Raw genomic sequence first — 115,343 nt, forward strand, 5'->3', positions numbered from 1 at the left:
GACCGCCAGATTACGGTCAAAGATATTATAAACTTCGGTTCCGTCTTCCAGGAAAAATCCATGGCCGACACTTTTGTAACCGACGCAATCCTTGACCACGAGGTACTGGGTTCCGTGGACCGTGATCCAGCGGTTATGACTGTCCCAGACCGAGAGCCCCGTCAGACTGCTGCCACGCATGGAATCGCCGACGAGGTGATAGTGGATAGGGTATTTTCCGAGCGTGTCTTTCTTCCCCAGATGACGAAACTCGGCATAGCTGATGCTGCCCTTGGAATCAGCGTGATACATCGTGTGTCCGCGAATCCCTTCCGGGTCGGCTGACTCGACAATCACGTTACGGGAAAGATTGGCCACTTCGGCCCGGTATTCACCACTTCCCAGGTGATCAAACTCCAGCGGTTTATCGAAGCTGACGATCTGCAACTTCGAATCAAAGCCGCCCCAATGCCGCATTCTGGTGATGACTCTTTCTTCCGTCGTGGGATTATCCGCAACGCTGTTGTCGTCGCCAGATTTGCGGTGCCGGGTGCCAATGTAGCCAAACTGTCTGGTAGTGCCCGAAAGAATGATGCGGTCTCCGACTTTCCAGCCGGGAAGGGGATACGGCATCACGACCCGCGCTTCACCGACTTTGGCAGTCTGATAAGGGAGCTTGACCCAGGTACGTTCCAGGGGAGCACCATGAATATCCATGCGTCCGCCGCAGCAAATGATGGCCGGGCAGGTCTCTTTGTTCATGCCCTCAATGTAGTGCAGGCGGATGAGGGCCGTATGTTTCGCGGGGATGGGGGAATCAGGCCGACCCACTTCAAGGGTGGGGGCAGGACGCGCGAACGAAAATGCGTTCTTCGCGTTCTTTCCGTCCGACTCAACGACCATCTGACAATCAAAGCCTTCTTCACAGTAGTGATCGAGGTCTTCGATCCGAATCAGTCCGACTTCGAGTCGGGTATTGCGATCAGATGCGAATTTGAGTGTTCCCGAAATCTGGATGCCACGAATGACGTCTTTCGAATCCACATCATAGACGATCTTGTGGTCACGCTGAATTAAGACCTGGGCACCAGCGCCAGGAACTTTGCCTCCCTGCCAGGTTTCAGGGGAGGACCATGGTCCGCTTTGAGCGGAGTGAATGACTTTCATTTCTGCATGGTTATGCGTTTCATGTGCCAGCAGGGGCGAAGCTCCAGTGACCAGACAGGCAAGTCCAGCGAGGAAATGCACGAGCAGATTTGATGGGAAATGATGCATGGAATCTCTTCTTAAAACGATTTGCGAATTGTGGCTATGTTGGGCTGCTGTGAGCAGGTTGTGTTATTCATCCAGTTGGTCGGCGTCCTGCGTTTTACGCTTGCGGACCGGTCGCTTCGTCAATTGAACATTTTCGAGTTCGATCGGTGTCAACTGGTTATTTCCTTCTTCGACGGTAATGGTGATCTCTGAATCCTGGGGGATCGAATATTTTTTCCCCAGTTTGTTCCAGGGTTTATCGGAATTCGGATTATCGAACCAGAGGATCCCCACCTGATACTCTCCTGCAGGGGCGCCGTCGCCATGCTGATAGGTGGTGAGCTGAAAATGCCCTTTTTCATCCACCTTGGCCCGTGGTCTGGTGCCGCGTGAATCAAATTCCTCGCCATCGGCAGGATAAAACACCATCACGGCTCCTGTTGCCGGTTCTCCGTTGATGGTCAATATTCCCTCCACCGTCTGCAAATCAGGCCGCGGATCCTGATTTCCACAACCAGAGAACAGCAACAGGCTCAATAACGCGATGCTGCAGGGGACATTGAAAACAGACGATTTCACGGAATCACTCCAGCTAACATGGTGACAAGTAATACGGTAAGAGAATAAGCAACAGTGGACCCCGCGGGCAGTTCCCCGGCTTCCTCAACTCAACCAGGTCAAGCGTTGTTTAAAACTCGCCTACAACTTCTCCGCCTCCGTAGGTGCAGAGGGCGATAAAGGTGAGATTGCTCATATTTTCGCTGAGGAAGCGGACCGACCCATCGGCGAGTGCCACCTGCACGCCTCCAGTATGGAAGGAGAGGGGATTGGCCCACTTGTTGGTCGAGTTGATGAAGTTCGGCCCATAGCGTGTGACGCCATCGTCTTCAAAGCCATACATCCAGCCGGCACAGGGGCCTGCCCAGTAATCAAACCAGCCTCCAAACTCGGGGTTGTTCGTGACGAAGGTTCCCGATGTGCGGTCCTTGTAAATCCACTGTGATCGTCCCGCTGATTCATGCACGATGATTGTGTTCGATGTGCCATCGACGATATCGCGAAACCGTTTCCCAGATCCCCCGCCACCAAAGATCCCCAGATTGGAATCCGCGGCGGCACCAGGCACATACACCTGATGAGAGTTACTGTGAATTCCCCGCTGACCGGCGTAGTCCGAAGTAAATGCGCCTCGGTTGGCATCGATGGTCCAGCCGCTGGAGAGACGCATGCGTAATTCCGGCGTCATCTGTGTGCCACCTGGAGTAGACGGGCATTCAAAGAGTGTAAGTTTGGTTTCGATCGCATCCTGGTTTTCGGTATCCCAGAAGGAGTAATCGTGGTTGTAGATGTTTCCGAGAGATGCCTGATCGAAATAGCTCAATGTCTGTGGGATCCAGCTGTTGTAGTGAAAGGATCCATCAGCGCGCTGTCCGTAGTAAGTCTCTAACGGAAAGATCTGGTGGGTGCCTGCGTAGTTGTGCAACGCCAGCCCGATCTGTTTGAGGTTATTCTTACATTGCGTACGTCGGGCCGCTTCACGCGCCTGTTGAACGGCAGGGAGTAACAGTGCAATGAGGATTGCGATAATCGCGATTACGACCAGCAACTCAATTAAAGTGAACCCGCGGCGCGCACGGTTGGATTGCGAACAGGACATGGGAATCTCCGGAGTAGATCTTAAATCGACAACACACAGGCAGACCGTTTCAGTCGCGGGGGTTGTCTGGAAGCAATTCCGGTGGGGCTGGCATCGCTGAGATGTTGGCAGGGAATCACAACAGGGATGATTTCTGTTTTGGTTGAGAGTGAGATTCAGTCTCACTACCCAGAGGATAGTCGGTCAGTATTTGAATGCAAGGGGGATCGTTAGAGATCCCTGAAAAAAAGGCATTCTGGATCAATACGTCTTTTGATAGCCGGCTGTTTCTCAGCTTTTGTGACTGATTTTAGACCAGGAAAACCATCGAAGTGAACTGGCGTTTCTCGCTTCGCTCGAGTTCCCGACAGGGAACCCGGGTTATGGTCAGTTCTTGTGTGTAAGGTGCTGATATTAAGCCGCTTACGCGGTTTCCAGTCGTCGCACAATTCTCAGTTCAATGCGTTCCTGTTTCAGACCGGCGTCTTTGAAGATGAAATCGGCAGTTTTCCGGAATTCGATTGCACTGCATGCAATCATTCATCGCCAAGTCTGGTGTGAGCCATTTCATTGAGAGGATACGACCATGAAAAATAACCAGAGGCGATTCGAAACTTTGAGCCGTTTGACACGACGGCTGCAGCAGAGCCTGTTTGCCAGACCCCGACGACGGTCTGCTGCCCGGGTACAGCAGCAACGCTTGCAGCCGGCGAACTGCCAGATTGAACTGCTGGAAGAACGCACGTTGCTCACGGCTGCCTTTTCGGAATTGACCAACCCGAATCCCGATTATAATTCCGACTTCGGTGACTCCGTGGTCACGCTGAGTACGGGCAATATTGTTGTCACAGATCCGAATTATGATGGCTGGAAAGGGGCCGTCTATCTGTTTGATGGTCAGACGGGGGACTTGATCAGCACGCTCACGGGATCTACGGCCTATGAACAGGTGGGTAGTGGTGGCGTGACTGCATTGCCCAACGGGAATTTCGTGGTCAGCAGTCCGAAGTGGAGCGGTGGAAACCTGGGCTGGGAAGTGGGGGCGGTCACGTTTGGGAACGGTGTGACCGGTGTGAGTGGCGTTGTCTCGGCGGAGAACAGTCTGGTGGGAAGTTGGGTGAGTGATGGCAATGCAGGCGGACGAGTTCTGGTTTTGGAGAACGGCAATTATGTAGTCACCAATCCCTTTTGGAACAACGGCGACCTGAACGACGTCGGTGCGGTCACGTTTGGTGATGCAACCACGGGTGTGACCGGAGTGATCTCCGCGGCCAACAGTCTGATTGGCGCCAGTGAGCATGATCGCATTGGATTTCACTACGGGAATGATACGGGGATCAAACTGCTGGCGAACGGCAATTACCTCGTCGGCAGTCCGTTCTGGGACAATGGTTCCAGCGAAGATGCGGGCGCGTTGACCTGGGGGAATGGCACGACGGGAACAGTCGGTATCGTCTCATCCGCAAACAGCCTGGTCGGTTCTTCCACAGATGATTTTGTGGGAGACTTCATCTACGGCGATGTGAATATCACGTTGCTCGCTAATGGAAACTATGTGCTCTGCAGCCCGACCTGGGATAACGGAACAGTGACTGATGCGGGGGCGGTGACATTCGGTGATGGAACCACGGGAGTGGCCGGTGAGATTTCCTCGGCCAACAGCCTGGTGGGAACGACGGCCGGCGACAAGGTGGGCGCCTTGTATTACCTCACCTCCAGTGTGACAGAACTTGCGAATGGCAATTACGTTGTGTCCAGTCCCACCTGGGACAACGGTACGGTGGTCGATGCGGGGGCGGTGACGTTTGGCAGTGGCACGACTGGTGTTTCCGGCGTCATTTCCGCGACGAACAGTCTCGTTGGCATGACGAAAGATGATCATCTGGGGCGAAAGGGACTCAATAAGAACGGTGTGACGCCCCTGGCCAACGGGAACTATGTCGTCAGCAGTCCGAGCTGGAACAATGGCTCGATTGCGGATGCGGGAGCGGCGACGTTTGCTGATGGAACAACGGGCATCAGTGGTGTGATCACTGCCGACAACAGTCTTGTCGGGGCGACGAAAGATGACCTGGTAGGATATGCCGGGGTCACGGCATTGACCAACGGGAACTATGTGGTGAGCAGCCCTGCCTGGAGTAACAGTTCTGATGTCGTCGTCGGTGCAGTCACGTTTGGAAATGGCACCACTGGAATTACCGGGGCAATCTCGTCCACTAACAGCCTGGTCGGCTCCCATAATGCGGATAACGTGGGCATGGGTGGTGTCACAGCGCTTCCTGATGGAAATTATGTCGCTATCAGCTACAACTGGTCATTCAAAAAGGGGGCCGTGACATTTGGAAACGGGACGACTGGCATTACGGGCATTCTTTCAGCGGAGAACAGTCTGGTTGGCACCAGAGATTATTCTTATGTCGGCCTGGAGGGGGTGACCGTGCTCGCGAACGGGAATTATGTGGTCGTCAGTCCGCAATGGTCGAATGCCTCGTATTATAATCTGGGAGCGGTCTCCTGGGGGAGTGGAACCACTGGCGTTAAGGGAGTAATCTCACCTGCTAACAGTTTGGTGGGGATACAAGCGGGGGACCGTATTGGCTCTGATGGCGTCGTGGCTCTGACGAATGGAAACTATGTGGTCAGCAGTTCGGACTGGGATAATGGTGCGATCATTGATGCGGGAGCCGTGACCTTCGGTAATGGGACCACCGGCAGCATTGGACTGGTCTCATCCACCAACAGCCTGGTCGGTTCCACGACCGACGATCAGGTAGGTTACCAGTATTACTCGGTGCCCACCGTAACGGCGCTTGCCAATGGAAACTATGTGGTTGCGAGCACATACTGGGACAATGGTTCGATTGTGGATGCCGGGGCAGTGACGTTCGGCGATGGCACGACGGGGATCAGCGGTGAGATCAACTCTGCCAACAGCCTGGTGGGAGCGCATGAGGATGACCAGGTGGGAAAATACCGGGCGGGGGTTTCCGGAGTGACGGCACTGCCCAACGGAAGCTACCTGGTTACCAGTCAAGACTGGGACAATGGCTCCATCGATGAAGGTGGGGGAGTGACCTTTGGTAACGGGACCACAGGGGTAACTGGTTTTCTGACGTCAAGCAACAGTGTGGCATCAGAATTGGGAGGCAGTTTTTTAATTAAACTCGTGCGGGATGATGTGAATCAGAGTTTCCTGGTGGCCTACGAAGAAGAGGACACGATTTGGGTCGGTTCGCAGGTTGATGGCTTTAGAGGGACGACCTTTGATCTGATCGAAGATGTGGTCGTTTCAGAGCATGCCCCGGAACAGTCGATCGATCTTTCGGGACTGGAAACTGTCACCGAAGGGCCCGTGATCTGGTCGGCCACGTCTGATAATCCGGATGTGATTCCCGATTCCGGACTGACTGTGCTGGATGAGGCGGGCAGGCCGCGGTTGCGTCTGGTGCCACCTGCAGGCAGGACCGGTTCTGCTGAGATTACCGTGCAGGTTGAAGATGGGGGTCTGGATCATGACCTGTCGACGCCCGAAGACAACGGCACCTTCCAGCGTTCCTTTATTTTCACGATTAACGCGATTGAAGAATCGACGGAGGAATCGCTCACGTTACGGGTCGTGGAGACTCCAACCGAAGTGGATGCCAACGGGGAAGTGGCTGCCCTGCCTGCGAATGAGTCCTGGATCGGTGAATGGACCGAGTACTGGGTGGAGATCTGGGTGCAGACCGAAAATCTGAGCAGCGCGGGATTGGCCCTGGTTGGCCTCGAACTGGCGTATCAGACCGCTGCAACCTCCGCGACTGAAATCCACTTTGGTCCCGCATTCACACAGAACCAGTCTGGCACAATTGATGATGTGAATGGCGTCATCAGTCAGCTGGCGGCGGTCACCGAGACGGTTGATCTGGGGATCGACAAACAACTGCTGTTTGCCCGCATCAAATTTGAGGCGCTGGCGGAGGATGAAGTGGCTCTGGATCTGGCGGGGCACAGCCTCAGTTCGGAGACTCTCTCATTCGAAATTACGAGCTCGCTGGTGGGGCTGGGGACCGGGCAAGTCGTCGAACCTCTGAACATCGAAAATGCCCAGACGGAGATCTGGGCCAATCCCTACGACCTGAATGACGATGGTCAAATCAGTTTCCAGGACCTGCTGCGGTTTGCCAGTGTGTATGGGGCTGTGCCGAATGAGTCAGATTCCGATTATGCCTGGCTGGCGGATCTGAATCAGGATGGTCGGGTCAATTTCCGCGACCTGGTTCTGTTTGCAGGTAATTATGGAAAGAACAAACTGCAGAAAGTGAGACCAACTCGGGTTCATTATCCGGACAATTACCCTTACGGCTGGAATCAACAATTGCAGGCCACGAGTCAACCGGTTGCCGTTTCGACAGCGGCTGCACTGACTCAGTCAGAGGCAGATGTGATGCTGGAGAGTGCCGTTGAGGAGTTGAGTCCGCGTCTGTCGTCCGCCGAACAACAGAAACTGGAAGAGGTGCAGATTGAAGTGATCGATCTGGCAGGGACGACGTTGGGGCAGGTCGTCGGAAACACGATTTATCTCGACATCAATGCGGCGGGCCATGGCTGGTTCATCGATGCCACGCCCCGGGATCACAGCGAATATCAGGCAAACAGTTCCCTGTCATTGATTGCATCGCCTAACAGTGAAGCGTCGGGGCTGATTGATCTCTGGACGGTCATTCATCACGAACTGGGGCACCTGCTGGGGGATGAGCATGCGGAGGAGGGAGTTATGGAATCGACGCTGGCACCCGGTGAGCGGAATCTGCCGGACTGGAATGCTGAGACCGATGACTTCTTTGCTTCACTGAATGCAGACACGGAGTTGCTGGTTTTCTGATATGTAATTCCTCTACTCCGGCTTGCCGATGGTGTTTGTGAAAAACTTTAATGCTTCCTGAAATGCGAATTCGTGATGTCCGGGGGGCGCGCTGAATTCCGGGGTTTTGCCTCCGACCTGTTGATACAGGGGAGTGATCAGCTTGATGCAGCGTTTCGCTTCGGCGGGGCTGAAGCCGTCGGAGACCGCGTTGGAGATATGCAGGGGACGGGGGGCGACCAGCAGGGCCATCTCGGGGAGGTCGAACGCGGGGAGCAGGCCGGGAATGGCGCCGCAGTGACAGTGTCGCTGACGGTCACGGATGAAGGAGACCCGCATGCTGCCGAAGATTCCCTGGACGGAAGTGGCTGCGATTCGCGGTTCGAAGGCAGCGGCGGAGAGGGCGAGCAGTCCTCCTGTTGAGACGCCGGTCGCACCGACTTTGGCTGAATTCACCTGCGGGTCTGCAAACACGTGCTGCAGCAGGATCTGCTGGTGGGCAAACAGCAGGCCGTACCAGCTATAGCCATCCAGGCGTAACAGGTGATCCAGTTCATGGTGCCGGTCGCTGCCCGGTTCCATGCCGACGTTTTCCATCGCATAGACAAGGTATCCCTGTTCGGCAAACTGAGCCGCACAGGCATGCTGATAGCTGTTCGGCTCGGAGAGGATCTGGCTGACTTTGCCATGCCCCATAAAACAGACGATGGTCGGCAGCTTTTTTTCCGGCTGAGATGGAGGAGCGAGACGGAAGAAGCGAAAGATCCGCTGGCCATCATGGTCGACTGCGAATTCCTGTTGACGGAACGTGCCTCGATCTAAGGCTGCCCCCACTGGTTTGATTGTCAGCTTTCCCGGATAAGGATAGACGAACTGTTCCTGGAAGGCCTGGCGTTGCGTCTCCTGCCACTGGGCCCATTGACGCTTGTTTTGAAATTCGGGTACGTGCAGCGGACGGGCGCGGGTGGTTTCGGCCTCGTAAGAGTAAGTGGAAGGCACGGTGATTGGCCCCGAGCTGCCTGCCTGAAAACCGGGAATCTGTCGGGCGGCGTTCGCGTCCGTGATCGCCAGGCATAACCACCAGGGAGGCAGTCCCGAGAGTTTCTGGCCGGGCTGAAATTCACAGTAATAGATCGAAGCGAAGTGAGGTTTGTCTTTCACAGTGCCATTACTCGTGCCCCGATAGGCGGCGTTAGCGAGCTTTCGCCAGCCATGGTCGCGGGGGGAGCGTCCTTGGGAAAATGACCAGGCACCGGTGTTGTTGTACTCGAACGCCGCGAAGACCACGGTTGGCTTTTTGAACTGCAGTTCGACACGCTGACCGCTACCACCGTCAAACAGATAGCGAGGCTGTCCTTCAAGTTCCTGTGGTAACGCGAGCATCTGGTAATCGCGATTCAAAAATGTGTTCTCATCTACGCCACTGATTCCGGGGACCAGTGGCGAGCCTGCGGTTTTCTCAATCAGATTGTTCAGCTTCGCAGAGACTTTCTGGCTGGCTTTGAGTTGCTTTAACGTGGCTTGCAGCGTGGCGACGTCATCGACCAGCAGCGAAGCGGGTTTGTGCTTGAGCAGGGGGATGATTTCATCCGGTTTGCCTGTGGAGCCGTTGAGGTGCAGTTTGACTCCCTGACGTTTGATGGCGGGGACGAGTGACTCATCGTCGAGCCAGCGGGGCCAGAGGCGAATATATTCCACGCCTGCCTGGGCGAAGGCATCGATGGATTCGGGATTTGGAATGAAGCCCAGTTGCTGCGCCTGGGGTAGCAGTTTACGAAACAGCTGCGCCTGTTCCAGGCTTCTGACACCAACGATGGTCTGCCGCGGATCGCCCTGTTCGCGGACCGTTTTCGCAACCGCTTCGGCATAAGCGGTGCCCTGTTCCTTGAGGTCCAGCAGTACGTTGATTTTTCCGCGACAGAGCTGCAGGGCTTCGCCCAGGGTGGGGATTCGTTCGCCTGCGTATGCTTTGTTGAATGCAGAACCGGCGTCGAGCTGTTTTAGCTGAGGCATGGTCAATTCGGTGGCCACTCCGGTGCCGTCGGTGGTGCGATCGAGTTTGGCATCGTGGAGCAGGAAGAGCGTGCCATCTTTACTGGTCCGCACATCAATCTCGACGGCTGTCGCTTTCAATTCGATGGCCCGCTGCAAAGCAGACAGTGTGTTCTCGGGCCGGTCACTGCTGGCGCCGCGATGTGCCACGATCTGTTGAAGAGTGTCAACGGCTGCTCCCGGATCTGATTCTGCCGGGAAGCTCCAGGCCAGGGGGGAAAGCAGCGTCATCAGACAGACTGCCAGCATGCAGTAAAGTGAGTGTCTCATCGTAAAAACCTTTGATATTCCAACTGCCAGGAGGATCTGCTGTCCTCCTGAATTCTAATAGCGATTGCACTATTTATAACGTACCGAAGTACCAGGTGTTGAGCAAATCATCCACCAGTGATGCAGCATTTTATTCATAGAGTCTTCATGCAGTATCCCGGAACTAACCAGTATCGGGAGAGGAGCTGGAAATTCAGCTTTCCCGGTTGGTGCCGATCTGTATGATTTGTCAGTTCCAGTTTCACAAAGTGATCGGGGGAGTGGTTTGTGGTTCATTTTGTCAGACCATCTTGTCGAAGGACGCGGGGGCGTCAAGCGGAAAGTATGAGCCGAGGTCTTCTGAAAGTTCAGTGAGGTGGGTGTGAGTCTGCTGCGAAATGCTCTGAATGTGCTGCGAAATGATTTGAGTTTGTACGAGACAACAGGAACCGGTTCATTTTGTGCTGGTGAAAAACTGGAAAAACCGACGCCGATTCAGGTGCTTCTGAGTCACTTGTGCGTCGTGTTCTGGTGCACGCATCGTCCGCCTCGCGCGCGAAGCACAATTACACAAGAATAGGATTCGGGAAGTGCCGATCAAGGGCATTCTATTCAGTTCTGGAGACAGAACTGCACTGGATATCGAGAAGGGGTTTGAGTTCATGCAGAAAATTCGTGAACGAGATGGGAGTGAAGGTATGTCGGCAGTCTCTACAGAAGTTACCTCCGGTGGACTGGGGGGCTGTGCACACGATATACTTTTAAGCAGCCGTGTGAGGTACAGTGATTGTGACTTACATGGTCGCCTGTTTTTGTCAAAAGAGTCTTCAACGTGTTTCACAACTGGGAAATTCATGAATCGTTTACTGCAAGTCTTCACTGTTACATTCGTCTCCTGGCTGCTTGTGGGACCGCTGGCTGCGGAGCTTACGCGCTTTGAAATTACTGCACGCGAACCGTTTGCCGGTGGTCAGAAATTTGGGTCTGTCGGAGAGTACGAACGGATTAAGGGCCGCGTGTATTATGCACTCGATCCTGAGTTGCCACAGAATCAGAATGTTGTCGATCTGAAGCTGGCACCGCGTAACAAAGCGGACCGGGTGGAGCTGTCAGCGGATCTGCTCATCCTGGCGCCGAAAGATTTGAGCAAAGGCAACGGGGCGCTGTTGTACGATGTCAATAACCGGGGCAACCTGACTGCCTTGCGGATGTTAAACTTCGCTTCGGGGAGCAACGATCCCCAAACACAGAAACAGGCGGGTGACGGTTTTCTGATGCGAGAGGGCTTCACTTATGTTTCGAGCGGCTGGGACGGGGAACTGTTGCCGGGAAGCAGTCGTCTGAGGCTCTTTCCCCCGGTGATTCAACAGCCGATTACTGGTAAGGTGCGTTGTGAAATCGTTCCCAGTTCAGATACCACGCGGACGGTCGTCAACTGGGCGAACCATGGTTCCTATCGTCCGACGGCCAAGGGACTGGAGCAGGCGACGTTGACGCATCGTCTGCTGGCCAGTCATCCGCGGGTGCCGATTCCCCGTTCGGAATGGAAACTGCATGTCAAGGAGGTCGACAGTGAGTCGCCCGCACAGCTGCCGAAAGTGGAACTCGAGTATCCCGCCGGACTGAAGAAGCTGCAGATCTACGAGCTGATTTACGAGGCGCAAGATCCCGTTGTGATGGGAACCGGCTTCACTGCGGTACGCGATCTGGTTTCGGCTTTGAAACAGGGGACGGGAGAGGGGAATCCGTTACTGGTGGAAGGCCAGCCTGTGATCAAGCGGGCGCACTCCTTTGGTGTCTCACAAAGCGGGCGTTTTTTACGCGAGATGATGTACTGGGGCTTCAATGAAGACGAAGCGGGCCGCCAGGTCTTCGAGGGGATCATTCCCCACGTTTCCGGATCCGGCATGGGATCGTTCAATCATCGTTTTGCTCAGCCCACGCGGCATGCGGGACAGCACGATCATCATGATTATCCGCCGGACCGTTTCCCCTTTGCTTATGCTGCCCAGAAGGATCCGCTGTCGGGGCTGACTGAGGGAATTCTGACCCGGGCCGAGGCCAGTGGTACTGCCCCGCTGGTGATGCATACGCAGTCTTCTTCAGAGTACTGGAATCGCAGCGGATCACTTTCGCATACCGATCCTCTGGGGACTACTGATGTCGCTCTGCCTGAGAATGTGCGGATCTACATCATCGGAGGAACGCAGCATGGTCCGAGCCGATTCACGACCGATAAGGGGGATGGTCAGACGGCGCCTAATCCCGCGGATTACAAACCGTTCCTGCGTGCGTTGCTGCTCTCACTCGACAACTGGGCGAAAGAGGGAACCGCACCGCCGGCCAGCGTCTATCCGAAGATCAGTGAAGGGACGCTCGTCAACTGGACTCAGAACGCCACCGGGTTTCCACAGATTCCCGGCATTCGTTATCCAGGAGTTATTCAGCAACCTGCTTACCTGGATTTTGGTCCCCGTTGGCATAAACAGCGTATCGTCGATTTCCAGCCCCCTCTGCCGCGCGGCGATTATAGAGTACTCGTTCCCCGTTCCGGACCGGATGGGAATGAGCTGGGATGTCTGTCTGCTCCCGAGGTCGCGGTGCCGGTGGCCACTTATACCAGCTGGCGTTTGCGCAGCGAGAACGGTCCGGCCGCCAATCAGCTTTACAGTCTGTCGGGTTCGTATATACCTTTTCCGTTGACAAAGGCTGAACGCGAACAACGGGGGGATCCGCGACCGTCAGTCGAAGAACGTTATGGCACACTGGAAGCGTACCTCGAACAGCTGGCCGCCCAATGCGAGGTTTATGAGAAAGCCGGCTATCTGCTACAGGAAGATAGAGAGCGGATTATGCAAACGCAGCGTGAGCGGGTGGCACCTCTATTTGCGAAAATCAATGCGAAAGCAGAACCCGCAGAGCAGGGCAAGTGAGGTCCGTCATGATATTGATTAAACCTGTCTGTACTTTCTGCAGACAGGTTTAATGCTGCGCGGAGGGGAGTTTTATCTACTTCCCAGATGAACGCTGATGATGAGTGAGGTGTGTCTGTAAGTGTTATATATTAAAGGGGATATGGGAATCGGTTCTGTGGTTATGACGTTTCTGACCTGTGGTCTTTATCAGAAATCTGCAGATTCTTTTCAAAAGGGGACCTGAAAAAAAGAATGAGTGTACGATTACTTATAGAACCGGAACATCGCGAGTTGGCTAGCCTCGAATGATGGTTGAAATATTTCATGGAACAGAAAAAACAGGAACTGCAGTTCACAACATTGCTGACGGCGCATCGTCGTCAGTTGTATGCGTTTATCTACTCGCTGCTGACCGATCATACGGATGCGGAAGATGTCTACCAGCGCTGCAGCATGATCCTGTGGGACAAGTTCGATCAATATGACATGGAATGCGATTTTCTGCCCTGGGCCATGGGTATCGCGTTTTATGAAGTGAAAAACTTCCTGCGTGTCTCGTCCCGTGATCGGCACCATTTCTCCGAACAGTTGCTCAACCAGCTCTTTGAGCGGATGCAGAGCAGCAGTGCTCCCAATGTGCAACTCTCATCGCTGGAGAAGTGTTTGAAGTCGCTGCGTCAGAAAGATCTGTGGCTCGTGCAGCAGGTTTACTGGGAACGACGAAAATGTACGTCGGTGGCGGAGGAGATGGGAATGAAAATCAACGCCCTCTATGACCGGGTGGGGCGCATCCGCGGTCAGTTAAGAGACTGTGTGCAGCGGCGTGTGTCGGAGGTGGAACATGCTTGAAAAAGACCAACGGGACGACGCGGAATTTCAGCGGCTGTTACACCGGCTCGCCGACGGTCCACTCGATCAGACAGAGACAGAGCAGCTGGAGTCGTTGCTGCTGGATCAGCCGGAACGTCAGACACAGTACCTGGAACTGATGTGCCTCGATGCTTCCCTGATGGAGTTGGGCGAAATCAGCAAAAGTGTTCCCGACTATCACATCAGTCACCCGCAGGAAAAGAAATCGGTCCCCTGGGGCGTGTGGATGCTGACGGTCTGTGCTGTGGCCTGCCTGGTTGTGGCGGTTGTCCTCTTTGTTTCTACGGGTAATGAACGGCGGCAGATAGCACAACAGAAAGACCCGGCAGTACAGGAAGAAACGAATCAGACCACGAACGAGCAGTCCCCGCAGGAACCGTTTTCAAAAGCAACATTGATCGCAGGCCACCGGGCGGTCTTTCGGGGAACACGTTTTCCCACGCTGACGGGCAGTCGCCTGCGGTTCGCTGAGAACTATATGCTGCAGGATGGCATGGTCAAAATCCGCTTTGCCTCGGGAGCGGAAGTGATTCTCAAAGCACCCGCTCTGTTCCAGGTGGCGCAGGAAGAGGAGCTGGTGGTGAACCTCGGCCAATGCTCGGTCTATGCACCTGAAGGGGCGGAAGGTTTTAAGGTCAGCACGCCGACCAGCAATGTGGTTGACCTGGGGACGCGTTTTTCCGTGACGGTTGCCGAAGACGGTGCCTCGAATGTGTCCGTCGTGGATGGGGAGGCGGAAGTCTCCTCGCTGAGCGATCCCCGCAAAAAGCGTCTGCTTAAAGGGGAGACCGCTTATGTGGGTACCGACCTGAATTTAATGGACGGAGACCGTGATCAGTCGTCTCAAGATTATATTGACGCCATCCCCGATCACCTGATTGCTTATGAATCGATTCCCGACGAACAGGGACGGGCGAAGTCGCTGGCGTCTGTCTCCGTGCAGCGGGCGGGAGTGCAGCGGATTTATCAGGTCGACGATTTCATTCTACCTGTCGTGAATCATTATCGGCCCGGCTCGCATGCGTTCGGGGTCGTTCCCGCCGAAGCGCCCGCTGAGGAATTTAACCGTTTCGGCCCGATGAATCTGTTGTTTGCTTCGGGTTTCATCAACCCGGGCGGAGAGAAAGAAATACACCAGGGCGAATTTCAACTGGGACGTAACGGCACTCCCGGCATGAACCTGGTTTTCGAGCAACCGGTGGTGAATGGACCTGGTCCCGATATGATCATTTTCGATGCCCAGTCGATCGCCCACTCACTGGAGGGGGATGTGTTTCATTTGTACCCGCAGACCAATCACCCGACTGCCCGGCCGATGACGGTGCGGAAATATGACATCGACGGTCATTCCGAGCAGGCACAGATCATGACCGGCTGCCGTTTGACTCAGTTGAGTCCCGATTTCGCCGACGATGGAACGCCGCTGCCAATCGTGGCACGTTCGCAGCTGGTGCATCAGGTTCCCTCGCGGCTGTTTGCCGTCGGGATTGATCTGGATGACATGCAGATTCCGCCGGGCGGATCGATTACCGGACTGTTCCTGCAGGATGCCCAGGACGATGCCGACCGGATTGACCCGGTAGTTATTGTCGGACTTCCCCCCCGTTAAATAATGCTTTCATCTCGGAATATTATGTTTCATCGAATCACAACAACCGTATGCTGGCTTTTCATGACTCTGCTGACGATGTCTGCGGCGAACGCCGCTGATATCTCGCCGGAAATGATGAAGTTCTTCGAGAATGAAGTCCGCCCGCTGCTGGCGGAACATTGCTGGTCCTGTCATGGGGCGAAGGAGCAGAAGGGCGACCTGAGACTCGATACACGCGGCCACATTCTGCTGGGAGGCGAGTCGGGCACTTCTATGGTTCCAGGTAAGCCGGAGAAAAGTCTGCTGATTGAGGCGGTGCGTTATGAATCGTACGAGATGCCTCCCGCGGGAAAACTGCCCGAGAAGCAGATCAAGATCCTCGAAAAATGGGTTGCGCTGGGCGCACCCTGGCCCGGGGCCGACGATGCAGTTCCGCTGCGCAAAGAGCAGGGCCCCCGGTTTACTGCAGAAGACCGCGCCTGGTGGGCGATTCAGCCTCTGCAGGCTGTGACAGTCCCTGACGCGACTGGCGACGGGAGCAAAAACGAAATTGATCGGTTTATCTTTGCCAGTCAAAAGCAGAAAGGGTTGACGCCGGCACCGGAGGCGGACCGGGAATCGTTAATCCGGCGGGTCTATTTCGATCTGCACGGCCTGCCTCCCACGCCACAGGAAGTACAGGAGTTTGTGCAGGATCAGCGTCCTGATGCCTACGAGCGGCTGGTCGATCGTCTGCTGGCCAGTCCGCGTTACGGCGAACGCTGGGCCCGGCACTGGCTCGATGTGGTCCGCTACGCAGATTCTGATGGCTATCGAGCCGACGGTTATCGTTCGAATGCCTGGCGCTATCGCGATTATGTGATCCGATCGCTGAATGAGGATAAGCCTTATAGTCAGTTCGTGCAGGAACAGCTGGCGGGAGACGAACTGTTTCCCGGTGACGTCGACGCCCAGATCGCCACCGGCTTTCTGACGCACGGAATTTATGAGTGGAACAGCCGCGATGTCGCCGGTCAGTGGGATATCATGCTGAACGAGTTGACGGACACGGTCGGCGATGTCTTCCTCGGCGTGGGGATGCAATGTGCCCGCTGTCACGATCACAAGTTTGATCCCGTATTGCAGAAGGACTATTTCCAGTTACGGGCGTTCTTTGAACCGATTCTGATTGAGACCGCCCAGGAAGTGGGGACGCCGGAGCAACTGGAACAATACCGCCGCGAACTGAGAGCCTGGGAGCAGGCGACTAAAGCGATTCGCGAGGAGCTCGCGGAACTGGAAGAACCGTATCGGGAAAAGGCCCGGGCTGTCATCATCTCCTTTCCGCCTGATATCCAGGCGATGATTCACAAACCGGAAGAGAAACGATCTCCGCGGGAACAGCAACTGGTCGAGCTGGCATGGAGACAGGTAGAGCACAACTACCGGAATCTCGACAAACAGCTGAAGGGCGAAACGAAAGAAAAGATTCTGGCATTAAGGCGTAAGCTGGCGAAGTTCGATCAACTGAAGCCGGAACCGCTGCCGCTGGCACAGCAGGTCCGAGATGTCGGGGCACAGGCGCCTCAGACCAGGATCCCCAAGAAACGGACGAAATGCGAGCCCGGTTTCCTGACGATTCTCGAGACACCGGCGGACGATTATTATGGTTCGCCACAGCCGGGGAGCACCAGTCGCAGGACCGCGTTGGCCCGCTGGCTCACGCAGGACAGTAATCCGTTGTCGACGCGGGTGATCGTCAATCGGATCTGGCAATATCATTTTGGCAAAGGGCTGGCGCCGCACAGCAGCGATCTTGGTCGACTGGGGGGGCCGCCTTCGCATCCCGAATTACTGGACTGGCTGACACAGCGGTTTCTGGACGGGGACTGGCGGTTCAAGAGTCTGCATCGTCTGATCGTCACTTCAGCGACTTATCGACAGTCGACGCAGCATCCTCAGGAAGCGTCGATGTTCGCCCTCGATCCTGCCAACAAATTATACTGGTGTGCTGAGACACGCCGCCTGGATGCAGAACAGATTCGCGATTCGATCCTGGCGGTGACCGGTCAGCTGGATCTCAAGGTGGGAGGCCCCGGTGTGACTCCCAGCGTCCCCCGGCGGTCTATCTATTTGCGGATGATGCGCAACAGCCGTGATCCATTACTGCAAGTGTTCGATATGCCCCGGTTCTTCACCAGTGTGTCGGCCCGCGATACAACAACCTCTCCCGTGCAGTCACTGCAGCTGTTCAACAGCCAGCAGATGCTGCGATTCGCCGATCAACTTGCACAACGAGCCGAGCAGGAAGCGTCCAAAGTTCCCTCAGCCGATCAGGAAGAGTTGGCTCTGAGACGCGCGTGGCAAATCGCTTTCGGGCGACCGGTGACTTCCGGTGAACTGTCACAGGCCCGGGAGTTTCTCGATCGTGAATCCAGGCTGCTGTCGGAACAGAAACCGACCGTCGATCTGCAACAATTCGAAACCGCGACGATGCCTTACCGCAACGGGCAGTCGGTGGTGTTTCACGCCGATAAACCCTCTTCGTTCTACGTCGCCGATAACCGGCGGTTGACACCGAATGATTTTACCATTGAAGCCTACTTCCAGATTAAGTCGATCTATGACTCCGGAGCAGTGCGAACGATCGTTTCGAAGTGGAGCGGCAAAGTGTCTGAACCGGGCTGGCTGTTTGGCGTGACGGGCCGCGGTTCCCGTCGCAAGCCGCAAACGCTGGTCTTTCGGACTTATGGTAAGAAGCAGAACGGAAAGATCGGCGACGAGATTGTCTTTTCGGATCAGCATATTGAATTCAATACGCCCTATTATGCCGCAGTCAGTTTTCACGTGACGGGCGAACGGGCCGGCTCGATTGACTTCTTCCTGAAGGACCTCTCGAACGACGATGAGCAGCTGGGGAAGATTACGAAACAGCACCAGACTGTCGAGGTGCACGACAATCGTCTGGCGCTGGCCATCGGCCGTATGGTCCAGAATAAGAATAGCCTGTTTGACGGGCTGATTGATGAGGTCCGCCTGTCATCGGCGGCGCTGGATGTGCCGTCCCTGTTGTATACGCAGGAATCTATCACTGAGAAGACGCTGGGGTACTGGAGGTTCGATCCCGTACCGGGCATGTTTGAGGACAGTTCGTCCCATCAGTATGACATCACGCGGGATGACCGGCCGACAGCAGCCAGTGATCCCCGTCGTGCGGCGTTTGCTGATCTGTGCCACATTCTGTTGAACTCCAATGAATTTTTATACGTTGATTGAGGCGCTCCATGTTCTCTACACCACATATTGAAATACCCCGCACCCGACGCGAGTTCCTGGAACGCAGCGGACTCGGCTTTGGTTCCGTAGCGTTGGCCAGTCTGCTGGCGCAGGCAGAGAGCTCCTCTGCTGCGGGGGGATCAGCGCCAGTCACAGGGCCTGTTCCTCATCACAAGCCGACGGCGAAGAACATCATCTTCCTGTTCATGGAAGGGGGACCGAGCCATATCGATCTGTTCGATCCCAAGCCGTTGTTGAACAAGCTGGCAGGACAGACTCTGCCCGACAGCTTCGGTCAGATTCTGACCGCCGCCGGGGAATCACGGTCTCCATTGCTGATCTCGAAGCGAAAGTGGAAACAGCATGGCGAAGCGGGAACCTGGGTCTCTGACTGGCTCCCCGAAATTGCGAACTGCGTCGACGATATTGCCGTGATTCGCTCCTGCTGGGCCGATGGACTGAATCATTCCTCCAGCGTCTGCCAGATGAATACGTGTTCGCTGATCGGCGGTCGCCCTTCGCTGGGAAGCTGGGTGACGTACGGTCTCGGTTCAGAAAACAGGAACCTCCCCTCGTTCGTGGTCATGCAGGATAACCGTTCTTCCGTTGTGAATGGTCCGCGAAACTGGGGGACCGGATTCATGCCCGCTGTGTACCAGGGAATTCGTTTACAGGAAGGCAAGCAGCCGATTCCAAATCTGAATAACCCGGAAGGTGTGACAGACGCCCGACAACGCGAAAAACTGTCGTATTTGAAATCCTTGAATCAGGGCTATGCCCGGCAGCACGCCCGGCAGACAGAGCTCGACGCACGCATCGCCAGTTACGAACTCGCTTTTCGGATGCAGTCTGAAGCCCCCGAGGCAGTCGACCTGAGCCAGGAGACCGCAGCCACCCGCAAGTTGTACGGGATGGATCAGCAGGAAACATCGTCCTTCGGTCGGCTCTGCCTGATGTCACGCCGACTGGTGGAGCGGGGCGTCCGTTTCGTGCAGTTGTATCATGGGGCAGGCAGCAAGTGGGATGCTCATTCGGGGATCGAGAAAAATCACACCCAGCACTGCAAGGCGATGGATCTGCCTGTCGCCGGACTGATCCGGGATTTGAAACAACGGGGATTACTGGATGAGACGCTCGTGGTGTGGGGAGGCGAGTTTGGACGGACCCCCATGTCAGAAAAGGGAGATGGCCGCGATCACAACCCGACGGGATTCACCATGTGGATGGCCGGCGGCGGGGTCAAAGGGGGACAAACCATCGGGGCCACTGATGAGCTGGGGCTGCGGGCGATTGAAGATCGGATGCATGTTCATGATCTGCACGCCACGATTCTGCATCTGCTGGGCCTGGACCGGATGAAACTCACGTACGAATACAACGGCCGCCCCGAACGTCCCACGGTCAATGAAGGTGAGTTCCAAACGAAGCTGGTGACTGGTTGAGCTGACTATTTAAACAAGGGGGCATCATCAGTGGAGATCCCCTGGTTTAAGCAGATCGATTCATGCTGTCTCGTTTGTGTTTTCAGATGTCAGGAGCTGGCGGGGATCTCTGAGATCTGTTTGGTGGCGATGCCGACGGGGCGGTCCAGCGGGATGCCGGCACAGGTCAGTAACGTTGTCAGCAGGTCGCCCTGGTTGCCTTTGACATCGGGCAGGAAGCGTCCGGTGTTGATCGCACCGCCGCCGCTTCCGGCGAGAATGAAAGGCAGGTTAGCCCGGGTGTGCCGGTCGCCGTCTTCGAGCCCTGATCCCCACATCATGATGCAGTTCTCCAGCAGAGTGCCGTCCCCTTCTTTCAGGCTGTGCATCTTGTTGACCATGTAGGCAAACTGGTCGATGTTGAATTTCGTGATCGCGGCGACTTTATCGACCTTCTTCTTCTCGCCATTGTGGTGAGTCTGCGAATGGTGCTGGTCTCTGAAACCGAGTTCGGGATACGAGACGCCATTCGGGGTGGAACCGATGTAGGTGCAGACGCGGGTCGTGTCGGTCTGGAAGGCCAGTACGTTGAGGTCGCACATCACCTGCATGTACTCACTGCGTTTGTCTCCTTCGGGAATCACGATCTCGATGGGAGGCGAATCAGTTTTGTGACTGCGGCTCGGACGGACTCCTGCTTTCTCGAGGGCCGCTTCTTTCTGGCGCATTTCGATGGCGGCGATCCGGCGTTCTACCGAACGCACGCTGTCGAGGTATTGATCCAGTTTCTTCTGGTCGGTTGATGACAGCGTACGACGCAGATCGCGGGCGCCGCCGATCACCAGGTCCAGCATGCTGCGATCTAAACTGCTCATCCCGTTAGCCGACAGTCCGTCCCCCTGTTCCTTTTTGTTGAACAGACGGTTCAGCACGTTACGGGGATTGGTCTCGGCGGGAACCGCCTGGGTCGGCGAGCGGAAGCTGCAGTGCGAGTAGTAGGCTTCGTTCAGCCCCGCCTGGTTTTCCTTCCACGTTTGCGGCATCGTGGCCAGTTCCAGTGACGGGAGGGCGGTAAATGCACCCAGGGAATTCGCGGCAATCTGATCGGCGGAGATCGAGATGCTGATTTCGTCCCGCTTGTCCGGATCGGGCAATGCTGCGGTCAGCCAGGTCGAAAGTTCGAGTGCGTGGGGAGCCCCGCGATAAGGGCCGTTGGAAACGCCGGCGATGCCCTTCATCAGCAGACACTGGTCGATCACCGGTCGCAGCGATTCCAGAGCAGGGGGCGGTGATTTCAGAAACGTCTGGGGATCCTTGGGCCAGAACTGATCCATAATTACGCCATGTGGCATATACATGAATCCCAGGCGGACCGGCGGCTTGAACGCTTTTTTCTCGCTGGCTTCGGCCCAGCCCATGACATCCAGTAGAGGTAGAGCCAGGGCGGCTCCGAGGCCTTTCAGACAGGTACGACGATCGATTGCTTTATAATTGCTCATGGGAAAGCCTTTGGGTGGGTTGCAGAGGAAAACTTAAATTGTACGACGGGTTGCAAGTCCGTCATGCAAAGAGGGTGCTGTGTGGTCCGCCTGTCACTCAATGCGACGATGCGTGAAGGGGTAACTGGTGACGACCTCGGTGATCAGCGTCTGCATGCGATAATCGTCTTTCGCGATCTTCTGCATCAGTTCATCGATCACAATTTCGTCATACCCTTCCAGGCGTCGACATAATGCATAGGCTAACAGACGCTCGACCAGATTGCGAGAAAACTTTACGCTGTGGTCGGCGATAATGGCTTTGAGTTCCTGGGGGTTGGAAAAATTCCTGCCGCCCGGAAGTTCACCGGAGGCATCGATGGCCTGGCCGTTTTCGTCTTTGTCGCGCCAGCGGCCGATGGCGTCGAAGTTCTCCAGACCGAACCCGATCGGGTCGAGCAGGCGATGGCAGTTGGCGCAGACCGCTTCGGAGCGGTGCAGTTCGGTCCGTTCGCGGAGCGTCAGGTTGGCAATCTGTTTTTTGTCCTGTTTCTCCAGCGAGGGGACATTGGGTGGGGCGGCGGGGACATGATCTCCGAGGACCTGTTCCAGGACCCAGACTCCTCTGTTGACGGGACTGGTGCGGTTCGGGAACGATGTCGCTGCGAGGACCCCGGGCATTCCCAGGATTCCACCGCGATTACCATTGGTCAGTTTGACCTTTCGCATTTCGGGGCCGGTGACGGTTTTTTCCAGGCCGTAGATTGTGGCCAGGTTCCCGTTGAGGTACGTGTAATCGCTGTCGATGAAATTCGAAACGCTGCGGTTCTCGCGGACGATGCTTTCGAAAAACAGGCGGGCTTCGTCGTACATGGCCGTCCGCATGTCGGCGGTCATCTGCGGGAATTTCTCAGGATCAAAGGTTCGCGTGTGTATCTCTCCCAGCTTGAGCCACTGCGCCCCAAAGCCATCAAACAGGGCGCGCGAGCGCGGATCCAGCAGCATCCGCGTGACCTGAGATTTCAAGACTGGCGGTTCATGCAGTTTTCCCTGTTCGGCCAGTGTCATCAGCTCCGCGTCAGGCATGGTGGCCCAGAGCAGATAAGACAGACGCGAGGCGAGCTGAAAATCATCAAGGGGCACGATGCCCTTTTTCGTTTCCACCTCTTTAGCCGGTGTGATAAACAGAAACTGGGGCGACACCAAAATCGCCTTGAGCATCAGTCGGCAGGAGGCCTGGTAGCTGAGTTTGTTCTGTTTTGCCAGATCAAACACATTCAGCAGAACATCGATTTCTGCAGAGGTGGGCGGGCGGCGATAGGCTTTTCGTGCCAGTGACTGCGTGATCTTGCGTACGGCTGCCTGCTCGTCTGACCCGGACCGGGGAGTTTCTCCAAAGAGCTGTTTTTGTATTTCGGTAGGGGCTTCCCCTTCCGGTGCCACGACTTGATTCAGGACTTTTTCAGAGATGGTCAGGTACTGTTCGAGCTGGAGCGGGGAGAGCGAATTGAGATATCCTTCGCCGCTGACTTCGTCCGGCAGGCTGGCGACGATGTCTGGATCGACATCCAACAGGTCGTGGAGCGTGTTGCCATATTCCGTTTTGGTGAGCCGCCGAATGACAAACGGACCTGGATCTTTGGGGCTGAGATATTTCACTTTCTGCAGCCATTCTGCAAACATCTGACGCTCTTTGTCGGATGGCTGGTCCAGTCCTTCGGGGGGCATGTCGTGTGCTTTCACGCGGGCTGCGGACTTTTTCCACTTCTCACTGAAAGCGGCATGGCCGGGACTTTGCAGAGCCGGGTCAAAGCTGAGGCCGGCTTCAGTGGGGCGCCTGTTCTGATGACAGTCGATGCAATATTTTTTGATGAAGGGCTTAACCTGTTTATCGAAAAACTTTTTGGCGTCCGCTTTGTGTGCAGCCAGCGATTTATCCTCTTTGGACTCAGCGTGACTCGTGTTCGGACTGACCCACTGGATGCCCAGCACCATCACAGTGATCGCGCTACGGACAAAATGTGCCTTTGTGATACTCATTCAAAAACTCCTCAGACAGCATACTTTATACTCATTCATTGTAGTTGCTGTCTGGTACACTGTAAATAATGGGCCGAGCTGAGGTCGCTTCGGCAGAGCCTGGCAATGACAATTCACGAAATATTCATTCTTAAAAAACGTGCGAGACATATCAAAACATAATCGAGGGTGATGCACGATGAATTCAGAACGTCACACTGAGAATGAGCAGGCCTGGGTTACCGCACAACAGTCCGACTTGTCAGATATTGGATTTGAGCAGGTGACTCCAGATCGGAATGCGGGGCTTCTCAAGCAACTTGAGCACGAACTGTCGCCCGGGCATCCGATTTACGGGATCAGTGCCAATGTGCTGGGGGCTTTCAGTGGGACTGATGATATCTTGCTCAAGCTGGACACTGAAGTTGAAGGGGCGAGGTATGCCCTGGTGCATCTGACCTGGGGAGGCACGCAAACGCCACCCTGGCCCTCGACGCAATTGATCTCTGATCTCGATGAATGGTTGGAATCGGTCATGCCGTCTCCCGAACAAATGGCGGAAATCAACAAATTCAACGAAGCGCGGAGGCGGCGTGAACAGAGACGCCAACAACTCAGCCAGCTGGGATTTTATCTGTTTATGGTCTTAGTGATTGTCACGCTGTTTCTCGCGTTCATGACTCAGGTTAAGCCTGAATGGTTTGGACTGTAACGTAGACTAGCTGATTTCTGATCGCGACGAGATTTCGTGTGCTGACGATTTTTTTCGACGCTTCCTGGTGAGTCAGGACTGTCAGTCACTACCAGTCAGAGTAAAAGCTGCCCAGAAGAAGGGGTGGGCGGCTCCGTTGCGTTCCTGTCGTGATTCAATGCGGTTGAGTTGCGCCTGCCGTAATGCTTCTGATTTGGTTTTTCCCGCAGCCAGATGTTCAAAGAAGTCCTTCATTAAAAAGGCGGTCTGGCGATCTTCGATTTTCCAGAGGCTGGCCACAACACTGTTGACGCCGGCTAGCTGAAATGACTGCCGGAGTCCTGCAACGCCTTCTCCGTTGTTGATCTCACCCAGGGCTGTATCACAGGCACTCATCACTACCAGGTCGGTGTGTTCCAGATCTGTTTCCAGAATTTCCGCCCCGGTCAACACACCGTCTGAACCTGAAGTGGATTCATTAAAGCCTGCGAACAACAGGCCTGACCTGAGCAGCGGGTTATTCAACTCAGTGCGAGGCTCGGAGTCGAATGTGAACTCACTTGTTGTGGCATTGTTGTCACTGGGCAGGAAGATGCCATGCGTGGTCAGCACCATGATTTCGGGTGAGGAAGCTTTTTTTACTGCCTGTTCGGTCGCCTGCTTTCCGGTCAGGACGACAGGCGGGCGTCCACAAAGTTGATTGATGGCAGGTGTGATACTGGCGGCTTCTGCAGCAGCGAACTTCAGACGTGGTACGGGGCTGAAGTTCTTGAAAATTGCGGACCCTCGCGTCTCAATCGCGGGGGGAGCAGGGGACTGATCAGGGGCTGAAACTTTCGTTTCAAAATCCGGGTCTGCAACAATCAGCGGTGCATTTGCGGAGGCAGTTTCGTCTGATGGAAGCAGATCCCGTCCACTGACCACCAGGCGGAGCTGATGTGATTTGATTAACGGTTCTCCCTGGACGGAAAGTGCTGCCCAGGGGACGAGCCAGAGTGAGGCATCGGGGCTGATGATGATATTTCGGGACTGTTTCACACTGTCCGGCAGAGGGGACCAGAGCTTCTGGCTGATCTGCTGGAGTGCGGCGTTGCAGGCTTCTGTCGCTTTCGCTTCCCCCTGAGAGACGATTAAAGTAACGCTGCTTTGCAGTTCTTGTGAAGCGGCATTGATCTGGGCATCAATAGGACCCGCTGGGCCGATGTCGATGATTTGCACCGGTTCCTCCCCGGCCGAGGTGATCCAGGCCACATAGCGGGATTCTTTGCTCTGATCATCGCTGAGCTCTGCGGGGATCTGCAGGCGGATGAAGTCAATCAGGACCGTCTCCGGTTTTAGTACCTGCTGCACAGACTGATGTGTTACCCAGGCCTGGCCAGACAGCGCCTGGTCCGCTTTCAAGTTCAATTCGGATTTGAGGCGTGTAATACGATCATTGATTTCTGAATTTCGGGGAACCTGACTGCCGACAGCAGATGCGGCCTGAATTCCTGTAATCGCTGCATCGAGCTTCTCCAGGCGTCCTGTCTGGGCTGCGATTCGGTGCAGGCGATGTTGTAACGACAGTGCTTCATGGGAGGTTGCTTTTCCGTTGATCATCCACTCTGCAGATTGTTTTATGGATGCAGACTCTGCCTGTTGCTGCCACGCCATGGCCAGGGACTGGTGCAGAGACGGGCGGTCCTTCCGGTTCAGGTAACTTAACTGATGTGTATCACTCAGGAATGGCAGCTGCTCCCTGATATGGCGGCGCGATAATCGGCGTGCCTTGTCGCTGGATTCCAATGCCACATCAACCTGACCGGACACATATTGATATTGCGCCAAATCGGAAAATGCCTGGACGGTCAGGGGATGTGCGCCGAGGTCCTGGCTGGCGATTTCACTGACTTCCTGCGCCAGGGACAATGCTTGTGCCAGTTCGTTTCGTTGCTGGTGGATCCGTGCTATCAGTAAGCGTAATTGTGAGACCTGCTGGTGTCTGAGTCCCTGAATGGGCATCCGTTTCTTCAATGCCTGTTCGCAGTTTTCGAGGGCTGCATCAAGTTGCCCCTGTTTCAGGTAAACGCGGGCAATGGTGGAGAGGGTGATCGCGGCATACAGTGGACGGTTCTGCTGCTCAAAACTTTTTAATGCGCGTTGCAGATGAGGCAGCGCCTGTGTCAGCTTGTCTCGGTGAAGCAGGTCTTCGCCTAAGCGGCGGTAGGCATCTGCTGCTCCCATGGAAAACTTCTGCGGACTGTTCTGATAGAGCTTCACACTCCGTTCGAGATAATCGGAGGCGCTGGGATCGCCAATCGCGCCCAGTCCAAATCCGAGTGCACTGTAATAGGACGCGACCGTAAGGGAATCGGTTCCGCCCGCTGCTTCGGCGATCTCGACGCCTTTGCGAAAGTGAGCCAGCGCACTGGCGTGATCTCCCGCTTGAGAACAGAGGTAACCAAGCTGGGAATGTGTGAGAGCGGTTTGCAGATTGTCTGCAGGGAGTTGTGCGGCACGAATTGCCAGTGCCCGTTCCAGCAAAGTTCTGCCCCGGGTTGGTTCTCCTAACAGAAATTGATTCCAGCCGGCGTCATGCAATAGGCTGGCTGTGCCGAGATGATCGGTTCCATAATGTTGTTCATAAAGAGGCAGGGCCTGCTCCCATTCTTTAGCGGCTTCCCGTCGCTTGTCCTGCGAGATCAGGACCTGTCCCAGTAGATTATGCGTCAGCCCTCGGGCCTGGCCGCTGATCTGATCCGTGGGTAATTCCAGAATTGTTCGATAGAGGCGCGCCGCTTCAGCGGAGCGATTGAGACGCTGCGCGATTGCCGCCTGATCTGACATGACCAGAAAGGCGGTTTCGGTCTGCGTCAGTTGATTCGTTTCAACCAGCTTCCAGGTTTTCTCTGCATACTTTTTCGCCAGAGGATACTTGCCGGCCCGGATCAGGGAGGTCACGATTTCACGATGTTTCCTGATGTTTTCGGCCGGGGCAACCTGGTAAATCTTGTCGTAAAGATCAAACAGTCGCTGATAGTTGTTTAAGGCATAGTCTTGATCGATATCGAGGGCAAAGCGGGCTGCCAGATGATAGGCACCCGCCAGAGCAGGGCTGTTGGGAGCGAAGAGGGCTTCCTGGGTGGCGACTGCTGTTTCAATCTGCTTACGTCCTTCGGCTGTCTGTCCCGTCATGGCTGTCAGCCAGCCGACCGCGATGAGTTCATTGAGCGTCTGCGGATGTTCGTCGCCGTAGAGGCGGCGATGCTCCTCAACGGACTCTCGGGCGGCTTTGAGGGCTGGCTGATACTGTTTCTTGCTCGCCAGCTTTCTCACCTGGGTGGCTGCAGCGTCGGCCTGTCGTTTCCATTGTTGTGCCTGTTGGGGATCCAGTTGACGCACCTGCAAATGAGTTCCCTGTGTCCAGCCCCGCTTCGAGGAACCAGGAATTTTGATCAGCAGCCAGCCCTGATTCTCCTGGAAGCCCCAGACGGTGCTGCCCTGCTTCAGACGGGTGACGACCTGCTTTCCTTCGTAGACGTCCGCGGTATTATCAATCACTACATATTGCTGAATGGTTGGCTTGTTCTCCTGGGCCAGCAATGAAACGGGTAATGTCAGCAGGAGTGCCTGGCAGAGAATTCGCAGTAAAACTGAGTTTGGGGAGAGAGGTGTCATCGCTTCGATCTTTTCTTTAAGGAGATATATCGGGCTGATGAGTTTCATTGGCAACCAATGTTTGTGAGTCCTGTTTGAACGAGCGGCTGATTTTTATCTCTTAGTCTGCTGGTGGCTCGTTTCCGGGCGTTGCGTTTAACGCGGCGAGATTCTGTTGCGCCTGAATGGTTGCCCGATGATCGGCCCCCAGTGCTTTCTGGTTAATTTTCAGCGATTGAGAGAGCAGTGGTTCTGCCTCTGATTTCTTTCCCTGCATTCGATACAGGTTTCCCAGTCTTCCGAGCGCGACAGCAGTAGCAGGATGTTCTGCGCCCCTGGTTTTTTGAGTGATTTCCAGAGCTTCCTTAAAGTAAGGCAGTGCCTGGGAATATTCTTTCCTGGCATAGTAATAGTTCCCGAGGCTGTTGAGCGAATAAACCAGGTCGGGATGCTGTTCATCCAGAGAGTCCCGACGGATCTCCAGGTTTTTCAGCATGAGTTGCTCAGCCTCGGAATACTTGTCCAAATGATCAAAGATCATGACCAGATTATCGCGCAGGATTGTGGTTTGCAGATGATTTTCTCCCGTCTCGCTGGAGACGAGTTCCAGGCACTTGAGGAAGATCGGTTCTGCTGCCGCATACTTTTCCTGCATCACGTAAATCCGTCCGCGCTCATGTAAGGCCTTGACCGTCTCGGGATGCGTTTCTCCCAGGGACTTTTGGCGAATAGTGTGACACTGTTGCATATGTTGTTCTGCCTGGGGATAAGCCTGCATCTGCAGATAGAGTTTCGCCATTTTGTCATGCACAACTGACGTTCGATAATGATCTTTCCCATAATTCTGAGTCATCACAGACAGGATCTGCTGATAAAGCGTTTCTGCCTGTTTGTATTTTTCCATCGCTTCATAGAGGGACCCCAGGTTAATCATCGCGGAGACGGTTCCCTGGTGCTTTGGCCCCAGTTGTGTTCGGGCCAGGTTGAGGCTTTCCTTGAGCAGTGGCTCAGCCTTGGAATAGCGTTTCAATGTTACGTATAGCGATCCCAGGTTATTGAGTGAAGCCGCTGTTTCAGGATGAGCATTCCCGAAGACCTGTCGACGAATCTCCAGGCATTCTTCCGTGTAGGAAGTGGCTTTTTCCAGGTCCTGCAGTTCGTGGTAGGCGACTGCGGGAAAGGACATGACGGATGCGGTATCGGGATGATATTTTCCGTGGACCGCTTTTACCTGTTCCAGAGCCTGTAATCCGAGTTGCACTGCCTGTTCGCGATCCCCGCTGGAATACAGCTTCATGGCTGCGGTGTATGTCTCTTGTGCTGACTTGATTTTCTGCATTTGCTCTGCGGTTAACTGAATGGGGCTGGCCTGGTCGCGGGAGATCCAGCCGTGCAGCTGGGATTTTGGATCCTTGACCTCATACCAGTTTTCAGTCGTGGCAAACGCCCAGAACCGGTTTCCCTGTTTGACTGTTCTTAAAACTTTCGCATCCTGACTGCGATCGACTTTGATTTCTGCCTGGGGCGTGCCGACGATCAGCATTGGCCCTTCCGCAGACAGGGCAGGGCGAGTCAGCACAACACACAGCAGTCCGATCAAATAACCTGTAAGAATCAGTCTGGTTGTTTTCGTGGCTTGCATGATAACCTCGCATTCTGAGAGTGTGTTTTCAGGAGACGAACTCGGTGAGATGACTCCGCAGCATCTCATTCAGGGGCGATAATAGGTGATCGTAACCGACATGACGGGCGTGGGATCAGCCTGGAACTTCACTGTTTTGACTTTGTTATCCGTTTGTGCGCCTTGCACGATCAACCCACCGCGGGTTTCCGGTTGTTTTTTTCCGGCCAGGCGAATCTGAGACTTCAAGGCTCCCAGATTTGCCGGTTGCTCTTCAGGCTGAACTCCTCGCAGCATGGCAACCAGGTCCTGTTCATCTTCATTTAAAATCGTGGGTTGGGGTTTGGCTTGCTGGAGTTCCTGAAAGACGGTCATCTGGATCTGGCCGGTGTGCCGTCCGTAGTCCATGGCACGTCTGGCCGATTCTGCTTCCGAGAGAACCTGAAACTGCTCGGCCGTATTGTCATCTTTCATCTGATACCCCTTGACTACGGTCCGTGTGTGATCGGGGGAGAGAATCCATTTGTTGCAGTCAAGGTCCCGCTTGACCTGACGATACAGTGTGTTTTCGCCGTTGACTTTGAGCACGATCCCCAGACGCCCTTTGGCGGAGCTGTTACGAATCAGTGCCATTTCGACTTTCTGGCCCTCTTCCGGTTCAGCGACAAACGCCTGACCGTCTTTCATTGTGACGGGCACCTTCCGGCCGTCATAAAAGATTTCAAGTTTTACGGGAGCCGCGGCGTCCATTAACGGGAATGTGTCCTGCTGCTTTTTCACGCGGGCGGCTGTGTTCAGAATCTGCTGTTGTTTCTGTTTCTGCTGGTCGTTGAAGGACAGCTGTGTCGAACCGCCGTCAAAGGCGCCACGCAGGAAGAAGCTTTCTCCGATGCCTCCGATTGACTCAGCATCCAGGTCGACATCAAAGACTTCGCAGGCCCGCTCTAATTTTCCGTTTGCTTTATCAAAACAGAGAATGCCGACCGAAGCACGCTGGTTATCATCATGCACCAAAACGATGCCTGTCAGAAAAGCATCGGCTGCCTTTTTCTCTTTGCCCCATGCCAGTTTGAATTCAGGACCAAAAAATGCCTGGCGCCCTGCTTCCGTTAAATGATCAGCGTCTTTGAGTTCAGCGGCTTGTGCGCTTGCATCCTTGATGATGTTGAGCTGGCGAGCTTCATCAAAGGGATTTGCCAGGATCAATCCGACTTCCAGGCGATCTGCGAGTAGAGAATTCAGAGCACCCGCACTGGCGGTGATTTTCTCGCCCGGCTTTTTGACACGGAACTTCAGAACTCCGACGGTTTTGAGTTGTCGCTGATTGAGATAGTCGATGACCTGGGGGATCTGTTTCTGGAGTCCCTGTTGAATGGTCTGGGCCTGGCTCATTCCCGGCACGACCATGGTTGTTATCAACGCGATCAGGAGTGTGAATGTCATTTTCATGATGCGGGCCTGGTATTTCATGCTAAGTTAGTTCCCTATGCGTTCATTGAAGAATGAGAGTGAGTCGTTCACTTTCTACACTGTAAACGACTCAGAATCGTAAATCTTCCCGTCATTTCTGAATTTTCTGGAATCAGCGTCCGCTGCCTGTGGTCTGTAGCTTCAGACAGCCGGTCCTGGATTGAGTCGGTGCCAGAAAGTACTTTATGAGACAGAGGTTAAGTCTGTTGTTTAAAATTACAGTTAGAGTGGATTACAATCGAAAATGTGACCGCGATTGACTCTTGTTGTGGTTCAGACAGACGTGATTCACGTTCAACGACTTTCGTTTTTACCTGTATGTGTAAACGCGGCCCAGAAGAATGGATGAGCGGCTCCATTCCGATCGCGGCGGGCCTGGATGCGTTTGAGTTGCGCCTGCCGGAGTGCGGTCGATTTTTTCATTCCCTGGGCGAGATTGGAAAAGTATTCTTCCATCAACAGGGCTGTTTCCTGATCGGGGATACTCCAGAGTGATGCGACGACGGATTCTGCACCGGCCAGTTGGAAGGCCTGTCGGAGTCCTGCAACACCTTCCCCCGAACGGATTTCTCCAACGCCGGTTTCGCAGGCACTGAGTACGACCAGACGCGTTCCACGCAGGTCGGTACTGATGATTTCCAGACCGGTCAATACGCCGTCATCTTTCTGTTTTCTGAGGGCTTCCGGCCGGTTGTTGCACCCGGCCAGCATCAGGCCGCAACGGAGCAGAGGGTTGACTGCTCCCTCTTGATTCGTCGGATAGGTCTGCACCATCCGCGACATCTGATTGAGGGCGGCTGTCCGCAGGGCTGCCAGGTCGGGATCGATGGGCTCTGTCTGTTCGGTTGTGTCTTTTTTCTCTGGCGTAGATGGCTTCGCCGAAGCAGATTCTTTTTTGCTGCTATCTGCCTTCTTGAGCTTCAGGCCGGTGGCGTCCATCTGTTTCTGATAATGGTCCCGCTGCTTGGGATCGTTCAATTTATCGAATACCTGGTAGAGACGATAATAGGAACCGAACATCAGTTTTTTGTTTTCCGGCGAGATTTTTTCCCTGATTTCAACAGCACGTTGCAGTTCGGTGGCCGCTTCCTGATAGCGTTCGCGGCGTTCCAGAAACTGACCGAGCAGACTATGGGCCAGGGCAGTCCGTTCGGATTCCGCCCCATAGACTTTTATTCGCAGGGCCAGATTGTCCCGAAAACGTTTCTCTGCTTCGGTAAACTGTTGATTCGATTCCAGTAGCCGGGCCATCTTCAGGTCAGCAGCAATCGTATTGATGTTTTCCAGTCCGTATTTCTCTTTGTAGTATTTGATCTGAGCTTCCCGGGCTTCACAGGCGAGGGCGTAGTCATCTGATTTTTCGGCAGCGCTGATTAACAGAGAGCGGATGGTATGCACGGCTTTCTCATTGGGGCCCCGGACCCGGGCTCCCATGCGCCAGGCCTGCTCATAAGCGTTCGTTTGCGCCTGGTAATCTTTCAGGGAACCGCAGAGGCTGGCCAGGTTCTTGAAAGCGTACATGGTTTTTGTGCTTGAGCCGTCATTCAACAATCTGTAATCCAGCTGAAATTCATAGTAGGGGCGCGCTTCTTCATAACGTTTCAGGGCCCTCAGAATCCGGCCTGAAAGTCGGGCTGAGTTGAAAGTGGCTATCCCATTTAAGCCCTGGATTTCGTTACAGATTTCAAAGGCCCATTGGGCGGGGACCAGGGCTTTCTGATACTCTTTGGCCTTGTAGGATTTGTTAGCAGCATTATAAATTCTGGCTGCATGGTAGAGTGCTTTTTTCTGTTCCAGGCTGACGGCAGCTTCATCGGGCAGGAAGAATCCATGCGTGCTCAAGACGAGTACTTCGGGGCTGCGGATCGATTTGAAAGCGGCCTCCGTAGCCTGGGCTTCGGTCAACAGACGTGGGGGACGCGTGTATTTGCTGATGGGGGGCGCAATTCTCAAGGCTTCCTGGGCCGTGCCGGGCAGCAGATTGACCGGTCCCAGCTGTAAGCCGGGCTCTGGCTGCTCGGTCTGACTGAGTCCGAACAGATTGTAATCCGGATTGGCAAAGATGATGGGAGCCGTCACACCTGAACTAGGGCTTTGGCGATCTGCCAGCAGTTCCCGTCCGGAGACAACAAAGCGAAATTCAAACTGTTCGACGGCGAAACGATCTTTCTCTAGCGGGAGTGCCGCCCAGGGAACCAGCCAGAGCGAGGCGTCTGGAGATAGAATGACCTGCTGCACGTTGGTTAAATGCGGGAGCAGAGGTTTCAGTGTCTGCTGACATAGTCCCTGCAGCAGTTTTTGAGTCGCCGCGGTCGCCTGTGATTCGCCGGTCTGCAGGGTTTGAGCGGCCCCTTTCTGAATGGATTGCAGTCCCGTCCGTAGAGTGGCTTCGATCTCCGAGGCAGAGCCCAGGTCAATAGTTTGGATGCGACCTTTTCCAGTGGGGGGAATGATCCAGGCGGCGTAGCGGTGTTTTTCAGCTTGAGCACCATCTTCGTTGATCGTATAGGGAGTGATGCGCACAAATTCCACCAGCACGGAGTCTGAGGGCAGTTGTGCCCGAATCTGTTTCAGGGTGACCCATTCGCTTCGATTGAGTTCCGCATCGGCAAGACCCAGCTGCTGGATCAGTGTCTGTTCCTGGCGATTCAGCGCATCCAGCCGAGCCTGTTTCTGCTGTTCGTTGAGATCGGATTTTAATGCCAGGGATGCCAGTTCGCGTCGAATGGCAAACAGGTTTTCCGCAACCGAGCGGGCGGCTCCTTTGAATTGTCGTAATAGACGCTCGTGGCTGGAGAGGGTTTCCTGAACCAGGGCTTTGCGGTTGAGAATCGCTTCCAGGCTTTTTTCCATCAGGTACTCGTTATCGCGCTGCGACCACATGATGCCCAGGGCCTGTTGATACTGGTGGGCATCATAGCCGGTGAGAAAACGGAGCTGCTCCTTCTGGCTCAAGCCGGGCAGCACTTTGTCGGTAAAGCGTTTTGAAATGCGGCGTTGACGATCGAACGCGTCCGCAGCCTCATTCCAGTTTCCGGAATGCGCTTCCACCACCGCCAGCATACCCAGGACCTGGGCCAGCTCGCGGTCATCCGAATTCTTTCTGTCTGCAGTCTGTCCCAGCTGCTGGTAAATATTAAGAAGTTCCCGCAAGCTGCGCGCCGCCACTTCCCGGTTGCCATTCCTGTATTCCTGGGAGGCCAGCTGATACTGAAGCATTAACGTCTGGGGGTGATGTAAGCCCTGGGTGCGTTGGGATGCGGCTAATGCTTCCCGGGTGAGTTGAATCGAAGTCTGGTCATCGCCGGTCAGGAGGGCGATGGCGGAAGAGGTTTTGATATACAGCGGGTGATCTTTGCTGAACTTGCGCTGCACCAGCGGCATGAGTTCTTTGCTCAGTTTGATGGCCTGTTCCCATTCCCCGCTCTGTTGTAACAGCAGCATCAACTCATATTGAACTTCGATGTTGTCGGCACTTTCTCCACGGCCCGCTTTGCGATTCGTGAGGATGATTTCTTCATACAGTTTACGGGCTCCGGAAACATCTTCCAGTACATACAACACCCCCGCCAGTTGCCGTTTTCCTGAGAGCGTTTCTTTATGTGAGGGACCAAATGCTTTCGTACGCAGTTGAACCGATCGTTCGATCAGAATGCGGGCCTGGGTGATATCCCCCTGGCGTTCATACATGACTCCCAGGTTGGCCAGTACCGTGGCCTTACCTTCGATATCATCCGGGAAGTTCCGTTCGCGAAGTTTGCTGACCCGTTCCAGAGTCGTTCGTGCGTCCCGGTATTGTGCGGCCCGGAACTGAATCGCGGAGAGCATTTCCAGGGCGCGCACCGTATCCAGATGGTCTTCGCCTTTCCAGCGTTCCAGTATGGGTAATGTCTCTTTCAGAATGCGGATGCTTTTGAGGTACTCGCCTTTTTTATCCAGTTCAATCCCGTAGTTTGACAAAGCTGCTGCGGTGTCGGGGTGATTCGATCCGTAGACCTGCTGCAGGTTCTGCCAGACTTTCTGCTGGGCCTGATGTCTTTCAGCGGAATAGGTCGTCGATTTGATGTTCTCGATCTGCTTGAGTAGTTGAATTACTTCTTTCAGGAGTTGTTTCTGCTGATCGGTTTGTTTCGGGGTTTGATGATCGGCCAGGGGAATCCAGCCTTTTTCGTTGAACTCGGGATGTTTGACCCAGGTCCATTTGCCCTCGGTTTTGAACGCCCAGACTGTCTGTCCCGGTTGCAGGGCAGCGATGCTCCGGTTTTCTACCCGGAGACTGGTGGGCTTTGTAATCACCACCAGCTGTTCGGCTGAGGCAGACTGGAGCAGCATCGTTCCAATTAATAGCCCGAAGATAAGTCTCGAGAGCAATTTCATTCAATCACCCGACTTCAACCTGGTGTAAACAGAAATGTCTGGGAAAACTGTGAACACGATTAATGTAAAACAACGGACCCGCAGGCTTAGCACTGAAGACTCAATCGTTACCTGGTTTCGATACTGATTGTTTTCTTTATCAGCTGGCTGGGATTATTTATGAGCCGATGCTGGTCGTCATCAAAACGGTAGAAATCGTGAACGAAGCGATCGTTGACATTCTTCCCCCGCAGCAAAACCCCGGGACTGAATTGTTGGGGGCTGGCAAAGACGGTAATGAATTCGGTACCCAGTTGCGGTTGAATTTTAATCGAACCGGTTTCCGGGAAACGATATACGCTGCCATTTTTTAAGGGCAGCACCTGTTTGGTTAAAGCGACTTTGCGACCTCGGGCGCTGGTGCCTACCAGTTCGATAAACAGATCGACGCCGGTTTCATTTTTGATGGTGATCACCATCTCGTCGCCGGGCGAAAACAGATTGCTCTTCTGATTGGTGCTCACTTTCAGGTTCCGCGCCAGTCCTTCGGCTAAATGGTCCGGACGAGTCAGACCATCGACGGCAGCGATGGGAGTGCCGATACCCAGCTGGCGTACGACCCGGTCGTAATAGTCCTCCCAGGTATCGCGGCGGATTACACCGCCGGTGGATAAGCCTGCCAGGCCCAGTTGTGTGAACTGGGGAAGCTTGAATACCGCATTCAGCTGCCCCGGTTCTTTGAGGCCCAGTTCGCCGGCGGCCTGGGTGAGCGTTAGTGGGGCATCGATGAATTTACGGGTGGTGGCGGTTAAGGGTTCATTTTTCACGTTGCCTCCCAGAGCTGCCTGCATGGCGGACTGGAAGCGTGCTTCATCCTTATCGAGCAACTGGTCCATTTCCTGCTTGGGGATGTAGAGGCGTAGAATGTCACGTGTGTTCAGGCCGGTGTTATTCGGCAGTGCCTGAAATGCAGGGCGGATATTGTCAGAAAAACGTTTCATTCCCCGGTCGTGACAACGCATGCAGGCCAGTCCGTTACGGACGACTCTGTCTTCCGAGAATTTGTCGGTGACGATTGTAGTGGGGGCTTCCAGGATGCGGTTGCCTGCGTTGTCGGTGACCAGATAGGCCTGCAGCCCGTTGGGCAGATTCCAGATCATCTCGCCGCCAGCATAATGAAAATCGAGCGGGTCGGCGAACATGTTCTGCAGACCTTTGCTGGTCTCGAAATCAAAGCTTTTCCAGTAGGCACCGTCTCGAGAAGGGTGCCGTTCGACAATGCGATTGTTGCGCGAAACACCGGAGAGCGTCATGCCCGCCCGGCTGGCAATAAAGTTCTGCAGGTTTGCTTCACTGTCGACGCCGATCATCTGTTCGAGCTGACTCAATTCATGCGGCAGTTCGAGAAGATCTTCATAGAGTGGCGATTGGGTGGCGACGCTGATCAACCAGTCAATGCGGACATAGGGTACCGGTCTGATCAGGCCGGCCGGCTGGAGGTAGACCTCCCGAAGTTGTTCGAATGTCTCTGCGTTTTCATAGGCGATGCCATACGGGTATTCGAGCAGGACCATATCGAACTTGTCGACGTTGGCGTTGCCGGGCAGCTTGTGAGGTGAAACGGGGGTCACGACCGATTCATGCCAGCCCAGTTTGCGAATATCAACGGCGAAGATCGTATTAGTATCCGGATCGACGGCAATCGGTTTGACGATGTCGGGCTGCCAGGACAAGTGGTTCAACGCTTTGGTCAATGCAAATTGCTGTTCGCGCAGTTCTTCTGCAGTCGCACCTGCGGTCAACAGGTGGTTGCTGCTGAAGAAACGCAGAAACGGACGGTCAGCGCGGGGTGTGGCTTCCACGAATTTCAGGATCTGCTTTAAGACAAATTCAGTGCCGATGGTATTGGCAAACGCGGGATCCTGACTCGCTTGAGCAGGGACGGCAACATCTTCAGGAAAAGCAGGGGCTTTGGCTTCGATCCATTTGCGGACGATTTCAATTTCTCCCGCACTGAGCGGCGGCCGCGGTGCTTCCGGCATACGGAAGTCTTCATCATCGGAAGCGATGTAATCGTAGAGCACGGATTCATCGACATTGCCCGGCACGACGGAGCCTGCTGCACCGACAAACGTGCTCAGGTCGAGAATATTGATGTCTGCTTCCCGACGCGTGTCTCCGTGACATTCCAGGCAGCGTGTGCGGAAAATCTGTTTGACTTCCGCTGACAGGTTTTCTTCCTGTGCCCTGACCGTCATCGTTAAACAGGACAAAGATATGGCAATTAGAGACAGTAATTTCCACGGGTTTGACCGGCTGCGGCTCATGCCTCACCTCTCTTGAATTCTCAGGTTGTGACAGTTCAAAACGGGTAGTTATCAATGTAAACGACTGTCCGTTCAAAATCTTCCCGGGTCTTTCCATTTTTTAGAAGAATTCATTCAGTGCCGGCCAGAGGGCTCTGCCTCCTCTCATTCTCCAACTGGATCGAAAACTGAGGCAGCGGACCTGCACCATTAGAGTGAGGGACTTTATTTCATCTGCCTGTTGACTGTGATGCATCGAAATATCCCCTGTTTTTCAGGGTTTGGGGAATCATTTTGTTTCTTTGAGGAAAATCGCGGAAGAAATCTGACGCGTGCCCGTTCTCCTGTTGAAAGCCGGAACAATGCTGAGTCTGGCAGACAATTGAATCAATTTTATTTTTGAAAGGGAGAACCATGTCCAATCTCATCACATTCGTATTGGATCTGTCCATGATCGTCAGCGGAGTGGGAATCCAGAAAGATCTCAGTGATCTGCATCTGGATGCAGACTGCAACCCATCCGAAATTCAGATGCTGGAAAACACCGTGAACTGGGACGACAACATCATCCATCAGGGAGTCGATGTCGACGAAAGACTGCTGGAAAAGTACAGCAATCTCGTTTGAGTCCCGCAAAGACCATTCAGCTCACAAACTTAAAACCACCAACGTAAACAGGAGCCATTGTCATGTTTAATATGAAACTTCTCAAAACCGCTTTACTCTGTACCGCTGGCCTGGTACCGCTTTCAGCCGGGCAGGTTGCCCAAGCCCGTTCCTACGCTCAACCGCCGGTGCGGTGCGTGATGAAGCCGGTTGTGACCTACCAGTTTCAGAAGCGACGTTTTACGCATTTTGTCACACGGTACGACCACTTTGGCAGACCGTACCGGGTCAGGCAGGTTTGTTACAAAACCGTCCGCGTTCCCGTGACGACCTGGGTTCGCGTGTGTTACTAGACTGTCGTCTGTTCCGGGGATGTCTGTACCCATTGCCAGAGACATCCCTTTACCAGGGAAGCGGGCGGAATCTGCTTGAGATCCAGAACGTTCCCGGCTATCGTAGGGGAATGTCCACATGCGAAAACCTCGAATCCCGATCAGATGAAAAACTGGCGGACCTGATCAAAGGTCAGGGAGAGACGTTCGCGCAGAAACAGGAAGCAGAAGCCGCGTTTAATCTGTTGTATGATCGTCATGCCTCAGTTCTGCTGGGATTCCTGAAAGTACGCTGCAGTTCGCATATCGTCGCCGGGGACATAGCCCAGGAGACCTGGTTACGGGCCTGGCAGAAAATTCCGGAGTACTTTGACGGATCCCATTTCCGTGGCTGGTTATTTCAGATTGCGAAGAATCTGTTGCTGGACGAATTTCGAAAAAAGAAGATGACCTCACTTTCTGAGGGAATGGACGCGCCTGAAATGCAGGATGCCGCTCAGGCTTTCATCAATCAGGAAGAGAAACAGCAGTTGCAGGATTGTCTGAGTCAACTGGATGACTCCCGGCAGCAGATTGTTCAATTGCGGCTGTCAGGGCAGAGTCATCGCGAAATCAGCGATCAGTTGCAGATCGACTACACAACGGTTCAAACCCGTTTCCATCGAGCCAAACAGTTCCTGGAAGAGTGCGTCCAGTCGACACGGAAGGAGACTGCCTGATGCTGACCGCTTTCAATTTACCTGAGGAAACGGATGAACTGCGAGCCTGGCTCGATGGCATACTGCTTCAGCCGGAGCTGATGTCGGTTGTTTCTCAATTAGCGGCCGTGTATGCAGCAGAGAACGAGGCGCAGCCGAGCCTGGATGACGTTTTACAGAATCAGCGGGAGTCCGTGTTAGAGCAGGGCTGTCAGGTGCTGTCACCACTTCAGATACAGCAGTTGTTAACCCATCCGGAGCTGCTGCTCGAACTGCAGGAGCAACTCTTTCTGGAGGGAGGGGCTTTCTGGCAGGAGCGGATTGCGGCGCTGACGGATGAGACGGAAGTCTCTCGCGGGCAGGACTGGCTGAAGCAGCAGATCGCTGAGCCGCCTGCGACCGAGATGCAAAATGTAACAACCGCGCCTGCGTTCCAGACTGTTTCCTATCGAAAAATTGGAATCATTGGTTTCGTCTCAGCGGCTTTGGTATTGGTGGCTCTGTTTTTGAATCAGGAGCCGGCTGCTCCCCAGGGCTGGGGTTGGAATCGACCAGGCGCATTGACGGCGGATGTGCCTGCGGCTGAATATCTCAATCAACTGGCCGATTCCGCGGAAGAGTGGTTTAACAAGCCGACGGAGACCAAAGCAGCTCTGGAAACTCGCTTGAAACAGTTTCGTGCGGGGTGTGAAACACTGATCAAGGCACCGCATCCGCAGTTATCCCAGGACGATCGAACCTGGCTGGTCGAACGGTGCCAGGCATGGGCCGGGAAACTCGATGAACAGATCGCTGCTTTGAACGAGGGAGCCGATCTGCAATCGGCCGATGAGGCGGCTGATGCCCTGATCCGAAAACTGGTCAAGGCCCTGCGCACGCGTGCAAACACCGTCGGCTGATTCCACATCGTCTTCAATGATTGCCTATGTTCCCAGGCATACGAGAAAGGTCGTTTGAAATGAGACTGCTTATGCTTCGATTTGCATGTGTCGTGATTCTGCTCTTTGCAGGGAGTGCGCGTGTCTGGGCTGATTCGGTCCGTCTGCCTGTGATTCAGGATAACTCGATTGTCATGGTTGATCGGGAGTGGTCGGTCAATGCCGGTTCGAGTAGTCGGATACGAATTAAGGGGAACCAGCACATCGTGGCACTGAACTTCGATCTGGCGGCTGTAAAGGGAAAGACAATCACGCGGGCCGAACTGGTTTGTTATCGCGCCGCAGAAACGATTTCCGCAGTCACGCTCTCCACGATCGCGGCCCCCTGGCAGGAGATGACGTCAACGGGTTTGACTGCGGGTATCGAGGGAATCAACGGATGGGGCTATCCTGGTGCACGATTTCCTGCTGTTTCGGGCGGAAATGCATTTACCCTCGTTCAGCAGTCAGAGTTTGAACTGCGTGACGGTCAGTACCACTGCGAAGTGCCTGTCGATCTGATTCATGCCATGACCACAGGCGCTGCCTTCGGACTGGCACTGCATGAACACGAAACGGATTACGGACGGAACCCCACGATCTTCTCGCGTGAACAGTCCAGCAAACAGCCGTACCTGCTGGTTGAGACCGAAGACCATTCTGACGACGCACCACTGCCTGCCACAGAATTGCAACTGGTTCCGGTTGACGGAGCGTCTGCTCAACTGACGCTGAAGGCACCGCAGCGCGGCTTTGCTTACAATGTTCTTGTGGATGGGCATCCATTGGGGCGGCATAATATTCCCCTGGTGCATCCCGGAGAGAGGCAGACGATTCCGCTGCGCGATCTCCCTGATAATGTGACAAAGCCGGGACTGCATTCAGTAGAAGTGATCACCGTCAACCGCACGGGACAGCAGTCGCAACCAGTTCAGGTAAAGGGGAAACTTTTCAGCGCTGCGCCAGTCCGATTGCCCCAGGTGCGTCTGCTGCCTGCTGCCAGGGCTCCCGTGTCTGGTCTCTCAGTGATACCAGTTACTGACAAGTATGACCGGAATGGTCGCGCTGTGGGGGACTTGCCCCCGGATTATCGGATACATAATTCCCTGTTCGATGGCCAGCGAATTCATCTGACGGCCGCCGCCGGTGAGGTGGTCGGCTTTCAGGTACTCCTGCGTGGTGACAAAGAAGTTTCCGTCCGATGCCAGCTCGATCCACCGGAATGGCGCGTGGATCTGTTCCAGGCAAAGTATGTCCCGACCCAGGGGCGTCAAATTCCAGATCCGCTGGTACCTCTGCCGAAAACGATTCCTTTAGATCGAGAGCAGGATCAGGCAGTCTTTGTCGACTGCTACGTTCCGTTCGAGGCAACAGCAGGGGACTATACCGGGAAACTCGCGGTTTCCGATGGTCGTGAAGTTCCGCTCAAGTTGACCGTGCTGCCTGTCCGACTTCCGCGGAAGGCGTCGTTCCTGTGTGAAATGAACGGCTATGGTCTCCCGGACCATGTTGACGATTATTACGCGCTGCAGCAGGTGGCGTACGACCATCGGGTGCATGCGAACATTCTGCATTATTCGCATCATACCGCAGCCCCTGGCGCCCGGAAGAGTAACCTCGATATGCGTCTCCGCTCCGGTCGCCGAATGAACAATCGACGGTACGACGCCATTGAGCCGGGGGCGAAGCAGGCTTACTGGGACGACTTTGCCGAAGCGTTTGGTCCGTATCTTGATGGATCGTGTTTTGAGGATGGTCACCGCGGTCGGATTCCGGCTCCGGGGTTCTACCTGACGTTTCATGAAAGCTGGCCGCTGAACTGCCGGGCTTATTTCAATGGGGACCCTGATGCATATCGTGCCTTCAAAGACACTCCGGTCTACGCTGAGACGTATGTGAATGTGCTGGAAGATTTTGCGCGACTGGCGAAATCCCGGGGCTGGACCGAGGCCGGTTTTCAGGTGTACTTTAACAACAAAGGGTCTTTGAACGAGAAGACCAAAGCGCCGTGGATTCTGGATGAGCCGTCGGCTTTCTGGGACTATCGTGCCCTGCAGTATTATGGAGAGTTGACGGACCGCGGGCGGAGAAACGCCGACGAAATTCAGATTGACTATCGGATCGATATTTCCCGACCAGAGTATACCCGGGGAGAACTTGAGGGGCGGGGAGACCTGTGGGTAGTTTCAGCATCAGCGTTTCAGAACTATCGCAGGCTGGTCACCGACCGCATGCAGCGGGATGGATTGCGGGTCTGGGTTTATGGTACTTCCAATCCGGTGCACGAGAGTAATCGTCAGCTGCAGGCCTGGGCAGTGGATGCCTGGAGATATGGTGCGACCGGTCTGGTTCCCTGGCAGACGGTCGATAAATCGGGGCAGGCGTTGCGAAAGGCCGACCAGTTGGGGCTGTTCATCTTTTATCAAACCCCGGAGGGAAAAACGGTGATCCGCCATTCGGCTCGTCTGAAAGCCTATCGTGAAGCGGAGCAACTCATCGAGTATCTGACCCTGGTTCAGCAGCGGCAGGGTTGGACAGCCAGCCAGATGCGGGCATTTATTGAGCACTATGTCACTTTGACCGGATCGGTCCGGAAGCAAAATGATGACGACGCGGGGACAGCGGAATACGACCGGCGGGCACTGTTAAATTTTGATCGGCTGAGACAGGCAGCTATAGAATTGTTACGGTAGCAGGTCACAACAGCAGTCCATGCAAACCACTGGGGTCGGCACAAAGAAAGACAGTCTGCAATACCGCGAGCGAAATCCGCACAGGGCCTTAGCCAGTTTTCAACCTGGAAGTTACCTGAGAACAAGTTTGCAGGATTACCGATTTCAGACTGCTTGCGCTGAATGCTTCAGCCAAAGATCCCTGACAATTTCAACAGAGAGCGAAATTGCATGAGAGGCTACCAGCTTTGGGGGGCATCCAAACGGGCGAGGTGAATTCGCTGCTGTTACTGTTTGTCATTTACGCGTATTGAGTTCGTCCAGCATCTCCAGCAGATTGTTGGTCAGGATTACCGAGGCATCTTTCTGGACGACATTCGTGCCGAGCCATGTTTCATAGCCGCCGAGCCGATGCTGTTCGGGAGAGGGCAGGTAGCCGTGCCGACCGTTGGCTAAGCCGATGACCATGGTGCGTGTGAACGGGCTGCGATCCTTGATTTCCAGCCCGATCTCCACCAGTGTCTCGAACGGAATGCCGACGATGGCATACTCACCAATACGAATCGCCTGCAGGGTGACGGTGAGGGTGTCTTCTTCCCGTTCCTGCGCCTGGACCACTTTGCGTGCGTAGCTTTGGGCCTTGTTAGGCAGCCTGGCGATGTCGTTCTTGTCTTTCAAGGCGAGCACTTTTCGTGCAGCGGCTACATCCTCTGCAGTGGGTCGACGGTATTTGAGGTCGACCTTTCTCTCAAGCATGTCGATGGAGATATCGCGTTCGTGGTTTTCAATTTTTTTGTAAGCAAAATAGGCGGTATCGGCGGCTTTACTCGCGACAATCCGGACCTGTTCGAACGGCTCGCGCGGGGGGCGGTTCACGAGAAAGGGGATGTTGTTGATATCGCCCGAGGCGCCATTGGACATCATGGCGACGAAGTTCTGATCCGCACGCAGACGCGCTGGCATCAGCCGGGCGAACTCGCCGAAGTAGTCTGCTGAAGCATGCTTCTTGGGAATGCCTCCCACATAATGCAGAGCATAGTTGGCCAACATTGCCAGCGGTTTTCGCTTCTGATTCTGAATAGACAGGACCATCAGTTCCGGATCGACGGGGCCCGCCGGCCGGTCCAGCACAGCTGCGCTGGTTCCCGGATTCATTTTGACGATGTCCATTTTCCCAAACGGATTCGCAGGCATCTTGCCGGGCTTCAGGAACCAGCGGCGATTGAAGACCTCTTCAGGAAGATCATGCGACGCCATGCCGAGCGCAGCGACCTGCTGTTTCTCGTACGCCTGACTGATTGACTGGGCGAGTCCGTTGATCAGAACTTTGCGGTAAGCGACATCCCCGGGAGAGCCTTCCGTCCGGTTGGAAGGGGGCGCCGAGTGCGTATGCGTCGAGGAAATCAGGATGCGTTCGACGGGAATCCCGGTCTTATTTGAAGCGATCTGTTTCGCTTCATTCAACATCTCGGGGGGGGCGCCGAGTGCATCGAGTACTACAATCGCGACAGTGGTCTTGCCATCATTCAGGACGATCGCCCGGGCATGCAGCGGGTCATGGATGGCACTTTGATCCATGGCTTTGCCACTACGCAGGCTGAAAGGGAATAAGCGTGGTGAAACATCAACGGCAGAGGCGCCCGCCCGGAGTTGCGCCGGCTCGGCCTGCGTCTCAGTGGCAGGTCCAGTGATACAACAGACAAGCAGCGTGAAAAATATAGTTCGCCAATACATGGTATGCGCTTTCCGTCAAAGGGTGATGCTGATTACCAACTGTTATAAACAAATGGCTGCTTCGGTCCAGCAAAAAGTTCCTGACGACTTTTTTACTCGTGTCTGTAGGCAGAAAGTGAAGAGTCAGGTTCCATATTGTAAATCTAAACTGACTGAGTATTATACTCAATGTGCTGACATTATATTCAGTATCTCTGTGTGATATGAAGCTGCCGGGGCAGTATATCAAAACGAATCATCAATAATTCTGCACGGATTTATTCCCTCTCAGAACGGGTCCGTGCAGGTTCATCACAAGTTAGATGCCTTTAGAGAAATGACTCTCCACTTCCAGGTGCTGGGAAAACCAGGCCGCGATAATGCACTTTTCGTTCGCGTCGAGTCGGGACAATCGACCGCGCGATTACTGTTTGACTGTGGCGATGGATGCTTATCGAGCCTGCCATTTTCCGAGATCCAGGCGATCGATCATCTGTTCTTTTCGCACCTGCACATGGACCACATTGGCGGTTTCGATTCGTTTTTCCGTTGTACTTTCAATCGCGATGTCAAGCCGAACGTGATTTGGGGCCCTGCAGGTACGTCTGCCATTCTGCACCATCGATTTCAAGGATTCTGGTGGAATCTTCACGCGAATCAATCTGGAAGATGGTCTGTAAACGACGTGCACCCGACCGATATTGAACGATTCCGCTACGAGATTTCCGAAGCGTTTTCTGAATGTCACAACGAGGGTAAGACCGAACAATGCAGTCCGCTACTGGATACGAGCGACTATTCGGTCTCTGCGATCCACTTGAAGCATAACGGCCCCTGCCTGGGATATGTGGTTCGCGAAAAACCGAAGTGGAACATCCAGACCGACCGTGTTGCTGCAATGGGTCTGCGTCCCGGTTCATGGATGAAAGACCTTAAGAGTGACACTGCGAATCCGACGATTGAAATCGAGGGCCGGACATTTGATCTCGCGGCACTACGAAACGATTTGTTAATTGAATCGCCTGGCGAATCGATCGCATACCTGACTGATTTCCTGCTGGATGATGCAACGAGCGAACAACTGCAGGAAGTATTAGGCGATTGCACTACGGTTGTCTGCGAAGCGCAGTACCGGGATCAGGACATCGATCTCGCACAACGCAACTTTCACACAACGACCACAGTGGTCTCCCAGCTGGCCGCCCGCTCCGGTTTCGGCAAACTCGTCTTATTCCATCTATCCGACCGGTATACGAGAGAGGAATGGGGTGAGATGTTGACCGAATGCCGAACGATTTTTCCCAACACTGAGTTCCCCAAAGACTGGAACATCGAACCAAACAGTAACGGCAGCTGACAAGATGTGGCACCGAAGCATGCTCATCTTTCACGGGGTATTAAGAGGACAGGACTTTAGAATCAAAGAGTCCTGAAACTTTTTAATTCCTTCGTTCACACTTCGTCAGGTTGTCTTAATTGACGTATCTGGAAGAGTTTATGTTATAATCGAGGTCTACCCAAAATCAGAAACCAGCTCTGACCATTTATCTTGTTCCCGGTGGAATTAGAGAAAGTAAAGTCAGTGAGTGAATTTACGTTGCTCAATAAGCAGGGAGTCAAGTCGGACCAAGGTTTCGAAGTACAAATGGTAAATCGCCACTGTATTGAATATCGCGAAGGCGATCTGGTTCTCAGTATAGAAGTTGAAATGGGAATGAATGGCGAAATGCCTTGCTTGTTATATTCTCCTGAGGACTTGAGCATGTCGCACAATGCAGAGGCAGTTCGGCCCATAGATCGAACGCGCATTGAGGAGAATTTTCGTCGAGCGATGGAGTTTCTAGGTGTTCTGGTTATCGCTGAATCTCCCGAATAGATTGTGGCAATAATAGGGGATGTCAAACCACCCAACGGGGATAATTAAAACGGGAAACAGGGCAATAAAAAAGGTACCATCAGGGTCTGCCCCCTCTTTAACTCCTCCCCCAATACGGAGTTGTTTCATGTCGTTAACAAAAGATGATGTCCTTCGAATGATGAATGAGGATCAGGGTAAATTGACTGAGTACATTTTTATCGAAATGGGCTTGGTAGGAGTTCTCGAAGAGTTGATTCACGATGGTTGTGTCCAACGAGTACATGTGCAGAACGATTTTGATATCATTGAGTTAACGGTTAAGGGGTTAAACCGATCCCGAAGCACACTGTCTTCAAACGACTGACTGACGCAGCACAACTACGTCTGTCGCTATGGCTACTTGCTTTCTGAGAATCTGGCCATAATCTTAACGAGGGAAGAATAAAGGGGGGAGGACTCTTTAATGTAATTCAGATTCCTGAACCCTTATTAATTCATTCACTTCTTGTCCGGAACGGATTTGAGGCGCTCTCTCAGAATTTTAATCAGTCGGTCATACGCTTCTAAACGCTCCTTTTCCGTTCGCCAACCTGTGACACCCGCCGCCTGATGAGCTGCCCATGAATCGCCATCCAGAATTTTATGAATTGCCAAAAGTGCGCGATCACAAACACGACCTTCATGCCAGCCTCCGGAGCCGTAGTTAATCCGCGCTTGTCGTTTATCTTCCAGCGCTGCTTTCAGTAATTCGACCAACTTCGGATCGGCAACTGCACCCGCATCAAGGACAGCCGTGGCCCAGTGTGACAATTCCTTGTCAGGGATCGTTTGCACCTGTCGATTGAGGATGGGATGGTGCTTTAACAATGCTGCCGAGACGCGAACGACATAGGGCTCCCTTTTCCTCCACTCAGACGTGTGGCGACTGAGCACGTCGAAATAGACCCACTTGCCCTTTTCGCAGCCTTGAACGAGTGGCTCAAGAAACTCTTCATTCCAGATGTTGTAGTTCGCGGCATCCCAATAGACGATGTCTGGCTCCGTTTGGAATGCCTCGCGGTAGTAGGCTAGTACCTCTGGAGCGTCAGCGTATTTGGCGAAAATGTTCTGGACAAGCGGGCTGCGGACGGGAGAGTAACGCGAATCCTTCAGCGCCGGCAGATAGTCGCCGAGTGTCAGACCGTCTTGCACCTTAGGCATATTGAATAAAGCGTGCATCCTGGACAGATTCTTTTCAAGATCACCAGGAGCTTTGAGGTATTGTTTCATTTCTTGAATCAACTCAGTCACCTCCGCCGCAGATGGGTGACGCAAACCAAACGTAAAGGATGGAGTGTCCTTCGGAGTCTGATAGCGGTCTCCGCCCACGATCTCGATTTCAACCTTTGGCTGAATCTTGACTCGCAGCTCAGTGACAGGACGCAATCCCATATTGATAGAGGCAAACTCGAGTGTCTCTCCGCTGAAGCGATGGCGTCCCGGAGGCAGTCTCTTGATTGAGCCGAAGACACCACTTAATTCGCGTATCATCAAAACATCAGTTGAGGTAGTCTCGTGGAGAGTCAGGTTGAGATTGGTCCGCATCTGCCCAACCTGCAATGTCTTCTGCGTGTGATTCTCCAATTCCAGGGTCAGCCACTTCTTGTCTGCCAGCGAGGTGGGTGACCTGTATAAGAGTCGGGCGGAAACCACCTCACTGTTCCATAAGACGGCGGTACTCCAGCCAGCGACTTCCGCTTTTCCCGCATTTGCATCGGGTGGACAACAGGAAATTGCGAGCACACAGGCTAACAGGTGACTCATCGTCGAAACCTCCCCATCAATGAAATCGATCCGCCAGACAATTGGCTTTTGAACAGACCGTATTCCCGGCCACATGTAAGTAGAGTCACAGTCCTGATAGTTGAGTGGAATCTGATCCTTCAGGCACTGCAGAACAGTTGAACGATATTAGCTCTCGGACGATGCGCCCAGAGAAAAGCATGATACACAAAAGAGGGCAATCGTATGAGCGCAAACTATTACACCACAACAGTCAGTGCCATTCGTGCCAGGAACCTTTGTTTATCTGGTAGTACCCAGGTCAGGTGGTTGAACTCTCAGCCGTTTGTAAGTGGAACAAATCAGATGCTGCACATCAATTCGGGCTAAATCCGTGAGCAACTTCGGTAACTCGTCTGGGACCTGTAAGTCTTTTTGAGCAGAATGCAACTCTTCTTGATGGCGATTGCTGTACCGTTCATACATTGCCAATAGTGCTTTTAAATATTCTTCGTTTGTGAGAGTTGAATCGATTTTTTGATTCGCAAGAATCGAACCTTTGAGGTCTTCTTTAAATACAAATGATTTCAGATTCTCATTGGTGAATACAAATTTGGCCCACCAGGCAAGCAACGGCCGAAACAGCTTATCTTCTGCTAATTCCTGGTACACCTTGCTCAGATTGGCTCGATGGAACGCAACCACCCATCGCTGTCTCTCTGGGGAATTCTTTGGCTGAAGAATTGTGTTCCAGCCTGAGGGTAACTTCCTTATCTCTTGTTTGATCTGCGATTCTTTCGTCGACAATTCGCCATTGAGTTTCTTGACAGCTGTTCTAAGAAGTTGATTCTCTTCCAGAATCTTATACTCCCACTCACGCTCATATTTCGGGACCGATTGCCAATTTAGGTAAGCCTGATCAAACTGCTTTCTTTTCTCTAGCGGAAGATCATTAATTGACTTTATGGAGGCATCATCTTCTCTGGGAACCTTGGCCCGAGAATACATCACATATTTGACTCTCCGTGGCAGGGTAGGTGCGGCCATTCCCGCAGAAACGGGCAAAGTTCGATTCGAAGCCTCTTTTTTTCCCAGAATGGGCTGATCCCGACAATGACCGTTCTTCCACGGCTGGCTCCAACTTTTTGAAAGTGGAGTGAGCATGATGCTGATGAAACCGAAAATGAAAATAATCGGCAACTTAATTTGGACTGATTGGGTTTGCGAAGTCAATTTGTGAATGCCTCTAGAATCCATCCTGAAGCTACTAATATTGTCCACTGTCAGAAAACTGTGGCTGCGTAAAAAAGTACTGGTTCGACAGAAGATTATTCATTATGAATGGGATACTAAAGTTTAGTGGTTTTGCAGTTTCAGGACAAGTTCAAATAAAAACTCACATTGCATTCAGTTAATAAAGGCATAAAGGGGCAGCGACTCTTTTTAATTAGTAATACTTGGATAGCACCGTAAATGCGACCTGTGAATCATTACTGAGAACAAAGTATTTCGCATACTTCGTGCACTGTAGACAATGTAATAATATTGGAGCTGCAGAATAAGATGCAGCAAGTTTGAATGTCCTGTCCAGCGAAGACACATAATTACAGAATCGCATACCAGAATGAGTTTTGACCGCGCTGTTTCCCTCGCTCGATACAACTGGCCGCTTTACCTCACCTGCTGCCTGGTGGCAGCTGTTGGATTTACCATCTGGACGACCCAGCTGGGGCCGCCGCTCATCCTTTACCTGGGACTCTTCGGTGCTGTGGTTGCGACCTGGTATGCGATCGCGTCTTTCGTCGCATTTCACATCATGTTTGATCGTCCTGATTTTCTTTCCGGTGATTGGCTGACTCGTTGCGTCGAACTGCCGCCCCAATCATGTGTCCAACTAAGTATCTGCGTCGAGGAAACGACTCTCCCAGTCCCGAAAATATTTCCTCTCGCCGAATACATCGAACTGGACCTGTTTGACGAATCCCTGATGACCGAACCGGCAATTGCCAGAGCAAAGCAGAAGTCTGGCGATTCCCCGATTCTCGCCGCCAAACCAGATGCACTGCCGCTGTCAGACAACTCTTCTGAATTGACAGTGGTGACTCTCGTTGTGCACGAAATCCGCGATGCGTCACAGCGCGAAGCATTTTTTCGGGAGTTAGCACGAATCACCACCCCGGGAGGGCGGCTGATTATTGCCGAACATCTTCGCAACGTTGCTGCCGCTGCGGTATTTGGCCCGGGGTTATTCCATTTCTACCCTCGGTTCGCCTGGATAACGCTGGCGAAAAATACAGAACTCGAAATAGAATACGAATTTGATATCACGCCATTTTTCCATATCTTTGTGTTGCGTCATTCGGGATGCAGCCAAAAAGGATATGAACAGACGGGATGCAGCCAAAAAGGATATGAACAGAAAAGGTTCCAGGAACCATAAATTGCGGGAAGAATAAAGGGGTCAGGCCTATATAATGTAATTAAGAGTCCTGACCCCTTTTAATTTTCCATTTTAAACGGTTGATCAAGCGAGATGAGCAGCCTTTGAGAAAAGCAACAAAGGGTAGGATTCGCTGAATTGAGTCCAGCCTCTTTATTATCCCCTTATTCATGTAATTTCCTGTTCCCATTCCGTAATTGTTTTCTCGTAGAGATCCTTGGTATTGATATACCAATCAGGTTGTGAACCAATCCAAAGGTTTCCAAGTGGGCCTGTTTCTGATGCGTCTATCACTTCTTCGTTCAATCCCAAAAGCCTAGTGTAATCAGCTCTAGCTGAGCTGATAAAGGTGCTGTCATTTGCGGAGTCTTTAGCGTATCGAGCGGCTTTATCTGCTGCTATATATGTGGAGAGTCTGATCTTCTCTAGATCATCAGGTTTGTATTCCAATACTTCAGAGCCTTTGCCTATGGTGTGAGCTCTGGAAATGGCCATTCCAGCTGAAGAGACTGAAATGGCAGCCCTGACTAAGCTGGTGTCTTTTTTGAACCCAGCACTACGCTCTGCGATCTGGAAGACCATGAAGCCCAAACCAAAGACATCAAAGCCGGTGAATCGGTAAGTCTGGCCAGAGCCGCCATGAACAAGATTATTATATGCCGTATTGAGTTTGACAACGGACTCTTTATATGATGCTGTAATATATTCTATTAGCCAAGGTTCCGTTGTATTAGGTTCTGTTATAGGATTTGGTCGTGAAGTCAATAGTGGCTGGACCCTCAATGCACAACGCAAGGCATACACCGCAACTGAAGCCTGTGATAGCCTATGTAACTCTTCCTCACTTGGCAGCTCATTTTCACCACTCATCACAATCTCCAATCAAACACTTAGACATAAAAGGAGGCTGGACTGAATGGTACTTTCAAGTTTTAACTCGTTTCAAGAGACATTGGGGCGGAATAAAGGGGTCAGGACTCTTAATTGCATTAAAAAGTCCTGACCCCTTTAGGTCTTCCATAAAGTGTGTCTGGGCACTATCGGAAATTGAGACTGCAGAATCGAAAAACAAGCTTGAATTCATTGCGCAGCATGACACCAGACATGAGGTACAGCAACTCGCACTTTCAAAGCTTTCAAATTTCGAAAGAAAACCATAGTGAGGAAAGGCCTGTCTAATCAACGGGGCCGCTCTTTTTTCACTCTTAAGAGTGACAGAACATTTCCAACCGTACCTGGGAGATTTGTTATGCGCCTGGAAGAACGAATGTATTCAGAGACTGACACGCAGCAGGTCATTGAGATTGCCTCGCACCCAGGCTGGCAGCTCGATAAGGCGCATGCCATGTATGAACTTGCCTTCAGGGCTCTGGAAGATCCTTCCCTGTTGAGCGTAGCGTGGAACTGCATTGGCAGCGAACTTGAGGTCATGAATCGGCAGGGGCCACCCCTGGGACAGCCAGCGGCAACAGTATTGGTAGATGCAAATCAGGAAGCAGTTGAGAGGGCATTGGTCGAAGCGATGCAAGTGTGGTCAATTGAGCAGCAACGGGATTTCTTCCTGGGGATTATTGAGAAACCAGAACGATATACTTACTTAAACCGCTTGATTATAAATTTCAGTCTCGCTCCCAAGGTTGATATCGACATCGATGGGAACGTTACTGAGCATCTTTAAAAGTAACGACACTTAAATTCTACCGGTCTCTTGATTGAGATATTACAGGTGCAGAAAGCTTTTTTCCCAAGCCATTTGAAGCAGCATACAGAGGGAAAGCGTAGATCATGATGGCAACAATTCAAAAATCAGACATCGAATGGCTGGCAGCAAATCGTCCGAGGGATCTGCATGATCTTTTGATGGGGACATCGGCATACACGCAGGATGTAAGCGATTCCTTTTCTGAGTGTGATGACGAATCAGACTGGACGCTCGTTATTCACCATCTGCTATTTGCCGAGCAGTTTGGTGCGGCTGCTAGAAATACGAAAGGCGAATGGAAAGGGGAAAGGTATTATCCATCTCACAGAGAAGTATTCGACGGATGGCTCGTAACGGGGATGAGCGGTCTTCACCCCGCAGAACTATATGCCTACCTGGTTGACAATCCAGTCGGCTGAATGCGGAATCAGCAGATCGACAGGCATGGTTAATGAGAGGAAGCGACTTTTAATTACGTCCCGATGGCAACGCTGCTCAATTCAGCGTAGACAGATTATTGAGTGGTTTTGTAGAGAATAGATGAAACACACCTGAAATGACAATGACACCAGATGAGCTGTGGAACGAAATACAGTATTGTTTTCTCAACGATGGTGAGGCGTCATTGCCAACGCTTGAACTGCAGAATCTTTCAGCGAAAGAAATCAACTCCGTTTATCTCCAGATGCGAATACAGTCGCAGGTGGTAACACCGGCTCCGTTCTTCTGGCATGATGTTGAAAAACGAAATATACCGCTTGATGATGTTGCGAACGCTGCAGAGTTAGTCGTATCAGGTCAGGCTGCTCCGTTCAGCTTCACGGTAGAGGCAATCCAAATTGATGACGTCATTCTTCCGATGCTTACCATTGAAATATTTCAGGACACTGTGGCGATCAGCTTCAGCACAAGGGATCACTGGAATGCTCTTCGTGCCTGCGCATTCTTTTCATGGTTGTCATTCTTGCTGGATGGCACCCAGGCTGGACAGCTCGTCGTGTCGGCCGTCAATGGTCCACCTGATCACAAGAGATTTACGCAGGCATGGAACAGGTTCATTAACGACAGTGGGAGAGCAGAGCAGTAAGATGTGTCTGGAGCATCAAATTGATGCATTACTGACAAGCTGCGAATTAAGGAGAACGAAGGTTCCTGAGACATTTATTTACTCGGGAAAGATCTGTCTTTAATCAAATATACAAAAACGTCAACAGTTCAATCGTGATGAATTGAAGCATGCTCTTCGGTATATTCGTAATGAGAGATATTTGCATTAGATTGGAGCAATTGATTGAAAAAAACATTTACTGAAACTGAGATTCTTGCAAAAGCAGTCAACGAGTTCATGACACGGCCCAATCGCCGAAAGCTAAAAGACATTCTTGTCCAATCGTCTTCACAGTTGGCGACGAGCAAAAAAACTGGATGGAAGGTGTTTTTTGTGTTCGAGGAGGCTGACTTATTCTTGAATAATTGTATGACTTTCGAAGTCGATATAGATGGAGAGGTGAAAGTCTTCGAAAGCATGTAATTCTCTTTTTACCCTAAACAGTCTTAGACAATAATGCCGATCGACTTCCTCGACTATGATAGGCGACCGTTCCATTCGAGCCAGGAAGCTTAAATTGATTTGTAACGCGTTAAAAAAACTTTTAACGGGAAGTAAACGTTTTTCTTAAGGCACTTAGACTGTAGTAAAAACAGCAATCCCTACAGGGGCAAAACAGAGAACGCGGATTAATAGATTGAGTTATCAAACTATTTATGTTGTGGATTTACCTGGCACTGTTTTTAATGAACAGCTTGATCCAGCATGTCGTGCCAGTGATGTGGATCTTCGCCATTTTCTAGAAGAAGATGAATGTTGGGAGGGATGTCTACCTGATTCAAGGAAGAATAAAAGGGTCAGGACTATTTAATGTAATTTAATAAAGTAAGCAGTTGAACCTTTTTGTCCGCTCTTTTAGGGATTCTTTTTTTGTTTAGGTGACAGTCATGTTTAATCAAGAATGTGTTCCGATATTTTTAACTCTTACTTTATTTTTACCAACTTTTAGCTGCTCCAAAGAATTGAATCCTCAGAAAAAAACTTCAAGTATTGTTGGCACTTGGCAATTCCCAGGTCCAAATAAACCGGCACTCCATACCGATTGGGGCCCTCTCTGGACCACTTATATTATAAACAGTTCAGGAAAATTTGAATATATTTTAAGCGACAAGGGGGGAGATGTTCAGGGTTTACCTGAAGGATCAATGTTTCGACAATTTGGAACCTATAAGATCACAGATACTACATTTGAAACGGAAATAGATGGAGAAGTCGTCATTACTCCGTATTCTTTGCAAAATGATCATTTGATACTAACTGATAAGGACGGCAAAACTGTTGAATTTATAAGGCTTAAGTGAAAGGTTATAATTAAGGCTTTATCAATCTTCTCTTGCTCCAAATTCGGAATTAGATAGAAAGTTAGTGACTTTGCCCCCAACCTTGTACAAGTTGGAATGTTAGAGGCCCAGGAAGAATAAAGGGGTCAGGACTCTTTAATGCAATTAAGAGTCCTGACCCCTTTAGGTCCCGCAGATATGAACTTCCAACATTTGATAAACCTTATCGGTTCACCGATTTCTCAAATTGGTAGTTCAGGTCAACGAAGCATATACATTCAAGCGACCTCAGATGTGATTATTGTGAGCAGTCTCTTTAGATGATTAGATAATAAGGAAGAATAAAGGGGTCAGGACTATTTAATGTAATTAAGAGTCCTGACCCCTTTTAATCCTCTCAATGCGTTTAGAAACCACGAAACAACATTGGAAGCGATGCAAAGGATTTATGGCCAACTATGAATTATGGACCACACGACAATCTCGTCCATGAGGTTTTGGAGTACCTCGATTCCAACGACTTGCTGGCTGCTGCTGACAACGTTCCCCCGACCATAGTTGCCATCGACGATTTTGAGGCTGCTAAGGAGATGGCCTTCAGCCAGTTCTTTGGGGCATCAAAACTCTCATGGAGCGACATCCGAGAGGCCGAATTGGCGGAAGCGATGAATGCACCTGACGAGGGAGAAATTCATCGCCTGTTTGATGAGTTCTTCGATGTTGTCGCATCAAAGGCCAGGTTCGATTATGATTACGACGAGATCGCCAATGAGATAATCTCCGACATCCTCAATGTGTGTTATTGGAGAGCCGTTTATGGCAGTACGAATGGCCTGTTTGAGCAGATGTTGGAAGTATACAGGAATGGAGGCTGGCCATGTGGATGGCAAGGAGATTGGCCCGGCGGTCAGTTGGTTGCATTCTTCCCTCCATCTAAGTCTGAATGACTACCTCCTCCCTTCCAACCGCTTTGCCCCCTTTATTCTTCAAGTTTGGAACAGGTTTATTAAAGAGGGTGGGTGAGCAGGGCAGTAAGATGTACCTGGAACCTTCAATTGATACATTACCGACTAAGCCGCGTATACCGTAATACGAAGGATTCTGACACCTGTATTTACTCAGCATTTTGTATTGCGTTGAACGCAGCCAAAAAAGCAGGAAGGCTAAGATGTTTTATTTGATTGAACCCGATGACGAACTATCAGACAACTGGCTGTTTTTTGAGGAAGATCTGAACGGTGTGCTTGTGGTTCGAGAAGAGTATCGTGACCTGGTGTGTCAAAGTTGCGGAAAGATTGACGAAAATATCGCTATTTCCCGTGGCCTGAGCTCACATTTTATAGTGGAAACAAACAGCGATATTGTTGCAACGTCTGAGGATTGGATCTGCGTATCGGCACGTTTTTGTGACGAGATCATGAAACTGAAATTTGGGGGACTTAGGTTTATCCCTCTTGCAGATTCGAAACATTCGATTGTTATGCCCGAGTTACTTGTCGAAACCGATGAAACCAGGGCCGGCTTTGAAAACCATAATCAGTGCACAAGTTGCGGTAGATTTGGTGAAAGAATCATTGGGCCTTTTATTCAAGGAATGAGGTTGCCAGCATCCGATTCCACATTCTTCGCTTCATCAATCGCCAACGAGAATGTGAAGGTGAGCTATTATCGATTTTTCGCCAGCGAATTAATAGTAGAAGCAATCCGAAAGCTGGAATTCGCAGGAATCGATTTTGTAGAAACCGCATAGAGACAATTGTGATTAAAGGCATATCGGGGCGGGACTCTTTGATATCACTAGCAGTCTTGCCCCCTTTTAATTCTTCCATTGATGATAGAGTGTACGGCCCGGATATAAGGCGAGTATTGAAGAATGTAATTAGTGATTGGAGGAGTCTCCGTCCTGATCTATTTCAAGGTACACACCAAATGACAACTTCAGAAGAACTTTCTAAAACGCTTTACTCTGACAATACCCAAGAGTTCATGACTCTTGCCAACAGCCTGGCAACAGAAGGCACAACAGAAAGTGTAGATGTTTTACTGGCGTGTTTTGAAGATGATGATGATTATTATGATGAAATGTCTGTTCTGATGCATGCCATAGAGCGGATTGATCCAACTCCAGTTTATGAATCACTTAGCAAAGGATTACCTGATTTAAACGATCGAGCGCCTGGGTGGAGCGAAGAGTTGGTGAAACGACATCTTAGTGTACCTGGAATTGCAAAAGAGGGGGGATTTAGTATTTCGGCTTTCGTGTGTGCGTTGAGAGAAGTTCCGGAGTCTTTGGCGGTTGCTAAGTCAATTGCCAGCAGGCTAGTCTCTGATGAGCGAATACCAGCCGATGTTTTGTATTTCTTCACTTAATTTAACGAATTCAGACTCGCTAGATCCTCTGAAACATTCGATTGTGAGAGAGCCTGTCGCTATTTTTCATTGGTGGAATAAAGGGCTCACTGCTGCCCGTTTCACGCTGTTTATTTCGATTTTTGGTATATCAATGGCCGTCTATTCGCTACATCGCGATACAGGTGGTTCTGTGAGGTTGTGTGGCGTCGTTAGAATTATGAGTTGATTTCACTGATCTCCTGGCATCTAATCGCGTTAAATCTTCCATTCGTTCTATGCTCCTTCTGTAATTACGGAGGTCAAACCATGTGGTTTTACGAAACTAAAATTGGAATCTTCACGATTCGCGAGAGGTCGGGCAAGTACCATGTTTATTTTGATGGCGAGGACCTCGGAAGTTATGACACACCTTGGCAAGCATCTGAAGACTTAGCTGGAGGCCGCATGCCTACTCTCTCCTGTGGTGTTGATACAGCAACCCTCGGGATCGCTCCCCATACGGACCAATGGCTTAAATTAATTCATGGTAGACCTCTGGGGAATAAAACGGCCCAGCATCGCCAGTCCGGGGAGAAAAGCCAATAAACGCCTATGTTTCGAGAAGAATAAAGGGGTCAGGACTCTTAATTGCATTAAAGAGTCCTGACCCCTTTAGGTTCTTCTAATGGAAGTATTGCAACTAGTGAAATTTACTTGGTCAATGGGTAACAAGATGTCTTCAGGGCAATTTGAAAAGCAGACCAAGCTGAGGCTTACTTGTACAATCATACAGGCGGGATATAATGGCACATATGATTTCTAAAACTCTATCGCAAAAACACTCTGGTATGAAACAATAATTCTAGGACATCGATTACTCATGAAAGTTTTATCATGACAATAAATAATCCTGTAAGTAAAACACATTTTAAAATCACTTCAGATCGACTTCAGCATTTCACAAATGAAACTTTTATGTGTGATGATTGTCAGTACGATTATCACCCTAAGGTTCATAGTCAGCCTTATATAGTTCAATTTGGCGCGATACTCATTGCAACATCTCTGTTCTTGGTTTTTAAATTTCAAGCCCCTGTCTGGCTGTATGCCTTGTTACCAATATTGATTGGTGGCTATATGATTTGGTATCATAATAGAGATAGACGCATTATGGCATCTTCAAGCACTTCTAAGCTGAAATATGGCGATATAATACTTGAGTGCCCCAAATGTGGCAGCACTAAAGCAACGAAGGTAGGATAACCCTGCTCTCGTACTCATACACCAACAAATGTATCTACGTTGGATGTGAATAAAATAAAGTGGTCAGGACCAATCCTGTTCGGCCCGGGGGTTGCTTGCGGCGGCTGATTTTGGATCAGGGTCTTGAGTGATTGTAAAATCTACGGAGTGGTATTACGAGTACTTGTTCTCAGATAAATCGGCGCAGCGTGAAGTAAAGCAGACGAGACGTACTGGCGACCCGCGTTTAATCTTTCTGTTTTTGCAATCGGGAAATATGCGACAACAGTTCTTCTTCGTCGCACATGCCGGTGAAATACCAGCAGATCATTTCATAGGTTCGCAACGTCGGTTTGCGACCGGTCCACAGACTGATCAGCATGCTGGCAATGATCGCACAGTAAGTCTGAATTTCGATACCGTTTTGCGACCTGCTTAACAGATGGCGACAGCCCAGCATGTGCTTGAAGAATCGGAAGAAGATTTCAATCGTCCAGCGATAACGATACATCAATGCAATGATCTCCGCGGGAACGTCCAGCAGATTGGTCGCGATCCGTAACACGCCATCGCAGTTCGGCCCCGTGCTCTTGCCGCCATAGCGGGTGCGCTTCTGATGCGGTGCCATCTCGATCAGAATCAATCGCAGGCGATGCTCCTGTAGGCCTGATTGGAAACAGTAATGATACGTTGAGCTCTTTCTTTTCCGCATACATTGATTTCTTCGTACAGAGATTCTGAGAGGTTTCACTTCTCAACTGTTATTATCTCAGTTTCCGGTTGCTAAATCGCTTATTTTCCCGGCGATCTGTCGTTAATGGGCGTCTGTTTTGCTTTGTCCTGCGAGGCCCAGGCGGTTGAGCATGGGGCCGATGGTCAGGCCGCCGACGAGGATGGAAAAGGCGACGACGACGTAGGTCATGGTCAGGATGAGTTCGCCGACGGTATCATACTGCGATTGCTGGGCGTGGATCTCTTCTTTGAGTGAGAGGGCGAGGGCCACACTGATTCCGCCGCGGAGACCGCCCCAGGTCATGACTTTGATCGCATGCGATGTGAACTGTCGGCCGGCCAACTTCTTCAGGGCGGTGATCACCGTACCCACGGAGAGGAATCGCGCCAGCAGTGCCGCGGGGATGGCCAGCGCTCCGGCCAGCAGATATTTCTCCTGGAACGACAGTACCAGGACCTCCAGGCCGATCAGTACAAACAGCACCGCGTTCAGCAGCTCGTCGACCAGCTCCCAGAACGTGTCCAGGTGCTGGCGGGTTTTGTCGGACATCGCCAGTGTGCGGCCGTGGTTCCCCAGGATCAGCCCTGCGACCACCATTGCCAGCGGCCCGGAGAGGTGCAGCTTCATCGCCAGCGCGTATCCGCCTGTCACGACCGCCAGCGAAATCAAAATCTCCGTGGCGTAGTGATCGATGGATCGCAACAGCAGGAATGCGAGCAGCCCCAGTACAAAGCCCAGTGCAATGCCGCCGCCAGCTTCGAGGGTGAAGAGTTTCGCGACGTCGCTGGCGTTCGTCTCTGCGACCTCTGTGTCTGCGTGCTCCTCGTGTGGATCTTCCTGTTCGCTCTGCTGAACGACCTGGTTCGACTCCTGCTGATTTCCGTCTGCGTGCGACTCGCCATGCCCGCCCAAACCGGCGATGCCCAGGAGTGCGATAAAGACCACCACGCCGACGCCGTCGTTGAACAGTGACTCGCCGGCGATCTTAGTCTCCAGCGATTTGGGGGCACCGAGGCTCTTGAAGATTCCCAGGACCGCAATCGGGTCGGTGGGGGCGACGATGGAGCCGAAGATCAGGCAGTAGATGAAACGGACCTCGATGCCGAGCCAGCCGGTGATGAGATAAGTGAGCCCGCCGACGATGAACGTCGTGGCGAGGACGCCGATGGTCGCGAGCAGGGCGATGGCCGCGGTTTGTTCTTTGAGGTCGTTGAGGTTGACGTGCAACGCTCCGGCAAAGAGCAGGTAGCCGAGCATGCCCTGCATCAGCGTCTGGTCGAAGTCGATCGAGCCGATGAGCGTTTCGGCCGCGGTGAGCACCGTCGCTCCGGGCACGATTCGATCGATCAGCAGCAGGGCGATTGCGTGCAGCATCGCCAACAGCATCAGGCCGACCGTTGTGGGCAGCTTGAGCAGTTTGTGGTTAATGAATGCGAAGGCCGCTGCGAGGGCCACGAGGATGCCGGCGATATCGAAAAAGTTCATGGCCGTTATTATAGGGGCCTGCGCCGGGAAGAAAAGGAGTCTAGTGGTTTTGTGGCAGAGAAAAAACAACGCACTTCGGATGCCTGCAATGCCCCGACACGGACTCAGGAAAGCGGTTCTGGTTCCAGTTAACGATGTTCATCTTCGGGGCTGCATTGCGCTCTGGTAAAATACGTGTCTGGTTTCCTGATTGCGGTGCCGGGTTCTGAAGCAGAGTCTGTCCTGTGCTGATCTTTGATTCTGCATCGATGGGGGCTGGTGATCTGGTATTTTGTGAATCGGCGTGGGGGCGTCAAGTGGAATGGGTGTGTTGACTGGCTCCGAGTGTGCAGTGAAGTGGGGGGAGTCTGGTGTGAATTGCTCTGAATGTGCTGCGAAATGATTTGAGATTGTACGAGACAGCGGGAACCGGTTCATTCTGTTCCGGTGAAAAGCGGGAAAAATCGACGGCGATTCAGGTGAATCTGAGTCACAAGTGAGACAGGTTTTGGTGCACGCATCATCCGCCTCGCGCGCGAAGCAGAATTACACAAGAATACGATTCGGAAAGTGACGATCAAGTGCAGTTTGTTCCGTTCTGGAGACAGAACTGCGCTGGTCATTGGGAAGGGGGCACACGCACAATACAAAAACGTTTGAGGGGCAGGGGAGGTCGCTGCCGGATTGAGCAGTGAGCTGGATGCTGATGGTTCCGGCGTATTTCAGCCCGTTTATTTTAAAGGCACGCGATTGCATCAGGTCAATAATTGCTGGACGGGGCCGGTGCTGTCGGCGAAGCGGTCGAGCTTGAGGCCCATGACATGTGCGTGGGTGAGCCAGAGGTTTGCCAGGGCAGTGCCATCTGAGCAGTGCAGATGCTGTCCCGTCTTTAAGCGTCCTCCACCGGAACCGGCGACGACGATGGGCAGGTCGGTATATTGATGCGTGGCACCGTCGCCCAGACCAGAGCCATACGTGAAGATGGTATTGTCCAGCAATGACGTTCCATCCGACTCACGAATGGCATCCAACTTCTGCACGAGATAAACAAACTGTTCCATATGAAAGCGATCCACCTGCAGCAGTTCTTTCATAAACTTATTCTGATTATGCGACATCTGATGATGGCTCATCGGTTTGTCGAACAGCGATTCGTAGCGCATGGGGGTATCCCAGCGTTCGGGGCCAATCATCAGTGTGGCCACATTGGTTAAACCAACCTGCAGGGCTGCGACCATCAGGTCTCCCATCAGACGAATATACTGGCCACGGGGGAGCTGGGAGTTATCTGGTTCTTTGACGGAAGCTTTGCCTATTTCATGTTTGATCTGATCGAGTTTGTCCATCTGTTCTTCGATCGTCCTGATGCCATCGAAGAACTCCTGAAATTTCTCACGGTCTGCACGGCCGAGTCGTCTGTTTAATGAGCGTGCATCTTCGAGAACCAGTCCCGTGATATCGCGAAACGCCTGATTCTCCTGTGTGCCGAACATGCGGCGGTAGACTTTCCGTGGGTCACGCATCGAAGGCGCGACATGCCCCGTGCCATACCAGGAGATATTGTCAAAATAGATCGACTCTTTGTTGTCCCGGTGGCTGTTGCAACTCAGCTCCAGGGTGCGGAACGGAGTCTTCTCCCCGACGTGGTCCGCAATGATATGATCGAGTGTCCGCGCCAGGGGGTATACCGACGACTTGACTGCATGGGCAGTGGCGCTGCTTAAAAAACAGGAGGCACATTGGGCGTGCACATCGCTTCCATGCTTGTAGAAGCGATCCATGCCGGTGATGAGCGTGACTTTCTGCTTTACTTTTTCGAGTGGTTGCTGCGTGGGCGTTAGTTCTTGCAGAGGACGCACCCCCACTTTCAGGCCGGTTTCCCGGGTAATCTCTTCCTGACTGCTTGTGAATTTGGGAATCGCCGCATTCTGTTCGCCCGGAAAGAAACCGCGACGCACCACGCCAATGGGCACATAGAAGACCGCCAGGCGTTGGGCGGGTTGCGGAGGAACTTCAGAGTGCGCGAGACTTTCCAGCCAGGGCAATGCCAGTGTCGCACCTGCTGCTCCGCGGAGAAATGATCGCCGACTGGTTTTCATCATCATTCTGCCATTCTACGCTAACATGTTACGGGATCGTTTCAGGATGAGTTTGCTGATTCAATGACACAGCCTGGTTTCCCTGCCTGACTGTACCCTGTAAGAAAGGGCGACTCAATACGATTTCTTTGATGAGAGACTGGAAGCGGTAATCTGCGGCTGCTGTTTCCGTCACAATTTTTTCCAGAGCGAATGAATCTGCCGCTCCCATTTCGCGTCCGAGGGCGAATGCAAGCAGATGGGCGGCAAATGCCCGAGTAAAGCGGTCCTTTTCCGTCAGCAAAGCATCTTTGAACTCGATGATATTTGCGAATTCATGTTTGCTCAGCAACTTGCCACTGGCGTCGACCGTTCGCCCGTTGGGGTATGTTTTACGCCAGAGGCCGGCTGCATCATAATTTTCTAACGCAAACCCTAAGGGATCAATCCGCTGGTGACAGCCTGCGCAGCTGGCATGTTCTCTGTGGGCAGCAAATCGCTCACGCAATGTCAGGTTTTCTTCGCCCGACTTTGGCTTGTCTTCCAGTAAGGGGACATCAGCGGGGGGAGGTTTGGGGGGATCATTCAGAATGACGCCTGCAATCCAGGCACCGCGCGTAATCGGCTGAGTTCGCGTGGCATTCGATGTCATCGTCATGACGGCAGCGTTGGTGATGACTCCGCCCTGCCGCCGATCTTTTACTGGTACACGTCGAAATTGCACTGTCACCGGTGAGCCAGGATTTCCGCGCGTCCCATCGCGGTACCAGGCCTCCAGCAAATCACTGCGATAACTGAAATCGGAATCGATTAACTTGAGGACGGACTGGTCTTCAATCAGTAAGGTTTCAAACAAGAGTAATGGCTCCAGCATCATATGCATGCTGGCACGGTACTTGGAAAAGTAGAACTGTGGGTACCGCTGACGATCAGGAGTGGAAGAGATAATGCGTTCCAGTTGCAGCCATTGGGTGGGAAAGCTGTCGCAAAATCGCTTCAGGCGTTCGTCATGCAGCATGCGGTCAACCTGCCCGGTTAGCACATCAGGCTCATGAAGCTTTCCAGCCCCAGCCAGGTCGAGCAGGGGCTGATCAGGAATACTTCCCCAGAGGAAAAACGAAAGACGCGAAGCCAGGCTGAAATCATCAATGCCTGTCTGATTTGGAGAGGCTCCGTCGGTTGGCTGATCATACAGATAGAAAAACTGGGGCGAAGCCAGTACCGCTGCTGCCGCTTCCTGCATGCTTTCCGTAAAAGACTTTTGCTGTTGGATCTGACTTATGACATAAGAGGTATAACGCTCCACAAGTTTGTCGCTGGCAGGACGTCGAAAAGCGCGTGTCAGAAATTTCCTTAAGCGAATTTCCACGATCGCCTGTGTTTCTTCCGCTGTCCCTTCTGCCGGAGCTGCGAAGAACTGCTTCCAGATACCACAGGTTTTGGCGTTGAAGTCGGCACTGAAGACAATGGAACGGCTCAGTCTCAGAAATGATTCCAGCAGTAGAGGGGAAAGCGAAAGGTGATCGGCTCGATTATCGAATCCGTTCTCGGCCCGCAGATCCTGTGGAAAGGCGGCTACTCCGCCCAGTCGTTTTTCGATCAACTGAGACTTGCCCAGCGGACGACTGCCGACCCGCACCTGCTGAGGCATCTTTCCGGTTTGTGGCTGAAAGTAATTGTCGTACTCCCGCATCATCCGTTCCGGGAGTGAGAAGACTTCCACTTTCAGCTGGAACAGATCCTGAACGGCATTGTTGTACTGAAACCGGTTCATGCGTCGAATCGGTGTGCCCGGCACGTTCTCCGCTGATTCAATCGATTGCTTTAAGTATGCTTTCAGACTAGCTACCAGTTGTGTACGCGTCTTCTCAGAAAGAGGCTGTTCACTTTCAGGTGGCATGTATCCGGAGTCGACTGCCTCAATTAAATCCTGCAACGTTTCCGGAGTGCTTACCAGTTGATCGGAATTTTGCAGGCTGAGCAGATTGACCTCGCCTTCAACCTTTCCATTCTTGCCGTGACACTTCACACAGAACTGCTGAAAGGCCGGACGGATGATGGTCGAGAAAGAATCAGTCTGTGGATCAGGCGCAGGCTCAGCTCCCTGGCTAAACAGGGGCGAAAGCCAGATCGCCACAAAAACACTGCTATACGAAAATCGTGATATCAAGGTCGCCTCTGATCCGGGATTCACCAATGAGAATAAGACTGAGAGCGTTCTATGTATAACTTGCCGCTTATATATTAACTCGGCGCCCCCCACGATGTCTATTACGGAGTGGATCTCCCCTGATTTAGTGGGTCTTCTCAATACTAAGCTGGGGGTTGAAATCAGAGTGCTGGCAACAAACGGCTCTCGATTTTCTGTTTCAACTTAGCCATATCCCGCTGCGGTACTTGTGCCTGTCTGTTCGTGTCTGGTAGATAAACCAAACCGTTGTGATACAATCAAAGATCTCAACTTCTTACAGATATCATACCAGAGCCGACGCGCAGGGCATTTCAATGACAGATCAACGACCAAACATCATATTCATCATTACCGATCAGCAGCGCTTCGATACGATTCATGCTGCCGGCTATGATTTTATGGAAACGCCCCACCTAGATCGTCTGCATCGCGAGGGAATTGTATTTAACAACTGTTTTATCACCGCTGCTTCCTGTGCTCCTGCGAGAGCATCGCTCTTTACAGGTCATTATCCACACACGACGGGGATTCTGAAAAATGCAGATACCTGGAAGCATGGCTGGATCGAAAACCTGCAGGAGGGAGGTTATCAGACGGTCAATATCGGTAAGATGCACAGCTGGCCCTACACGACTCCTCTGGGCTTCGATCAGCGGTACGTTGTGGAGAATAAAGATCGCTACCTGGAAGGTCGCTATTTTTACGATGAGTGGGATAAAGCCTTGCGAGCCCGCGGTCTGGTAAAACAGCAACGGGAACTCTACCGCCAGCTACCTGATTACAAAGAATCTCTGGGCGCGTTTGACTGGCTGCTGGATGAGGATATGCATCCTGACATGTTCGTGGGGAACATGGCGGTCGACTGGATTCGCAATTACCCAGTGAGCGAACCGCTGTTTCTGGAAATTGGTTTTCCCGGACCGCATCCTCCCTATGATCCGATTCCGCGGTATACCGAGTCTTATCTGAAAAAAGATCTCAACATCGCACCCGTTCTGGAAAGTGATCTCGTGCACCAGCCGGACCCATTGAAGGCGATGCGAATTCATAATCATGAGGTGGATCATGACTCAGTCGTGCATCTCCTTGAGCCCACGGAAGAACAGCTACACCGACAGCGCGCCTATTATCTGGCGAACGTCACGATGATTGACGACAAGGTGGGGGAGATTATGACTGCACTGGAAGAGAAGGGACTGCTCGACAACTCGATTGTCATCTTCAGCTCCGATCATGGCGATTGCCTGACAGACCATGGACACAGTCAGAAATGGACCATGTATGATGTCATTACCCGTGTGCCGATGATTATCTGGGCGCCAGGTCGCTTTGGCGAACCGCGGGCGATTGACGGTCTGGTTCAGCAGATGGATCTGGGGCCCACATTGATGGGGCTTGCTGATATCCCCATACCGGAACCAATGGCAGCACGCAGCCTGTTGCCGCTGCTGGAATCGGATGCTGAAGCGGCGTCATGTTTACGTGACGTCGTTTTTGCCGAACAGGCCAAAGATGGCATTCTGACAACCAGCAAGTTTATGACCATGGTGCGTACGCAGGATTGGAAACTGGTTCACTTTCTGGACGAACCGTGGGGCCAGTTGTTTGATCTCACAACTGACCCCCTGGAGGTAGACAACCTCTGGGATGCGCCCGAACATGCCGATAAGAAGAAAGAGCTGCTCGCCATCCTCCGCGAATGGCGCATTCGTGACAGTTATGAAAACTCCGACCTCTGGGAGGATTATCGGTAACTCTGATTATCGTCGATCAAGCTTGATCTGTTCGGCTGAATGACGCTTCCAGGGCATGCTGCCTCATCCGCAATGAGTCTAGAATCCTGATTTGTATCTTAAGTTCCGGTTCCGGTTATGTGGGGCAACTTAACCCGTTGTTCTCAAACCGGCGGCAATGCCCTGAATCGACATTCGAATCAGATGCACCAGATCGTCATTGTCTGCTGCTTCATTTTCTGCAGAGCGTTTTCGTTCCAGCAGAATGACCTGCGCGAGGTTGAGTGGGTCAACGTAAGGGTTACGGCTACGTACCGACTTCTTCAACCAGTCAACATCGGCCAGTAATTCGGAATTATCCTTAATCATCAGAATTGAACCGCGACTCAATTCAAACTCCGTAGAGATCATTTCCCAGAGTTCGGATGCATTCTCGTCATGGGCCAGGACAGCATACTCTTGCGCGATCTGCATATCAGCTTTCGCCAGGGCGAGTTCCGCATTGTCGATCAATGCTCGGAACATGGGCCATTGGCGATACATCGTGCGAAGCGTCGCCCAGGTCGAGCCATCCTGATCGACAAACTTTCGAATCGAGGTTCCCATTCCATACCAGGCCGGTAAGAGATGACGGGATTGTGTCCAGGCGAACGTCCAGGGAATCGCCCGAAGATCATCCAGAGTCCGACGTGCCGCTTTTCTGCGGGAGGGTCGGGATCCGATCGGCAAAGTTTCAATTTCGCTGATGGGTGTCGCTCGATCAAAATAATGGAGGAAACCGGGGTGCTCGATCAACTCCCGATACTTCTGCAGAGAAGCCGTGGAGAGTTTCTCCATCGTACCTGCCCACGCAGGATCCAGATCTTGCAGCGGGCCCGCACTCACCATCAGTGTGGCATTGAAAACCTGTTCGAGATGGCGATGCGCGATCACGGGATCATCATATCGTTCCGAAAGAACTTCCCCCTGTTCCGTTACCCGCAATCGCCCCGCCACGGATTTGTGGGGCAGAGATTGAATTGCTCGTGCGGCAGGCCCGCCACCTCGGCCCAGCGCTCCGCCGCGTCCATGAAAAACCGTCAGTCCGATATGATACTTCTCTGCAGTCTCCGCGAGTTGTTTCTGGGCCTGATGCAATTCCCAGCAAGCCGTCAAATACCCGCCATCCTTGGTACTGTCGGAGTATCCGACCATTACAATTTGAACCCGCTGGTCCGTTTCTGTGAGGTACTGCTGGTAAATGTCATCTGTGAGAAGTTCCTCGAGAATTGACGCAGCATTCCGCAGATCGTCAATCGTTTCAAACAGAGGAATGATCGGCAAAGCCGGAACAGCGCGACCCTCGCCTTGTCGCTGGAGCCAGGCGGTTCGCCACAGCCAGAGGACCGTCATCACGTCCTGAGCGGAATGCGTCATGCTGATGATGTAACCGCCAATCGATTCCGGGCCCCACTGATCGTAGGCTTCCGCCAATAAAGTGAATGTCTCAAAAACTTCACGGGACTCGTCGCTAAGTTGAGAGACATCTATGCTGCAGGGTGTGCCTGATGAGATAAAATCCAGAGCATCGACCTGCTCGTCCGCTGTCTGCAAAGAGACGACCTCATCCAGGCAGCGGCGATGGACAACCGAATTTTGTCGCACGTCAAGGCAGGCAAAGTGAAGTCCGAAGGTACGCGCCAGGTCGATCCAGGGCTGCAAATACTGCTCGGCAATTCTTCTTCCCCGATTTTTCTGAACGCTCTCGTGTAACTTATCCAGATCATCGCGGAATTCTTCAACAGATTGATAGCTACCGGCCGCAGGCTGATCCTGGGAAAGCGAATCGAGAGTTCGTTCCAATCTGAACTCCAGCATCTTCATAAACTGCCGGGGTGTTTCCAATTCTGAGATCGAGGCCAGTTTATCCTTGAGTTCGGGAGCGTTCTCACAACAACGTGTAATCCGCTCGCGCAGGATTGGTTCGGAAGAGATCTGTTGATCGGACATCACGATCTGCTTCCGCAGTTTTCGACACATCCGCAAATGGCCTTCAATAGCGGCCCGTCGTAGCTTTGCAAATGTTTCGCGTGTCACTTCTGCGGTCACAAAGGGATGACCATCTCGGTCGCCACCAATCCAGGTTCCAAATGACAACACCCGCGGGATTTCGAAATGGTGGTTGGGATAAGTCTGGCCTAGTGCCTGCTTCAGTTCGCTGTAAATACGTGGAACAACGTCCCAGAGGGTCGAGGCAAAGTACAACCCCCGACTGACCTCACTCATCACCGGAGGACGTTCTGGACGAATGAAGTCTGTTTGCCACAGAACTGTCAAATCTGCCACGAGCTCCTGTTCCAGATCCGTCTTGCCGCTGGCCTCGATATCGGGGAGAACTTGCCGAATTCCCCGCAGTAACTGGCGCGTCGTTCGTCGTTTTGCCTCGGAAGGATGAGCGGTGAACACGGGCTCAATCTTCAACTGATCGAGCCAGCGTTGCATTTCGGCAGCCGGAAGTCCCTGTTGGTGCAATTCGGAGATGGCAGCAGCGATCGATTCGCTCCGTGGGTCGCCGTGGTTTCTAGATTTCCGATCGCGCTCATTGAGAATTTCAATACGAACGCGTTCCTCTGCGGCGTTTGCCAGATCAAAGAAGAGACTGAGCCAGCGGATCACATCACGCAATTCAGACGGTTCGAGATCCTGCAGGGTGGCAACGAGGCGTTTCTCAGCATCGGGAAGCCCGGATCGACGTTCAATCGCCAATCGTCGGATCTTCTGCATCACGTTAGCAAGGGATTCTCCCACCTGTTCCCGAACAACAAGATCGAGCAGGTCAACAAGATAATTGAGTCTTTGATCACTTCGGTTTGTCATCATATTCTTTAGCTATTTATTTCGGTTCTAATATGAGCGTTTCATTTAAAGCACCTATGGTATCAACTTAGACGTGGAAATGAATAGCAGGAAAGTAAGCTGATTCCTCTTGAGCAGCGCAGACTGGTGACGCGATGTGTGGGCGAGAGATCGGGCTGCCTCAGTCAATATGACCATGAGGCAGCCCCGATTGCGAATTCTCTCATCGAGTGCTGTTACTTGGCACCGGGCGTTTTGGAGTGTGCGTTCTGCGGGAAGTCGAAGGTCAACACAAGCGGTTCGTTGCCTGTGTTCTCGATTTCCACACCGCCGTTATTAAGGGCGGCCTGAGTGATGAACCCAATCTCGGGATAGAGCTCACCCAGCTTCATATCCTGGTGATATCGCACTTTGAGCTTTCCAACACGGCCGCTTCCGCCGTTCGTGTGGAACAGGGCGGGGCTCTCTGGTCGGAAATTCGTCTTGGCGCCAGGCTCAAGAATGAGGCGGAGGATGGAGCACTTCTGATCGCCGAGGAAATCGCCATACACAATCCACTTGGCGTCGACTCCGTCGCCTGCGAATTCTTCGGCGGTAATTGCCGGTCGTGAATTCTTGAGAACGAATTCCGGATCCTGATTCGCTGCGAAGTCGAACTTTTCAACCAGGTATTCCCAGTCTTCGTGCCGATCCTTGGGATAGTCTTCTTCCCGGCAGGCATAAAACGCGTCGGCTGCTCCAATACGTCCGTCAAGCGTCAGGTCCTCAGCCAGGAAGTGTTCATCCATTGTGACGTGCAGCTCGTGTGTGCAGAGATCCGTCGGCGAGTGCAGCACGCCGTTGGGCATCACGAAGCCGTTATCAATATGCATCATCGTGTGCGGGGACAGATGCCGAACCCCGTTATAATCACCCTTGCCGAAACTCTTCATGCAGGCCAGAAACTGATCTTTCGTGATGAACGGGTACAGTCCCATTGCTGTGGTGTGGTAATGGGACGGACAGACTCCCGGGTTGTCGTAAGAGTTGATGTCATAGACTTCCCACTTGGCCCAGTGAAGATGATGCGGAATCGGATTCAGATTATCAAACTTCTTGGATACAATCGGCCAGGTCGGGTCGCCGTACAGGGATTTCGAGAAGGCCGTGATCTTCTCACCCATGACTGTTTCTGGCTTGGCGAGGATCAAATCCTGCAGCGAGATGACTTGTCCGTTGGGAGTGAGGACGTGTGATTCCCCTTCGCGGAAAGGGGCCTTATTCGTGCGTGTGTCGATGACTCCCGTCACGATGGGAACGGTGCAGCACATCCAGATTTCATCGAGGCCCGTACCGTTCATGTAGTCCGGGTAGTACGATTCCGCATCCAGGCGCAGGCGTTTCCCTGGCGTACAAAATGTCCGGCCAGCGTAACGATGCAGTAATTGCAACACCCCATCGGAACTGTTAATGCAGTCATCGAGAATCGCATCCGATCCTGAGCTGGTTCCGTCGATGACATCTTGTTGGGGGTACTCGTGCAGTTTATCCGCGAGAATTGACGTCGAGGCAGTCATGTTTAATACACCTTGTTAAATCTTGAGAAGCGTGCTGGTCCCAAAGAAAGTTCTGGAGTGATAATAATGCGAAAAAGAGTTTCCGTCGCAATGCTGCTTATCATAATAAGTATGAGACGGGGGATCTAATCCCGCGTTCATAAAACCAGCAAACTCTTTAATAACAAACGGTTAAAACTGGAAGCGAAGCGTTTCCAGAATGGGAGTGGTAAACACCTGGAAACTAGTCATTTACGAAAGCTCTATTTCTCGAATTGGACCTATTTAACGCTTAAGAGCCTCAAAAATCAAGGAGATCGCAAGTTGGCAAAGTTGGGGGCGTTGTTTCTCCTGAGCTGGACTTTTAAGTTGAAAATGATCTTCGTAAGTCCCCTTAAAAGTGTCATTTGGTTTGATCCAGCTGGCGGGTTGGATGCTTTGGAGACTTGCTGAATCGGGCATCGTCGGACAATGAATAGGACATGTTTTCGTACGATTGATGATTCTCAGAATTTTCCTGCTAAAAGAATCAGACAAGTCCCAGAGACAGTAATTATGTCTGTGCTTCCGGGGTTAATATAAAGCCAGATCCTCCGTAGGAAAGGAGATACGCGGCAGGCGAGGACCTGCTTTTCGTTTAAGAAACATCAGTCTATTCACAGGTGAGAGGACCGGCTCGTAAACAGGGTGAATTATGAAACAAACCGAAGAGCGAAAGTCCGCACCAGGCCTGGAGAAGCTCAGTTCTCGGGCAGCACGATCTTTTTCCAAGTCCCATCAGAGGAGTACTCAAATGCCTGTTCCTCATCCAGTGAGACGAGATGCATCCAGTTGCCGCTTAGTAGATTCATAATATTTTGATGTTTGGAAATAATTTTTTCGATCAGGTATCTGGGAGCTGCAATTACTACATGTAACCGTATTGGTTTGTGGTCGAATCTTGATCCTGCCTGCAACGATTGCCAAGGCGAGTCTGTTGTTATCGCGCCGTCCGTACCAGATAGAATTCCTATGTCAACCAGGACGTTCTGTAAGCTTTTCATGCTGCTCCCAGACTGATGATTATCGACTGCGGAAGCGTAAGACTGCATGTTCCTGCAGTGAGCGAAAATCATCGGGGCTGTCATGATATTCTCGAGCACGATCCCTTCTGGATCGTGATTGTGGTCATAACTGCACAGAACGCTATGGGCTTCAAGATCATTTTCCCGGATGTATTGTTGTGAGGCAATGACGAAGGCCGGTTTCCCTGCCAGTTCACACTCCGGACCTGCTTTTGACCATTCACCAGCTGCTGGCGAAAACTCAATCATTGTGGGAGAATTCGACACAGGTATTCGCTCGGTGCGATCTGATTCTATCGCTGATGACTTACCTGTCGACTCTGATACGGTTTTTGTATTGTCTGTCTGAGCTGTGAGTCCACGCAGCAGCTGATCGCGAAAAGCAATTTCTGAAGCGCGTAACAGCGTATATCGCAGAATCTCATCATCTTGCGCAGAGGTTGATGATTTAAATGAAATCGGGTGTTGGCTGGGATATTCACTCCAGTCAATCTCGAATTTCTGAGCTCTTGAAAGTGCTGCATCGTACGCGAGTCTTATCGCCAGTAACCCTGAGAGATCGTCAATCCCTGATTCAATTGCCTGGCATTTTATCCAGGCAGACCAGTTGTGAATTGAAAACGCCTGACACAGTAAGTACGTTTCCCAGAGAACTGGTGGAACTTTCAGGCTTTTCAATGAAGAGATTATCGAGACCTCAGGCGTATGAGGAAGCTGGGAAATGTATCTACGCAGACCGGACAGTCCATGGAATTCGAGGTTTCGATCATAGACCGCTGCCGATCGCCAGGATTGATATAAAGTCAGCTCCTGCCAGGGGCTCGGCCAGATTGCTTCTCCCTGATCATAATGCATTGCACAATACTTTGAGATTTCGTCATAGATCAATTCTGACCAGTCGGAATTCGTGTGTTGATCCAGCAGCTCAGACAGTGTGTGAACCGGTCTGTTGTGTTGCTTTATCAATTGGTCAGGAGCACGGTCCTGGTTGTCCACGTTGTTGGCCAGGCTTTGTAATCGTTCGGCTATTTTCTTCGCGGAGGGAATATGATGTGTGCCGACTAGAGAATGCTCCAGTTCCTCGATTGCAGACTGGATCTGTTCAATTCCGAATCGTCCGGAATGAAACTCTTCGGCATAGAATTCCAGAGGCATCAGGGTGTCATAGTCTGAAAAAATTCGTAAATACTTTCGAGCATTCAAGAATGATCGCTCACAGATTCCATGATATGGATTTTCAGCTACCTGATCTTTGATAGATGTGCCTGATGAAATCACTCGGGAGACAACTTGAAGTGCTTCGGAAACGTGCTCTATCAGATGTACCTGTGCAGGAGAGTATCTATTCAGCAATGTGGGCAAAGGAAAATATTTTGATTCAGATTTCTTTTGTGACATTGTGGCACTCTTTCCAGTAGCTTTGATTGATATCCGACTGCAAAAAATGATCTGGCAGGATTATTGGCAGGCAAGATTTTCTAAACGTTGTCCGAGCAGCACCTCATCAAAAAATGGACTTGAAGACTGCTTAATCCAAGCGGTTGAGTTCACTTGTTTTCTGGAAACCCAGTCTGTGAATCAGGGGGAGAGCAGGGCCAAACCATTACAGCAGACCTTGTGGTATCTTCTGAAGCAAAAATTGAAATTATAATACACGCATTATAAAGCACGAAATAAAATACGTCAATAATATTTCGTCATATGTTTAGAAGATCTTGAAACATTTTTCTGAGATGAACTGAGAATACTTCTGTTCATCGAGAAATTAGAAAAAGAAGTTCCTGGCTGTCAGGCGTCACTTGAAATTAAGCAAGATTCCACTTCTTCCTCTTCAATCGTTTCTGCTCCCAGGAAGCAGGAGTGGATCTTATTATGAGAGTCTAGAAAGGGAAGGTTGCCATAAGAGGAGCGCGGGGGCTGTGGGAAAAGAAAACGGCTGCCCACTTTGGTGAGCAGTCGTCAAGTGGAGGCGGGACGATCGCTGTTGCTGGGGAGATTCTGTATTCAAACCGAAACTTCAATCCGCATTGCTGTCCCAGGATGGAAAGGTCTTTTCAGATGGCGATGATCCCTGTAATTCATATCAGAAACGACTGATTTTTTCCCTGCGCAAGATTTTGTGCGAAAATCTCTGAAATGGCGTGATCGCCAGCAGATGGTAGAGAGTATTTGCAACGTGTAGGTTTTGTAAGTTTATAATTTATATTTGGTTACGTTAATTGTGGTGTTTGGGGATGGGGCTGGATAACCGAGCTTTCGTGGATTAATTTGGGATGTTTTTCCGTCGGATCGGGCTCAAAACATCAGGAAAATGGAAAAAAACTCGGGAGGGGTGTCACAACTCGGAGGGAGGCCTGTAAGGGAATTGTCTCAACGAGAGCAACCTCAACAACACCAACTTTTTTCTGGAGCCTGACATGACTTTCAACCTTCACACCAACCTGTTTCGTCAACTCTTCAACAATGTACTCTTCAAAGGTCTGATCTGCGGAATCGCTACTTTCAACGTTCTTTCCGGGCCGACTTTTGCTGTCGCAGCGAACCCGATTAACGATGCTGCCGAGTATAAAGAATGGGGACTTGATTATCCCGGCAAGACTCCCTCCAAGGGGACCACAGCGGATTCTGAAAAACCGGTTGAACGCCCTGTGTCGCAGGCTCCGGTTTCTCAAGCTCCTGTATCAAACCCTTCGGGGCTGATGGGGGGAACTGTCCCTCAGGATATCGCGGGCTCCTTTGAACAGGCTGCGGTTCACGTGATTGTGTTTTATGCTGACGGCAAACACATCATGATGCCCGGCTGGATCGTCGATACGGAACGTCGCATTATCCTGACGTTCGCTCTGATGAAAGATGCCACCCGGGTACATATTGCCTACCCCCAGGTGCCTTCTGATGACAAGGATTCGATGATCGGTTCTCCCGCTGTGATCCTGCAGTATGACACCAAGATGGATGTGGCTTATCTGCAGGCCAAAACCATGCCCCAGGGACTCGCCCACCTGACCACTTCGAACGCACCACAGACACGTCCTGAACCTCAGCGTACTGTCAGTCACAAACCGACGGCACCAATGCCTCCTGCACAGGGTGGTCACAACGGTGGTCAGCAGGGACACTTCAATGGTGGTGGATTTAACGGCGGGCAGCAGGGATCGTTCAACGGTGGTCATCTGCAGGGAAATGGAAACGGTGGATACACGCCTCCTCAGCAGCAGGCAAACCCGCTCGTCGGAAAATGGTATTTGCAGGATGTCGTGAATGGGACACAGATTCAGATCGCTGTCGCATTCGGTGCCCAGGGGCAGTTTGCCATGGAAGTGATGTCAGTCGATGCCTACGGTCAGCAGAATTATGATTCTGACAACGGTTCCTACACCATTCAGGGAAACACGCTGACCGTGAACACCAGCGATGGACCAGAGCAATCCAGGTTCTGGTTTGAGAATGGTGTCCTGTATGTCCAGTTGGTTGCCAACGGAACCACATTCGCTTTCCAGCAGGCAGCATGAGACGTGTTGAAGGAGGTTGATCGGGAAAAGCCCTCGTTCCTCAGGAACGGGGGTTTTTTTTCCATTTCAGGCAAAGACTTTTTACAAATAATCTGTGCGTGTCTTGTCACAATCTGATTGCAGACCGGTATGGGAAGACGTTGACATTTCACTCTTTAAGGAACACGACCATGAAATCTCTTTCCCGCAACCGAATCCCAGTACTTTCTGTAATTGTCTTCCTGGGATCTCTGACGATTCTGAATTCGTACTGTCACACCGCAGCAGCGGCTCCTTATCGCCAGAAAATTCACATGAAACACATACAGCTCTACGATGCGAACGGCTTCGGACAACCAATTGTCGCCCGATCTTTTCTCATGCCGGCTGACTGGCAGGTTGCCGGAGGAGTTCAGTGGAGCACGCACTACGATCCAAACCAGCCTGCCTATTTCGAGAGTTTTTCCGCGATGAGTCCTGATGGACGAGTCAGCTTTGATATGCTTCCTGCCTATTCCTGGATCTGGTTTACGGATCCTGGCATTCGTCAGATGATGCTCCAGACCGGCAATGCCTCACGTCTGGCGTCACCGCTTGATGCAACGGGAGTTGTACAGGAATACATTATCCCAAACTACCGACCGGGCGCTGTTATCGTTTCGGTAAAACCGCGTCCCGATCTTGCCAATGCACTTCGCCAGCAGTTGATTAAACTGGGTTTGGGGAGACTGGAAGCCAATGGATGCCGGGTGACTCTGGATTTTGTTGAAGCACAAATCGCGTACACTCAAAATGGAGTACGATACCTGGAGTCGGCAGTGGTCCAGTTATTCCGGTCCGACTTTCCTTCTACCGGCATGCAGTCCTTTACGGCTTCGAACCTGTTCCTCTTCAAGGCACCCGCAGCAGAATGGGAGGAAAATCAGCTGATTTATGCAACTGCGATGCGTTCGATGCGACAGAATCCTGCCTGGCTCAAAGCAATCAACCAGTTCCAAAAAAATATGGCCCGTATACGTCAGCAGGGGGCAGTGCGTCGTCAGCAGATCATGAATCAAATGTATGAAGAAATGCGAGAATCGCAGCAGGAATCCTGGGAATATCGGCAGGAGTCTATCGATCACGTCGCACGTGAGTTCAGCGAATCCATCCGTGAAGTCGAAACGTATCATGACCCGTCAACCGGTTATGATGTGGAACTTCCTCAGAACTATGATTATGCATTTTCGAATGGGCTGGGTGAATATATCATCACAAACGATCCGCTCTACAATCCGAGTCAGGATCAGTTTGGAGGCAACTGGCATCCGCTGCAGGCGGCTCCCTAGACTGTGTCCAGTATTATTGTCGTGTTTCCAGAGTCAGGTGTGCGATTGTCACGACGATGCATCAGCAGTTGTGGCAGTCGCATGCTTTTTTTTCTGAACTCAGTTGGAGTTCGAAGACCAGTCTGCCGGCAGTACATCGCGGATTCGATCCAATAGCTGTAACTGTGCCAGTTCATCCTCAAGTCGCTCCGGAGTTGTGACGTTAATCGCATCTGCGACTTCCGCCACAAGCAACTCTGCAAAGCGGACACGTGCCCGTCGTAACTGCTGGCGTGCCTGATCAGCGCGGACCGGTTTGCCGATTTCCTGGCTCAGCCGCTCGGCCAGTTCTTCGGAAGAGCAATCCGGATCATCGGTTCGCAATTTCAGGATACTGTAAGCGACGCTACCTGCATGATTCTGCTGATAGTTCTCGAGTTGCGACCAGGCAAGGCTCAGGACCTGATCTCTCCAACTCTCGGTCCAGGCGGCGTCCGTCTCATTGTTCGAGTCGTCGGCATTCAGGTCCAGATCGTAATCGACAGTACGGCGGACTTTTTGTTTGGACCACAGGTTACGCACCATATTGCGAACAGCTACTTTGAGCAGATCCCGGAAGCGTCCTTTCTGTGGATCAGCGCCAGCAAAATCGCCCTGGAGCAACCGGACCATGACATCCTGCGAAATCTCATCTGCCAGGTGCTCGTCACGAGTGATTGCGCGGACGTAGCGTCGGATGGCCGGCGAGTACCGCATGACCAGATACTGTCTTGCCTCGGCACCGCCAGCGAGCGATTCACCGTGCGCCCTCTGGATGACGCTCCAGCGTGTCGGCTGTGCATCGAAACGGGATTTAAATTCTTCAGGTTCCAGATCTGTCATCGCGAAATTCCGGGGGCTGATTGTTGACTATATCACGTTCGTGTTGTGGTTGAGGTTACCGCTGTTTCTGCTGCACGGGTTTCGGAGCGTCCAGCGTTGCTGGCGGGATTGTTGTCCGTCCTCTTTCCAGGGTGCGCAGCTTCAGTTGTTCCATTTCCGTTTCGAGTTGATGTTTCAAAGCGACCGATTTCCAGTAGGGTGACTCAGATGGGCTCTGGGTTGCTGTTTCCAGCTTCTCATAAATTTCAAGGCTTTCATTCAAAAACGCCACTGCCTGTTGCAGGGATTTGAGCCGTTCGGGAACGGTGGAATGCTGCCGATCGCCTTCGGCGAGCAACTCGGCATAGGCTCTGAGTAAACCAGCCAGGATTGCCTGTTGTTGTCGGGAACCATCATTTCGAGCCAGTTCGATGGCCTCGCGCAGATGGTCAGCAGCCGCATCGTAACGAAAACGAAGCCGTTGTACGTCAGCCAGCAGTCCGTGAGAACGCTGGAACTGTTCCCGGAATTCTTTCGGGTTGGAGAGGAACAGCTTTTCTGAAAACTGCTGGTGTACCTGAGCCGTTTGCAGGGCGGCATCCAGATCGGGGACGGCAATCTCTAAAGCCAGCCTTTGTTCCAGAAACTTCAATAGTGACAGGGTGATTACAGGACTTTCCGGTATTTCATTGGCGAGGCTTTGCTGTTGTTCGATCGCCTGTTCCAGTAGTTGATCAGCTTTTTTCTGCTGGTTTTCGGTGTCGAGAACCTGAGCCAGGCGGGATCGGGTTTGGGCCTGCTGCCAGACAACGTGTAAGTCCTGTTGAGATGGTTCATCGAAATACGAAATCGCATCTTCGAGATGTTCGCTGACGAGACGCATGCTGTTTGCAAAGGTTCCTGGTTGCGACGTTTCAACCACATCTGCCATCAACAGGGAAAGTTGGGCCTGTAGTTCAGCGAGGGCAGGATCATCACCGAATTTTTTGAGTTCGCCGCATTGCGTCATCAGTTTCTGGCAACGATCGAGGCAAGCCTGACTGGAAAGCTGTGTTCGATCGAGCAGGACGGTCAACCAGCCTGCTTTCAGAGTCAGAAGCCGGGTATTACGATCGGGTTGAGGAATTCCTGCCAGCAGTTCAGAGGCCTTGTGAACTTCTTCCCGCGCGACACTGATCTCACCAAGTTGCTGATTTAATTGCGCCAGCCGAATTAATATTTCGGCTCGTGGTTTTCTGAGACTGACAGCATCGGCCCCTGCATGCTGCTCCAGGTCTTCATACAATTGCAGTGTGTTACGATAGCTTTCTACAGCCTGCTGCAGCCGCACATCGGTGGCAAAGAATGGATCGGATTGAATTTCGGCGATTCTCAGGTAGGCTTGCGCTATATACTCGGCGAGCGTCCGGTCGGCAGCCACGTCCTGTTCCAACTGTTGAAGATGCTCGAGTGTTTTCGACACCAGCTCTTCCTGCTGCGTGCTGCCACCACGCAGGCGTGCGATCTGAGGAATATGTTCATTCACCAGCCAGCGACCGAGTTCCTGGCTTCCCTGGAACAGTCGTTCGGAGCGGTTTAAGGCAACCTCCAGCCGTTCAACGTGAAATGATACTCCGAGTACTGCCGCGACCAGAGTGAGGACCGAAACGGTTGCCAGGACGGTGTAGACTGGATGACGACGCGCCCATTTCCAGCTTTTTTCCCAGAAGGGCGTACGACGTGCCTCAACGGGACGATGCTCGAGAAACCGCCGAATATCTTCGGCGAGATCGGCAGCAGACTGATAGCGCTTCTGCGGTTTTTTTTCGAGACATTTCAGGCAAATGGTTTCCAGGTCCACGGGGACCCGTGGCTGCAGTTTGCGCGGGCTGATTGGCTCCTCGGTCAAGACCAGCATGATGGTCTGCATCAGGTCGGGGGTCTGAAAGGGGGGGCGTCCGGTCAGAAGTTCGTAGAGGATTGCGCCAATGGCATAGACATCGGTGGCAGGTGAAAACTGCTTGACGACACCGCTGGCCTGTTCTGGCGCCATGTAGCTGGGCGTGCCGATGATTTCGCCGGTTTGTGTTTTGTGTTCGTCACCCGCGTGCAGACGTTTGGCGAGACCGAAGTCCATGACTTTGATGTGCCCGTCCTTTGCCTGCATGACGTTGGAGGGTTTCAGATCGCGGTGGAGTATTCCGGCCTGATGGCAGGCTTCGATCGCTTCGGAGATCGCGAGAATCGACTTTGCCGACTCGGTGGGGGAAGGCAACTGGGCTCTTAATGCCTCGGACAACGTCACACCTTCGACGTACTCCATCGCCAGGTAAGGTAGCCCCTTTGACTCTCCGGCTTCATAGATGTGACAGACACCAGGATGAGTTACTGCTGCGACCGCCCTCGATTCTTCTCGAAAACGCGACAACAATGACGGAGAAGTTGTGCCCGCCGCAGCAACAACCTTGAGCGCGACAAGCCTTTCGAGGTCCAGGTGTTGTGCGAGATAGACACAACCCATACCTCCCTGACCGAGAATTGAAATCAGGCGGAAGCCCGGTATCTCAGGTAGTGGTGCGGTCGAGGCCATCCTCTGCGGGGTGGGATGCTGATTTGCGACTGTGCCCAGGAAAGTGGTTTGAGCATGTAATTCCCTCTCGTCTCGATTTTCTGAATTCAGCTTTATCCTCCTCCAAAAAAGGATTTCGCAAAGGTTCAATCAGACGACCAAACCTTTGCGAAATATTCACCGTTGGGTTAACGGGAAGCGGACTAATTCCCTGAAGCGTTCAATAAATTTTCGATCTCTTTTTTGAATCCGATTCTGTTCTGGTGCATATAGCCACAAATCATCCAGAGCTGAGCGGGGGTCAGTGTGTCTGACGGCGTGGTCATGTTCATGAATACCATATCGAACTTTTCGGGCATACTGAAATAACCCAGACCGGTTCGTTCATTCTTCGTGGCAACCGCTTTAATGACCGCGGGAGGCAGGGAACCTTCCTCAACCCCAGCGACGACCGTGTATGCCAGGATGCCGAAGACCAGTTCGCCATGGAAATGACCCAATTCGCGCAGTTCGAATGTGATCTTGGAAGTCTCTCCATCCATCTCCCAGAGCAGCTGGTAGAATTTCTTTCCGTTATCCAGAGTCTGCTCACGCAGAAAGACATTATCTGACATCTTCTCCAGGTTCGTTTTTAATTTTGCTAATGCCTTCTCCCGTGCTTCCTCTGCCGCCTGATCTTTTTCTTGAGCGAAGGCTGCTCCGTTGGCCATGACAACAAACATCAGGGAAAAAGCCAGCAGTGATCGAATCATTACGTGCAAGTTCATTTTAGTTTCCAATCTGTAAATTCTTGAGCAGGTTGAGTGAAATTCAGCAGTAAGTTGACTGAGAATCATCGTGAAACAAAGCGCTGCTTCAGCGCGATTCGTTGACGGGCACGACAGCCACGACAAGCTCCTTTACGACTCCGTTATCGTACTGTACGGCCAGACCGAGATCGCGATACAACTGGTGATACTCTTTGACGTCGAACAAATGAGCGAGTTCAACATCCCAGTCATCACCAAATTGTTTTTTGATTTCGGCACTGGGCATGCCCAGGGAGACCTTGATCGATTCTCCGCCGAGTCCCGGGCGACGTACTGTGATGGCAGGGGCTGCTTTTCCGTCGAGGATCACAGCCAGTACTTCACGTGTTGCCAGCACGGTAATGCCCAGGTCTGTGTACTTGTAGTACTTCAGATTCGTCCCTTCGACGACGGGGATTTCGACATCAGCCGGTCCCAGATCGTCTATGAGCTGTTTAAGGCTCTGGCTGAGACCGATCACTTTTCCATCGGCGAGTTTGACAGCCGTCACCGGACGCCAGTCCTTGATTCCGGGCTTACGAAACTCGGACTTTGCTTTCGGCTTGACCCCGGCGGCTTTTGCCAGAACGACGTAATCGTCGTATGCGATCGGCCACCAGGAACTGGCAGCGGTCATGCCGTTCAAATATTCCTCGAACAGCTTGAGAGCCGTCTCTTGTTTCTCTGTTTCCGTATTGGCGGTGAGAGTTCGTGCCTGGTTGAAACGCAAAGCGGATTCCATCGCTTTAACGGCTTCTCCGTTGCCACGCACCGTTTTGGCTTTGGCCAGTAACTGTAAGGTGGAAGTCATCAGTTCCGGACTGAAACCGCGTGCCGATCCGGAGTTGATCAAAATGGAAGCATGGACCAGAGGATCGAGCGTCTTCGCCAGCTGTTCGTCCTTGAGGGCTGTAAAGACTTCATCAAACCAGCGTTCCGCCTGTCCAACATCTTTTCCACCGGGATGAATCAGGTAAGCGACTGCCAGGTTGGCTTTGACCATCAGAAAAGGGTCTTTCAGTTGTAACCTTTCCTTGAGCCGTAAAGCTTCGCGGAAAGCACCGACCGCTTCAAACCACAATTTTTCATCTACGCCACGCACGGCGGGTTCCAGTGAATCGGGACGTCGATAGAAACCACCGACAACAAGATGACCCACGTCAAAGTTGCGCAAGTCTTTCTCGTCCAGGCCATCGCAATACTGCATCAATAATGCATAACCAAGATTGGCCCAGGCCTCGTAGCATTCCGGGAAGTCCTCTGTGACGTTTCGGAAACAGATTTCTGCGTGTGGATAATGTTGATTCTGCAGAAACATCACACCGGTCTGAAATGAACTGAGTGATTGCCACATGGCTTTTGTCCGCTCATCGTCAAACAGATATCCGGCACGGTCTTCCCAGGAGGGGTGATTCAGTTTTAACCCTTCAAAACGGCAGTACGGTGGACCGCTGCCACGCCAGCCATTGAGATCGCTGACAAGTCCGCGACGGGTATAACCGGCTTTGAACGCCAGCTGCATCCCGAACAGGTCCGCTTCAAGTTCCTTCTCGCGATCTGTGGCGAGTCGGACCATCTGCAGATCGTTCCCGAACTTCTGAAAAAACTCAATCTTCTTGTGGCTGTGACGGTAGTAGAGGTGTCCCAGTTCGTGGCCGATCGTGAATGCCAGCGTTTCTTCATCAAATTTGGCAATCTTTTCGATGGTATCGACTGTCACTTCGATAAACGGGACCTCAACGCCGTCCTCGGTTCGAAACCCCGCGAAGGCATTGGCAAATCCAGGATCGATGACAGTAACTTTGGGAGGCCAGACTTTCCAGCCTTCTGGCTGTTCCATGACGGCCAGTAATCGCTTGGTCACCCGATCCACAACTTCGCGGTGCTTATCAGTGATCTCCCCGAACGACCGTTCGGGGAGCGTGCCGATGAACATGCCGAGGAACAGCATATAGAACAGTGTCTTTCTTAGATTAATCATTGTCTTACCTTTTCTTGAAAGTTGCCCGTTGCGTTAGTCCGCAAGACGCGACTGTGAGAAGAGATTCAGATTAATCGAAGAAGTTTCTTCGCTATCGACACCGGGAGTGTTTCTCGCCGACTGGGAAGCAGGCAGACTGATCTGACCTTGATTCCCGGCTTTGGTGGTGTCGAAAGAAAAATTCAACGAACCAGATTTGGGTGTAGACGCCGCGGACAACGATGTCCGTCCGAGTTGACCGATCGACCCGCTTTGGCTGAGAACGGCGTTGCGATTGTCTGAGAAAGTGTTTCGGCTGAGGGATCCAGCTGCCATCTGAGCAGCGGAATCTTGACGGGCAAAGGCAGGAGCTCCCTGCGTTTTAGCAAGAGTTCCGGCAGTGGAAGCCTGGGAGACTTTCAGACCTGAAACAGAATCTTTGATTCGTGAAGGGGCATCCGGGAATGTGATTTCCTGAGCAGTAACCTGGTTCAGGGAAAAGTAGACCAGGTTTCCGGCGATGCATGCAGACAGAACAGAAATTTTCATCTTTTTCATAGTAATCTCCTGTTGGGTTGCTCATGTTCTACAGCTGTGGAACAGTATTGCGTGTTAATGAAGTTTACATTTCGCAAAACAGCAGGTGCCAGACTGGAAAATGAACTTTCGAGTCTGCACCAGTGCACTGTCCCATACAGCGGACCATTCGACTTGTGACAGGTGATTTGCAAAAAAGTTATGAAAAAAAACAAAACACGGGGAAACAGATTCCATCTCGACTGGATTGTCTGCGTACCTGTGTCTGCTTGAGAACTTACCTCCTGATATTAGTTCTTGCGTTTATAAGAATTGTGGTTCGATGGGTGCTGGAGGCGTATCAAAACCCCAGAGAACGCAGCCACTGCATACACAGCGAGGGGCTGATACTTGCGTTCATTATGCGATTGCTATTCTTTGTCGTCAAGATGCTATCGTCCAATTGCACAGCAGGAATTCTTTTGGCTCAGAATTCATTCCTGACTGAGTAAACTTTCCAAGGCGATCAATGAAATGATTCCGGGTTGTCGTTCCAGGATGGGGGAGCTCCCGGTAATGAGCAGCTTAACCGGAGTATTCCTGTGAGCTCTCTCAGCAGCCGTTTTCTACCAGGCATGTTCCGCAGAAAACAATGACTGGATCGTAGTGCGACATTCTGTCGGACCAGGCAACTTGACTTCTGTTCAAGCCAGGGGGATAATCGGAAATTATCAGCTCGGCTTATCACAGTTTGACGATTGCGGAGTCTTCAGAACGATGGGACACCTGCCAGAGATTCAGTCACTGGGAGTCTAGATAGTGCCTGCACCCCAAAAATATGCTTCCATGGGGGGAGGGGGGCTTGCTCTCCTGTTCTTGCTTTGTGCCTGGTTTGCTGGTTCCAGATGGGGACTGCCAACCGAACATCTACAGGCACAACAACCGGATCAGCCGCTTGTGGCACCACGGCCTGCGATCCATTCTGAGACCAGCACAGCCAGGCAAAGGCGTCAGCTGCTGACGGAGATGGAAGCGGTCTGGCTGGAAGGGAACCTGACGGAAGCGATCGCACTGGCTGAAAAGCTCTTTAGACTCGAACAGAAAATCTTTGGTTCCGAGTCGGACGAGACGGCGTGGCGACTTCGCGATCTTGCCAAATACTCACTGGAAAACAACCAGGTGGATGCCGCATTACGGTACGCAACGCAGTCGTCGGAAATTATTGATCGCTTACATCAGACCGAGTCCTGGAAAACTGAGGACGCCCTTCGTTTTCAACAGACCCTGGTTGCAATCTCCGACCTGCCGCTCACAAAACGCATGAAGTTTCTGAATGCAGAACGGGACTTCTTAAATGGTTTGCTGGAGAATGACTATCGTGCTGCTTTAGAAGCGAATCTTCTGCGGGCCGGCGTGCTGCTGGAACTGCTGGGAGATCGTCATCTCAGCGTGATCGAAGCTTTATTGAGAAGCCAGGAGCTGTTGGTTGTCATGAACGACCCGAGTTCCTCAATCACACAAATTCAGCGGCTCGATCAACTGATACCACAGGTCACGAAGACTCCGCATCCCGTTCATGCGTACTTACATAAAGTCTGGGCGGATCAGGCATTGCATGGTGGGGCTACGGATCTTGCTGACGAACACTTCCGCAAATCCGTAAAATTCTACGAGCAGTCGAAAGTGGATTTTCTGCCGGATTATGCAATCACGCTTAACAATTTCGGTCTGTTTCTGATACGAACCGGCCGGTTTGACGAAGCCCATCATGTTCTGAAGAAAGCCTGCAGTCTTTTGAGAAATCGCGTCGGGCTGATCAATTCCCAGACACAACTGCTGGAGTACAACCTGATCAGTCTCGAACAATATCTCAGTCAGCAGGCGTTGCCAGAGCATAACTGGGATACTGCAGAGCGCTATCTTGAGAACAGCCTTGCTACACTGAAACAGATTGAATCCGATACCGGAAAGAGCCAGTACCAGATACGTGACGTTGAGTGGGACCTGAAGGTTTTGCGGCTGTGTCGAACAATGAATCAAGCTTCATTACAGGACATGGACCGTTGCCTGGCTCTGAAATCACAGATTGATACGAAAACAATCCCGGGTGACGAAACTGCAGCGCTGGCACTGAGTCGTGAGTATCGTGATCTGGTTCAGAAGTTGTTCGGGGCGAATACTCCGTCAGCGGTACGTGCTGATTTTCAGGTCGCGAAACAGACGACAGATCGCGATGCCAAACTCGCGCTCTACAGATCACTTCTCAAGCCAATGCGTGCGGTGCTGGGAGATGACCATCCGGCGTACGCAGAACTTCTCATCGAAATTGCCGACTGGAGTGAGCCTGCTTCTGAACAGACATTGGAACAGGCAGAGACCGCTACCGGGATTTACGAGAAGAATTCCTGGCACCAGACCCCGGAATATGCTCGTGCCCTGCGAATCGTTGGTCGGATTCGAAATACACTCCGCCGAGATGACGCCATCGTGGCGCTGCTCAAAGCCGAAGGTGTCTTGAAAGAACAGCGTCTCACCAGTGGTATCGATTATCTTATCACGTTAAACGAGCTTCTGTTCTACTACCGCAATCACGATCAGCTGATTGAAGCGATTCCTTATTGTGAAACTGCAGAAGAGTTGGCGCGGCAGCTGCTGAAAGTCGATCGAGGTCTTGTCGCCCAAACCTGTAACCAGGTTGCGACGATCTACGAAACACTGGGACGGACCGATGAGGCGCTTGAGAACTATTTGCGAGCAGTGAATTTTTTCGATGAACTTTCAGGTCCGCCAAGCCGCGCCCAACTGATCACATTGAAGAACGTCGCGGGACTTTATCGCAGGCAACAGCAATACGTGTCCGCGGAAGACTTCTTTCGGCGATTTCTGAAAATGGTCGAAACACCCGGTTTGTACGATCGGGGATTACAGGTCGATGCTGTATTGGGCCTCACCTCCATGTACCAGGAACAGGAACGGTACCAGCAGGCACGCAACCTGCTCGGCCAATTGGATCAGTCTCTACAGCAGGATGAGAAAATCTCGACTCTCTGGTGCAATATTCGACTGGCACAAATCTCGCTCGAGCAGGCAGACGAAAAACCAGACAAAGCTGTTGCGCTATTTGAGGAATTATGGAATGTGCTCGCAACGGGTACCTTCCCACCGAAACCAGAGTCGACGTTGCAGAACGATCAGTCCCCCCAATCGACGCTGGAACGTCCGCAAATTTACAGGGGACGGGAGTGGTTGGGATTTCTCCAGCAAGTGAAGGGGATTACCGGTCAGTTTTCGGATCCGGCGCCTTACCTGCGTGTGCTGAAAGTCATACAGGATCACGCCCGGGAATGGGATCAAAATGAACCGTGGCATCTGGCCGATGCGGAGAATGAACTACGTGAGGCACGAAAATATGCGGACCTGTCTCCCGAAGCTCGTCTGAAATTGAAAGAGGCAGAGGAGTGGGAGGCAAAGGCCCTGGATCAGTCCGGCAGCGAAGCAACGGCAGATCGGCTTTCGTTGCTGGAAAAAGTGCTGGCGACTCAGACTGAGATTCTGGGGCGCAAACACCGGGCTGTCGCGACCACCTGTCTGGAGTTCGCCCAACTCCAGAGAAAATCCGGACGGATCAGCAGCGCGATGGACTCTTATCGCGAGGCAGTCCGGATTCGATCCGAACTGCTGGGCGATCGACATGCGGCGACTGCGGAAGCCCAATCGGAGGCTGCACTCGGTGCAATGGCAGCAGGAGATGTTCAACAGGCGCAGCGATGGTTGTTCGAGGCGATCAAAACTCAAACGGAAATTCTGGGGGAGAACGCTCCGGCCCTGGCAGAGAGCTATCATCGGCTGGTGAAGTATTATATTTATCAGGGACAGTATGCCGAAGCGCTGGAACTGGCGCAATCCACCTGTCAACGATATGCAGCCGTGTTCGGTAAGATGAGTCTGAAGAATGCCGAGGCCCTGAAGACACTTTCTTCCGTTTATTCAGCTCTCGGAAATGACATGCAGGCCATTTATCCGTTGCTGGAATCCATGGAAATTGTGAATGGCCTGGACGTTGATTCGCGTGCAGAAACGGAGTTCATCCTGGCTGCTGGCTGGCAACTTCTGCAGTTTCCACTCTCGCATGCGCTCCTGCAGGAAGTTGTCGATGAGTTTGTGGCGAAACTGAAGATGACGGATCCCGATTCGAAGGACTATGCGAATGCACTTGAACTTCGAGGGATGTTGAGTTTTAACCAGAAAAAGTATGAGGAAGCTGAGACATACTTCCAGCAATCACTCCAGATCTACAGGAAGTTCTTCGAAAATCCCAATCATCCACAGATATCAGAGCTCTTGAATAATCTTGGGGCGGTCGCCCTGAATCGGGGAAAACTGGAACAGGCAGAGCAGTATCTGGAGCAGGCTTTCAGCTCCAGATTGGAGAGCACTGTAACGGGGAACGAAATCCAGTTTCTGATTTTCTACAATCTGGCGGAAGTGAAGGCGCGCCTGGGGAAATCCGCAATCGCTCTGAAATATCTGTCACGCTGTTTTGAAATCGATGAACGTTCTCTCATGACAAATCTGCTGCTCAGACCGGAAGCAGCTCTGACCAAGCTCTTGAATAACCGGTTTAATCTCTATTCACTGCTCGTGACTCTGCAACTCTCGGGGCAGCTGCCCGAGGATTCCGTTTCAGAAGTGTTTTCCCGTATTCTGGGACGCAAGGGACTGGCATTGGACATCGCCTGCCAGATGAATGCGGCTCAGAACGCATTGATTCACGATGCCGGCATCGCCAGTAAACTCCAGGAAATCCAGCAGCTGCGGATCTGGCTGGCAGAGTCCAGCGTGACCGGAGAGGAGTTCGAGAAGCAGCAGGTTTCCAATGCCGGCGAGAAATTTGTACCGAACCGTCAGACCAAAGCCGTGCTCCGAATTCAGGAACTGCAGGAACAGGTTGCCCTCGCAATCCGGGAGGCCGGTCTGCAACTGCAATTGACGGGCGTCGATGTCGAAGAGATTCGCGGGAAACTGGCTCCTGACAGTGCGTTGATCGAGTTTGTTGTCAGCGGCCTGATCGATCTGAAAGACCCGGCTTCGCGCGCAGGGGACGACCCGCATCTACTTGCTTTTTATCTGCCATCTGATGCAAAGCGGACCTGCCGTCTCGTCGATCTGGGGCGAATCAGGGATATCAACGAGCAGATTGAAAAACTTCGGGGGCATATCGAACGCGTTCCCCGTTCGCTCCGTTTCATGTCGGAAGACGAATTGGAGTCTCAATATCAGGAATTGAGTTCCCAACTCTATCGCAGCCTGCTGCAGCCTTTTGATGAAGAACTGTCAAAACTCGACCACCTCGTGATCGCCCCTGATGGACAGCTGCATTTTATTCCGTTTGCCGCGCTGACCCGCGCGAATGGTCACTATCTGGTTGAGGACCTGGCCATCAGCTATGTCTCTTCCGGGCGGGATCTGCTCCGTGAGAAAGCAGCGCCCGGCCGTGGTACTCTGGTGCTGGCCGACCCGGATTATGATGCGACCCGCGAACAGCGGATCTCGCAGGCGAAAACACTTGGCATTGATTTGTCGGATCATCAGAAATTTGCATTGCGAGGTGCCGGCCAGACGGAACTGAGATCACTCCGCTGGAGGCCCTTACCGGGAGCGCGGAAAGAAGCCGCGTCTGTTCAGACTCACCTGGCTGGTTCCATTTACGCTCCCGTGCAGGTCTTTTACGGAGGGGACGCAGCTGAAGACGTCTTTAAAACGGTGGTCTCTCCCCGGATTGTCCACATCGCGACTCATGGCTTTTATCTCCCACTGGAAAATGCCGGAGCGTTTAACGAGAGTCGGTCGGTTCAGAGATCGTCCGGTTCGGCCCTGGGAAGGTTGCGATATGTCGACAATCCGCTGTTGCGATCCGGGCTTGTGCTCGCAGGAGCCAATCAGCTGGCAACAAACAGCGAGAAGCGAGGCGTCAATCTTGAGGACGGCTGGCTGACCGCCCAGGAAATCTCATCGATGGATTTTCGCAATACGGAACTGGTTGTGCTGAGTGCTTGCGAAAGCGGTCTGGGAGATTCTGAATTGGGGAATGGGGTGCGGGGATTGCAGCGCGCGTTTATCGTGGCTGGAGCGCATAGCCTGTTGACCAGCATGTTCGAAGTCCCGGACAAAGAGACGCGCGAACTGATGGATTCGTTTTATCAAAAATTCGTTCAATCAGGCGATCAGGTCAAATCCATGCAAGCGGCCCAGCAAAAACTCATTTTGCAGCGAAGGGAGCAAAGTGATGCCGCCCATCCCTTCTTCTGGGCAAGTTTCTTTATCGTGGGACAGCCAGAAAAAAATCCCGCCGGCAAGTGATTCTGAGAAGTTGAGATCAGATAAAAAAACAGCCACCTGCGAAAGTCGCAAGTGGTTGTTTTCATAGCCGGGGCAGCTCAGCAGAGGATGTTTCAGAACACAAAAAAGCCCCCGTTCACAAGGAACGAGGGCTTTCCACAACCAACCTCTTTCATCCAGCCTTACGATGCTTTCTGGAAAGCCATGGTGGTTCCGTCAGCAACCATCTGCACATAGAGGACACCATTTTCAAACCAGAACTTTGACTGTTCCACACCATCGCTGGTGTTCACGGTCAGAGTATTGCCGTTGATTCTGTAAGTTCCATTGTCTGAGTCATATTTCTGTTGGCCGTTGGAGTCGACAGCCATTACTTCCATCGCAAACTCTCCTTGAGCACTGAAGGCGACGGCGATCTGAATCTGTACCCCGTTCAATACATCCTGCAGATACCATTTTCCGACGAGCGGGTTCGACTGCTGCTGGGGAGGTGTGTATCCACCATTTCCCTGAGACTGACCACCATTGAAGCCACCTTGCTGCCCGCCATTGTGACCACCCTGAACAGGAGGCACTGGTGCAGTTGGTTTGTGGCTGGCAGTGCGGTGAGGCATGCCACCCTGTGGTGCGTTTGAAGCTGTCAGGTGGACGAGTTCCTGAGGCATTGTTTTCGCCTGCAGATAAGCCACATCCATCTTGCCGTCGTACTTCAGGATCACAGCGGGAGAACCGACCAGCGAATCCTTGTCACGGGAAGGTACCTGGGGGTAGGCAATTTGAACCTTGGTGGCATTTTTGAGCAGAGCGAAGGTCAGGATAATCCGACGTTCCGTATCGACGATCCACCCTGGCATCACCATGTGTTTGCCATCAGCGTAGAACACGATGACGTGAACCACAGCCTGCTCAATTGAGCCGGCGATGTTCTGAGGTACCGTGCCCCCCATCAGGGCTGATGGGTTCGATGCAGGGGGTTGAGCAGTGGGAGTTTGCGGAGCAGGTCGTGTGGCTGGTGCGTCTGATCCCTGCTGTGTCCCCTTGTCAGGATAATCAAGTCCCCACTCCTCATACTCGGCAGCACGAGAGACCGGATCAGCTGCGACAGCGAAACCAGATCCGCCCAGCGTGTTGAAAGCAAGGGCTCCACAGAGCAGGCTTTTTACCAGTGTTTTGTTGCAGAATTCACGAAACAATTTTGTGTTGATGTTGAAGGTCATGTCAGGCTCCAGAAGAAAAAGGTTTGTGTTGTTTTGTGGTTGCTCTCGTTGAGACAATTCCCTTACAAGCCCCCCTCTGAGTTGTGACACTGCAGACGACTTTTTTTTCATTTTCCTGATGAATTGAGCCCGTTACGCGGCAAAAATGCCCCGAATTCGTTCCAAAAACACCCCATTTTTGCGCCTGGTGACAAGTCGTATCTCTAGATATGAAAGTCACTTACAGGCATGTCTGGCACGGGGCGAACTTCATCCTCAAAATATTGCATGTGTTTTCTGGAGAACTTCCCTCACCTGCCACTTTGCAGGAGACGAAGTGGTGAATCGAATACGGGAGAAAAGCAGAGAGTGCGGTCAGGCAGCAACGTTCGCCAGGCGCTCAAGCAACGGTCCTGGAAGCTGGTAAATAAAGGATAGAGATCGCCACCGGGAAACGATAAGCTAACGTATAGCGTCCGTGCGGGCCGGTCAGACTTCGCGCAACCCGTTAATGCGTACTCGGGGCGATTTTTGATGTCACACGTATCGGCTCGCATCAACTCTTCATTGATAGCGGCTTGAAAGATCAATTCACTCAGACAATTATAGGACCTCTCACGGATTTTGACTGAGTCCGGTTCTCTGCAAAGTCTCCTGTGATTCAGATTTTGAAAGGACAGAATGAAAAAGTATGCCCCTCTAGCATTGGTTGTCGGTTTTCTGATACTGGCACTCGTGCGCTTCGGTGTGCGGCACGGTTTTCAGTTCGGACCTACGAACGGGGAAGTGATTGAGCAATATCAATCACAGTTTGAGCCGCTGCATTCGACGCTGGCAGCTGTCGTCACTCGTATTGATGGGCTTCCTCCGGTGGAAGAAACGAAACTCGATCTGACGCTGGATCCCAAACCGACATTGATCGTGGGTGATGCGGAACGAACCAATACCTCAATGATCTCTTTAAGTTATTTGAAAACTTATCAAACGCCTGATGTGACTGGATCGAGTGACCTGACGGCGGGAGACTACGGGCATCAGCGTTTTTCCATCGATGGGGATGATTTTCAACATACGATAGCCTGGACGGGCGATGATAATCCCCTGGTTTCTTCCGCGATGAAGAGAGATGGATCCGATATGGAAAAAATGCTCCAAAAGACTTTGGCGCTGGAGTATCTGATCGTCGGTCGCAACGGAGAGATGAAGCCGAGCATGTATGACGAACATGGTCGACCGACGGAAGATTTACCCTGTGAAGTCTTTCTGGTGAGCCTCAAAACTGGAAAAATCGTAGGACAGGCACAACTGTTATTGCCACCCGCAGCGCGACCCGGAGGCGGTATGGGGCCGGGGGAAATTGTCAAGGATGTCGTTCGTCAGATCGGTGAGGCGTGGGATCAGGGAGCTGTAATTAAGTGGCAAGAGCCAGCACCTTAGCGATCATCGTCTGGCATCCCGGATCTGATAAAAATTCTCAATCAAGCTGCGTGTCATCGGTCAGAGTGGCCGAGACTAAGTGACTCACCGTGTTGTCTATTATGACATACTTGACAATCAGGCGCGAGTTCTCGTCTCCCATGTCGAAAAATATCGAAGATCCCTTCGCTGGTACGGCGGACGATGGAGTACGTCGGCGCCTGGGCGACCATTGCGTCCGGATATTCCTGAGGATTTCTAAATGACAGTATTTCAAGTTGTTGCATCAGACTGTGCGGCAAAAACCAAGGTTGCTTCCGCAGTGCGGTCAGTGAGTGCAGACCGTGGGCTTTCCGAGTTGATGCACGCAGTTGAAAAAGGCACTCCGTTGTTTGAGGGCAAGTTTTATGGTCTTGATCATGATGAAGTGTCATCCCGATTCGTTGCCATTATGGATACTTTGGAATTGAAGGGGATCAAGTATGAACTCTTTCAGATAACAAAGCTTCCAGAGCTACCTGAACCACTACGTCAGCAGATTGAGCGGTCGTATATCGAAAATGCTTTAGCACGTCATGAAGCAATCTCCGCTGAGGAAGATACCATAATGGAACTTGAAGAAGGTTACGAAGATCAATTGTAGCCTTTACTACCTCAGCTTCTCTTGAGCAAATACAAGGTGGTCGCACATCTATCAGCGTTATCGTGGCACAGGCGGCTTCCGAGAGATTACCGCCCGTCGTAACGCACTGCATCAAGAAGCTGAACGCCTCTTGATCGACAACCTCTATATCCTCGAAGCTCAGGATGCGGGTTTCCGAATTGCCTTCAACCGAGGAAGTCGTCTGGAAGCCACAAGTTCAAAGGGCAACTTGCTCCGACCAGACATTCAGATCAGGGCACCTGGTGGGCGTTACGGCAGCATTGACTGGACTACGGAGGGATCCACAGGCAAAATATTCAAATACGGTGATCAAGCGGATGCGCCTTGGATCATCAACGTAACACTACCCTGGGAGTGCATAATGGCATCGATTCATGATCGTTGGAGTGAGCATCAGCCACTTGACATTCGGGCTTTGCTGCTAAGTTCCGATGAATGCCGCAGCCCTTTTAGTGTCACCGACGAGGGCCATTGCGACTTTCGAGGCGTCCGCATTGACGCTTCGTTCCATAAGATGACCGTTCGGCGTGTGGATTTTTCTAGTGCCGTACTGGGAGATGGTCAATTTGTTGGGGCGTGCGACGACTGTAAGTTTGTTGAATTTGTTTGCGATGGTAATCTTGGTCGGGAATTCCTCAACTGCGTTTTTCACAAAGCACGTCTGAACAACTCGGTCTTCTATGGGAAGTTTCTCAACTGCGACTTCTCCGATGCGAATATGACTGGCGTCAGAGGACGCCACATCAGGTTTGAGAGATGCACTTTCGAGAACACTAACCTACGAAAAGCGTCGTTTTACGACTCGACTTTTGTTGACTGCAAACTCATAAACTGCACAATTCGATCAGGCTCGCTGGCAGGATCAAGTTTCGACAACTGTGAAATGAATGACTTTGACTTGAGCAAGACTGTCATGGCACGAGTGAAAGGACTTGAGTGAAAGGGCTAAACACCCCCCCAGGGCGGCGATGATCGGCTTCAGACGTTTGGAATCAAACACAGCGATCGATTCAGCGAGTGAGTCCAAAGAAACGCGGGGGCACTTCAGTTTTTTCTGCACCTTTTTGAGTTCACTGGCCTGCTGCAGACCACGGAGAGACGTCACGATGGGATTGAACAGATAGAGCAGGATCATGGTGCAATACTGATCCATGTGCAGACTGCGATTGCCAGCACGGTCACGTTCGCAGCCGACCTCATGCAGTTCCTGCAGCAGTTTTCCCAACTGACGGAAGTACTTCAGCCCGATGATGTCCTGCTCTTCAATCTCGGCGCGCTTTGCTCGTGGCATAACAGATGTCTCAAGCGGTCAACGCGCCTTCCTGTCTGCAGATTGACCAATTTACAAACCACGAACGTCACGAAATACACGAAACCTCTCTATTCGTGGTGATTTTTTACAGGTAGCATTAAGTGTGCCGAACAGGATTGGGGCAGAACTCTTTAATGTGATTAAGAGTCCTAGTATCTCGGATACGAGCACTGTTAAACCAGACTTACAGAGTTGATGTGGCTGGCGGGACGATCGCTTTGGGGATTTCCTGAATCGGACACAGTCGGACAACGTATCGGACATGTTTACGGACTGAGTATACACCTCTGAACCGCATTATTATCGTCATGTCATAATGTGCTCAGCAGCAGGTTCGAAAACGCTCATCAGACTGCCTGGAATTATATGAGGAATCAGTTGTACCAACTCTCAATCCTGGTCTTTGCCCAGCAGACGGAGTAATCCGGTTTCTTGAATATCAGGCTCAGCGTTTCCGATTCGCAGGAAATTTCACACTACAATTCTCATATTTAGAACTGGATATTAGTTGCTTGCTTTCGCTTAAACAGGCTGTTAATCTTATTCGCGTGGAGAGTGAGCAGATTAGTTATTAGCATTTGGTACCGTGTTACGGTATCTACGGGTTCGTTCATGTTCACTCGGCTCCTTTTAGCGAAATATCATCACGCACGCAGGTGGATCGGCCTGTTTGTGTTGATTTCGATCATGTCTTCGCTGGTGCCGCTCCCATTGAGTCTTTCTTCTCCCGTGGAAAAAGATCTTTCCACTCCTTTCCCCTGCCAGAATCGTCCTTGTGGCTGTCAATCTGCAAAACAGTGCTGGAAATCCTGTTGTTGCTTTACGAATCGTGAAAAAATCGCCTGGGCCAAGGCAAACCGCGTTGAGGCTCCCGCTTATGTTGCTCAGGCTGCTGCGAAAGAATGCAGAGAAACAGCCTGCAGTTCAGGGAGTTGTTGCTCTGAGAAGAAGCAGCATGTTGCGGATCTTCCGGTGCTCAATGAAAATCACCCTGGCTGCTGTACTTCGGCCAAAGCTGTTACAACTCAATCTGAAAAAACAGCTGCAAGTAACACGGACAACGGTCCCGTGATTGGTCTGTATGCCCAGAAATGTCAGGGGCAGGGGACCTTCTGGAACAGCCTTCCCTGGGCGATCATGCCTGGCTTACAGGCAGAAGTACTGGTCTTTGCTCCGGATATCTGGAACCCTTTCTACTCGGTGAAAGCGCCAGAGAAGGCGCTTGAGCCCCCCACACCTCCCCCACGCATCGTCTGATCCTGGTTTCCTGTCGAGTCCGAATCTTGCCTTCTGGTTCGTAACAGACAGTCGTTTTGCGCCTCGCTTTATGTAGCAGAGAGCGTGCGGCTTGTGCTGGCGCGCTTACGGTGGGCATAGACTTACTCTCCACAAAGTTCGTTTTGATCTGCTGTGAGCGTGCTACCACTGGCCGCACTGCCTCCGCGTATCAGACTCGACATCCCGCTTTGGTATTCATTCTCAACTGGTTGTTCTGATGTAACAGATGTTCTCAGAACGAAGCAGAACGCTCTTTCTACGTCCGGATATATCTAATGAAAAAATGCTTTCAATATACCAATTCAGAACCGCAGACGATTCGTCGCGGCTTTACACTGATCGAACTACTCGTGGTCATTGCCATCATCGCAATCCTGATCGCCCTGCTGTTGCCAGCAGTCCAACAAGCGCGGGAAGCGGCAAGACGTACGCAATGCAAGAACAACCTCAAGCAACTCGGACTGGCATTACACAACCATCACGATGCTTTCCTGTATTTCCCTTCGCAACGCGATCAGGATGAAGCTCCCGTTGATCCCTCCAATCAGAGTTTTTACCGCTGGTCCCCATTGGCGATGCTGACTCCCTACCTGGATCAGTCCAATATCTATAATCAGCTCGATCTGAAGTCCCCCCTGTATCTCTACAGTTCTGGTCCCCCGCCTTCCGTGACGACGAATCCTGCGCTGTCTGGTGTTGTGAGTACGAAGGTTCCTGTATTTCTCTGTCCTTCGGATATTCACGAACGCGTCAGTAATACCTGGGGAGCGACGAATTATGTCTTTTGTCAGGGTACGGGACAGGATGGCGGTGCTTATGAGGACACTGACGGAGCGTTTGCCATCGATTCTCGAACGAAGGCCCGAGACGTTACAGACGGACTGTCAAACACGGTATTCGTTTCCGAACACCTGATTGGAAGTGCTGCTCCCGATTCGACGCGGGGCGTGGCTAATAGCGGCTCCGAATGGAACCTGGCTTCTGTCTGGAATGCGTCTGCTACGGCCGTGGAAGATTCCTGGTGTCTTGATAACTCGGCGACAGTGACGTTTCAACGGGGAGAGAAATGGGCTGATGGTTCAGTTAATGATACCGGGTACAACCATTTCCGAAATCCCAATTCCCGTACCAATGACTGCTATTCACGCTATGCCTCTTCGAAAAGTGCCCGCAGTCGCCACGCTGGTGGGGTGAATGCCCTGCTGGGGGATGGCGCTGTGCGCTTTGTGAGTGAAAACATCAGCATTGAAATCTGGCAGGCCCTGGGCAGTGTTTCCGGGGGCGAAGTGATTGGTGAATTTTGACAGACATCCCGTGTGCAGGGGACGATCGCTCCCGCAATTCATCCCCTGACTTATTGATACAGGAAATCAAATTATGAGACTTAATATTGTACTTACGTTGTTATTGTGGTTTTCCTCTGCTCTCCCGGCCCAGGATCGCTGGCCAGGATTTCTGGGCGTGGGGGCCAGCAGCATCTCAGCATCATCGATTCCCACGGAATGGGCGCCCGATAAAAATCTGGCATGGCAGGTTGCGATACCCGGTTATGGACAGTCCAGCCCCGTCATCTGGGGAGAGCGGGTTTTTGTAACATCTGTTGAGGGTGAAAATAAGGAGATCCTGCACGTGGTGTGTTATTCACTGCGTACAGGTAAGCTGCTCTGGAAGCATTCTCAATCATCAACTTTTCCCGAGAAAAACAGTGTCTACATCAGTCGGGCTGCACCAACGCCTGTGATTGATGCAGATGGAATTTACGCGTATTTTGAAAGCGGTGATATCGTTTCGCTGACTCATACCGGACAACACAACTGGTCTGTCTCATTGAAGGAACGTTTGGGCGCTCCTCAGAATAAATTTGGTCTGGCAGCCTCCCCGGTCCAGTTAAAAGACCGGTTGATGATTCTGATCGATGATGAAGGCCCCTCCTGTCTGACTGCGATCAGTAAAGCTGACGGTAAGACCTTGTGGAAAACGAATCGCAAAAGTCGGGTCAGCTGGAGTTCTCCCATGCTGGTTCCCTTCGACGATTCGGTTCAGGTGGTCTGTAGTTCCGCGGGGAGTCTGGATGGATACGATCCTCAGAGTGGAAAGTTGTTATGGAGTTTTAACAAAGTGGGGGGGAATGACAAGACAACTCCGCTACCTGTCGGGCAGGGGGCGTTCCTGGTGGGGGCCTCACCTGGACGCTCAGGGGAAAATAACGATTTGGCGAAAAAGTCCAATGGACTCTTTGTCGTAAAGCAGAGTGGTGAGGAGTGGATTCCCCAATATGGCTGGACGAACCCCGGTCCCGTTCCTTCCTGGGCATCGCCGATGATGTATCGTGGCTATGCGTACTGGGTCAATCGTGTGGGAGTGGTATATTGCCTGGACATTAACAATGGACAGGTGGCTTATACGGAACGGCTGAAGCAATCCTGCTGGGCGACTCCTGTAGGGGTGGGAGATGATGTTTACTTTTTTGGTAAAGACGGGATCACCACAGTTCTCAAATCTGGAGCCACGTTTGAAGTTGTCGCAGAAAACAGACTGTGGACAGACGATGCGCCTCCTGTAAATCAGGTACCTTCCGCTGAAGAAGAATCAGAGGACCGCCGCCGTTCCGCGGCCCTGTTTTCCCGACCAACTGTTTATGGCGTCGCGCTAGTGAAGGACTATCTGGTACTCAGGACAGGCAGTCAGCTGTTCTGTATTCAATCGCCGCATTTAGCCTCAATAGAATGATCGTGGGATTATCAATTGGGAAGCCAGCAGTCTCAAGTTCATGATCAGGTCGGCCTGGTAGAAGTGAAGGTTCAAATCAGGACTGAAGTACCACCGTCCAGATCGTAACAACATGCTGGCACCCATATCCAAGTCAATAAAAACACTTTCCTGAAGATCCGAACCAATCAAATGGCGCTTGTGAAATGACAAAAAAGAAAAAAAGTTCCCCCGGGAAAAAAATGAAGAATCCAGCTACCAAGGTGAAACGAAGTCTTGCTACAGAACTCTTTCTGGGATTCCTGGGCTGCGTGGCTTTGTTCTATATCCTGATTATCGTCTATCACTATTCCACACCCAGGCAGCGGGCAGAGGCAACAGAGCCGGACTGGCTGGAGCAGTGCCGGCTGTTCTGTGCTGAATATGGGCTTGTCTCTACAGGAGATATCAAAAAAGATGCAGAGGCTTACCTGGAAGTGACAAACAGGGAAACGCTGTCTGCGTCATTGAACGAGATTCTGTCTGATTCTCAATTTGAGAAAGCGGAAACACAGCAACATCCATTTCTGCATCGACAGGGGGCCGACTTCACTTTACCGGATGTGGAAGGGCAAGCGGTATCACTGGAGTCCTTCAGGCTCAAGAAACCTGTCATTTTAGTTTTCTACTATGGCTATTACTGCAGTCACTGTGTTGCTCAACTGTTTGCTCTGGAAAAAGACCTCGCGTATTTCCATGAGATGGGGGCCGAGGTGATTGCAATCAGTGCTGATTCGAGTGAGTCCACGCAAGAAAAGTTTGCAAAATATGGGAGTTTCAGCTTTCCCGTCTTATCCGATCATGATTATCGAATTTCAGAAGCATGGGGTGTTTACACCCGCCCCTCTCAGGAGCAGGCCGAAGATTTATTGCATGGAACGTTCGTCATCAACCAGGCTGGTGAAGTGGTCTTTGCAAATCGTGGCCATCAGCCATTTGTGGATAACAAATCACTTCTCCACTGGCTGGCAGAACTCAAACGGGAATCAGCAACCAAGGTCGCCGATACCTCTGGTGATGCTGCATTGCAGAGGCGACGAGACTGAAACCGGTTGTTTCTTTTTGTCTTTTGAAGTGATTAATAACTCTCCGATCAAACTCTAGATAAACTGTGGCAAGGAAAACTGGAAATGAAAAAATCCCCTACTTACGGCAACATAACCGTACGAGGATTTACACTTATTGAACTACTGGTGGTGATTGCCATCATTGCGATTCTGATTGCGCTTCTACTGCCCGCTGTGCAACAGGCGCGTGAAGCGGCCCGGCGTGCGCAATGTAAAAACAACCTGAAACAACTGGTGCTGGCAATGCATAATTATGAAAGTGCCTATACCCGTCTGCCCAGCGGTGGTAACGGTGGAGGCAGCACTATGGCCAGCAGTGATGCTTTTTCGGTGTATGCCCGTCTGTTGCCGTTTGTGGAACAGGCAAATGCACAGAACGAACTGGATTTCAACCTGCCCGTGCTCAACGGCAGTCCGCCTGCATTTCACAATCCTGCTTCTAAGATCCTGATTCCCTTTTTCATGTGTCCCAGTGACAGTGCGCCACAAACAGCGGAAGTCATGTTCGGGTCGATGTCGTTTGGAACCGGGTTGGCAGGAACCAATTATTTCGGGAATACCGGAACCGGCATTTCAGGTGGAGGGAAAGAGTATTACGATCCTGCATTTCCCACAGATGGTATCTTTTACTTTGACAGCAGTACACGCTTTGCAGATATCACCGATGGGACAACCAATACGATGATTATGGCAGAAGCACTGCGTGGTCCCGGCAGTGACCTGTCTGCGACTCCCTTATTGGGACTGCAGAAACCATATCGTGTCGCCGCCAATCTGAGTTCAGGGCGATCTCGAAATGGTACTGCCCCGGGGGGAGTCTCTCCTATGTTCAGCGAATCGGACATTCAGTCTGCTACAAGCTGGAGGGGAGATCGGGGGTTTCCCTGGATCTGGGGTCAGGCGAGCGCAACGCTGTTCAACACTTATTTGGGGCCCAACGCACATCTACCCGATGCATTTGCACACAGTCGAGGCTGGTTCGCAGCGCGCAGCCTGCATTCTGGCGGCGTGAATATCGGTCTCGCGGATGGTTCGGTCCGCTTTGTCAGTGAAAATATCAATCTTGACCTCTGGCGCGGCCTGTCCACACGCGGGGGAGGAGAGGTTATTGGCAATTTTTAAAAAGTCATCCGGGCGAGGTTTTATATGAATTACAGCAAAAACGGTCCATCAACAAACAGATACAGACTGACTTTCATCTCGATGGGAATTGTCATCAGTATGTTGATTGTCTGTTATTGAAATCGGGGCAGGCTGGCATTGTTCGGTCCAGATTGTATGTGACTGAATCATGCTCCCTGTCATCGGGATGCTTTTGATGATCGGTAACAAGGAACGGTGTGCCACGATCATTTAGTGATTTTGATCCTGGAGAGCACGGTCCAGCCATCGATCACCGGTAGCTCGTTGGCAAATCTGATCGCAGGACGGTTCTGCCACGGATCACGGATACCAAGCGCCATTCGATATTCACCGGGCTGCACGTCGAACGGGACGTGGGCCGACTCCGAGAACTGACCCGGTTGCCAATCTCTCACGTCCCAATTCGTCTTTTTGCTCGTGATGATCTCACCTGACGAATCAAGCAGAGCCAACTCGACCGACCAGGGATAGTAGAAGGGCGCGACCCCGTTATTTTGCCCTTTGAGCGAAATCTTGATGGCGCTGTTGGCTTCGGCCACTCTCGTATGACTTAATTCAGTCAGTTGGAACTCGTATCCCATCTTTCGTACGAGCGCCTGACTGCGTTCAAGGAATTCTTCACTGTCAGATCGTTCCAATGCCGGGCAGTATGGCCCAACCCACGAAAAATGGGCTCGCTCCAGCATGGTCTGCGTCGTGTTGTATTGACTGCCAAGCCATTGTTTTGCTTTATTCGGGACCATCTCGCCGCCAATGACGGCCTGCTTCCAGTTGTTGACTCTTCCGGACGATCTGACTCCCGACAGGAAACTCCAGTCTTTGCCGTTGTCGGTGTCCTCGGGAAACATGTCGTCGTGAAATCCGATCCACGACTGCTGACCGGCGTAATCGCGGGCGTAGCGAACCATCAATGACTTGTCAGGAAACGCCTTCCGGTAGGCGTCGATGATCCGTCTTTCTGTTGCGGCCGTAGCGTAGAGTTCCTCACGCGGCCACGTATGCCATTCTCCCCAAAATCCGAGCAGACCTAGTTGAATGAATCCGATGCGTGGATGCTTGTTGTACCGTTTACCAAGCGCCTTGATGAATCGCTCCATGGCTGTGATCATTTTGGGATCGTTATAGTCTGGAGAGAGTCCGCCGCCATGTGCCTTGTACGGCGTCTCCTTGACTCCGGCTTCTCGGATCCAGCCTGGCAATCCTGACGGTAACGAGGGGTAGTCGATGTAAACACGAAAGATGATATGCTTGCCTCTGGCTGCCTCTACATTCCATGATTTCTCCCAGGCATCGAAGCGATAGTTCCCCGGGGTTGGTTCAAGTTCACTCCACGGGACGTACAGAAAGACCATCGAGTACGGTTGGCGTATTGTCCCCGCGTCTGTGTAAGGGCACCATCCTTTCAGCGGATTGTCGAGCGGTCCCGGTTGCGGCAGTGGCCTGACAACCATTTCTTCGGCGTTAAGGCAGACGGGGCTCATCAATAAGAGCAATACCGATGAAGTGATTGCCGTGATCAATCTATGTTGCATAAATCCAAGATTTCCTCTGCAGGGGATTCAATATGAAGCTGGAACTGCTCCAGACCCATTTCGAGTGCCAGTTTAACATCGCCGCCACCGCCGAGTCTATCGCCCGATAAATTATATGGCGTTTGCTTGCCGTAGCTGCAGGTGCGAAACGCAGCAGTGCTGTATCAAACGGCCCTGGAGACGACGCCGATTCAAGATTGTGATTTCCCGTTAACCGAGAATGAAGGCCGTCTACTCCCTTTATAACTGGCAATAGTCCCTGTACAGCTCAGAAATATTCATCTTTAGAATCACAGTACTCTCAATAAAATAGTGCAATCCAGTTCGTCTCTTAAACCCGCACCTGTCAAGTATCGATCGGAAACCTGATTTCGTCGCGGTGACTGACAGTGTTCCGCTGTGTTGAGTTTATGATTTTGTGAAACGGCGTGGGGGAGTCAAGTGAATGATGCGTGTTGACCTGCTCCGAATGTGCAGTGAAGAGGGTTGAGTCTGCTGTGAATTGCTCTGAGTTTGCTGCGAAATGATTTGAAAATGTACGAGATATTGAGAGCCGGTTCATTTTGTTCCGGTGAAAAACTGGAAAAATCGAGGCCGATTCAGGTGCTTCTGAGTCACAAGTGGGCCAGGTTCCAGTGCACACTTCATCCGCCTCGCGCGCGAAGCAGAATTACACAAGAATACGATTCGGAAAGTGTCGATCAAGTGCAATTTGTTCTGTTCCAGAGACAGAACTGCACTGGAAATCGGAAAGGGGTTGCCTGCAGTCGCTGATCAAAGAGAAAATTAAAAGGGAGAGTTGTCATGAGAGGAGCATCGGGATTGTGAGGGCAAAGAAAACGGCTGCCCACTTTGGTGAGCAGCCGTCGGAGTGGAGGCGGATCTATCGCTTTGGGGATTTGCTGAATCGGACACAGTCGGACACAGTCGGACAATGAACGGGACATGTTTATGGAGTGAGTATATCTCTCTCAAACCCATTGCTCTCATAATCTGCTCAGCAGCAGGTATGAAAACGCCCGCCTGACTGTCTATCTGGGAGCATATGAGGAGTTGTGTAGGTGAAAGAACAGTGAATGGTCTTTACTCAGTGGATGGGGGCATCCGTCAGGTAAGGAATGACGCCCAACAATTTGTAAAAATCAACGGGGGCAGGCAGTCTGTGATTATCCTGATTGATATCTGTAAGTCGAATCAAATTATGTGCTTATGGTGAAGGGGCTGGCCTGGCAAGGGATTTTAAAAAGTAAAAGTCAAATATTCTCTGACCGAACAGCAAGTTTCATTACATCACATAAATGAAACACGCGTCTGTTTTTTTACTGCAATCTGAACACAGAGATCAGGAATGTCCCATGAGAATATTTGAACGAATCAACGACATTATTGCGGCCAATATTCATGATATGCTCGATCAGTTTGAAGATCCGGAAGTCATGTTGAAACAGGCCATCCGGGAGATGGAACATTCAATTGATACCGTTACCCAGGATACGGCACGTGTGATGGCGGGTGAGAAGCGACTCATCCGGGAGTTGACCAAAAATGAAATGGAAGCTCATAACTGGCAGCAACGTGCAATGCAGGCGGTACAGAACGGAGACGATCAACTGGCTCGCAAAGCACTGGCCCGTAAAAAGGAACATGAAAATCTCAGTCAGGCCCTGAAAGAACAACTGGAGCCGGTTAAAAAAGCTGGGGAAACGTTGAAGGTTCAATTGTCGGCGATGAAAGCCAAACTGGCGGAAGCGAAGCGGGAGTTGTCTGCTTTACTGCTGCGCAAGCGATCTGCAGAAATCCGGAAACAGTCGCGCACTTCATTGAGTTGTCAGCAGACTAAAGCCTTTAATGCAAATGCATTTCGCAAGTTCGATCGGCTGCGAGAAAAAGTCGAAGAAGCAGAAGCGGAAGCCGATGCAATGGATGAGTTAAACGCAATGGCTGATATGACCATGCTGGATCCCCGGGATACATTTGCCAAAGATTCTCTGGCTGAGGGTGTTCATTCACTGGAGATCGAAGAGGAGTTGAATGCACTGAAGCAGAAGAAGGACTGATTCTTCTCAGGATGAAAACTTGACAAATGAATCCAGCAATACTGAGAATGAAGAGTGCTTCGCTCGTACAGGAAGGAAAAGGCCCAGCGTCCGTGAATCGATTCCCCCAAACCCGGCAGACGTTGATACAACGTATCGCGACCGATCGTCAAGCGCCGGAATGGAATACGTTTCTTGACGATTACTGGGGGCCTGTCGTTCGCTTTGCGATTCGCTCCGGGAACCTGAGAACCCAGGATGCCGAGGATATTACTGCTGAGACTTTCAAAACACTCTTCACGGCCGATCTGCTCTCACGCTGGCTGGAAGACCGGCGTTCCCGACTGAGTACCATGCTGTGTGTGGTGGTCAGGAACCTGATTTCCAATCGCGCGCGGCTTCAGTCGGGGCGTGAGAAAATCATGCACGAACTCAAGCCTGTGCTGATTGCTGAGATTACCAGGCGGCAACGGGATCCTGCGGAAGATCGTTTCTATGAAGCCTGGGCGGAGTCACTGTTGCAATCAACGTTACTGCAGTTGCAGCAGGATTCTCTCAAGCGAGGGCGGGTGAATGCATTCCGCGTATTTTACGGTCGAGTTCGGGAAGGATTATCAAATCCGGAAATCGCGGACTGCCTGAACCTGAAAGTAACGGATGTCGAAAACCACTATAAACGGACGCGGGGGCAATTTACCGACCGGTTGCGCAGCGGTATTGAAGAGCATGTTCGCAGGTATGGGTATGAGGATGACTTCGCTCAGGAAGTCGAGAGGGAGTGGCAGACTTTGGGGGAGTATCTGAAAATGCACGGCGATCTGGAGGCTGTATTCCGACAGCTTCCCACAGAGTCGGAAGAACTCCGTTGCCGCGAGCGCGAGTCGAAGGCTGTTCTCTTACAGCAGCTGACTTCATTCATCGATCGAAAGACAGAACAGCATGACTGACCACCGCGAACGGGACCACGATGAGCCTTACGAGGCAGCCGGACGAACGGCTTCCCGTCTGTCGGATTTGAGTGAGATCGTGGATGTTCTGCTGGCGGCAGCTACAATGATCCGCGACTGTCACCAGGCAGGCCGCTTGAGTGGATCGATCGATGCATCCCGGATCGTACAGGTTGAAGGGATGAGTGAATGGCGGGTAACCCCCGCGAAAGAGGGGACGTCCGAGCGAGTGAGGTTCCCCGCTGATGCCACCTGGTATGCTGTCGCAGAGCATGCGGAGTTACAGGTATTACCTCTCAATATCGAAGAGGCACAGCAGCGCGTGGACGAGGCGGGGGTAGAGTTCCCCGTCCGGCTGATTGACAGTTTTGCACTGGGAGAACTCGCCTGTCGAATCGCTGGGGATTGCAGAGTTGCGGATTATCTGCAAAGCCCCCGGGTTCTGCAACGGATTCCGTCTGAACTCCACCCGTTGATCGATCTCGCGCTGGGTTTCGATGACGATCAGCGCTGTGAGGAGATTGATGCTCTGCTGTATCTGCTGAGAAATATTCAAAAGGCTCTGCAAACGGATACGCAACGCCTGGCTGATGCGAGCGGCCCGGACAATGAGCCGATAACCACCGTGGCGGATTCACCTGAATTGCACGCTCGACTGCCATTTGACCAAATTGGTCATTTTCAAATTGTCAGGCGGCTCGGTAGTGGGGGAATGGGTGATGTCTACGAGGGTTACGATCAGTCTCTGAAACGCACCGTGGCCGTCAAGGTGCTGCCGCCGGAGCTGGGACGGCATGATTCGTTCGTGCAGCGATTCTATTCCGAAGCCGCCAGCGTGGCGAAAATCATTCATCCCCATATCGTTCAGATCTTTTTCATAGGCGAGGATCTGGGGCAACATTATTTTGCGATGGAATACGTCGAGGGAGAATCTCTGGCAGAACAGCTGTCGTGCGGATGTCTGTCTGTCGCGGCGGCGTTGAATGTCATCGAACAGATTCTGCAGGGTCTGGAAGCCGCGCATCGGGCTGGACTGGTTCATCGAGACGTCAAGCCGGGAAACATTCTCCGCGAGCGGGAAACGGACCGTTACCTGCTGGTGGATTTTGGTCTCGTCAAATCACTGAATGATGACAGCGGGCCGACGCTTTCCGGAACGGTCCTGGGGACAATGGATTACATTTCTCCCGAGCAGGGCAGTAGTCGGGGCGTGGATGCCCGTAGTGATCTTTATTCGCTGGGAGTCGTGCTTTATGAGTGTCTCAGCGGGAAGCTGCCTTTCACCGCAGACAGTCCCACTGGGATGATCTTTCAGCATGTGTATGAGAGGCCCGTGCCGCTGTCCGAAGTGGCGGGGCCGGTGCCTGCTGCTGTCACGGCGATTGTTTCAAAAATGATGGCTAAGGATCCGGCCCACCGCTATGCGGATGCGAGGGCCGTACTGGAGGACATCAGGGCCTTTCAGCAGGGAGAGCTGTTGCCTTCGCACGCCGATCAGATCGTCCAGAACGATGTCGATTATTTTTTCAGACCTGTGGCCAGAACTTCGCCTGCTGCCGCAGCAACGGCAATTATTTCCGCGCCCGACTTCAGTGATTTTGACGATGAACTGGAAGTACTGAATCGTGGACCAACGCATCTTGGCGAACGGCTTGTGCAACATTTTTTCGACTGGTTTGAGGCGAAGTCTCCGCACTGGGCGGAGCAGTTGCAGAACACCCAGATGCAGATCGACCGGGCGATATTGAAGCTGGAGCGGCATCGAGATCACCTGTCATCTCTGAATCGGGATGCTCAGCTACTGCTCAAGCAGTTGCAACGGGACATAAACACAAAGTCACAGATTACTGCCGACACAGAAAGCGGAGAAGATTTCCTGCTGGAAGAACTGCGTAACGCCTGCGCGGAGCAGGAGGAACAGTCAGAAACGATACAACGGCAGTTGCATCAGGTGAATGCACGACTGGCACAGGTGCGAACGGAACGCGATGTATTACTGGCGCGGTTGAACAGCGCGGATACCCGCAGGGGCGGGAGTCGTCCTCTCCGCAGACGGAGGGTTGCGGTACTGCTGACGCTGGTGGCAGGTTGCCTGTTGCTGATCTATCTCGTGAGAAATGCTGATGTCAACACTCCCGTCTCCGGGAGATCGGAGCCTGCTGGCAAGCTTTCCCTGGCTTCGCAGACCGGCTCCCGGTTTCAGCGCTGGCCAGTCGGTTCCGGTCCTGAGATTGTCATTCCGTTGCAGGCCAGGGTGCGCGCGATGGATATTGCTGTTTCCCGGTACATCGATCAATCCGCTTACACGATAGTCGCTGCACTCGAGAACGATATTGTATTGAAATATTATTATCGGAAGGGACTGCAGAATGTCACACAGAGCAGGTTCGAAGGAACGCCGGCCGGGATCACGGTGGTGACACTTTCCCCGCAGGCAACACTGACCGCTGTTGCTGCCGGCGATCACTCGATACGCGTGTTTGAAACGAACAAAAGTGGAAAGGAAGAATACCGCCGACTGGAAGGACACGTGCAGCCGGTCCTGGATATGGCGTTTTCGGGGGACGAATCGACGCTGGTTTCGCTGGGGGATGATCGAACTGTCCGTTTCTGGGACATCCGCTCCGGTACGGAGATCCGGCGTTTCGAAGTCGGTCGTAACAGTGCGCAGACGCTGGCTGCAAATGGAAATCTGAGTCGACTGCTGATTGGAAATCAGTTATCCATCGGTGACCCACTGGTACTGTGGAACTCGTTGGAGTCGCGACCGGAAAAGGTGTTTCCTACCGAAGCAACACCTGCCACGCTGGCGCTTTCGACAGATGCACGAATCGCGCTCGCCTTTGCGGCGGGGCGCATTGATGTATGGAATGCACTCACTGCGGAAAAACTGCGTACTTTTGCTCCCGGGAGTCAGGCAGCCGCTTTTGCACCCGAAGTTAACCGTGCGGCAACGCTGACCAACCGGAGTCTGAAACTCTGGGAGACCTCGACAGGGAATCTGGTAGAGACACAGGAATTACAGATCACGTCCAGCAGGCGAGCAAAACTGCTGCTGGCAGAAAATGGGACCTTGGGCGTGGTGGCGACTGATAATAAGACGCTGCATTTTTGCCTGCTGCCCGAGGTCCCTCTTCCTGATGATTTAGTGTATCAGTTTCACGCCAGGACACCGATTCATGCGCTGGATCTTGCACCCGATGGAATCTGGCTGGCAGGTGGCGGAGATGGAATGATTTATGTGTGGAACATGAATCATCCGCCGGCGAGTTTTGAACTGGACACACCTAATCAGATCTCAAGTCTGGCATTTTCTCCGAATGGAGAGTACCTCGCATACGGAACGGGACAGGAAGGTGCCAGAACCAGTTATGTGGGGGTACGAAAAATGGATTACACCAATCGGATACAGCGATTCCTCAAAAAAACAACCGACTTGAAGAAACTGGAAGGCTTCGAAGGTCCGGTTTCATCCGTCGCCTGGGATCCGAACGGTAAACTGATTCTCGCAGGCAGTCTGAGCGGGCAGATCAAGAGCTGGGTTCCGGAACTGAACCAGGTCAAATCGTCGCTCCAGCTCAAAGTGCCCGTACTGCAATTAAGTCAGTTCAAGGATCGCGCCGGTTGGCTGATGCTCACGGGGGATCACGGGCTGGAACTCTGGAATTACGATCAGACATCGCCGAAAGATGTTCTGCAGACAGCTTATGAGGGGATCGCCTGTGCTGTCTCTGAGAAAGAACAGTTATTCGCCATTGCCGATCGGAGAGGGGTGATTCATCTGATCTCTGAGGAAGATCAGGGGCAACAGGGAGTTCTGCAAACCGATTCTGACCTGGTGACGGATCTTTGCTTTGTTCCCGCTTCACACCTGTTGGCGGCCGCATACCGGAGTGGTGCGGTTCGGTTATGGGATACCCGTGAGCTCAATGTGGTTAAAGAATATCGTTATGGTGTTTCACCTGCGACGTCGCTGTTAGCGAGTCGTGATACCAGGCATCTGATTGCCGCGATGCAGGATGGAAACGTCAATATCTGGAAGCTTCCCTGAACCTGGGAGTGATGATGATGAAACAAAATACTGGCAGACAGAAAACGCGCAAATGGTGGATCATCGGCAGCGGACTTCTGCTGTTACTGGCCGTGGGAGTCATTCGTGAGTATGGCCTGTTCTCTACAACAGCGGAGTATTTCACTGACGCCTCCTTTGAGAGCAAGCTGGACAGACTGAAATCTCAGCCGATAACGCCCGTAGAAATTGACGAAGATGCGGAGCGCGTGCGGCAGTTGATGGAGGAGCGAACCGATTATCGCGGTCGACTTCTCTTTCCACCCACCACGGTTGCCGAAATGAAATACGACCCGGAACTGGTTGCGGGGATTCCCTGGGAGAAGAACTACGAGCCCGTGCCGCTGAACGAGGTCGAAGTCACCTATACCGAGAACCAGTTTCAGCAGGAGCGGGCGGACTGGTATCAGAACCTGTTTTTAACAGAGTATGAGGAGCACGGGGAAAAGGATCCGCGGTGGGATGAGCCGGCGCGGGAATTTCTGAAAGAGGCTGCCCGTTGGGTCTCGATTGCGCGGTTTCGAAAGCACCGCTCACCGAAGTTTTATCCAGACCAGTCTGATGCGCAACTGGCAGAGCAGGGGACTGCGGTCGTTGAGCTGGGGTGTCGGGATCCTCTGGTTATCAGCCTGGTCATTGAAGCACTTGCCAGTCAGAAGATGTATGGGGTTATGACCGCGCTGACTCAACAGCTGAATAAACTGTATACCCCAGACCGTTACTCGGAAATCGTGAGTTTTCAGATTCTGAAGTCTCTGGTGCTTGTGGGGAAGGGGACCGATAAACGGGAGGCTATGTCGCGCCACTTTCTCAAAGCCATCAAGGAGAAGCAGCTATCTGGTCTCGAAAGACGGATTTATCTGGAAGAGATGGGAATCATCACGGCTCCTGCGCATCAACCGATTCTGGGGCCATTCATGCTCGCACTGGAAAGCCAGGAGAACGCTGACCCCTGGCTCAAAAGCATGATTCTGGGATCTTTTTACAATCAACTGGGCACGAACGGGAGTACGCTCAGGGAGTACTGGCCCCCCTATACCAAATTCATTCAGACCGACTGGGCAAAAGTGAAATCCGTGTTCATGGGGCATCTGCGTAAATCGTACCGGTTATATCTGCAGGCGTATCAGTTGGCTCCCGAACTTCCAGAGGCGCCGTTGAAACTGTATCCCATGTCGTATCGGCAGAATCCACAGATGTTGTACGCGGACATTCTGCTTGATGATGAGGGCGAATTTGATCGGCTCTCACCGGCGAGTCCGAGATACTGGTTTGATCGTGCCGTGGCAGCCCAGTTCGATTATCGACCCATGTATCGGCTGTACCGCGGTTCTCTGATTCCTTCCCCCGCAATCTACGAGAACTGGAAGCGTTATCAGCCAGTGCTCCAGTTTGGAATGGAATGTCTCAATTCCGAACGCTTTGATACGCAGGTGCCTTTCGGTTTTCAGGATGCGTTGCAGGCCATGATTGCCGGTCATGAATTTATGCGGGGGCCTGGTGGAGCCCGCAGTCGTGAAGTCTATGGCTCTGATGATGTACTGCCCCAGATGCAGAGAATGGTCAAAGGATATGCATCCCACTTGAGTGTGGAGCAGAAGGACCACTACGAAACATTGCTGGCTGGAATGAACTGGATTCAGGGGCACGAGGAGATCGCCCAAAAGCAGTTTGCAGCTTTGGGAGAACGTATGAAGCTGGAGGCGCTGCAGGAAGTCTCCCTGAATGTAATGGAACTGAAACGCAGTCAATACCCCAAACAGGACAACGATCTGCTGACTGTGGATATGGAAAAGCTCCGCGGGATTGGTTATCTCAGCGATCGATCACAGTTGATGATTTCGCAGGACGGCGGTCGGGTTCAGACATGGGATCTGAAAACTCGTCAGATGTTGAAGGAATATACTCTGTTTCCCGATGTAGCCCCGGAGACAACACTCGCGAAGAGTATTTCAGATAATGTGAAATTCATCAGTTGCTATCAGCAGCCTGAAATCAAAATCTTTGAAACCGTATCATTTACCGAAGTTGCCAGTCTGAAGCTGCCCGCTGACAAGCCCGTGAAAGCACATCGTGTTTCGAATACCGGCAAGTACATCGCAGTGGCACTGGCAGATCAGGTGGAACTCTGGGAAGTCGCTACGCAGAGCAGGATTGCTGAAATCAACATTCGAGCTAAAGAAACGATGGTTGATAAATACGACTGGCGGGATTTTCTACAGCTTGTCAGGGAAGTTCATTTTACCGCGGATGATAGTAAGCTGGCCTTTGTGCGAGGTGGCATCTATAAGAAATTCAATCCGGGGTTCTGGTCGCCCGGAGCACTGCCGCATGTGGTGGATGTTCTGTATGTCTGGGATTTGCAACAGAAAAAGCTGATTTATACGGGGCAGCCATTCCTGCCTAACATCAATTCGATCGGATTTACCGAAAACGGATTGGAACTGCTGGTCTCCGGAACGAAATGGAGTCTGGCTAACCGGAGTCCGGATTCCTATCCGGAAACGGTCGAAACCCACACGATCGGGTTGCTGAATCTCAAGGAAGGAAAGATCGTCCGAGAATACGCCGGTCGTAATAAGCCTCTCTGGGTTCCGAAAGCGTTCGGCAAGGATCGTGCGCAGCTGATTGCGATGGCAGGCAATGAACTGCTGGTCTGGGACTGGAAAAGTGGCCGGGAGCTGACCAGTCTCCAGCAGCATTCTCATGATGTGCGGTATCTTTTGACCTCAAAGGAACAGGATCGGATGGTGACAGTCGACAAGGAGGGAGTCGTCAAGCTCTTTGACGGTCAACTGGTTCCCCAGGTACGACAGGTGTTGACCGGCCCGGACCTGTATCCCCATCAGCAACCTCACACGATTCAGTTGCATGCGAAAACCGGACGGATGGGGGTCTGCAACGGACGCACCGGGGCGCTGATCTGGGATTTTTCCGATCCGAAAACGGTTACAGGAAGGCTGTATCGTTCGCCGGGGCCGATCGGGACCAGGGCCCTTGGTTTCAGTTCCGACCTGAAGTATCTGGCGACCACCGCGACCACCATGCCCGGGGAGCTCATGCAGGAGCTGGCTGAACCGACGCCCGTATCCATCTGGGACACGGCATCAGGCGAAGTCGTCCGGATTCTGGAAGGAGAGACCGATTTCGTCGAGTCGGGCGTTTTTGATCCGTCGGGGCGATATTTTGTGAGTGGCTTGAAGAATGGAAACTTCCTGATCTGGGATCTGGAAACAGAATCCAGTCAGCCGGTTCAGGTTCTCAAAGAGCATGTTGCCAGTGTTACCAAACTGAAATTCTCTCCAGACGGCAAGACCCTGCTTTCCGGTGGGTGCGGTGGGGAGTCGTTTGGCAAGAAAGTGAAGCCCGCAGTTAAGGTCTGGACGCAAGCGGAACCTGCAGGCGAGTTTCAAGTGCAGCAGACAATGGAGCTGGATCGTCACGTGCCTCCCACTTTTGGGATTCAGGACCTCGATTTATCTTCGGATGGAAAGTGGATCCTGGCTTCCTGTAATCATCGTGCTTCGCTGTTTTCAAGGGAGGGGGAGTTGCGTTGTACGGTAGAAGGGGGGGCATTACAGTTTTTACCGGAGGGGAACCAGTTCCTGACTGGAGAGGGAGGGGCTAAGAAAGCGATTCACCTGTGGGATCTTGACGGCGCAAAGGTGCGGACCTATGCATACCATCCGCAGACCTTTATTACGGCGCTGGCACTCTCTCCGAAAGAGGATGTGATATTGTCGTCCTCATATGGTGATGGCATCAAAGGATGGTTTGTCGAGTCGGGGGAGCAGGTTTTGTTTCTGTCCGATATTTTATCCAGCAGTAATCCCCAGAACGAAAAATCTGCATCGGAGCCACAAAAAGAGTAAAGGATCTTTCTGCGAAACCACACCTCGCATGGCGGGGTCTCACCGCCAATAATCACACCACAATGGCGTGCCACCTCTGGTTTAATTGAGCTGGCACGCCTTTTTCTGCAAAAAACAGCATTTCTGTCTGTTACGAGATTCCCTACAAATTTGCGCGAGTTCTCGACACTCTCATGCCGCGATATCACGAAGATCTCTTCCCTCGGGCACCTTGAATTATCAGAATCTGGGCATGTCCAACAGCAAACGCAGTCAACACACCTACGATCATCGTTTGAAAGAACTTGCTGGATCCACCGGCAATATTGATGTCGCAATTCAACGTGGTGTCCCTCGATCTACGGCCCGAGGCTGGCTGACGAAAACCATGTCCGACGTGATCACCGTCGACATCGTAGATATGAGTCTGGGAGAACTGCAGTGTGAAGTGATCTCGCTGCATCGTCGCAACACGTTCGATTGATCGCTTTGCTGTGTCTGATCACCACTTTCATGAAAGTGACTCACTTCGCACTGTCACAAATTCGGCTTCCGCAAGAAGTCCAAAAGCACCGAGTGCTGCAGGCCATCGAATATTTGCGAGCGCATTTCCCGCTGAAAACAGTGCTGCGTGTGATTGGTCTGTCACACGGCCGTTACCGAGAATGGAAGCGGGTTGAATGTGGTCTGGATGACCTCCGTCGTGTCCTCGATCGTCTCTACATCAGCTCACTGCCGCAGAAATGAGAACGATTCAGGAAATGGTCACATCCGAAAAATACCGTCATGTATCCACCGGGACGCTGGCACGCCTGGCGGAGCGAATGGGCAAGGTCTTCGCTTCTCCGTCGACGTGGTACCGTCTGGTCCGAATCCACAAATGGCGAACGACTGCATTCGGCACTCAGTTAGACGACAGTCCGCATCACCTCGATCGAAATCCGTGCCGGACCTGAGCCTGTCTCTAACCTGGAAGTCGCCGACGAACAAGTCTACAGCGTTACCGATTCCGGCCTGCTGGTGCATAATTCGGGGTCATGTGATGAATCAGTTGAACTCTTCTCGTATACTGATAAATTGGAGATTAAATAAAGTGATTTTACAATTTCTACCGGTCTTGTTTACCTCACAAAGTATAGGCCCGTTGAGTGGCTGAAAGAAAAGGTTTTAAAGCATCTCTGAGGCGATTTAGACGTATTGGAAAATGGAAGCCACTTTCCGATAATTACACTTATTTTACGACAGGACCGATCATTCGATCTGAATGGGGTTTAAAACCAATAACTCCTCGTACTGCAAACTTTGGGAAACGTCTTGGAAGACAGTATCATACCTCGCTCGGAACTAGCGGTTTTAAAATAAAAGGATACAGTAATATTCTTGTTCAATGAACCGATCAAATCATCGAACTGGAAGCTCATTAAAGGTACTGGGGGGCGTTGTCTCTGGCAGGAATTACTGCATGGGGCTCTGCAGGCTATCAACTTCCTGGAAGTGAATGATGATTGACTTTGCGAAAATGATGATTGACTCAGAGAATAAGTATGAGCGATTTGGAGACTACGGGTTGGTTGTTGGACTGACTATAGCTATCACCATGTTGGGGTGTCTTTTTAAAGTTGGATTCGAGGATCTGACTACTGTCATATATTTTGTGAGAATTGGATACTATGCTCTGTTGGGCCTGAATGTACTTTTTGGACTTTTTTTTTATGTTACTGTGAAGAGGCACCGGGTGATGGGCTTGAAAAACGGAGTAAATTAGAAAACAGTATCGCAACCTTTATTTTCATCGGAGCGAATGTTGCAGGAGCAGTATGTTTTGAACTGATCACTCCGGGATGAATCTAGACAAGATAAATTACTATTCTTTTTTCAGCATTTTTAATTCTTTCGATCAAATAAGTAGATCGGATTTATGTCCGACTTCGTTCGAGAACTGGCCATCTTCAGCTGTCTGCTCTTCACCAGTTTCTGTTTCTGGAAAGTGGGGGTGGGGCTGACTGGTGGTGTGGATGCTTCGGTCCTGCCTTCTGCTCAGGCGGCAATTCATTCCTCGGTGACACCGCAGCGATTGCAGACGATGCCGATTCAGCAGATGCGTCCCGGGATGCGGGTGCTGGGGCGGAATCCGGATCGGTGGGATACTCAACCGGTGTTGGAACCGAATCCGGTATCCTGGCGGCTGGTCTCGGTGCGGATGGAACAGCAGCCGGGTCAATTTGTCCTGGGGCAACTGCTGCGTCCCACAAGCTGGATTCGACAGAACGACGCGCTGCCCGGCGCTGTCATTCAACTGGAAATTCCCGAGATGCATGTCGCCGGGGATGCGGAAGTGC

74 protein-coding genes (2 of these 74 running past the window's edge) are annotated in these 115,343 nt (G+C 52.1%); 44 read left to right on the plus strand and 30 right to left on the minus strand.

All coding sequences use genetic code 11. From position 1 onward, the window contains the following. From HG66A1_RS09595 to HG66A1_RS09605, 3 genes are all read right to left on the minus strand, one after another. Positions 1-1,254 carry the 5' portion of a G8 domain-containing protein gene (locus HG66A1_RS09595; RefSeq protein WP_145182669.1) on the minus strand. It extends 912 nt beyond the left edge of the window, so the window shows 1,254 of its 2,166 coding nt (coding positions 1-1,254); the start codon lies at positions 1,252-1,254; its stop codon lies off the left edge, out of view. Positions 1,255-1,317: 63 nt separating this feature from the next. Next, positions 1,318-1,812 carry a hypothetical protein gene (locus tag HG66A1_RS09600; protein ID WP_232106790.1) on the minus strand — a complete coding sequence of 165 codons (495 nt, stop codon included), beginning with the start codon at positions 1,810-1,812 and terminating at the stop codon, positions 1,318-1,320. 109 nt (positions 1,813-1,921) lie between these two features. Further along, on the minus strand, positions 1,922-2,890 hold the full coding sequence (locus tag HG66A1_RS09605; RefSeq protein ID WP_145182672.1) for a DUF1559 domain-containing protein: 969 nt from the start codon (positions 2,888-2,890) through the stop codon (positions 1,922-1,924). 565 nt (positions 2,891-3,455) lie between these two features. Here HG66A1_RS09605 and HG66A1_RS09610 point away from each other — a divergent pair. Further along, positions 3,456-7,733 (plus strand): dockerin type I domain-containing protein, encoded by a 4,278-nt coding sequence (locus tag HG66A1_RS09610; RefSeq protein ID WP_145182675.1) that lies wholly within the window; start codon positions 3,456-3,458, stop codon positions 7,731-7,733. Between the two features lie 12 nt (positions 7,734-7,745). Here HG66A1_RS09610 and HG66A1_RS09615 read toward each other — a convergent pair whose 3' ends face one another. After that, positions 7,746-10,034 (minus strand): glycerophosphodiester phosphodiesterase family protein, encoded by a 2,289-nt coding sequence (locus HG66A1_RS09615; protein ID WP_145182678.1) that lies wholly within the window; start codon positions 10,032-10,034, stop codon positions 7,746-7,748. A gap of 833 nt (positions 10,035-10,867) precedes the next feature. On the opposite strand from HG66A1_RS09615, the gene HG66A1_RS09620 reads away from it, so the two are divergent. The 5 genes from HG66A1_RS09620 (at position 10,868) to HG66A1_RS09640 (ending at position 20,086) form a co-directional block, all read left to right on the plus strand. Next, positions 10,868-12,946 carry an alpha/beta hydrolase domain-containing protein gene (locus HG66A1_RS09620; RefSeq protein WP_145182681.1) on the plus strand — a complete coding sequence of 693 codons (2,079 nt, stop codon included), beginning with the start codon at positions 10,868-10,870 and terminating at the stop codon, positions 12,944-12,946. Between the two features lie 306 nt (positions 12,947-13,252). Next, positions 13,253-13,777 (plus strand): sigma-70 family RNA polymerase sigma factor, encoded by a 525-nt coding sequence (locus HG66A1_RS09625; protein ID WP_145182684.1) that lies wholly within the window; start codon positions 13,253-13,255, stop codon positions 13,775-13,777. Further along, the gene (locus tag HG66A1_RS09630; RefSeq protein ID WP_145182687.1) at positions 13,770-15,407 is read left to right on the plus strand and encodes a FecR family protein; all 1,638 of its coding nucleotides are present in this window, start codon (positions 13,770-13,772) and stop codon (positions 15,405-15,407) included. Before HG66A1_RS09625 ends, HG66A1_RS09630 begins: the two co-directional genes overlap by 8 nt. Before the next feature lie 63 nt (positions 15,408-15,470). Continuing rightward, positions 15,471-18,644, plus strand: coding sequence for a DUF1549 domain-containing protein (locus tag HG66A1_RS09635; RefSeq protein WP_232106791.1), 3,174 nt, complete (start codon positions 15,471-15,473; stop codon positions 18,642-18,644). An 8-nt stretch (positions 18,645-18,652) separates the two neighbouring features. Then, positions 18,653-20,086 (plus strand): DUF1501 domain-containing protein, encoded by a 1,434-nt coding sequence (locus HG66A1_RS09640; RefSeq protein ID WP_145182696.1) that lies wholly within the window; start codon positions 18,653-18,655, stop codon positions 20,084-20,086. A gap of 89 nt (positions 20,087-20,175) precedes the next feature. On the opposite strand, the gene HG66A1_RS09645 is transcribed toward HG66A1_RS09640, so the two are convergent. Next, positions 20,176-21,564 carry a DUF1552 domain-containing protein gene (locus tag HG66A1_RS09645; RefSeq protein WP_145182699.1) on the minus strand — a complete coding sequence of 463 codons (1,389 nt, stop codon included), beginning with the start codon at positions 21,562-21,564 and terminating at the stop codon, positions 20,176-20,178. Between the two features lie 93 nt (positions 21,565-21,657). After that, entirely contained in the window at positions 21,658-23,583 is a 1,926-nt protein-coding gene (locus tag HG66A1_RS09650; RefSeq protein WP_145182702.1) for a DUF1592 domain-containing protein, read from the minus strand. A 178-nt stretch (positions 23,584-23,761) separates the two neighbouring features. On the opposite strand from HG66A1_RS09650, the gene HG66A1_RS09655 reads away from it, so the two are divergent. Beyond that, positions 23,762-24,274, plus strand: coding sequence for a hypothetical protein (locus tag HG66A1_RS09655; protein ID WP_145182705.1), 513 nt, complete (start codon positions 23,762-23,764; stop codon positions 24,272-24,274). An 81-nt stretch (positions 24,275-24,355) separates the two neighbouring features. Here HG66A1_RS09655 and HG66A1_RS09660 read toward each other — a convergent pair whose 3' ends face one another. From HG66A1_RS09660 to HG66A1_RS09680, 5 genes are all read right to left on the minus strand, one after another. Next, positions 24,356-27,910, minus strand: a complete 3,555-nt coding sequence (locus HG66A1_RS09660) for a CHAT domain-containing protein (protein ID WP_197997067.1) — start codon at positions 27,908-27,910, stop codon at positions 24,356-24,358. Between the two features lie 100 nt (positions 27,911-28,010). Then, entirely contained in the window at positions 28,011-29,531 is a 1,521-nt protein-coding gene (locus HG66A1_RS09665; protein ID WP_197997068.1) for a tetratricopeptide repeat protein, read from the minus strand. 69 nt (positions 29,532-29,600) lie between these two features. Next, complete coding sequence (locus HG66A1_RS09670) at positions 29,601-30,980, minus strand: hypothetical protein (RefSeq protein ID WP_145182714.1); 1,380 nt, start codon at positions 30,978-30,980, stop codon at positions 29,601-29,603. 294 nt (positions 30,981-31,274) lie between these two features. Beyond that, complete coding sequence (locus HG66A1_RS09675; protein ID WP_145182717.1) at positions 31,275-35,357, minus strand: CHAT domain-containing protein; 4,083 nt, start codon at positions 35,355-35,357, stop codon at positions 31,275-31,277. Positions 35,358-35,464: 107 nt separating this feature from the next. After that, entirely contained in the window at positions 35,465-37,594 is a 2,130-nt protein-coding gene (locus HG66A1_RS09680) for a c-type cytochrome domain-containing protein (protein WP_197997069.1), read from the minus strand. 462 nt (positions 37,595-38,056) lie between these two features. Between HG66A1_RS09680 and HG66A1_RS09685 the strand changes: the two genes are divergently transcribed. The 5 genes from HG66A1_RS09685 (at position 38,057) to HG66A1_RS09705 (ending at position 42,888) form a co-directional block, all read left to right on the plus strand. After that, entirely contained in the window at positions 38,057-38,269 is a 213-nt protein-coding gene (locus tag HG66A1_RS09685; RefSeq protein WP_145182723.1) for a hypothetical protein, read from the plus strand. 62 nt (positions 38,270-38,331) lie between these two features. After that, complete coding sequence (locus HG66A1_RS09690; RefSeq protein WP_145182726.1) at positions 38,332-38,601, plus strand: hypothetical protein; 270 nt, start codon at positions 38,332-38,334, stop codon at positions 38,599-38,601. A 32-nt stretch (positions 38,602-38,633) separates the two neighbouring features. Then, entirely contained in the window at positions 38,634-39,299 is a 666-nt protein-coding gene (locus HG66A1_RS09695) for an RNA polymerase sigma factor (RefSeq protein WP_145182729.1), read from the plus strand. Further along, positions 39,299-40,177: a hypothetical protein gene (locus tag HG66A1_RS09700; protein ID WP_145182732.1), complete on the plus strand. Its 879-nt coding sequence runs from the start codon at positions 39,299-39,301 to the stop codon at positions 40,175-40,177. The genes HG66A1_RS09695 and HG66A1_RS09700 overlap by 1 nt, the downstream gene beginning before the upstream one ends. Before the next feature lie 71 nt (positions 40,178-40,248). Beyond that, entirely contained in the window at positions 40,249-42,888 is a 2,640-nt protein-coding gene (locus HG66A1_RS09705; protein WP_232106792.1) for a hypothetical protein, read from the plus strand. Between the two features lie 276 nt (positions 42,889-43,164). Here HG66A1_RS09705 and HG66A1_RS09710 read toward each other — a convergent pair whose 3' ends face one another. Next, a complete protein-coding gene (locus tag HG66A1_RS09710; protein WP_145182735.1) occupies positions 43,165-44,601 on the minus strand; it encodes a neutral/alkaline non-lysosomal ceramidase N-terminal domain-containing protein in 1,437 nt (478 codons plus the stop codon). Positions 44,602-44,917: 316 nt separating this feature from the next. Here HG66A1_RS09710 and HG66A1_RS09715 point away from each other — a divergent pair, with 316 nt between their 5' ends. Next, positions 44,918-45,937, plus strand: a complete 1,020-nt coding sequence (locus HG66A1_RS09715; RefSeq protein ID WP_145182738.1) for an MBL fold metallo-hydrolase — start codon at positions 44,918-44,920, stop codon at positions 45,935-45,937. Between the two features lie 225 nt (positions 45,938-46,162). After that, positions 46,163-46,456: a hypothetical protein gene (locus HG66A1_RS09720; RefSeq protein ID WP_145182741.1), complete on the plus strand. Its 294-nt coding sequence runs from the start codon at positions 46,163-46,165 to the stop codon at positions 46,454-46,456. A gap of 480 nt (positions 46,457-46,936) precedes the next feature. On the opposite strand, the gene HG66A1_RS09725 is transcribed toward HG66A1_RS09720, so the two are convergent. Together HG66A1_RS09725 and HG66A1_RS09730 are read right to left on the minus strand one after the other, a co-directional pair. Beyond that, positions 46,937-48,241, minus strand: a complete 1,305-nt coding sequence (locus tag HG66A1_RS09725; protein ID WP_145182744.1) for a hypothetical protein — start codon at positions 48,239-48,241, stop codon at positions 46,937-46,939. Positions 48,242-48,502: 261 nt separating this feature from the next. Then, on the minus strand, positions 48,503-49,432 hold the full coding sequence (locus HG66A1_RS09730) for a hypothetical protein (RefSeq protein ID WP_145182747.1): 930 nt from the start codon (positions 49,430-49,432) through the stop codon (positions 48,503-48,505). A 391-nt stretch (positions 49,433-49,823) separates the two neighbouring features. Here HG66A1_RS09730 and HG66A1_RS09735 point away from each other — a divergent pair, with 391 nt between their 5' ends. Then, positions 49,824-50,639 carry a class I SAM-dependent methyltransferase gene (locus HG66A1_RS09735; protein ID WP_145182761.1) on the plus strand — a complete coding sequence of 272 codons (816 nt, stop codon included), beginning with the start codon at positions 49,824-49,826 and terminating at the stop codon, positions 50,637-50,639. Positions 50,640-50,807: 168 nt separating this feature from the next. Here HG66A1_RS09735 and HG66A1_RS09740 read toward each other — a convergent pair whose 3' ends face one another. Next, positions 50,808-51,509, minus strand: a complete 702-nt coding sequence (locus tag HG66A1_RS09740) for a hypothetical protein (protein WP_145182764.1) — start codon at positions 51,507-51,509, stop codon at positions 50,808-50,810. 379 nt (positions 51,510-51,888) lie between these two features. Here HG66A1_RS09740 and HG66A1_RS09745 point away from each other — a divergent pair, with 379 nt between their 5' ends. The 9 genes from HG66A1_RS09745 to HG66A1_RS09785 all read left to right on the plus strand — a co-directional run bounded on the left by HG66A1_RS09745 (position 51,889) and on the right by HG66A1_RS09785 (position 58,323). Continuing rightward, on the plus strand, positions 51,889-52,317 hold the full coding sequence (locus HG66A1_RS09745; protein WP_145182767.1) for a hypothetical protein: 429 nt from the start codon (positions 51,889-51,891) through the stop codon (positions 52,315-52,317). Between the two features lie 107 nt (positions 52,318-52,424). Beyond that, positions 52,425-52,760, plus strand: coding sequence for a hypothetical protein (locus HG66A1_RS09750; RefSeq protein ID WP_145182770.1), 336 nt, complete (start codon positions 52,425-52,427; stop codon positions 52,758-52,760). A gap of 137 nt (positions 52,761-52,897) precedes the next feature. Then, entirely contained in the window at positions 52,898-53,428 is a 531-nt protein-coding gene (locus HG66A1_RS09755; RefSeq protein ID WP_145182773.1) for a hypothetical protein, read from the plus strand. A gap of 908 nt (positions 53,429-54,336) precedes the next feature. Then, on the plus strand, positions 54,337-54,750 hold the full coding sequence (locus tag HG66A1_RS09760; RefSeq protein WP_145182776.1) for a hypothetical protein: 414 nt from the start codon (positions 54,337-54,339) through the stop codon (positions 54,748-54,750). Positions 54,751-55,187: 437 nt separating this feature from the next. Beyond that, positions 55,188-55,676 carry a hypothetical protein gene (locus tag HG66A1_RS09765; protein ID WP_145182779.1) on the plus strand — a complete coding sequence of 163 codons (489 nt, stop codon included), beginning with the start codon at positions 55,188-55,190 and terminating at the stop codon, positions 55,674-55,676. 221 nt (positions 55,677-55,897) lie between these two features. Further along, positions 55,898-56,479: a hypothetical protein gene (locus HG66A1_RS09770; RefSeq protein ID WP_145182780.1), complete on the plus strand. Its 582-nt coding sequence runs from the start codon at positions 55,898-55,900 to the stop codon at positions 56,477-56,479. A 179-nt stretch (positions 56,480-56,658) separates the two neighbouring features. Then, entirely contained in the window at positions 56,659-57,099 is a 441-nt protein-coding gene (locus tag HG66A1_RS09775; protein ID WP_145182782.1) for an Imm30 family immunity protein, read from the plus strand. Positions 57,100-57,387: 288 nt separating this feature from the next. Then, complete coding sequence (locus tag HG66A1_RS09780; RefSeq protein ID WP_145182784.1) at positions 57,388-57,666, plus strand: hypothetical protein; 279 nt, start codon at positions 57,388-57,390, stop codon at positions 57,664-57,666. Between the two features lie 288 nt (positions 57,667-57,954). After that, positions 57,955-58,323, plus strand: coding sequence for a hypothetical protein (locus HG66A1_RS09785; RefSeq protein WP_145182786.1), 369 nt, complete (start codon positions 57,955-57,957; stop codon positions 58,321-58,323). A gap of 226 nt (positions 58,324-58,549) precedes the next feature. Here the strand turns inward: HG66A1_RS09785 and HG66A1_RS09790 are convergent, their stop codons facing one another. The 4 genes from HG66A1_RS09790 to HG66A1_RS09805 all read right to left on the minus strand — a co-directional run bounded on the left by HG66A1_RS09790 (position 58,550) and on the right by HG66A1_RS09805 (position 64,714). Further along, positions 58,550-59,053, minus strand: coding sequence for a transposase (locus HG66A1_RS09790; protein ID WP_409999467.1), 504 nt, complete (start codon positions 59,051-59,053; stop codon positions 58,550-58,552). Positions 59,054-59,116: 63 nt separating this feature from the next. Then, entirely contained in the window at positions 59,117-60,520 is a 1,404-nt protein-coding gene (locus HG66A1_RS09795; protein ID WP_145182790.1) for a cation:proton antiporter, read from the minus strand. 734 nt (positions 60,521-61,254) lie between these two features. After that, on the minus strand, positions 61,255-62,604 hold the full coding sequence (locus HG66A1_RS09800) for a DUF1552 domain-containing protein (RefSeq protein WP_232106793.1): 1,350 nt from the start codon (positions 62,602-62,604) through the stop codon (positions 61,255-61,257). Positions 62,605-62,626: 22 nt separating this feature from the next. Then, positions 62,627-64,714, minus strand: a complete 2,088-nt coding sequence (locus HG66A1_RS09805) for a DUF1592 domain-containing protein (protein WP_197997070.1) — start codon at positions 64,712-64,714, stop codon at positions 62,627-62,629. Between the two features lie 368 nt (positions 64,715-65,082). Between HG66A1_RS09805 and HG66A1_RS09810 the strand changes: the two genes are divergently transcribed. Next, positions 65,083-66,522, plus strand: a complete 1,440-nt coding sequence (locus HG66A1_RS09810; RefSeq protein ID WP_145182792.1) for a sulfatase — start codon at positions 65,083-65,085, stop codon at positions 66,520-66,522. 129 nt (positions 66,523-66,651) lie between these two features. Here the strand turns inward: HG66A1_RS09810 and ppc are convergent, their stop codons facing one another. The 3 genes from ppc to HG66A1_RS09825 all read right to left on the minus strand — a co-directional run bounded on the left by ppc (position 66,652) and on the right by HG66A1_RS09825 (position 73,333). Beyond that, entirely contained in the window at positions 66,652-69,360 is a 2,709-nt protein-coding gene (ppc, locus tag HG66A1_RS09815; protein WP_145182793.1) for a phosphoenolpyruvate carboxylase, read from the minus strand. Between the two features lie 212 nt (positions 69,361-69,572). Then, positions 69,573-70,892, minus strand: coding sequence for a hypothetical protein (locus HG66A1_RS09820; protein WP_145182795.1), 1,320 nt, complete (start codon positions 70,890-70,892; stop codon positions 69,573-69,575). Positions 70,893-71,611: 719 nt separating this feature from the next. Then, positions 71,612-73,333 carry a putative inorganic carbon transporter subunit DabA gene (locus tag HG66A1_RS09825; protein ID WP_145182798.1) on the minus strand — a complete coding sequence of 574 codons (1,722 nt, stop codon included), beginning with the start codon at positions 73,331-73,333 and terminating at the stop codon, positions 71,612-71,614. Between the two features lie 1,019 nt (positions 73,334-74,352). Here HG66A1_RS09825 and HG66A1_RS09830 point away from each other — a divergent pair. After that, entirely contained in the window at positions 74,353-75,447 is a 1,095-nt protein-coding gene (locus tag HG66A1_RS09830; RefSeq protein WP_145182801.1) for a hypothetical protein, read from the plus strand. A gap of 170 nt (positions 75,448-75,617) precedes the next feature. After that, positions 75,618-76,754 carry a hypothetical protein gene (locus tag HG66A1_RS09835; RefSeq protein ID WP_145182804.1) on the plus strand — a complete coding sequence of 379 codons (1,137 nt, stop codon included), beginning with the start codon at positions 75,618-75,620 and terminating at the stop codon, positions 76,752-76,754. A gap of 99 nt (positions 76,755-76,853) precedes the next feature. On the opposite strand, the gene HG66A1_RS09840 is transcribed toward HG66A1_RS09835, so the two are convergent. The 5 genes from HG66A1_RS09840 to HG66A1_RS09860 all read right to left on the minus strand — a co-directional run bounded on the left by HG66A1_RS09840 (position 76,854) and on the right by HG66A1_RS09860 (position 83,448). After that, positions 76,854-77,615: an RNA polymerase sigma factor gene (locus HG66A1_RS09840; RefSeq protein ID WP_145182807.1), complete on the minus strand. Its 762-nt coding sequence runs from the start codon at positions 77,613-77,615 to the stop codon at positions 76,854-76,856. A gap of 55 nt (positions 77,616-77,670) precedes the next feature. Next, a complete protein-coding gene (locus tag HG66A1_RS09845; protein ID WP_145182809.1) occupies positions 77,671-80,163 on the minus strand; it encodes a serine/threonine-protein kinase in 2,493 nt (830 codons plus the stop codon). 182 nt (positions 80,164-80,345) lie between these two features. Continuing rightward, positions 80,346-80,909: a hypothetical protein gene (locus HG66A1_RS09850; RefSeq protein ID WP_145038988.1), complete on the minus strand. Its 564-nt coding sequence runs from the start codon at positions 80,907-80,909 to the stop codon at positions 80,346-80,348. Between the two features lie 88 nt (positions 80,910-80,997). Next, positions 80,998-82,911 carry a M48 family metalloprotease gene (locus HG66A1_RS09855; RefSeq protein WP_145182812.1) on the minus strand — a complete coding sequence of 638 codons (1,914 nt, stop codon included), beginning with the start codon at positions 82,909-82,911 and terminating at the stop codon, positions 80,998-81,000. Between the two features lie 33 nt (positions 82,912-82,944). Further along, the gene (locus HG66A1_RS09860; protein WP_145182815.1) at positions 82,945-83,448 is read right to left on the minus strand and encodes a hypothetical protein; all 504 of its coding nucleotides are present in this window, start codon (positions 83,446-83,448) and stop codon (positions 82,945-82,947) included. Between the two features lie 777 nt (positions 83,449-84,225). On the opposite strand from HG66A1_RS09860, the gene HG66A1_RS09865 reads away from it, so the two are divergent. Then, positions 84,226-89,766: a CHAT domain-containing protein gene (locus HG66A1_RS09865; protein WP_145182817.1), complete on the plus strand. Its 5,541-nt coding sequence runs from the start codon at positions 84,226-84,228 to the stop codon at positions 89,764-89,766. A gap of 161 nt (positions 89,767-89,927) precedes the next feature. Here the strand turns inward: HG66A1_RS09865 and HG66A1_RS09870 are convergent, their stop codons facing one another. Further along, positions 89,928-90,962, minus strand: coding sequence for a lipocalin family protein (locus tag HG66A1_RS09870; RefSeq protein ID WP_145182821.1), 1,035 nt, complete (start codon positions 90,960-90,962; stop codon positions 89,928-89,930). 660 nt (positions 90,963-91,622) lie between these two features. Between HG66A1_RS09870 and HG66A1_RS09875 the strand changes: the two genes are divergently transcribed. The 3 genes from HG66A1_RS09875 to HG66A1_RS32795 all read left to right on the plus strand — a co-directional run bounded on the left by HG66A1_RS09875 (position 91,623) and on the right by HG66A1_RS32795 (position 93,961). Continuing rightward, positions 91,623-92,378 (plus strand): hypothetical protein, encoded by a 756-nt coding sequence (locus HG66A1_RS09875; protein WP_145182824.1) that lies wholly within the window; start codon positions 91,623-91,625, stop codon positions 92,376-92,378. A 241-nt stretch (positions 92,379-92,619) separates the two neighbouring features. Next, complete coding sequence (locus HG66A1_RS09880) at positions 92,620-93,000, plus strand: hypothetical protein (protein WP_145182827.1); 381 nt, start codon at positions 92,620-92,622, stop codon at positions 92,998-93,000. 739 nt (positions 93,001-93,739) lie between these two features. Next, positions 93,740-93,961 (plus strand): pentapeptide repeat-containing protein, encoded by a 222-nt coding sequence (locus HG66A1_RS32795; RefSeq protein WP_409999479.1) that lies wholly within the window; start codon positions 93,740-93,742, stop codon positions 93,959-93,961. On the opposite strand, the gene HG66A1_RS09890 is transcribed toward HG66A1_RS32795, so the two are convergent. Next, complete coding sequence (locus HG66A1_RS09890; protein WP_145182833.1) at positions 93,884-94,312, minus strand: hypothetical protein; 429 nt, start codon at positions 94,310-94,312, stop codon at positions 93,884-93,886. The genes HG66A1_RS32795 and HG66A1_RS09890 overlap by 78 nt on opposite strands. 633 nt (positions 94,313-94,945) lie before the next feature. Here HG66A1_RS09890 and HG66A1_RS09895 point away from each other — a divergent pair. The 5 genes from HG66A1_RS09895 (at position 94,946) to HG66A1_RS09915 (ending at position 100,548) form a co-directional block, all read left to right on the plus strand. Further along, a complete protein-coding gene (locus HG66A1_RS09895; protein WP_145182836.1) occupies positions 94,946-95,590 on the plus strand; it encodes a hypothetical protein in 645 nt (214 codons plus the stop codon). Positions 95,591-95,886: 296 nt separating this feature from the next. Continuing rightward, positions 95,887-96,915 (plus strand): DUF1559 domain-containing protein, encoded by a 1,029-nt coding sequence (locus HG66A1_RS09900; protein ID WP_145182839.1) that lies wholly within the window; start codon positions 95,887-95,889, stop codon positions 96,913-96,915. A 73-nt stretch (positions 96,916-96,988) separates the two neighbouring features. After that, positions 96,989-98,341 carry a PQQ-binding-like beta-propeller repeat protein gene (locus HG66A1_RS09905; RefSeq protein ID WP_145182842.1) on the plus strand — a complete coding sequence of 451 codons (1,353 nt, stop codon included), beginning with the start codon at positions 96,989-96,991 and terminating at the stop codon, positions 98,339-98,341. A gap of 221 nt (positions 98,342-98,562) precedes the next feature. Further along, complete coding sequence (locus HG66A1_RS09910; protein ID WP_197997072.1) at positions 98,563-99,405, plus strand: peroxiredoxin family protein; 843 nt, start codon at positions 98,563-98,565, stop codon at positions 99,403-99,405. A gap of 84 nt (positions 99,406-99,489) precedes the next feature. Further along, on the plus strand, positions 99,490-100,548 hold the full coding sequence (locus HG66A1_RS09915; protein WP_197997073.1) for a DUF1559 domain-containing protein: 1,059 nt from the start codon (positions 99,490-99,492) through the stop codon (positions 100,546-100,548). A 227-nt stretch (positions 100,549-100,775) separates the two neighbouring features. Here HG66A1_RS09915 and HG66A1_RS09920 read toward each other — a convergent pair whose 3' ends face one another. Beyond that, a complete protein-coding gene (locus HG66A1_RS09920) occupies positions 100,776-102,101 on the minus strand; it encodes a DUF4832 domain-containing protein (protein ID WP_145182848.1) in 1,326 nt (441 codons plus the stop codon). Positions 102,102-103,456: 1,355 nt separating this feature from the next. On the opposite strand from HG66A1_RS09920, the gene HG66A1_RS09925 reads away from it, so the two are divergent. The 8 genes from HG66A1_RS09925 to HG66A1_RS09955 form a co-directional block, all read left to right on the plus strand. Further along, positions 103,457-104,158: a PspA/IM30 family protein gene (locus tag HG66A1_RS09925; protein ID WP_197997074.1), complete on the plus strand. Its 702-nt coding sequence runs from the start codon at positions 103,457-103,459 to the stop codon at positions 104,156-104,158. A 92-nt stretch (positions 104,159-104,250) separates the two neighbouring features. Continuing rightward, entirely contained in the window at positions 104,251-105,084 is an 834-nt protein-coding gene (locus HG66A1_RS09930; RefSeq protein WP_145182854.1) for an RNA polymerase sigma factor, read from the plus strand. Continuing rightward, entirely contained in the window at positions 105,077-109,135 is a 4,059-nt protein-coding gene (locus HG66A1_RS09935) for a protein kinase domain-containing protein (RefSeq protein WP_145182857.1), read from the plus strand. Before HG66A1_RS09930 ends, HG66A1_RS09935 begins: the two co-directional genes overlap by 8 nt. 11 nt (positions 109,136-109,146) lie before the next feature. Next, positions 109,147-113,025 carry a WD40 repeat domain-containing protein gene (locus HG66A1_RS09940; protein WP_145182860.1) on the plus strand — a complete coding sequence of 1,293 codons (3,879 nt, stop codon included), beginning with the start codon at positions 109,147-109,149 and terminating at the stop codon, positions 113,023-113,025. 232 nt (positions 113,026-113,257) lie between these two features. After that, positions 113,258-113,488 (plus strand): hypothetical protein, encoded by a 231-nt coding sequence (locus HG66A1_RS09945; protein WP_145182865.1) that lies wholly within the window; start codon positions 113,258-113,260, stop codon positions 113,486-113,488. Between the two features lie 92 nt (positions 113,489-113,580). Then, entirely contained in the window at positions 113,581-113,751 is a 171-nt protein-coding gene (locus HG66A1_RS31920) for a hypothetical protein (protein ID WP_197997076.1), read from the plus strand. A 14-nt stretch (positions 113,752-113,765) separates the two neighbouring features. Continuing rightward, entirely contained in the window at positions 113,766-113,960 is a 195-nt protein-coding gene (locus HG66A1_RS31925) for a hypothetical protein (RefSeq protein ID WP_197997077.1), read from the plus strand. 962 nt (positions 113,961-114,922) lie between these two features. Beyond that, positions 114,923-115,343 carry the beginning of a Hint domain-containing protein gene (locus HG66A1_RS09955; RefSeq protein WP_145182868.1) on the plus strand. 743 nt of this gene lie beyond the right edge of the window, so only the first 421 of its 1,164 coding nucleotides appear in the window; it begins with the start codon at positions 114,923-114,925; the stop codon falls past the right edge of the window.

The sequence above is a fragment of the Gimesia chilikensis genome (assembly GCF_007744075.1).
GTDB classification, from domain to species: Bacteria; Planctomycetota; Planctomycetia; order Planctomycetales; family Planctomycetaceae; genus Gimesia; species Gimesia chilikensis_A.

What these genes read in the sequence shown, in the direction of transcription:
- HG66A1_RS09605 (WP_145182672.1), bottom strand. Translation starts at nt 2,890, where the DNA reads ATGTCCTGTTCGCAATCCAACCGTGCGCGCCGCGGGTTCACTTTAATT.
- HG66A1_RS09610 (WP_145182675.1), top strand. Translation starts at nt 3,456, where the DNA reads ATGAAAAATAACCAGAGGCGATTCGAAACTTTGAGCCGTTTGACACGA.
- HG66A1_RS09615 (WP_145182678.1), bottom strand. Translation starts at nt 10,034, where the DNA reads ATGAGACACTCACTTTACTGCATGCTGGCAGTCTGTCTGATGACGCTG.
- HG66A1_RS09620 (WP_145182681.1), top strand. Translation starts at nt 10,868, where the DNA reads ATGAATCGTTTACTGCAAGTCTTCACTGTTACATTCGTCTCCTGGCTG.
- HG66A1_RS09625 (WP_145182684.1), top strand. Translation starts at nt 13,253, where the DNA reads ATGGAACAGAAAAAACAGGAACTGCAGTTCACAACATTGCTGACGGCG.
- HG66A1_RS09630 (WP_145182687.1), top strand. Translation starts at nt 13,770, where the DNA reads ATGCTTGAAAAAGACCAACGGGACGACGCGGAATTTCAGCGGCTGTTA.
- HG66A1_RS09635 (WP_232106791.1), top strand. Translation starts at nt 15,471, where the DNA reads ATGACTCTGCTGACGATGTCTGCGGCGAACGCCGCTGATATCTCGCCG.
- HG66A1_RS09640 (WP_145182696.1), top strand. Translation starts at nt 18,653, where the DNA reads ATGTTCTCTACACCACATATTGAAATACCCCGCACCCGACGCGAGTTC.
- HG66A1_RS09645 (WP_145182699.1), bottom strand. Translation starts at nt 21,564, where the DNA reads ATGAGCAATTATAAAGCAATCGATCGTCGTACCTGTCTGAAAGGCCTC.
- HG66A1_RS09650 (WP_145182702.1), bottom strand. Translation starts at nt 23,583, where the DNA reads ATGAGTATCACAAAGGCACATTTTGTCCGTAGCGCGATCACTGTGATG.
- HG66A1_RS09655 (WP_145182705.1), top strand. Translation starts at nt 23,762, where the DNA reads ATGAATTCAGAACGTCACACTGAGAATGAGCAGGCCTGGGTTACCGCA.
- HG66A1_RS09660 (WP_197997067.1), bottom strand. Translation starts at nt 27,910, where the DNA reads ATGACACCTCTCTCCCCAAACTCAGTTTTACTGCGAATTCTCTGCCAG.
- HG66A1_RS09665 (WP_197997068.1), bottom strand. Translation starts at nt 29,531, where the DNA reads ATGCAAGCCACGAAAACAACCAGACTGATTCTTACAGGTTATTTGATC.
- HG66A1_RS09670 (WP_145182714.1), bottom strand. Translation starts at nt 30,980, where the DNA reads ATGAAATACCAGGCCCGCATCATGAAAATGACATTCACACTCCTGATC.
- HG66A1_RS09675 (WP_145182717.1), bottom strand. Translation starts at nt 35,357, where the DNA reads ATGAAATTGCTCTCGAGACTTATCTTCGGGCTATTAATTGGAACGATG.
- HG66A1_RS09680 (WP_197997069.1), bottom strand. Translation starts at nt 37,594, where the DNA reads ATGACGGTCAGGGCACAGGAAGAAAACCTGTCAGCGGAAGTCAAACAG.
- HG66A1_RS09685 (WP_145182723.1), top strand. Translation starts at nt 38,057, where the DNA reads ATGTCCAATCTCATCACATTCGTATTGGATCTGTCCATGATCGTCAGC.
- HG66A1_RS09690 (WP_145182726.1), top strand. Translation starts at nt 38,332, where the DNA reads ATGTTTAATATGAAACTTCTCAAAACCGCTTTACTCTGTACCGCTGGC.
- HG66A1_RS09700 (WP_145182732.1), top strand. Translation starts at nt 39,299, where the DNA reads ATGCTGACCGCTTTCAATTTACCTGAGGAAACGGATGAACTGCGAGCC.
- HG66A1_RS09705 (WP_232106792.1), top strand. Translation starts at nt 40,249, where the DNA reads ATGCTTCGATTTGCATGTGTCGTGATTCTGCTCTTTGCAGGGAGTGCG.
- HG66A1_RS09710 (WP_145182735.1), bottom strand. Translation starts at nt 44,601, where the DNA reads ATGTATTGGCGAACTATATTTTTCACGCTGCTTGTCTGTTGTATCACT.
- HG66A1_RS09715 (WP_145182738.1), top strand. Translation starts at nt 44,918, where the DNA reads ATGACTCTCCACTTCCAGGTGCTGGGAAAACCAGGCCGCGATAATGCA.
- HG66A1_RS09725 (WP_145182744.1), bottom strand. Translation starts at nt 48,241, where the DNA reads ATGAGTCACCTGTTAGCCTGTGTGCTCGCAATTTCCTGTTGTCCACCC.
- HG66A1_RS09735 (WP_145182761.1), top strand. Translation starts at nt 49,824, where the DNA reads ATGAGTTTTGACCGCGCTGTTTCCCTCGCTCGATACAACTGGCCGCTT.
- HG66A1_RS09740 (WP_145182764.1), bottom strand. Translation starts at nt 51,509, where the DNA reads ATGAGTGGTGAAAATGAGCTGCCAAGTGAGGAAGAGTTACATAGGCTA.
- HG66A1_RS09745 (WP_145182767.1), top strand. Translation starts at nt 51,889, where the DNA reads ATGCGCCTGGAAGAACGAATGTATTCAGAGACTGACACGCAGCAGGTC.
- HG66A1_RS09750 (WP_145182770.1), top strand. Translation starts at nt 52,425, where the DNA reads ATGATGGCAACAATTCAAAAATCAGACATCGAATGGCTGGCAGCAAAT.
- HG66A1_RS09755 (WP_145182773.1), top strand. Translation starts at nt 52,898, where the DNA reads ATGACAATGACACCAGATGAGCTGTGGAACGAAATACAGTATTGTTTT.
- HG66A1_RS09760 (WP_145182776.1), top strand. Translation starts at nt 54,337, where the DNA reads ATGTTTAATCAAGAATGTGTTCCGATATTTTTAACTCTTACTTTATTT.
- HG66A1_RS09765 (WP_145182779.1), top strand. Translation starts at nt 55,188, where the DNA reads ATGAATTATGGACCACACGACAATCTCGTCCATGAGGTTTTGGAGTAC.
- HG66A1_RS09770 (WP_145182780.1), top strand. Translation starts at nt 55,898, where the DNA reads ATGTTTTATTTGATTGAACCCGATGACGAACTATCAGACAACTGGCTG.
- HG66A1_RS09775 (WP_145182782.1), top strand. Translation starts at nt 56,659, where the DNA reads ATGACAACTTCAGAAGAACTTTCTAAAACGCTTTACTCTGACAATACC.
- HG66A1_RS09780 (WP_145182784.1), top strand. Translation starts at nt 57,388, where the DNA reads ATGTGGTTTTACGAAACTAAAATTGGAATCTTCACGATTCGCGAGAGG.
- HG66A1_RS09785 (WP_145182786.1), top strand. Translation starts at nt 57,955, where the DNA reads ATGACAATAAATAATCCTGTAAGTAAAACACATTTTAAAATCACTTCA.
- HG66A1_RS09795 (WP_145182790.1), bottom strand. Translation starts at nt 60,520, where the DNA reads ATGAACTTTTTCGATATCGCCGGCATCCTCGTGGCCCTCGCAGCGGCC.
- HG66A1_RS09800 (WP_232106793.1), bottom strand. Translation starts at nt 62,604, where the DNA reads ATGATGATGAAAACCAGTCGGCGATCATTTCTCCGCGGAGCAGCAGGT.
- HG66A1_RS09810 (WP_145182792.1), top strand. Translation starts at nt 65,083, where the DNA reads ATGACAGATCAACGACCAAACATCATATTCATCATTACCGATCAGCAG.
- ppc (WP_145182793.1), bottom strand. Translation starts at nt 69,360, where the DNA reads ATGATGACAAACCGAAGTGATCAAAGACTCAATTATCTTGTTGACCTG.
- HG66A1_RS09820 (WP_145182795.1), bottom strand. Translation starts at nt 70,892, where the DNA reads ATGACTGCCTCGACGTCAATTCTCGCGGATAAACTGCACGAGTACCCC.
- HG66A1_RS09825 (WP_145182798.1), bottom strand. Translation starts at nt 73,333, where the DNA reads ATGTCACAAAAGAAATCTGAATCAAAATATTTTCCTTTGCCCACATTG.
- HG66A1_RS09830 (WP_145182801.1), top strand. Translation starts at nt 74,353, where the DNA reads ATGACTTTCAACCTTCACACCAACCTGTTTCGTCAACTCTTCAACAAT.
- HG66A1_RS09835 (WP_145182804.1), top strand. Translation starts at nt 75,618, where the DNA reads ATGAAATCTCTTTCCCGCAACCGAATCCCAGTACTTTCTGTAATTGTC.
- HG66A1_RS09840 (WP_145182807.1), bottom strand. Translation starts at nt 77,615, where the DNA reads ATGACAGATCTGGAACCTGAAGAATTTAAATCCCGTTTCGATGCACAG.
- HG66A1_RS09845 (WP_145182809.1), bottom strand. Translation starts at nt 80,163, where the DNA reads ATGGCCTCGACCGCACCACTACCTGAGATACCGGGCTTCCGCCTGATT.
- HG66A1_RS09850 (WP_145038988.1), bottom strand. Translation starts at nt 80,909, where the DNA reads ATGAACTTGCACGTAATGATTCGATCACTGCTGGCTTTTTCCCTGATG.
- HG66A1_RS09855 (WP_145182812.1), bottom strand. Translation starts at nt 82,911, where the DNA reads ATGATTAATCTAAGAAAGACACTGTTCTATATGCTGTTCCTCGGCATG.
- HG66A1_RS09860 (WP_145182815.1), bottom strand. Translation starts at nt 83,448, where the DNA reads ATGAAAAAGATGAAAATTTCTGTTCTGTCTGCATGCATCGCCGGAAAC.
- HG66A1_RS09870 (WP_145182821.1), bottom strand. Translation starts at nt 90,962, where the DNA reads ATGACCTTCAACATCAACACAAAATTGTTTCGTGAATTCTGCAACAAA.
- HG66A1_RS09875 (WP_145182824.1), top strand. Translation starts at nt 91,623, where the DNA reads ATGAAAAAGTATGCCCCTCTAGCATTGGTTGTCGGTTTTCTGATACTG.
- HG66A1_RS09880 (WP_145182827.1), top strand. Translation starts at nt 92,620, where the DNA reads ATGACAGTATTTCAAGTTGTTGCATCAGACTGTGCGGCAAAAACCAAG.
- HG66A1_RS32795 (WP_409999479.1), top strand. Translation starts at nt 93,740, where the DNA reads ATGACTGGCGTCAGAGGACGCCACATCAGGTTTGAGAGATGCACTTTC.
- HG66A1_RS09890 (WP_145182833.1), bottom strand. Translation starts at nt 94,312, where the DNA reads ATGCCACGAGCAAAGCGCGCCGAGATTGAAGAGCAGGACATCATCGGG.
- HG66A1_RS09895 (WP_145182836.1), top strand. Translation starts at nt 94,946, where the DNA reads ATGTTCACTCGGCTCCTTTTAGCGAAATATCATCACGCACGCAGGTGG.
- HG66A1_RS09900 (WP_145182839.1), top strand. Translation starts at nt 95,887, where the DNA reads ATGAAAAAATGCTTTCAATATACCAATTCAGAACCGCAGACGATTCGT.
- HG66A1_RS09905 (WP_145182842.1), top strand. Translation starts at nt 96,989, where the DNA reads ATGAGACTTAATATTGTACTTACGTTGTTATTGTGGTTTTCCTCTGCT.
- HG66A1_RS09910 (WP_197997072.1), top strand. Translation starts at nt 98,563, where the DNA reads ATGAAGAATCCAGCTACCAAGGTGAAACGAAGTCTTGCTACAGAACTC.
- HG66A1_RS09915 (WP_197997073.1), top strand. Translation starts at nt 99,490, where the DNA reads ATGAAAAAATCCCCTACTTACGGCAACATAACCGTACGAGGATTTACA.
- HG66A1_RS09920 (WP_145182848.1), bottom strand. Translation starts at nt 102,101, where the DNA reads ATGCAACATAGATTGATCACGGCAATCACTTCATCGGTATTGCTCTTA.
- HG66A1_RS09925 (WP_197997074.1), top strand. Translation starts at nt 103,457, where the DNA reads ATGAGAATATTTGAACGAATCAACGACATTATTGCGGCCAATATTCAT.
- HG66A1_RS09935 (WP_145182857.1), top strand. Translation starts at nt 105,077, where the DNA reads ATGACTGACCACCGCGAACGGGACCACGATGAGCCTTACGAGGCAGCC.
- HG66A1_RS09940 (WP_145182860.1), top strand. Translation starts at nt 109,147, where the DNA reads ATGATGATGAAACAAAATACTGGCAGACAGAAAACGCGCAAATGGTGG.
- HG66A1_RS09945 (WP_145182865.1), top strand. Translation starts at nt 113,258, where the DNA reads ATGTCCAACAGCAAACGCAGTCAACACACCTACGATCATCGTTTGAAA.
- HG66A1_RS31925 (WP_197997077.1), top strand. Translation starts at nt 113,766, where the DNA reads ATGGTCACATCCGAAAAATACCGTCATGTATCCACCGGGACGCTGGCA.